At 69.5% G+C, this 114,037-nt stretch carries 104 protein-coding genes and 3 pseudogenes (1 of these 107 cut by a window edge); 55 read left to right on the top strand and 52 right to left on the bottom strand.

The genetic code is table 11. From position 1 onward, the window contains the following. Positions 1–2,080, bottom strand: the 5' portion of a protein-coding gene (pdxA, locus tag AB0C30_RS46870; protein ID WP_357956536.1) for a 4-hydroxythreonine-4-phosphate dehydrogenase PdxA. It extends 263 nt beyond the left edge of the window; only the first 2,080 of its 2,343 coding nucleotides appear in the window; its start codon is at positions 2,078–2,080; the stop codon falls past the left edge of the window. A 359-nt stretch (positions 2,081–2,439) separates the two neighbouring features. Between pdxA and AB0C30_RS46865 the strand changes: the two genes are divergently transcribed. Genes AB0C30_RS46865 through AB0C30_RS46825 form a run of 9 tightly spaced genes read left to right on the top strand, consistent with a single transcriptional unit; the run spans position 2,440 to position 11,331 of the window. Then, positions 2,440–3,966 carry an ABC transporter substrate-binding protein gene (locus AB0C30_RS46865; protein ID WP_357956534.1) on the top strand — a complete coding sequence of 509 codons (1,527 nt, stop codon included), beginning with the start codon at positions 2,440–2,442 and terminating at the stop codon, positions 3,964–3,966. Positions 3,967–3,969: 3 nt separating this feature from the next. Continuing rightward, a complete protein-coding gene (locus tag AB0C30_RS46860; protein ID WP_357956532.1) occupies positions 3,970–4,905 on the top strand; it encodes an ABC transporter permease in 936 nt (311 codons plus the stop codon). Next, the gene (locus tag AB0C30_RS46855; RefSeq protein WP_357956530.1) at positions 4,902–5,864 is read left to right on the top strand and encodes an ABC transporter permease; all 963 of its coding nucleotides are present in this window, start codon (positions 4,902–4,904) and stop codon (positions 5,862–5,864) included. The genes AB0C30_RS46860 and AB0C30_RS46855 overlap by 4 nt, the downstream gene beginning before the upstream one ends. Continuing rightward, the gene (locus tag AB0C30_RS46850) at positions 5,861–6,730 is read left to right on the top strand and encodes an ABC transporter ATP-binding protein (protein ID WP_357956528.1); all 870 of its coding nucleotides are present in this window, start codon (positions 5,861–5,863) and stop codon (positions 6,728–6,730) included. Before AB0C30_RS46855 ends, AB0C30_RS46850 begins: the two co-directional genes overlap by 4 nt. Beyond that, a complete protein-coding gene (locus AB0C30_RS46845; RefSeq protein ID WP_357956526.1) occupies positions 6,727–7,590 on the top strand; it encodes an ABC transporter ATP-binding protein in 864 nt (287 codons plus the stop codon). Before AB0C30_RS46850 ends, AB0C30_RS46845 begins: the two co-directional genes overlap by 4 nt. Further along, complete coding sequence (locus AB0C30_RS46840; RefSeq protein ID WP_357956524.1) at positions 7,587–8,546, top strand: aldo/keto reductase; 960 nt, start codon at positions 7,587–7,589, stop codon at positions 8,544–8,546. Before AB0C30_RS46845 ends, AB0C30_RS46840 begins: the two co-directional genes overlap by 4 nt. 28 nt (positions 8,547–8,574) lie before the next feature. Further along, positions 8,575–9,375 (top strand): aldolase/citrate lyase family protein, encoded by an 801-nt coding sequence (locus tag AB0C30_RS46835; protein ID WP_357956522.1) that lies wholly within the window; start codon positions 8,575–8,577, stop codon positions 9,373–9,375. After that, positions 9,372–10,625: an exo-alpha-sialidase gene (locus AB0C30_RS46830; protein WP_357956520.1), complete on the top strand. Its 1,254-nt coding sequence runs from the start codon at positions 9,372–9,374 to the stop codon at positions 10,623–10,625. Before AB0C30_RS46835 ends, AB0C30_RS46830 begins: the two co-directional genes overlap by 4 nt. 1 nt (position 10,626) lies before the next feature. Continuing rightward, positions 10,627–11,331 (top strand): SDR family oxidoreductase, encoded by a 705-nt coding sequence (locus tag AB0C30_RS46825; protein ID WP_357956518.1) that lies wholly within the window; start codon positions 10,627–10,629, stop codon positions 11,329–11,331. Between the two features lie 20 nt (positions 11,332–11,351). On the opposite strand, the gene AB0C30_RS46820 is transcribed toward AB0C30_RS46825, so the two are convergent. The 7 genes and pseudogenes from AB0C30_RS46820 to AB0C30_RS46790 form a co-directional block, all read right to left on the bottom strand. After that, positions 11,352–14,102 carry a pyridoxamine 5'-phosphate oxidase family protein gene (locus AB0C30_RS46820; RefSeq protein ID WP_357956516.1) on the bottom strand — a complete coding sequence of 917 codons (2,751 nt, stop codon included), beginning with the start codon at positions 14,100–14,102 and terminating at the stop codon, positions 11,352–11,354. After that, positions 14,099–14,293: a hypothetical protein gene (locus AB0C30_RS46815; protein WP_357956514.1), complete on the bottom strand. Its 195-nt coding sequence runs from the start codon at positions 14,291–14,293 to the stop codon at positions 14,099–14,101. The genes AB0C30_RS46820 and AB0C30_RS46815 overlap by 4 nt, the downstream gene beginning before the upstream one ends. A 5-nt stretch (positions 14,294–14,298) precedes the next feature. Continuing rightward, positions 14,299–14,895: a CBS domain-containing protein gene (locus tag AB0C30_RS46810; protein WP_357956512.1), complete on the bottom strand. Its 597-nt coding sequence runs from the start codon at positions 14,893–14,895 to the stop codon at positions 14,299–14,301. Positions 14,896–14,897: 2 nt separating this feature from the next. Then, positions 14,898–15,581: a CBS domain-containing protein gene (locus AB0C30_RS46805; protein WP_357956510.1), complete on the bottom strand. Its 684-nt coding sequence runs from the start codon at positions 15,579–15,581 to the stop codon at positions 14,898–14,900. Positions 15,582–15,728: 147 nt separating this feature from the next. Beyond that, complete coding sequence (locus AB0C30_RS46800; protein ID WP_357956508.1) at positions 15,729–16,631, bottom strand: universal stress protein; 903 nt, start codon at positions 16,629–16,631, stop codon at positions 15,729–15,731. Next, positions 16,628–17,059 carry a cation-transporting P-type ATPase gene (locus AB0C30_RS46795; protein WP_357956506.1) on the bottom strand — a complete coding sequence of 144 codons (432 nt, stop codon included), beginning with the start codon at positions 17,057–17,059 and terminating at the stop codon, positions 16,628–16,630. The genes AB0C30_RS46800 and AB0C30_RS46795 overlap by 4 nt, the downstream gene beginning before the upstream one ends. An 11-nt stretch (positions 17,060–17,070) precedes the next feature. After that, positions 17,071–17,253: pseudogene (locus tag AB0C30_RS46790) on the bottom strand (hydrolase); the annotation flags it as partial. Positions 17,254–17,379: 126 nt separating this feature from the next. Between AB0C30_RS46790 and AB0C30_RS46785 the strand changes: the two are divergent. The 3 genes from AB0C30_RS46785 (at position 17,380) to AB0C30_RS46775 (ending at position 19,987) form a co-directional block, all read left to right on the top strand. Then, the gene (locus tag AB0C30_RS46785; protein WP_357956504.1) at positions 17,380–18,222 is read left to right on the top strand and encodes a universal stress protein; all 843 of its coding nucleotides are present in this window, start codon (positions 17,380–17,382) and stop codon (positions 18,220–18,222) included. Between the two features lie 111 nt (positions 18,223–18,333). After that, entirely contained in the window at positions 18,334–18,858 is a 525-nt protein-coding gene (locus tag AB0C30_RS46780) for a hypothetical protein (protein ID WP_357956502.1), read from the top strand. Positions 18,859–19,135: 277 nt separating this feature from the next. Continuing rightward, positions 19,136–19,987 carry a universal stress protein gene (locus AB0C30_RS46775; RefSeq protein ID WP_357956500.1) on the top strand — a complete coding sequence of 284 codons (852 nt, stop codon included), beginning with the start codon at positions 19,136–19,138 and terminating at the stop codon, positions 19,985–19,987. Between the two features lie 6 nt (positions 19,988–19,993). Here AB0C30_RS46775 and AB0C30_RS46770 read toward each other — a convergent pair whose 3' ends face one another. Further along, the gene (locus tag AB0C30_RS46770; RefSeq protein ID WP_357956499.1) at positions 19,994–20,656 is read right to left on the bottom strand and encodes a response regulator transcription factor; all 663 of its coding nucleotides are present in this window, start codon (positions 20,654–20,656) and stop codon (positions 19,994–19,996) included. Between the two features lie 167 nt (positions 20,657–20,823). On the opposite strand from AB0C30_RS46770, the gene AB0C30_RS46765 reads away from it, so the two are divergent. Next, positions 20,824–21,291 (top strand): CBS domain-containing protein, encoded by a 468-nt coding sequence (locus AB0C30_RS46765; RefSeq protein ID WP_357956498.1) that lies wholly within the window; start codon positions 20,824–20,826, stop codon positions 21,289–21,291. Between the two features lie 21 nt (positions 21,292–21,312). On the opposite strand, the gene AB0C30_RS46760 is transcribed toward AB0C30_RS46765, so the two are convergent. From AB0C30_RS46760 to AB0C30_RS46735, 6 genes are all read right to left on the bottom strand, one after another. Continuing rightward, positions 21,313–21,648 (bottom strand): enolase C-terminal domain-like protein, encoded by a 336-nt coding sequence (locus tag AB0C30_RS46760; RefSeq protein WP_357956496.1) that lies wholly within the window; start codon positions 21,646–21,648, stop codon positions 21,313–21,315. Positions 21,649–21,698: 50 nt separating this feature from the next. After that, entirely contained in the window at positions 21,699–23,189 is a 1,491-nt protein-coding gene (locus tag AB0C30_RS46755) for a nitrilase-related carbon-nitrogen hydrolase (protein ID WP_357956494.1), read from the bottom strand. Between the two features lie 104 nt (positions 23,190–23,293). After that, complete coding sequence (locus AB0C30_RS46750) at positions 23,294–23,956, bottom strand: response regulator transcription factor (protein WP_357956492.1); 663 nt, start codon at positions 23,954–23,956, stop codon at positions 23,294–23,296. 4 nt (positions 23,957–23,960) lie between these two features. Beyond that, positions 23,961–25,076: a sensor histidine kinase gene (locus AB0C30_RS46745; RefSeq protein ID WP_357956490.1), complete on the bottom strand. Its 1,116-nt coding sequence runs from the start codon at positions 25,074–25,076 to the stop codon at positions 23,961–23,963. Between the two features lie 102 nt (positions 25,077–25,178). Further along, positions 25,179–25,337: a hypothetical protein gene (locus AB0C30_RS46740; protein ID WP_357956488.1), complete on the bottom strand. Its 159-nt coding sequence runs from the start codon at positions 25,335–25,337 to the stop codon at positions 25,179–25,181. A 151-nt stretch (positions 25,338–25,488) separates the two neighbouring features. Further along, positions 25,489–26,187 carry an SDR family oxidoreductase gene (locus AB0C30_RS46735; protein WP_357956486.1) on the bottom strand — a complete coding sequence of 233 codons (699 nt, stop codon included), beginning with the start codon at positions 26,185–26,187 and terminating at the stop codon, positions 25,489–25,491. 215 nt (positions 26,188–26,402) lie between these two features. Between AB0C30_RS46735 and AB0C30_RS46730 the strand changes: the two genes are divergently transcribed. The 5 genes from AB0C30_RS46730 to AB0C30_RS46710 all read left to right on the top strand — a co-directional run bounded on the left by AB0C30_RS46730 (position 26,403) and on the right by AB0C30_RS46710 (position 30,593). Next, positions 26,403–26,957, top strand: a complete 555-nt coding sequence (locus AB0C30_RS46730; RefSeq protein WP_357956484.1) for a sigma-70 family RNA polymerase sigma factor — start codon at positions 26,403–26,405, stop codon at positions 26,955–26,957. Next, a complete protein-coding gene (locus tag AB0C30_RS46725; protein ID WP_357956483.1) occupies positions 26,957–27,796 on the top strand; it encodes a hypothetical protein in 840 nt (279 codons plus the stop codon). Before AB0C30_RS46730 ends, AB0C30_RS46725 begins: the two co-directional genes overlap by 1 nt. Positions 27,797–27,919: 123 nt before the next feature. Then, positions 27,920–29,296: a hypothetical protein gene (locus AB0C30_RS46720; protein WP_357956481.1), complete on the top strand. Its 1,377-nt coding sequence runs from the start codon at positions 27,920–27,922 to the stop codon at positions 29,294–29,296. A gap of 183 nt (positions 29,297–29,479) precedes the next feature. Beyond that, entirely contained in the window at positions 29,480–29,974 is a 495-nt protein-coding gene (locus tag AB0C30_RS46715; RefSeq protein WP_357956480.1) for a hypothetical protein, read from the top strand. 40 nt (positions 29,975–30,014) lie between these two features. Continuing rightward, the gene (locus AB0C30_RS46710) at positions 30,015–30,593 is read left to right on the top strand and encodes a dihydrofolate reductase family protein (protein WP_357956478.1); all 579 of its coding nucleotides are present in this window, start codon (positions 30,015–30,017) and stop codon (positions 30,591–30,593) included. Between the two features lie 365 nt (positions 30,594–30,958). Here the strand turns inward: AB0C30_RS46710 and AB0C30_RS46705 are convergent, their stop codons facing one another. The 4 genes from AB0C30_RS46705 to AB0C30_RS46690 all read right to left on the bottom strand — a co-directional run bounded on the left by AB0C30_RS46705 (position 30,959) and on the right by AB0C30_RS46690 (position 37,948). Further along, positions 30,959–34,276, bottom strand: coding sequence for a BTAD domain-containing putative transcriptional regulator (locus AB0C30_RS46705; protein WP_357956476.1), 3,318 nt, complete (start codon positions 34,274–34,276; stop codon positions 30,959–30,961). A 99-nt stretch (positions 34,277–34,375) separates the two neighbouring features. Further along, a complete protein-coding gene (locus AB0C30_RS46700) occupies positions 34,376–34,903 on the bottom strand; it encodes a hypothetical protein (RefSeq protein WP_357956474.1) in 528 nt (175 codons plus the stop codon). After that, a complete protein-coding gene (locus AB0C30_RS46695; RefSeq protein WP_357956472.1) occupies positions 34,897–36,942 on the bottom strand; it encodes a glycoside hydrolase family 97 protein in 2,046 nt (681 codons plus the stop codon). Before AB0C30_RS46695 ends, AB0C30_RS46700 begins: the two co-directional genes overlap by 7 nt. Positions 36,943–36,949: 7 nt before the next feature. After that, positions 36,950–37,948, bottom strand: coding sequence for a LacI family DNA-binding transcriptional regulator (locus AB0C30_RS46690; protein ID WP_357956470.1), 999 nt, complete (start codon positions 37,946–37,948; stop codon positions 36,950–36,952). Positions 37,949–38,128: 180 nt separating this feature from the next. On the opposite strand from AB0C30_RS46690, the gene AB0C30_RS46685 reads away from it, so the two are divergent. Continuing rightward, positions 38,129–42,157 carry a glycosyl hydrolase 115 family protein gene (locus tag AB0C30_RS46685; protein ID WP_357956467.1) on the top strand — a complete coding sequence of 1,343 codons (4,029 nt, stop codon included), beginning with the start codon at positions 38,129–38,131 and terminating at the stop codon, positions 42,155–42,157. A gap of 63 nt (positions 42,158–42,220) precedes the next feature. Further along, positions 42,221–42,376 (top strand): hypothetical protein, encoded by a 156-nt coding sequence (locus AB0C30_RS46680; RefSeq protein ID WP_357956465.1) that lies wholly within the window; start codon positions 42,221–42,223, stop codon positions 42,374–42,376. Between the two features lie 179 nt (positions 42,377–42,555). Here AB0C30_RS46680 and AB0C30_RS46675 read toward each other — a convergent pair whose 3' ends face one another. Then, positions 42,556–43,293 carry a VOC family protein gene (locus AB0C30_RS46675; RefSeq protein WP_357956463.1) on the bottom strand — a complete coding sequence of 246 codons (738 nt, stop codon included), beginning with the start codon at positions 43,291–43,293 and terminating at the stop codon, positions 42,556–42,558. Between the two features lie 275 nt (positions 43,294–43,568). Between AB0C30_RS46675 and AB0C30_RS46670 the strand changes: the two genes are divergently transcribed. Genes AB0C30_RS46670 through AB0C30_RS46660 form a run of 3 tightly spaced genes read left to right on the top strand, consistent with a single transcriptional unit; the run spans position 43,569 to position 46,623 of the window. Further along, a complete protein-coding gene (locus AB0C30_RS46670; protein WP_357956462.1) occupies positions 43,569–44,531 on the top strand; it encodes a D-alanine--D-alanine ligase family protein in 963 nt (320 codons plus the stop codon). Continuing rightward, a complete protein-coding gene (gene murF / locus AB0C30_RS46665; protein WP_357956459.1) occupies positions 44,528–45,904 on the top strand; it encodes a UDP-N-acetylmuramoyl-tripeptide--D-alanyl-D-alanine ligase in 1,377 nt (458 codons plus the stop codon). The genes AB0C30_RS46670 and murF overlap by 4 nt, the downstream gene beginning before the upstream one ends. 23 nt (positions 45,905–45,927) lie before the next feature. After that, complete coding sequence (locus AB0C30_RS46660) at positions 45,928–46,623, top strand: aspartate/glutamate racemase family protein (RefSeq protein WP_357956457.1); 696 nt, start codon at positions 45,928–45,930, stop codon at positions 46,621–46,623. Here the strand turns inward: AB0C30_RS46660 and AB0C30_RS46655 are convergent. Both AB0C30_RS46655 and AB0C30_RS46650 read right to left on the bottom strand, forming a co-directional pair. Continuing rightward, on the bottom strand, positions 46,620–48,665 hold the full coding sequence (locus tag AB0C30_RS46655; RefSeq protein ID WP_357956456.1) for an ATP-binding protein: 2,046 nt from the start codon (positions 48,663–48,665) through the stop codon (positions 46,620–46,622). The two genes, AB0C30_RS46660 and AB0C30_RS46655, sit on opposite strands and share 4 nt — an antisense overlap. A gap of 125 nt (positions 48,666–48,790) precedes the next feature. After that, positions 48,791–49,324: a Dabb family protein gene (locus tag AB0C30_RS46650; protein ID WP_357956454.1), complete on the bottom strand. Its 534-nt coding sequence runs from the start codon at positions 49,322–49,324 to the stop codon at positions 48,791–48,793. Between AB0C30_RS46650 and AB0C30_RS46645 the strand changes: the two are divergent. Beyond that, positions 49,205–49,570 (top strand): annotated as a pseudogene (locus AB0C30_RS46645) (DUF2306 domain-containing protein); the annotation flags it as partial. The gene AB0C30_RS46650 and the pseudogene AB0C30_RS46645 overlap by 120 nt on opposite strands. 138 nt (positions 49,571–49,708) lie before the next feature. Here AB0C30_RS46645 and AB0C30_RS46640 read toward each other — a convergent pair. Next, complete coding sequence (locus tag AB0C30_RS46640; RefSeq protein WP_357956452.1) at positions 49,709–50,110, bottom strand: AAA family ATPase; 402 nt, start codon at positions 50,108–50,110, stop codon at positions 49,709–49,711. 36 nt (positions 50,111–50,146) lie between these two features. Continuing rightward, positions 50,147–50,848 carry a GntR family transcriptional regulator gene (locus tag AB0C30_RS46635; RefSeq protein WP_357956450.1) on the bottom strand — a complete coding sequence of 234 codons (702 nt, stop codon included), beginning with the start codon at positions 50,846–50,848 and terminating at the stop codon, positions 50,147–50,149. 120 nt (positions 50,849–50,968) lie between these two features. On the opposite strand from AB0C30_RS46635, the gene AB0C30_RS46630 reads away from it, so the two are divergent. From AB0C30_RS46630 to AB0C30_RS46600, 7 genes are all read left to right on the top strand, one after another. Then, positions 50,969–52,258 carry an alpha-L-fucosidase gene (locus tag AB0C30_RS46630; protein ID WP_357956448.1) on the top strand — a complete coding sequence of 430 codons (1,290 nt, stop codon included), beginning with the start codon at positions 50,969–50,971 and terminating at the stop codon, positions 52,256–52,258. Then, positions 52,245–53,597, top strand: coding sequence for an extracellular solute-binding protein (locus tag AB0C30_RS46625; protein ID WP_357956446.1), 1,353 nt, complete (start codon positions 52,245–52,247; stop codon positions 53,595–53,597). Before AB0C30_RS46630 ends, AB0C30_RS46625 begins: the two co-directional genes overlap by 14 nt. Then, positions 53,597–54,520: a sugar ABC transporter permease gene (locus AB0C30_RS46620; RefSeq protein ID WP_357956443.1), complete on the top strand. Its 924-nt coding sequence runs from the start codon at positions 53,597–53,599 to the stop codon at positions 54,518–54,520. The genes AB0C30_RS46625 and AB0C30_RS46620 overlap by 1 nt, the downstream gene beginning before the upstream one ends. Beyond that, a complete protein-coding gene (locus tag AB0C30_RS46615) occupies positions 54,517–55,407 on the top strand; it encodes a carbohydrate ABC transporter permease (protein WP_357956441.1) in 891 nt (296 codons plus the stop codon). The genes AB0C30_RS46620 and AB0C30_RS46615 overlap by 4 nt, the downstream gene beginning before the upstream one ends. A 14-nt stretch (positions 55,408–55,421) precedes the next feature. Beyond that, on the top strand, positions 55,422–56,510 hold the full coding sequence (locus AB0C30_RS46610) for a mandelate racemase/muconate lactonizing enzyme family protein (RefSeq protein ID WP_357956439.1): 1,089 nt from the start codon (positions 55,422–55,424) through the stop codon (positions 56,508–56,510). A 41-nt stretch (positions 56,511–56,551) separates the two neighbouring features. Further along, positions 56,552–57,349, top strand: coding sequence for an AraC family transcriptional regulator (locus AB0C30_RS46605; RefSeq protein ID WP_357956437.1), 798 nt, complete (start codon positions 56,552–56,554; stop codon positions 57,347–57,349). A gap of 134 nt (positions 57,350–57,483) precedes the next feature. After that, complete coding sequence (locus AB0C30_RS46600) at positions 57,484–58,263, top strand: FAD-dependent monooxygenase (RefSeq protein ID WP_357956435.1); 780 nt, start codon at positions 57,484–57,486, stop codon at positions 58,261–58,263. Between the two features lie 38 nt (positions 58,264–58,301). Here the strand turns inward: AB0C30_RS46600 and AB0C30_RS46595 are convergent, their stop codons facing one another. Then, the gene (locus tag AB0C30_RS46595; RefSeq protein WP_357956433.1) at positions 58,302–58,493 is read right to left on the bottom strand and encodes a hypothetical protein; all 192 of its coding nucleotides are present in this window, start codon (positions 58,491–58,493) and stop codon (positions 58,302–58,304) included. Between the two features lie 95 nt (positions 58,494–58,588). On the opposite strand from AB0C30_RS46595, the gene AB0C30_RS46590 reads away from it, so the two are divergent. Then, positions 58,589–59,113, top strand: coding sequence for a hypothetical protein (locus AB0C30_RS46590; protein WP_357956431.1), 525 nt, complete (start codon positions 58,589–58,591; stop codon positions 59,111–59,113). A 144-nt stretch (positions 59,114–59,257) separates the two neighbouring features. Here AB0C30_RS46590 and AB0C30_RS46585 read toward each other — a convergent pair whose 3' ends face one another. From AB0C30_RS46585 to AB0C30_RS46565, 5 genes are all read right to left on the bottom strand, one after another. After that, positions 59,258–59,944 (bottom strand): FCD domain-containing protein, encoded by a 687-nt coding sequence (locus AB0C30_RS46585; protein WP_357956429.1) that lies wholly within the window; start codon positions 59,942–59,944, stop codon positions 59,258–59,260. A 113-nt stretch (positions 59,945–60,057) separates the two neighbouring features. Beyond that, positions 60,058–61,389 carry a tripartite tricarboxylate transporter permease gene (locus tag AB0C30_RS46580; RefSeq protein ID WP_357956427.1) on the bottom strand — a complete coding sequence of 444 codons (1,332 nt, stop codon included), beginning with the start codon at positions 61,387–61,389 and terminating at the stop codon, positions 60,058–60,060. A gap of 2 nt (positions 61,390–61,391) precedes the next feature. Further along, entirely contained in the window at positions 61,392–61,700 is a 309-nt protein-coding gene (locus AB0C30_RS46575) for a tripartite tricarboxylate transporter TctB family protein (RefSeq protein WP_357956425.1), read from the bottom strand. A 453-nt stretch (positions 61,701–62,153) separates the two neighbouring features. Next, complete coding sequence (locus AB0C30_RS46570) at positions 62,154–63,425, bottom strand: alkyl sulfatase dimerization domain-containing protein (RefSeq protein ID WP_357956423.1); 1,272 nt, start codon at positions 63,423–63,425, stop codon at positions 62,154–62,156. Continuing rightward, the gene (locus AB0C30_RS46565; protein ID WP_357956707.1) at positions 63,422–63,898 is read right to left on the bottom strand and encodes a hypothetical protein; all 477 of its coding nucleotides are present in this window, start codon (positions 63,896–63,898) and stop codon (positions 63,422–63,424) included. The genes AB0C30_RS46570 and AB0C30_RS46565 overlap by 4 nt, the downstream gene beginning before the upstream one ends. On the opposite strand from AB0C30_RS46565, the gene AB0C30_RS46560 reads away from it, so the two are divergent. The 4 genes from AB0C30_RS46560 (at position 63,849) to AB0C30_RS46545 (ending at position 67,519) form a co-directional block, all read left to right on the top strand. Further along, positions 63,849–63,995 carry an FAD-dependent monooxygenase gene (locus tag AB0C30_RS46560; protein WP_357956421.1) on the top strand — a complete coding sequence of 49 codons (147 nt, stop codon included), beginning with the start codon at positions 63,849–63,851 and terminating at the stop codon, positions 63,993–63,995. The two genes, AB0C30_RS46565 and AB0C30_RS46560, sit on opposite strands and share 50 nt — an antisense overlap. Positions 63,996–64,338: 343 nt before the next feature. Further along, the gene (locus AB0C30_RS46555; protein ID WP_357956419.1) at positions 64,339–64,497 is read left to right on the top strand and encodes a hypothetical protein; all 159 of its coding nucleotides are present in this window, start codon (positions 64,339–64,341) and stop codon (positions 64,495–64,497) included. 363 nt (positions 64,498–64,860) lie between these two features. Then, positions 64,861–66,285, top strand: coding sequence for a rifampin monooxygenase (gene rox, locus AB0C30_RS46550; RefSeq protein WP_357956703.1), 1,425 nt, complete (start codon positions 64,861–64,863; stop codon positions 66,283–66,285). 772 nt (positions 66,286–67,057) lie between these two features. Then, entirely contained in the window at positions 67,058–67,519 is a 462-nt protein-coding gene (locus AB0C30_RS46545; protein WP_357956417.1) for a hypothetical protein, read from the top strand. Between the two features lie 541 nt (positions 67,520–68,060). Here the strand turns inward: AB0C30_RS46545 and AB0C30_RS46540 are convergent. Continuing rightward, positions 68,061–69,056 carry a winged helix-turn-helix domain-containing protein gene (locus AB0C30_RS46540; protein ID WP_357956415.1) on the bottom strand — a complete coding sequence of 332 codons (996 nt, stop codon included), beginning with the start codon at positions 69,054–69,056 and terminating at the stop codon, positions 68,061–68,063. A gap of 254 nt (positions 69,057–69,310) precedes the next feature. On the opposite strand from AB0C30_RS46540, the gene AB0C30_RS46535 reads away from it, so the two are divergent. Continuing rightward, positions 69,311–70,249: a winged helix-turn-helix domain-containing protein gene (locus AB0C30_RS46535; protein ID WP_357956413.1), complete on the top strand. Its 939-nt coding sequence runs from the start codon at positions 69,311–69,313 to the stop codon at positions 70,247–70,249. A gap of 104 nt (positions 70,250–70,353) precedes the next feature. After that, complete coding sequence (locus AB0C30_RS46530) at positions 70,354–75,333, top strand: fibronectin type III domain-containing protein (protein ID WP_357956411.1); 4,980 nt, start codon at positions 70,354–70,356, stop codon at positions 75,331–75,333. Between the two features lie 142 nt (positions 75,334–75,475). On the opposite strand, the gene AB0C30_RS46525 is transcribed toward AB0C30_RS46530, so the two are convergent. Both AB0C30_RS46525 and AB0C30_RS46520 read right to left on the bottom strand, forming a co-directional pair. Next, on the bottom strand, positions 75,476–76,351 hold the full coding sequence (locus tag AB0C30_RS46525; RefSeq protein WP_357956409.1) for a hypothetical protein: 876 nt from the start codon (positions 76,349–76,351) through the stop codon (positions 75,476–75,478). Next, complete coding sequence (locus tag AB0C30_RS46520; protein WP_357956407.1) at positions 76,348–76,926, bottom strand: RNA polymerase sigma factor; 579 nt, start codon at positions 76,924–76,926, stop codon at positions 76,348–76,350. Before AB0C30_RS46520 ends, AB0C30_RS46525 begins: the two co-directional genes overlap by 4 nt. Before the next feature lie 180 nt (positions 76,927–77,106). On the opposite strand from AB0C30_RS46520, the gene AB0C30_RS46515 reads away from it, so the two are divergent. Together AB0C30_RS46515 and AB0C30_RS46510 are read left to right on the top strand one after the other, a co-directional pair. Next, positions 77,107–80,298 (top strand): S8 family serine peptidase, encoded by a 3,192-nt coding sequence (locus AB0C30_RS46515; RefSeq protein WP_357956406.1) that lies wholly within the window; start codon positions 77,107–77,109, stop codon positions 80,296–80,298. A gap of 229 nt (positions 80,299–80,527) precedes the next feature. Next, positions 80,528–82,204 (top strand): MFS transporter, encoded by a 1,677-nt coding sequence (locus AB0C30_RS46510; RefSeq protein ID WP_357956405.1) that lies wholly within the window; start codon positions 80,528–80,530, stop codon positions 82,202–82,204. A gap of 168 nt (positions 82,205–82,372) precedes the next feature. On the opposite strand, the pseudogene AB0C30_RS46505 reads toward AB0C30_RS46510, so the two are convergent. From AB0C30_RS46505 to AB0C30_RS46485, 5 genes and pseudogenes are all read right to left on the bottom strand, one after another. After that, positions 82,373–82,690, bottom strand: a pseudogene (locus AB0C30_RS46505) (hypothetical protein); the annotation flags it as partial. Positions 82,691–83,105: 415 nt separating this feature from the next. Then, positions 83,106–83,255, bottom strand: a complete 150-nt coding sequence (locus AB0C30_RS46500; protein ID WP_357956403.1) for a hypothetical protein — start codon at positions 83,253–83,255, stop codon at positions 83,106–83,108. Between the two features lie 33 nt (positions 83,256–83,288). Beyond that, positions 83,289–83,543 carry a hypothetical protein gene (locus tag AB0C30_RS46495; protein ID WP_357956402.1) on the bottom strand — a complete coding sequence of 85 codons (255 nt, stop codon included), beginning with the start codon at positions 83,541–83,543 and terminating at the stop codon, positions 83,289–83,291. A gap of 105 nt (positions 83,544–83,648) precedes the next feature. Further along, a complete protein-coding gene (locus AB0C30_RS46490) occupies positions 83,649–83,894 on the bottom strand; it encodes a hypothetical protein (protein WP_357956400.1) in 246 nt (81 codons plus the stop codon). 321 nt (positions 83,895–84,215) lie between these two features. Continuing rightward, positions 84,216–84,479, bottom strand: coding sequence for a hypothetical protein (locus AB0C30_RS46485; RefSeq protein WP_357956398.1), 264 nt, complete (start codon positions 84,477–84,479; stop codon positions 84,216–84,218). 59 nt (positions 84,480–84,538) lie between these two features. Between AB0C30_RS46485 and AB0C30_RS46480 the strand changes: the two genes are divergently transcribed. Continuing rightward, positions 84,539–85,378 (top strand): prephenate dehydratase, encoded by an 840-nt coding sequence (locus tag AB0C30_RS46480; RefSeq protein WP_357956396.1) that lies wholly within the window; start codon positions 84,539–84,541, stop codon positions 85,376–85,378. Between the two features lie 174 nt (positions 85,379–85,552). On the opposite strand, the gene AB0C30_RS46475 is transcribed toward AB0C30_RS46480, so the two are convergent. Beyond that, complete coding sequence (locus tag AB0C30_RS46475) at positions 85,553–88,600, bottom strand: CARDB domain-containing protein (RefSeq protein WP_357956394.1); 3,048 nt, start codon at positions 88,598–88,600, stop codon at positions 85,553–85,555. Between the two features lie 678 nt (positions 88,601–89,278). Here AB0C30_RS46475 and AB0C30_RS46470 point away from each other — a divergent pair. Both AB0C30_RS46470 and AB0C30_RS46465 read left to right on the top strand, forming a co-directional pair. After that, positions 89,279–91,066 (top strand): tetratricopeptide repeat protein, encoded by a 1,788-nt coding sequence (locus AB0C30_RS46470; protein ID WP_357956392.1) that lies wholly within the window; start codon positions 89,279–89,281, stop codon positions 91,064–91,066. Then, the gene (locus tag AB0C30_RS46465) at positions 91,063–91,272 is read left to right on the top strand and encodes a hypothetical protein (RefSeq protein WP_357956390.1); all 210 of its coding nucleotides are present in this window, start codon (positions 91,063–91,065) and stop codon (positions 91,270–91,272) included. Before AB0C30_RS46470 ends, AB0C30_RS46465 begins: the two co-directional genes overlap by 4 nt. A gap of 443 nt (positions 91,273–91,715) precedes the next feature. Here the strand turns inward: AB0C30_RS46465 and AB0C30_RS46460 are convergent, their stop codons facing one another. The 7 genes from AB0C30_RS46460 to AB0C30_RS46430 all read right to left on the bottom strand — a co-directional run bounded on the left by AB0C30_RS46460 (position 91,716) and on the right by AB0C30_RS46430 (position 98,190). Continuing rightward, positions 91,716–92,747 (bottom strand): CHAT domain-containing protein, encoded by a 1,032-nt coding sequence (locus tag AB0C30_RS46460; protein WP_357956388.1) that lies wholly within the window; start codon positions 92,745–92,747, stop codon positions 91,716–91,718. A 396-nt stretch (positions 92,748–93,143) separates the two neighbouring features. Further along, positions 93,144–93,365, bottom strand: coding sequence for a hypothetical protein (locus AB0C30_RS46455; protein ID WP_357956386.1), 222 nt, complete (start codon positions 93,363–93,365; stop codon positions 93,144–93,146). Between the two features lie 28 nt (positions 93,366–93,393). Next, entirely contained in the window at positions 93,394–93,912 is a 519-nt protein-coding gene (locus tag AB0C30_RS46450) for a hypothetical protein (protein WP_357956384.1), read from the bottom strand. A 28-nt stretch (positions 93,913–93,940) separates the two neighbouring features. After that, positions 93,941–94,399 (bottom strand): DUF6294 family protein, encoded by a 459-nt coding sequence (locus tag AB0C30_RS46445; protein ID WP_357956382.1) that lies wholly within the window; start codon positions 94,397–94,399, stop codon positions 93,941–93,943. Between the two features lie 126 nt (positions 94,400–94,525). Next, positions 94,526–95,173 (bottom strand): response regulator transcription factor, encoded by a 648-nt coding sequence (locus AB0C30_RS46440; protein WP_357956380.1) that lies wholly within the window; start codon positions 95,171–95,173, stop codon positions 94,526–94,528. Further along, positions 95,170–97,434: a GAF domain-containing sensor histidine kinase gene (locus AB0C30_RS46435; protein WP_357956378.1), complete on the bottom strand. Its 2,265-nt coding sequence runs from the start codon at positions 97,432–97,434 to the stop codon at positions 95,170–95,172. Before AB0C30_RS46435 ends, AB0C30_RS46440 begins: the two co-directional genes overlap by 4 nt. A 132-nt stretch (positions 97,435–97,566) precedes the next feature. Next, entirely contained in the window at positions 97,567–98,190 is a 624-nt protein-coding gene (locus AB0C30_RS46430) for a LysE family translocator (RefSeq protein WP_357956377.1), read from the bottom strand. 110 nt (positions 98,191–98,300) lie between these two features. On the opposite strand from AB0C30_RS46430, the gene AB0C30_RS46425 reads away from it, so the two are divergent. The 3 genes from AB0C30_RS46425 (at position 98,301) to AB0C30_RS46415 (ending at position 100,280) form a co-directional block, all read left to right on the top strand. After that, positions 98,301–99,236: a LysR family transcriptional regulator gene (locus AB0C30_RS46425; RefSeq protein ID WP_357956375.1), complete on the top strand. Its 936-nt coding sequence runs from the start codon at positions 98,301–98,303 to the stop codon at positions 99,234–99,236. A 226-nt stretch (positions 99,237–99,462) separates the two neighbouring features. Continuing rightward, on the top strand, positions 99,463–99,675 hold the full coding sequence (locus tag AB0C30_RS46420) for a zinc-binding dehydrogenase (protein WP_357956701.1): 213 nt from the start codon (positions 99,463–99,465) through the stop codon (positions 99,673–99,675). A gap of 32 nt (positions 99,676–99,707) precedes the next feature. Further along, positions 99,708–100,280 (top strand): helix-turn-helix domain-containing protein, encoded by a 573-nt coding sequence (locus AB0C30_RS46415; RefSeq protein ID WP_357956373.1) that lies wholly within the window; start codon positions 99,708–99,710, stop codon positions 100,278–100,280. A 9-nt stretch (positions 100,281–100,289) separates the two neighbouring features. On the opposite strand, the gene AB0C30_RS46410 is transcribed toward AB0C30_RS46415, so the two are convergent. Next, a complete protein-coding gene (locus AB0C30_RS46410) occupies positions 100,290–101,159 on the bottom strand; it encodes an NmrA/HSCARG family protein (RefSeq protein WP_357956372.1) in 870 nt (289 codons plus the stop codon). 70 nt (positions 101,160–101,229) lie between these two features. Between AB0C30_RS46410 and AB0C30_RS46405 the strand changes: the two genes are divergently transcribed. Further along, positions 101,230–102,558 carry an FAD-dependent oxidoreductase gene (locus AB0C30_RS46405; RefSeq protein WP_357956370.1) on the top strand — a complete coding sequence of 443 codons (1,329 nt, stop codon included), beginning with the start codon at positions 101,230–101,232 and terminating at the stop codon, positions 102,556–102,558. Between the two features lie 144 nt (positions 102,559–102,702). On the opposite strand, the gene AB0C30_RS46400 is transcribed toward AB0C30_RS46405, so the two are convergent. Further along, positions 102,703–103,092 (bottom strand): DUF1877 family protein, encoded by a 390-nt coding sequence (locus tag AB0C30_RS46400; RefSeq protein WP_357956368.1) that lies wholly within the window; start codon positions 103,090–103,092, stop codon positions 102,703–102,705. 134 nt (positions 103,093–103,226) lie between these two features. Beyond that, positions 103,227–103,874: a TetR/AcrR family transcriptional regulator C-terminal domain-containing protein gene (locus AB0C30_RS46395; protein WP_357956366.1), complete on the bottom strand. Its 648-nt coding sequence runs from the start codon at positions 103,872–103,874 to the stop codon at positions 103,227–103,229. 81 nt (positions 103,875–103,955) lie between these two features. On the opposite strand from AB0C30_RS46395, the gene AB0C30_RS46390 reads away from it, so the two are divergent. The 3 genes from AB0C30_RS46390 (at position 103,956) to AB0C30_RS46380 (ending at position 107,214) form a co-directional block, all read left to right on the top strand. Beyond that, positions 103,956–104,204 carry a hypothetical protein gene (locus AB0C30_RS46390; RefSeq protein WP_357956365.1) on the top strand — a complete coding sequence of 83 codons (249 nt, stop codon included), beginning with the start codon at positions 103,956–103,958 and terminating at the stop codon, positions 104,202–104,204. Continuing rightward, positions 104,201–105,160 (top strand): zinc-binding alcohol dehydrogenase family protein, encoded by a 960-nt coding sequence (locus AB0C30_RS46385; protein ID WP_357956363.1) that lies wholly within the window; start codon positions 104,201–104,203, stop codon positions 105,158–105,160. Before AB0C30_RS46390 ends, AB0C30_RS46385 begins: the two co-directional genes overlap by 4 nt. 269 nt (positions 105,161–105,429) lie before the next feature. Beyond that, positions 105,430–107,214 carry a tannase/feruloyl esterase family alpha/beta hydrolase gene (locus tag AB0C30_RS46380; protein WP_357956361.1) on the top strand — a complete coding sequence of 595 codons (1,785 nt, stop codon included), beginning with the start codon at positions 105,430–105,432 and terminating at the stop codon, positions 107,212–107,214. A 541-nt stretch (positions 107,215–107,755) separates the two neighbouring features. Here the strand turns inward: AB0C30_RS46380 and AB0C30_RS46375 are convergent. Further along, on the bottom strand, positions 107,756–108,553 hold the full coding sequence (locus AB0C30_RS46375) for a maleylpyruvate isomerase family mycothiol-dependent enzyme (RefSeq protein WP_357956359.1): 798 nt from the start codon (positions 108,551–108,553) through the stop codon (positions 107,756–107,758). Positions 108,554–108,640: 87 nt separating this feature from the next. On the opposite strand from AB0C30_RS46375, the gene AB0C30_RS46370 reads away from it, so the two are divergent. Genes AB0C30_RS46370 through AB0C30_RS46360 form a run of 3 tightly spaced genes read left to right on the top strand, consistent with a single transcriptional unit; the run spans position 108,641 to position 110,101 of the window. Next, positions 108,641–108,850: a hypothetical protein gene (locus AB0C30_RS46370; RefSeq protein ID WP_357956357.1), complete on the top strand. Its 210-nt coding sequence runs from the start codon at positions 108,641–108,643 to the stop codon at positions 108,848–108,850. Between the two features lie 14 nt (positions 108,851–108,864). Further along, entirely contained in the window at positions 108,865–109,536 is a 672-nt protein-coding gene (locus AB0C30_RS46365) for a hypothetical protein (protein WP_357956355.1), read from the top strand. Positions 109,537–109,567: 31 nt separating this feature from the next. Beyond that, positions 109,568–110,101: a hypothetical protein gene (locus AB0C30_RS46360; protein WP_357956352.1), complete on the top strand. Its 534-nt coding sequence runs from the start codon at positions 109,568–109,570 to the stop codon at positions 110,099–110,101. A 65-nt stretch (positions 110,102–110,166) separates the two neighbouring features. Here the strand turns inward: AB0C30_RS46360 and AB0C30_RS46355 are convergent, their stop codons facing one another. Beyond that, entirely contained in the window at positions 110,167–110,730 is a 564-nt protein-coding gene (locus AB0C30_RS46355; RefSeq protein ID WP_357956350.1) for a Rid family hydrolase, read from the bottom strand. Positions 110,731–110,943: 213 nt separating this feature from the next. Between AB0C30_RS46355 and AB0C30_RS46350 the strand changes: the two genes are divergently transcribed. Next, positions 110,944–112,626 carry a hypothetical protein gene (locus AB0C30_RS46350; protein ID WP_357956348.1) on the top strand — a complete coding sequence of 561 codons (1,683 nt, stop codon included), beginning with the start codon at positions 110,944–110,946 and terminating at the stop codon, positions 112,624–112,626. A 43-nt stretch (positions 112,627–112,669) separates the two neighbouring features. Continuing rightward, complete coding sequence (locus tag AB0C30_RS46345; RefSeq protein ID WP_357956346.1) at positions 112,670–112,945, top strand: hypothetical protein; 276 nt, start codon at positions 112,670–112,672, stop codon at positions 112,943–112,945. A gap of 592 nt (positions 112,946–113,537) precedes the next feature. Here AB0C30_RS46345 and AB0C30_RS46340 read toward each other — a convergent pair. Next, positions 113,538–114,037, bottom strand: a 500-nt coding sequence (locus tag AB0C30_RS46340; protein WP_357956344.1) for a serine hydrolase, incomplete at its 5' end; no start/stop codon positions are given.

The following is a 114,037-nucleotide window of genomic DNA, read 5'->3' as shown; positions in this document are numbered from 1 at the left end:
ACGGCCCCTGCACGTCGATCCCGTCGGCCTTCAGGACTTCGATGGCGGGAACGATCTTCTCGGCCTCCTCGCCGTAGCCGAACAGGCCGTTCTCGCCGGCGTGCGGATTGATGCCGCACACTCCGATGCGCGGGTTCTCGATCCCGGCCCGCTGGAGCGCCTCATGACCTCGGCGGACGGTCCGCTCCACCAGGCCGGGTTCGATCTTCGCGATGGCGTCGATCAGCCCGATGTGCGTGGTGACGTGGATGACCCGGATCTTCGGCGAGGACAGCATCATGGACACCTCGCCGGTCTCGGTCAGGTGCGCGAGGAGTTCGGTGTGGCCGGGGAAGATGTAGCCGCCCGCGTGCAGGGCCTCCTTGTTCAGCGGCGCCGTGCAGATCGCCTGCACCTCCCCGGCCATCGCCAGCTCGCTGGCCACCCGGACATAGTGGTACGCGGCCGCCCCCGCCACGGGGGAGATCTTCCCCCAGGGCAGGTCCTCCGGCAGGAGCCCCAGGTCGATGACGTTGAGGCGGCCCGGCTGGAACACGGCGTCGGCCACTGTGTCGATCGCGACGATCTCGGTGTCGATCCCGAGGATGCCGGCCGCCTGGCGCAGCCGTACGGCGTCGCCGATGACGACGGGACGGCAGAGTGCGGCGGTGCCGGCGTCTTGGAGGGCGCCGACGATGACTTCCGGACCCACACCGGCACCGTCACCCATGGTGACGGCGATGATCGGAGTGGCCGCGGTGCGAGGCTGTCGGCTGACGCCGGCAGTGCTGATGCTCACTTCGGGACCTTTCGCTTGGTTCTGGGAGCTTTCGCGTTGGGAGAGAGTGGGGTTAAGGGAATCGAGGGAGTACGGGGCCAGGGTCCTGACGATCTCGACGAGCGAGTCGGCCTCCCCGAAGCTGCCCGGGCGGGTGACCACGGAACGGCCGTCGACAGTCCGGGAGTGGACGGCACCCGGGTGCACCTGCCCGACCGGGGTCAGTTCCCGCACCTGGAGGGCGTCCAGGACGCGCCGGGCGGTCTCGCCGCCGGTCAGGACGAGGTCCACCGGACTCTCGTACGCGCGCACCGCGTCCGCGACGGCCTCGGCCAGCCGGCTCGCGATGTCACGGGAGGCCGCAGGGAGGACGACGCCGGCGGAGTCGAGGTAGGCCACGACCGCTCGGTCGCCGAGGGGAATGCGGGGGAGGGGTTCGCGGCCGTCGGGTGTGCCGAGGAGGGCCGTCAGAGGCAGGGCCACGGGCACGGCTCCGGCCTCGATCAGCCGGCGCACCTGTTCGGCCGCGACCGGCTCGGCACTGCCCACCACGACGAGCGGCGCCGGGCAGCCCACGCCACCGTGCCCTGGAACAAGCGAATGCTCCCCGGCAGCCGGGCCGAGACTCCGCAGATGGCGCCCGAGCGCGTCGGCGAGCCCGCCGGAGCCGACCAGCCGTACTGACGGCACGGCCAGCGCGGCACGCAGGACGGCGTCCAGATCCTGATCCGTCTCCGCGTCGCACAGCGCGATATGCGCATCCCGCGCGCAGGAGGCGATCGCCTCGGTAAGACGATCCGATCGCACGGTCGCGAGGTCCAGCACGCGGGCCGGGAGCGGCGCCAGAGCCGCCTCGACCGACGTCGGAGCCGGGACACCGTCCACCGCCCAGGCGTTCGCCTGGTGGAGGGGGGCACCGGCCACGTACAGCACGCCGCCGCGTACCACCCGATCCAGGCCGGGCAGCGCGGGAGCGACGACGACGGCGGCGCCGGGCGTCGCGAGCGCGGCCACCTCCGCCGCGACGTTGCCGCGCAGCAGAGAGTCGATCTTCTTGAAGATCAGCCGCGGCCGCCCGGCGGAGGCCGCGGCGACCGTGGAACGCACCGCCGCGGCGGCGTCGGCGGGCTGCCGATGCCGGGAGTCGGTGTCGACGACAAGGATGTCGGCGAGTTCGCGCTCGCCGCGCACGGCGTCATGGGTGAGAAGAATCCTCGTGCGTGTTCCGCGCATCATGACTCGTGCTGCGGACTCGGCTGCCCCCGACAGGTCGTCGGCCACGATGAGGACACCGTGCGCGGCCGTGCTGGGATTGGGCCTCAAGGAACCCCCGGTGTGATTGATCTTTGCAGGTCAGAAGGACTCTCGCGGCGTTCGCGAACCCATATGCGCGATCCGCTTCTGAGCGAGGCGGACGCGTCGCCGTATCCTTCGTCTTGACTGGATGATGTCACAGCTTGCACAAAATGCGCTAGGCCCCTTGCGCGAAATGCGCAGTCGTGTAATGGTGCAGCAACGTCGTTGTGACGTGGGAAACATCCGGTCCTGGCAGACGGCCGCTGCTGAGCGGCGTACCACTGCGGACGGTTCAGAAAGCGAGAAGCCCAGTGACTCATCCCGGAAGCGGCCCCCAGTTCTCCCGTCGCAGTCTTCTCCGTCTCGGCGCTCTCACGGGTGCGGCCATGACCCTGAGTCCCCTCGCCGCCTGCGCGGGACCGGGGAGTGCGCCCGCCGTGGGCTCCAGCGGCGGGCCCGCCGGCGGCTCCGGCATCACCCTGGCGCTCAACCGCTCGCTCGTGTCGCTGGACAACAAGCTCAACCAGTTCGATGCCGCCGTCACCGTCCAGCGCGGCGTCCGTCAGGCGCTGACCTTCATCGACCCGAAGCTCACCGTGCAGCACGTCCTGGCCGAGCGGTTCGAGCTGACGGCTCCCACCGAGTGGACGGTCAAGCTGCGCGACGGCGTCCGCTACTCCGACGGCAGCCCGGTCACGGTCCAAGACGTCTCAACCGCGCTCGAGATGTACCAGAAGGTGCCCGGATCGTTCCTGGCCGGCCTCTTCCCCGAGTGGCCGACGGTCACTCCCGTCGACGCCGCCACCTTCAAGCTCGTCACCAAGCATCCGGTGCCGACACTCGACTACCTGATGGCGAACATCCTCATCACCCCCGCCGCCGCCAACAAACCGGAGGAACTCCAGGGCGGTGTGGGATCGGGCCCTTACGTCGTCACCGCCGCGAACCGGGGCACCGGCGAGTACACGCTGCAGGTGAACGAGAAGTACTGGGGCCCGGCGCCCGCGATCAAGACCGTACAGGTCAGGTTCCTGCCGGAGGAGGCGAACCGCGTCGTCGCGCTGCGCAGCGGCGAGGTCGACGTGATCGACGCGATCTCCCCCGATGCGATCAGCCAGCTGTCGGGGCTGGGTGACGTGGAGGTGCAGCAGGTGCCGAGCACGCGGATCACTCAGCTCTTCTACAACTTCCGCAAGCCCGCCGGGCACCCGCTTGCCGACCCGCGCGTACGTGAGGCGCTGAGCTACGCCATCAACGGCCCGTCCCTGATCAAGGACGTCTTCGCCGATTCGGTCTCCCCCGCTCGGGGCGTGGTGGCCGACACCCTGACCGGCGCGGTCCAGACGGGTGAATACGTCTACAACCCGCAGAAGGCCAAGCAGATGCTCGACGCCGCCGGAGTGAAGGATCTCAAGATCAAGATCATCTGGGAGACCGGAGAGTTCGCCAACGACACGAGCGTCATGGAGGCGGTGGTGGAGATGCTCAAGGCCGTCGGCGTGCAGGCCGAACTCCAGCAGTTCCAGCCGGGCGGCGACATCTCCAAGTGGCGGCAGGGACGGGGCGGCGACTGGGATGTCCTCGGTAACGGCTACCCCGGCCCGACCGGGCTGGCGCTGACGCCGCTGCAGGGCATGTTCGCCGGCACGAAGGAAAAGGAGGCCACCCGCGACACCTACCAGGGCTACGTGTTCCCCAAGATCGCCGCCTTGCTGGAGAAGGCCTCGCAGGAAACCGACAAGGCCGCCCGGGAGAGCATCCTCGCCACCGCCCAGAAGGAGATCTGGAACACCTGGCCCTGCATGTGGGCCTTCGTCCCCAAAACCGTCATCGCCCGGCGCAAGCGCGTGGAGAACGTGCTGCTCAGTCCCACCAACTCCTACGAACTCGCATCCGTGCGACTGAATGGATGAATCGTGGTCCGCTATGTTGCGCAGCGTGTCGGGCAGAGCATCCTGGCGATCTTCCTGACCGTCTCCACGGTGTTCGTCCTCGTACGGCTGGCACCAGGGGATCCGGCGGCCGCCTACGCCAGCCCGCTGGCCACCACGGCTGAGCTCGACCGCATCCGCGCCCAGTTCGGCCTGGACAAACCGCTCATACAGCAGTACGGGATCTTCGTCCAGGACCTGTTCCACGGCAACCTGGGCACGTCCTTCTCCTTCCAGGCCCCCGCTCTGGACGTCGTCCTCAGCCGCATGCCGTACACGATCATGCTCGCCGTGTCCGCCATCCTGTTCGCCGCGGTCGTGGCCATCCCGGCCGGTGTCTGGATGGCCAGGCACGCCGACACCGCCCGCGAGTTGGGGGCCAACGTGGCCATGATCGCCGGGCAGTCCATGCCGGAGTTCTGGAGCGGCATCATGCTGCTGACCATCTTCGCCGTGCTCGTCCCCGTGCTCCCGGCATCCGGTTTCACCAGCTGGGCCGGCCTCGTCCTGCCCACCGTGACCGTCGGCATCCTGCAGATCGCGCTGATCTCCCGCCTGGTGCGCCGGGAGATGGGAGCGGGCTTCGCGGCGCCCTATTTGACGATCGCCCGCGCCCGCGGCATCTCCGAACGCGGCCTGACCTGGCGCTACGCCATGGGCAACTCGGCCGTCCCGGTGGTGACCGCGCTCGGCACCCGCTTCGCCGCCATGCTCAACGGCGTGGTGGTGGTCGAGGTCGTCTTCGCCTGGCCAGGTGTCGGATCGCTCGTCGTACGCGCGCTGGAGACCAGGGACTACCCGCTGATCCAGGCGACCGTCCTGGTCACGGCCGTCCTGACGGTGCTCGTCCAGCTCCTCATCGACCTCACCTACCCGCTGCTCGACCCGCGGGTACGACTCGGGAAGGCGGTGGCCTCATGACCGCCACGACAGTCGGCCCCGCCGACGGCTCCGGCAGCCGGGACACCGCGGCGCCCGCCACGCGGCCCAGCGCGGTGACCGCCAAGGATCTCGCCCGATCCGCGGCGGCCCGCCGCCGCAAGAGCGCGCGGCTGAAGATATGGGTCGGCTCGGTGGCCGTGGCCCTTGTCGTCCTGCCCGTCGCCTTGGCCGGCCTCCTGCCGATTCCCGGACCGGACGCGCAGAGCCTCAGCCTGCGTCGCCTGCCGCCCCTGACCGACGGGCACCTGTTCGGAACCGACCAGCTCGGCAGGGACCTGCTCTCCCGGGTCCTGCACGGCGGCCAGGTCTCGCTCACCGTCGGCGTGCTGGCCATCCTCGTGTCCGGTGTCATCGGCCTCATCGCCGGCGCGGCGGCCGGATTCTTCGGCGGCTGGGTCGACACCGTGGTCTCCCGCCTGCTGGAAGCGCAGCTGTCGCTGCCTCTGCTGTTGATGCTGCTGCTCGTCGTCGCGCTCTTCGGCCCGTCCATTCCGGTCATCACCTTCGTGATCGCCTTCGCGCAGTGGCCGGAGGTGGCCCGCCTGACGCGTTCCCTGGTGCTCGTCGAGCGGGAGAAACCGTACGTGGCCGCGGCCCGGGTGCTCGGCCTGCATCGCATCACCACCCTGCTCCGGCACGTGCTGCCCAACGTGGTCAAGCAGGCCTCGCTCGTGATCCTGCTGCTGCTGGCCCAGGCCGTGCTGCTGGAGAGCGCGCTGAGCTATCTGGGCGCCGGTCCGCAGCGCCCGTTCGCCACGTGGGGCCGCATCATCGCCGACGGCCAGGACTACATCACGACGTCGTGGTGGCTGGTCACGCTGCCCGGACTGGTCATCGTGCTGCTCGTCGTCGGTGTCAACCTGCTCGGAGACGGCCTGCGGGACCGCGCTCGCCGGCGCAAGGGCCCGCAGACGGAAGGGAAGGTGAGCCGGGCATGACAGCCGAGTTCGACGAGGCCGACCGCCCCCTGCTGGAGGTCGAGGACCTGCAGATCGAGCTGATGACCGAGGCCGGCATCGTCCGCGCCGTCGACGGCGTCAGCTTCCTCATCCGCCAGGGCGAAACCGTGACGATCATCGGCGAGTCGGGATCCGGCAAGTCCACCACGGCCATGGGCATCCTGCGGCTGCTCCCCCCGGAGCTGGCGGTCCTGTCCGGCACGGCCCGCTTCCAGGGAGTCGACGTCATCGCCGACCCGCGCGCGGTACGCGAGGTACGCGGGCGTACCGTCTCCCTCATCCCGCAGGATCCGATGACGGCGCTCAGCCCCGTCCACACCATCGGGCAGCAGCTGCGTGAGGCCGTACGGCTGCGGCACCGCGGCCTGTCCAGGACGGAGACCGTCTCGCGGTCCGTCGAGCTGCTGGCCCGGATGCACATCCCGGACCCTGCGTCCCAGCTGGGCAAGTATCCGCATCAGCTGTCGGGCGGCATGCTTCAGCGCGTGCTCATCGCGATCGCGCTCGCCGGATCGCCCGTCCTGCTCGTCGCCGACGAACCCACCTCCGCCCTGGACGTCACCGTTCAGGCCGGCATCCTCGGCCTGCTGCTCGAAGTGCAGGAGAACACCGGTATCGGCATCCTCATGATCACTCACGACATCGGCGTGGCCCGGCTCGTCTCGGACCGCATCCATGTCATGAAGGACGGCCGATTCGTCGAGTCCGGTGAGGCCGAACAGATCGTCAACGCGCCCCGCGACCCGTACACCAGGAAGTTGCTGGCGGCGGTCCCACGGCTTGGCCCGTGGGACGAGGACGGCGAGTCTCCGGACGCGCCCATAGCGCTGGGAGAGCCCCGATGACCGATGACACGTTGCTCGAGGTCGACGGCCTGGTTGTGGATTATCCCGTCGCCCACGGCGTGTTCCGCGCGGTCGACGACGTCAGTTTCAGCGTCCGGCGGGGCGGCACTCTGGCCATCGTGGGGGAATCGGGCTGCGGCAAGTCCACGATCGCCCGGTCGATCGTCCGGCTGGTCAAGCCCACCGCGGGGCGCATCGTGGTGGGTGGCACCGATATCGCCAGGCTGAGCGAGAAGCGGCTGCGCCCCATGCGTAACCGGGTGCAGATGATCTTCCAGGACCCGTACGGATCGCTCGACCCGCACCTGTCCGCGCAGGAGATCGTCGCCGAACCGCTGCGCGTGCGCGGAATGCGCGACAAACGCGCGCGGGCCAAGGAGGCGGCCACGCTCATCGACCAGGTCGGCCTGCCGGCCACGGCCCTGGAGCGCCGCCCGCCGGAGTTCTCCGGTGGCCAGCGCCAGCGCATCGGCATCGCCAGAGCCCTCGCCTCCAAGCCCGACCTGCTGGTCTGCGACGAGGCGACGAGCGCGCTGGACGTGTCCGTGCAGGCGCAGGTCCTCGCCCTGCTGATGAAGATCCAGGCCGAGACCGGCCTCACCTATGTCGTGATCTCCCACAACCTCGGTGTGGTCAGGGAGATCAGCGAGGAGATCATCGTCATGAGCAAGGGGCGGCTGGTCGAGTCCGGCCCGACCCGCAAGGTGCTGGCCGCACCGGCCGACCCCTACACTCGCGCCCTGCGCAGGGCCGCGCTGGATCCGACCGCGATCCAGGGACGTAAGCCGCGCGAGCTGGTGCGGGCCCCATCCACTACGCAGCTGCCCGCACCACCAGTTCAGCGAGGAACCGACCAATGACATCACCCGTCCGGCTGTCCCAGTTGGTCTTGGGGACCATGACGTTCGGTGACACGGCCGACGCGAAAGAGGCCGAGCGCATGCTGGACCTGGCGCTCGAGTCCGGCATCACCGGTGTGGACACCGCGAACGCCTACGCGGGCGGCGCGACCGAATCCATCCTCGGGCCACTGCTCGCCACCCGGCGCGACCGGATCGTCCTCGCCACCAAGGCCGGCATGCCCCATCCGGACGCGGGCGATCACGCTCCGTTGTCCGCCCGAGGGTTGCGCGCGAGCCTCGAAGGCAGCCTGCGCCGCCTGAACGTCGACCATGTCGACCTGTTCTACCTGCATCAGCCCGACCGCCGTACGCCGCTGGCCGAGACGCTCGGCGTCATCGCCGAGTTCGTCGCCGAGGGCAAGATCGGCGCGCTCGGCGTCTCCAACTACGCGGCCTGGCAGATCGCGGAGATCAACCACACCGCCGACGCCGTCGGCGCGCCGCGGCCGGTCGTCGCCCAGCAGTTGTACAACCTCCTGGCCCGCAGGGTAGAGGAGGAATACCTGGAGTTCGCGCGGAGCACCGGCCTGACGACCATGGTCTACAACCCGCTCGGCGGGGGGCTGCTCACCGGGCGTCACACCTTCGAGCAGGACCCCGCCGCCGGCCGCTTCGGCGACTCCAAGCTGGCGCCCATGTACCGGCAGCGCTACTGGAACGGGGCGCTGTTCGAGGCCGTCACCACCCTCGGCGAGATCGCCGCGCAGTCGGGCCTGTCCCTCATCGAGTTGTCCCTGCGGTGGCTGCTGCATCGCGACGGCGTGGGGGCCGTCCTGCTCGGCGGTTCCAAGGCCGAACACCTGCGCGCGAACATCGCGACCGCCGCGGCCGGACCGCTTCCCGAGGACGTCGTGGCAGCCTGTGACCGCGTGGGCGCGGCACTGCGCGGCCCCATGCCCGCCTACAACCGATGAGAGCCGACTACCGAGGAGAGCGCCAGCAGTGAGCATCACCGACTTCACCGCCAGGATCCGGGCCAGGCAACCCGCACTGGGCTACTGGTCCGTCCTCGATTCGCCGGTGTCCACTGAGCGCATCGCGCGCCTCGGCTACGACTACGTGTGCCTGGACGCCCAGCACGGACTGCTGGGCTACTCGGGTCTGCTGAACAGCCTGACGGCGATCGACGCGGGCGGCGTGTCCGCAGGCATGGTCAGGGTCGAGGCGAACGATGCCGCCCGCATCGGCCGAGCCCTCGACGCGGGCGCCGCGGGCGTCATCGTGCCGCTCATCGACACCGCCGACGACGCCGCCGCGGCCGTCTCCGCGACCCGCTATCCGCCGAAGGGGCGCCGCTCGTACGGGCCGATGCGCTCGGCGCTGCGCATCGGACCGCGCCCCGCCGACAGCGACGCCACCGTGCTGGTCCTCGCCATGATCGAGACGGCACAGGGTCTGGCGAACATCGACGCGATCTGCGCCACCCCCGGCCTGGACGGCGTCTACGTCGGCCCGTCCGATCTGGCCCTGGCCCTGGGCGCCGCCTTCCCCGGTGACCCCGCGATCGCCGCCCGGTTCGAGGACGCGCTGGTCACGGTGCGCGAAGCCGCCAAGTCCGCCGGTATCGCGGCCGGTATCCACACACCCGACGGCGGGAGCGCCGCCAAGCGCCTGGCCGAGGGATACACCTTCGCGTCCATCGCGTCGGACCTCGTCCACCTCGAACTGGTGGCCAAATCCCACCTGACCGACGCCCGAGCCCAGTCTTCTCGCGGAGACCAGTCTTTCCAAGGAGAATCGTGAGCGAGCCCCAGCCCGCCGTCGCCGACCTGCCCATGGACGGCGTGATCCGCGTACACGACGCCGATCCGGACCGCCACGAGGCGTACCTGATCGCGCCCGCCGTGCAGAACCACGCGGCCAACATCATGGCGCTGGGCAACGGCGATCTCGGCTGCGTGTGGTTCGGCGGCACGCAGGAAGGCGTCGCTGACATCTCCATCTGGTTCTCCCGGCTGGAGAAGGGGGCGGAGGCCTGGTCCGCGCCGACGCGGCTGTCCGACGATCTGACGCGTTCCGAGCAGAACCCCGTCCTGTTCCCCACTCCCGCCGACGAGCTGTGGCTGCTGTACACGGCCCAGCGCGCCGGCAACCAGGACACCGCCGAGGTCCGCTGCCGCATCTCGCGGGACGACGGTCACACCTGGGGTCCCGTACGTACCCTTTTCCCCGCCACGAGCCGCGGTGGCGTCTTCGTCCGGCAGCCCGTGCTCGTGCTGCCGTCCGGCCGATGGCTGCTGCCCGTCTTCAACTGCGTCACCACACCGGGCAAGCGCTGGGTCGGCGACCGTGACACCAGCTCTCTCATGATCTCCGACGACGAGGGGCGGACCTGGCGCGAACAGCCGGTCCCCGAGAGCACCGGCTGCGTCCACATGAACATCCACCTGCTGGCCGACGGCACGCTGCTCGCGCTGTTCCGCAGCCGCTGGGCGGATGCGATCTACGCGAGCCGGTCGGCGGACGAGGGCGAGACCTGGAGCGCTCCCGCCGCCACCGAACTGCCCAACAACAATTCCTCCATCCAGTACGTCACACTGAGCGACGACCGGCTGGCACTGGTGTTCAACGCCAGCAGCGCGGCCGACGCCGTCGAGCGCCGGGTGTCGCTGTACGACGAGATCGACGACGACGGGCTCGCCGCCACCCCGGCGGGTCCGACCGGCGAAGAACCGGCGCCTGCCGGGCGCGAAGAGCCCGCGGTCGTCGGGGGCGATGAGCGGACCGCGTTCTGGGGCGCCCCGCGTGCGCCCATGACCCTCGCACTGTCCGCGGACGGAGGTCGCACGTGGCCGATCCGCCGCGATCTCGAAGTCGGCGACGGCTACTGCCTGACCAACAACTCTCGGGACGGACTCAACCGGGAGTTCTCCTACCCCTCCATCCAAGAAACCGCCGACGGTGACCTGCACATCGTCTTCACCTACCACCGCCGCGTCATCAAGTACGTCCGGGTACGACCCGAATGGGCCGCCCGTACCGAAGGGCTCTGAGGTGTCGACGCACGCGGACGAGCCACAGCACGCGGTGGTGACCGGGGCCAGCTCCGGCATCGGCCAGGCCATCGCCGCGCGCCTGCTCTCCGAGGGCTGGAGAGTCACCGGGATGAGCCGCACCCGCCCTCCGGAGTACGAGCGGGACACGCCGGCCTACTCGTGGATCCAGACCGACCTGACCGACCTCGACCAGCTGGCCGACACGTCGGCCTCGGTGGGCGCCGTCGACGCCGTCGTCCACGCGGCCGGCCTGCAGCGCTCCGCGCCGCTCGGCGGTCTGTCGGCACAGGACGGCGCCCTCATGTGGCGGGTCCACGTCGAGGCGGCGACCGTCCTGGTGAACGCCCTCGTCGGCGCGATCCGCCCCGGTGGCCGCGTCGTGCTCATCGGAAGCCGCACGATGGCGGGCGCGGCGGGCAAGAGCCAGTACGCGGCGACCAAGGCCGCGCTCGCGGGCTTGTCCCGTTCGTGGGCCATGGAGCTGGCTCCGCGTGGCATCACCGTCAACGTGGTCGCCCCCGGGCCGACCGACACCCCCATGCTGCGAGACCCCGGACGTGCCGCCACCCCGCCACGGGTTCCGCCGCTGGGCCGGTTCATCCGGCCCGAGGAGGTGGCGGGGCTGACGGCTTTCCTGCTCGGCCCGGAAGGAGGGGCGATCACCGGCCAGCACCTCGTCATGTGCGGCGGGGCGTCACTATGAACCTTCCTGGAGCGTGACCGTCAAAGGTGGTGGATGCGGCGGCCCGTGATCTGGTGCGGGACGATGCGGATGTACAGGGGCCGCTCGCCGCCCGCCCACGGGGTGACGTCGGAATCGGTGACCTCCGACAGTTCGTCGGGGGATATGTGGTGGGCCGGGCCCTGGATCAGGACGCTCCATCCCTCGCGCTGGGCGTCGTCGATCCGGTCCACTTCGAACCCGACCTTGATCTCCACGCCTTCCACACCCGTGCGCAGGTCCTGGTCCATGGGGCCGCCTGGCGCGGTGCGGAAGACGATGAAGCCGTGGTGGAGTCTGTAGTTGACGGGCAGCACGGTCGGGCCGTGGGAGCCGCTGAAGGCCACCCGGCCGATGCCGCCGGGCTCGATCAGCTTGAGGCATTCTTCGGGGTCCAGGCTCTCCAGCGTCGGAGCCCCCGCGGCGCGGCCACGGCCGGGAGGCCGATCGACGCCGCCGCCGAGGAGGTCGTCGACGGTGGTCTCCAAGGCTCCGGCCAGGCGGTACATGGTTTCGGCGGTGGGTGTGCCGGGGCGTTCCTCCAGGTACTGGAGGTAGCCGGGGGACATCTCCGCGCGTTCGGCGACCTGGTCGACGGTCAGGCCGAGTCGCACGCGGTGATAGGTGATGCGACGTCCGAGGTCGCCGGTGCTTGTCATGATGGTTTCTCCTTGCCGTCTGGCGAAAGGTTCGCTGGAAAAGGTCAGGCTTTCCACGCCGTTGATATGGGCCTGCCGATGATCGGCGTCGATGAGGAGCTGATGCCCGCGGAAGCGGATCGACAGCGACAGGACGCCGAGCCGGTCGGGCAGGAGCGGGTTGAGGTGCAGGCCGTCGGGCCGCGGTTCCAGGCCCAGGTAGCAGCGCTGCAGCAGGTCGAGCGTGCCGGCCATGGCGCCGAGGTGGATGCCCTCCGCGGTGGTGCCGCCTTGGATGTCGTTGATGTCGCCGAACAGCGCCTCGGCGAAGAACTGCCAGGAGCGGGCCCGGTCGGAGCGGGAGAGCACCCAGGCGTGTACGACGGCGCTGAGGGTGGAGCCGTGGCTGGTGCGGTCGAGGCGGCGCACGCCCCGGTAGCGGGCCCAGTCCAGCTCCAGCAGGTCGGGGTAGCCGGTGAACTGGCTGATCACGCCGTCGTGGAAGTCGACCCGCATGCGGCGGGTGATGTCGTCCCAGCGGGCCCGTTCCTGCTCGGAGGCCGTGGGTTCGGGCAGCAGGTCAAGGGTGTCTCGGGCGCGCGACAGGAGCCACACGGTCATGATGTTGGTGTAGGCGTTGTTGGCCAGGCCGGGCGAGGAAGCACCCGGGTAGCGCTCGTGATACTCGTCGGGTCCCATGACGCCGCGGATCTCGTACCGTCCCGACGCGGGGTCGAGCACGGTCAGTGAGGCGAAGAACCTGGCGATCTCGATCAGCAGCTCCGCGCACCACGGCGGCATGAAGCCGGTCGCCAGGTAGTACTGCCACACGTTGTAGGCGATGGCCGGCCCGATGTGCCGCTGCAGATGGGAGCCGTCGGGCAGCCAGCGTCCCGAGGCGGGGTTGAGGTGCAGCGTCTGGGTCTCCTCGCGTCCGTCGCTGCCGCTCTGCCAGGGGAACATCGCCCCGTCATACCCGGCGTCCCGCGCCGCCGCCCGGGCCTCGGGCAGCCGCCGCCACCGGTAGCGCAGCAGGCCGAGCGAGATCTCAGGGAAGCGCAGGTTCAGCCAGGGCAGCACGAACAGCTCGTCCCAGAACACATGCCCGCGATAGGCCTCGCCGTGCAACCCGCGGGCGGGCACGCCCACGTCCAGGTCCGCGGTGTGCGGGGAGAGAGTCTGCAGCAGGTGGAAGACGTGGAGGTGAACGAGCTGCGAGAGCTCCGGCTCGGCCACCTCCAGCCGGGCGTCCCGCCACAGGCGCTCCCAGGCCGCTACATGCCGGGCGAGAAGTTCATCGAACCGCGGAGCCCGGCGTACGGCACGGATCGCCGCGGAGCGGGCGTCGTGGACGGCGCTGTCGCGCGAGGTCACCAAGGCCACGGTCTTGGTCAGTGTGGCCGATTCGCCCCGCGCGAGGTCGAGCACGTGATGGGTGGCGATCCGGTCCCCTTCGCGGATCACCTCGCGGGCGGGGGAGACGGTGTCGGTACGGCAGGCGAGCGCCACGATGATCCGGGAGGAGCGCGTGGTGGCGGTCAGCCAGATCAGACCGTTCCGGTCGCCGGTGTCATGGCCGGTGAGATGGTCGCCCCGCAGCTCGCGGTAGCGCGCCACGCCGCTGTTGGTCACCCGGCCGTCCAGGGTGGCGCGAACGCGAAGCGGGCCGGACCAGTTCTCGGCGGTGAAGGTGGTCTCCAGGGCGGCCAGACGCGGGTCGGCCATGGAGACCAGCCGGCGTTGCCGTACCGCGGTGACGCGGCCCGACTCATCGCGCCAGCGCAGCGCCCGGTGCAGGATCCCCTGGCGCATGTCGAGCTCCTGCCGGTAGTCCAGCAGCTCGGCCCGCTCAGGGCGGAACCACGCCGAACCGGGGGTGGCGAAGGTGACAGGCAGCCAGTCGGGCAGGTTGACCAGATCCTCGTTGGTCACCGTCCGCCCCGCGACGGTGGAGTCCAGGTAGCAACCCGCGACGTAGGTGCCCGGCGTCCGCAGCTCACCGTCAGGGGTCGCGCCGCGTGTGGCGAACCGGCCGTTGCCCAGCGTGCACAGCGCCTCGCGCAATCCCTCGGAAGCCGGATCGAAACCCTCGTAGGACAGGACCCATGGGTTCATGGCGGGCTCGCGGGGGCACCGCCCCACATCGGGACTTCGAGGACGTCGCCGTGCTTCCAGGTGAGCTCGCCGTGGACGGGCATGCCGCTGACGGCTTTGCCGATGAGCAGGTCGGCGAAGGTGCGGAAGCAGGCCTGCTGGTTGACGGCGGCCACGTCGGTGGTCATCACGTCCTGGACGGTCATTCTCATGACGATCACCTCAGGTGCCTGACCCGGACGATGCCCGGCACGGTGCGGGCCAGCACGTCGGCGATATGGTCGGCGTGCTCGTGGGGCGGCCCGCTCAGCTGCGCCACACCGTCGCGGACGGCGACGTCCCAGCTGGGGCCGAAGGGGTAGTGCTCGCGCAGCGCGGCGATCACGTCCGTGCGCAGCCGCTCGTCCGAACGGGCGAGCATCGCCATCAGGTCGCGGCGGCTGAGCATGCCGACGATCCGATCTCCCCGTACGACGGGCAGGCTCTTGATCCGCTCGCCGACCATCAGGGCGATGGCCTTGGTGACGTCGGTGGTCTCGGTCACCGTGACGATCTCGCGGGTCATGACCTCCATGACCCGGCGGGGCGGCGGTTCGGCGGACGGGCCGACGGGCCGTAGCGAGGCGCGGGGGTCGGGCTCGAACTCGCCGCGCAGCAGGTCGAGCTCGCTGACGACGCCGACCAGGTGGTCGGTGTCGTCGGTGACAGGGGCCGCGGTGATGTCATGGTCGTGCAGCGACCGGATGGCCTGCCGTACCGGGTCGGTGCGGCGGACGGTGATGGCCGGGCTGCTCATGACCTCGCGTACGAGCATGGCTATCTGGCCTCCCACGTGGAGTCGTCGTGCTTCCAGGTGAGCTCGTCGATGACGTCGACCACGCCGTTGACCCGGCCGGTCATCCGTACGGCGATCGCGGTCTCGGTCTTACGGTCCATCTGGCCGCTCAGCGTCACCACGCCATGGCGTACCTGGACGACGACGGCGGAGGTGTCCACCCACAGCCCTCGGTCGAGGATGTCCTCGCGCACCTCGGCGGCGATGTCGTCGTCGGAGCGCAGGAACAGCTTGATCAGGTCGCGGCGGGAGACGATGCCGACCGGCCGGCCGTCCTGGTCGACGACGGCGAGCCGCTTGACGTCGTGGGCGTCCATCAGCCGGGCGGCGGAGACGGCCGGGGCCTGGGGCGAGATGGTGATCGGCGGGCTGGTCATCAGCTCGGCCGCGGTGTCACCGGCGGCCTTCTTCCTGCCTTTGGGGTGGCGCAGCCGGGCGCGCAGCGGCGGCTGGTAGCCCTCCCGGTAGAACTGCTCACGGAACTCCTCCTTGCGCAGCAGGTCGGCCTCCGACACCATGCCGATGACGTGGCCGTCGTCGTCGATGACCGGGACGGCGCTGATGCCGCCGGCGATCAGGGTCTCGGCGATGTCCTTGAACGGGGTTCTCGCGGTGACCGTGACGACCTTGTCGGTCATCACGTCGGCGACGGTCCTGCGCTTCACGGCTCAGCCCTTCTCGTCGGCTGTTCTTGTACTTTCATCACAGCTCCGACTGTGGTGCGCCTGGTAGGGCCGTAAGTCCCGACGGCGATGGTCGTTGGTCAGTGCGGGCGGCGCGGCGGGCCGACATGCCGGCATGAGGACCGGGGTTCATCCCGGTGGGAACAGCGGTCTCAGATTGGCGGTGGGGGTCACCGCGACCGGGCACCAGGCTTCGAGCAGCGCGGTCTGGGTGACCGGTCCCAGCAGAAGGCAGGCGGGTGACTCGTTTCCCCGGTTGCCGAGCACGAGGAGCGTGGCGTCCTTGGCCGCGTCGATCAGCGCGCGCTGGGGCCGCTCGGTCACGAAGTCCGCCGTGACCGGTACATCGGGGTGCCTGCGCGCCAGCTGGGACGTGACCTCATAGAAGCGGGCTTCCGCTCCCTGGCGCAGCGCGTGCGAATCCACGAAGGGAAGCGGCTCCTGCCACGACGATGATCGGCATTCTCTCCAGCAGCACAGGGCCGTCAGGGAGCCGCCGCGCAGCGCGGCCTCGTCCAGAGCGAGATCGAAGGCCGCCAGGCTCGCGGGTGAGCCGTCGATGCCGACAACGATCCGGACGTCCTGGCCGCTCGGTCGCGGGAGGGGCCGTACGACGACGACCGGCCTGACACTGTGCGCGGGCACCTGCACGGCGGCCGACCCCACCTGAAGGCCGTCGAACCCGCCCCGCCCGCGAGCCCCGAGCACGGTCATCTCCGCCTCGCGCGTGGCCTCCAGGAGCACGGCCGAGGGGGTACCTCTCCCCAGCAGCGGCTGGGCCTCCACCTCCGGAGCCAGGGCTCGGGCACGGTGGACGCCCTCGTCCACGACGGCGAGGGCGACTTGCTCGATCTGCGTCAGGACCTCCTGTGCGACAGGCCTGAGCACATAGGGCCAGTGCAAAGCATGACAGACCAGTACGGGTAGCCCACGCAGCCGCGCCTCTTCGACCGCCCAGCGCAGCGCCTCATGGCTCCCAGGCGAATCGTCGTAGCCGACCAGAATGGGCCGACCAGCGTATCGATCGCTCATCGCCGCCTCCTGGAAGTCCGTCCATGCCGCATGAGCTTCCCCGCCGCCGATGAGATGAGACCCATAGACGATGAAACTCTTGGCCCTGTCTCGCTCGCCCTGGACGAGGCGGTCGGTCGCACGGCGGTGACCTTGAATTCGGGGCGCGACCCCAGACGCCGCCGATGGGAGGGGTGGAGGATCCGGTCGAGCCGGACGGCGGCGTAGCCGAGGGTGGACAGCGCGGTGACGATCAGCAGGTCGCCCAGGGGCAGTGGTTCGGTGCCGAGCAGTTCGCGTAGCGGCGGCATGTACAGTCCGGCGAGCTGCAGGGCGAACGCGCCGGCGACGGCGAGTAGCGGATCGCGAAGCTGGGCGAGCACCCGCCGCCACAACGGAACGGGCGGCTTCTGCGGGAGCAGGTTGGCCCCATCCCGCTCCAGACGCACGGCCGCCTCCGCCGCCGACGGCCGTCGACGTAGCGCGGGTAGTCGGCCCGGATGTCGAACGGGGTGGAACGGCCGTGCAAGAAGGCATCGAACACGTGCTTCCACGCGGCCGCGTGCACGCGGGCGGTGTCGGTGACCACACCGTCGGTGTCGAAGACGACGGCACGGAGCCCGGTCAGGTCGATGGTGGCCATGCCATCGACGCTACGCACCCGTCACCTGGGCAAACAGGGTCCTTCGGTCCTGTCCGGCGGACTTCCGGCCCTATGACAACGCTCCGCGAATGGGTCGGATGGAGAGGTGACGAAGGAGGACAGATCATGATCATCGTAGGTGTGGATGGCTCGATGACCGCGCGGGCCGCAGTGGAATGGGCGGTCAACGACGCTCTGCGGATGAGAGAGCCGCTGCGGATCGTGCACGCCGTGGACCGCTCGCCGTATCAGATCGGCAGGTTCCCTAACGCCGCGCTGCCCGACACGCTGCTGCGCGAGGGACATCGGATCCTGCGCGAAGCCCTGGCCCTGGCCCACGAGCGCCAGCCCGACGTCGAGGTCACGACGCAGGACATCGAGGGCGCGCCCGCCGAGGTGCTGCGCGAACAGGCCAAGGAGGCGACCGAGATCGTGCTCGGCAGCCGCGGTCTCGGCGGGTTCGCCGGCGCGCTGCTGGGTTCGGTCAACACGCATGTGGCGGGCCACGTGGACTGCCCCGTCGTGGTCGTACGCGGCGATCACCAGCCGGTTCATGGGGAGATCGTGGTCGGCGTGGACGGCTCGCCCGCGTGCGAGCCCGCGCTGGCCTACGCCTTCCGGCAGGCCGAGCTGCGGGGGGCCGCACTGAGGGTGGTGCACGCCTGGCAGTTGCCGGTGCATGCGTACGCGCCCGGAGTGCCGTACGAAATGGACGAAATCCGCACCGCGCAGCACCAGATCGTCCGCGACCGGGTGGGAACCTTCACGAAGGGCTACCCGCGGGTGACGGTCGTTGAGGACGTCCAGCCGGCGCAGCCGGTGGAAGCGCTCACCGACGCCTCCGCCGGAGCCGACCTGCTGGTGGTGGGCTCGCACGGTCACAGCACGGTGGGCGCGATGCTGCTCGGCTCGGTCAGCCGCGGTGTCCTGCACCACACCCGTTGCCCGGTGGCGGTGGTACGCGCGTAGGGGGTTCGAGGGGACCAAGGTCCTCAAGCTGTGGGTCGTACGGCACTGCCCCGGAAAGAGGGCACGCGGTGTGCTTTGGAGGTGACGAGAACGCGCTGAAAGGGGATCATCATGGCCACCACCGTCAACAGACCCGTCTTAGAGACCGGCCCTCCCACCGCACACCGCCCCGTCGACTACGTTTGGGCGATCACCCGAATCTCGATCGGGTGGATCTTCCTGTGGGCGTTCCTGGACAAGACCTTCGGCTGGGGCTTCGCCACTCCGGCCGGCAAGGCCTGGATCTCCGGTGGCAGCCCGACGACCGGCTTCCTCAAGGGCACCGGAGAGAACGCGCTCGGCGGGTTCTTCAGCTCGCTGGCCGGCCAGCCGTGGGTGGACTGGCTGTTCATGCTCGGCCTGCTCGGCATCGGCGCCGCGCTCATCCTGGGCGTGGGCACCCGGATCGCCGCGGTCACCGGCACGCTCATGCTGGTCCTGATGTGGGCCGCCGAACTGCCGCTGGCCAACAACCCGTTCCTGGACGAGCACCTCATCTACTCCATCGTCCTGGTCGGCCTGGCCTTGGCCAACGCCGGCGCCACACTCGGGCTGGGCACCCTGCCCATCGTCCGGCGTACCGCATGGCTGAAGTAGCCGCCCACGGCCAAGCGCCCGCCTTCGGTAACGGAGGCGGGCGCTTGGCCGTCATCCACGATGGGCGGCTCGGTCCGCGCCACGATCCGGTGCTGCCGGTCAACACGCTGTCCGCCTCCGGCACGACTGCCGCCCGCGGGAGGCGAACCTGGTCGTGTCTTCCCAGGCGGCTGATTAGGGACCAAAGGCACCTGTATCGAGGACTTCGTCCCCAGGTGGCGGGGGGCCTGTTTGGTGAGGCTGGAGATGGAAGGAAACCTCGCGGAGGAGACGCGTGATGGCCAGACGGATCGTGGTGGGCGTGGACGGGTCGGCGCCGTCGGCGGCGGCGGTGGAGTGGGCCGCGGCCGATGCCGAGCGCAGAGGGCTGCCGCTGCGGATCGTGCACGTGTGCGAACAGTGGCCGCACAGCCCTGGTGGGCCCGCCTACTGCGCCAAGGCGCTGGAGGCCGCGGCGACGCGGGCGCGCGAGCTGGGCGCGGAGGTGACGACGGAGACGCTGACCGGGAACGTGATCGACGACCTCATCGGTGAGTCGGCGCCGGCGGACAGCATGGTCCTGGGCAGCAGGGGACTGGGCGGGTTCGCCGGACTGGTGCTGGGCTCGGTCAGCCTGGCCGTGGCGGGGCACGCGGTCGGCCCGGTGGTGATCGTCCGCGCGCCCATGCAGGCGCGGCACGGTCGGGTGGTGGTCGGCTACGACGGGTCGGAGCACTCGCGGGCCGCCATGGAGTACGCACTGGCGCAGGCCCGTGCCCAGGGTGCCGAGCTGCGTGTGGTGTACGGGTGGCGGACGCCGATGTTCTCGTCGTACGCGGCCGTGTCCGGCAGCCTGCTGGAGGACGCCTTCCAGCAGCAGGTACGGATGGCACGCGAGCGGGTGGCCTCCTGGCGCGAGGGCAACCCGGACGTCAAGATCACCGACGCGGAGGTGTGTGAGCACCCGGTGGCGGCGTTGATTCAGGCCTCACAGACGGCGGACCTGGTGGTGGTCGGCTCGCGCGGGCTGGACGCGTTCGCCTCGGCGGTGCTCGGGTCGGTCAGCCACGGCGTGCTGCACCACGTGACCTGCCCCGTCGCGGTCGTACGCCCGCGAGAGGAAGGTGACCGGCCTTGCGGGCGAGGCTAGTCACGGTCAGGGGCGAAAGTCCCGGGAATCGCGCTGATCCGCACGCAGTCGGGCGGCCAGTGCGGCGGCCTGGGTACGGCGTTGCATGTCGAGCTTGGACAGCAGGTTGGACACGTAGTTCTTGACCGTCTTCTCGGCCAGGAACATCCGCTCGCCGATCTGCCGGTTGGTCAGCCCCTCGCCGATCAGGTCGAGGATGTTGCGCTCCTGCTCCGACAGCGTGGCCAGGGGGTCCTTGCGGGCCGCCTGCTCGCGCAGCCGCGTCGGCATGGCGGCGGTGGTCTGCGGGTCCAGCAGCGACTGGCCGGAGGCCACCGTACGCACCGCGCCGACGACCAGGTCGGAGCCGTGGATCTGCTTGAGCACGTAACCGGCGGCACCCGCCATCACCGCCTCGAACAGGGCGTCGTCGTCGGCGTAGGAGGTCAGCATCAGGCACGCCAGCCCGGGCAGGCGGGAGCGCACTTCACGGCACACGTCCACGCCGTTGCCGTCCGGCAACCGGACGTCCAGCACCGCCACGTCCGGCTTCAGGGCCGGGATGCGGGCGATCGCGGACTCGGCGGTGCCGGCCTCGCCGATCACCTCTATGTCGTCCTCGGCGTCCAGCAGGGCGGCCACTCCCCGCCGTACCACCTCGTGATCGTCGACGAGGAACACACGAATCATGGGACAGACGGTAGTCACCACACCTCGCTTCTGGTAGAGACCAAAGACCTTGGCAGGCCATGTCGTCGCGTTCCGCTTGTAGAGGACCTACGACGGGATCATCCGGGCCCTTCGTCACTGCCGACCGGAGCCGGGACGAGGGACGGTGAGGGTGGAGGTGAAGGGTTATGTCCATCCAAGTCAAGGACGTCATGGGCCGAGTCGCCATCGCCGTGCTGGAGGAGGCGTCGTTCGCCGAGATCGTGGCCGCGATGAAGCGGTTCGCGGTGGGCGCGGTCACCGTGATCGACGCCGACCGCAGGCCGGTGGGTGTGGTGCGCCAAGGCCGGCAAGCCGCTCGTCTCACGAGGGATCGGGGTACGGGAATGGCTGACCACCTTGCGTCCGCCGTCCGCCGCTCTGGAGTCGGCCGCCTTCGACACCCGTATCGCCAAGCCGCGCATGCCCGGTTCGGCGGCTCGTGGCACCGCCAAGCGGCTGCGTCGGCTCGGGGTCAGAGCGGTGGCCCCGGCACACAGCTTCTATGTCATCGGCGGGGAGGGACCGCTGGTGGAGGCGGAGCTGGAGCGGGCCCGGCAACGGTCGTTCAGCCGGTCGGCCCCCTCGCCTACCTGTTGTGGGGCCGGCGGCCATGACGGCTCTGAGCGGGGTTGGCCTCACCAGTCGTGGATCGTGCCGTCCTGGAGTCGGTTGAGCGGCAGGTAGGACGGCTCGTACGGGTGCGCGGCCGCCAGTTCCTCGTCGAGGTCGACGCCGAGCCACGGCGCTTGCCCCGGATGCAGGTGGCCGTCGGTGAAGGTGCAGGCGTGGGGGAAGACGGAGTGGGTCAGGTCGGTGTACCCGGCGTACTCCTGGATGCCGAAGTTGTGGATCGACAGGCCGAGGTGGATGGCGGCGGCCATGCCGACGGGGGAGATGTCCTCGGGTCCGTGGATGGTGCTCTTGATCTGGTATTGGGCGGCGAAGTCGAACAGTTTCCTCAGCGGGGACACCGGAGACATTGGCCATGATCCGCTCGGCCGCCGACGTCGTCCGTCTCCGCCTAGGAGACCGGCGCCGTCCGTCTCCTCGCGCTCCCGGGTTGGGCCGCCCCGCCCTCGGCCTCGGGTTTCGGTCCCCGGCCGGAGACGAAGCGCACTGCGAATATCGCGACCAGCAGGAGGGCGCAGGTCCAGGCGAACCAGTCGCCGAGCCAGGTGTACAGGGTCGGCACCGCATGATCCGGCAGGTCCGCGGTCACCGACACGAAGGACGTGCCGGTGGTGCGCGCCTCGGCCAGGAGGCGGCCGTGCGGGTCGCTCACGGTCAAGGCGCCCTGCCGGGCCGCCCGTGCCACCGCGAGGCCGTTCTCGATGCCGCGCGTGATCGCCATCCGGCTGTGCAGCCACGCGTCGTCGCCGAAGTCCCAGGCGGGTACGAACAGCGCGCTCGCCCCGTCGCGCCGATAGTCGCGGACCAGGTCGGGGAAGTCGAGATCGAAGCAGATCGCGATCGCCCATCGCCGGCCGGAGCCGGGCACGAACGCCTTCGTCTGACCGGCCGTGAAATCGCTCTCCAGCCCAGGGACGAGGTGGCGTTTGACGTACTCGACGGGTCGTCCGCCATCCGCGGGGAAGTCGATGGCGGCGTTGTACTCGCGCCCGTCCCTCGTGAGGATCAGCCCCGCGACGATGTCGATGTGGTGGCCGGCGGCGAGCCGGGACAGCGGTCCGGCCAGCGACGGCAGGTCCGCCTCATCCACCCGGAACGTCTTCTCGGGCAGGACGACGACGTCGGCCCCGCGCTCGGCCAGGGCCGGGATGCGGCTCACATAGCCGGCCAGCAGGTCGCGTCCCTCGGGGTCGGTCACCGCCACCGGGTCGATCGACCGGTCGGTGGCCAGCAGCGCCACCTTGACCGCCGCCCCGGCCTCGGCCGGTTGCAGCTGCCACCACCCGTAGCCCGCCACCAGGCCCGCGACCGTCGCGGCGGTCACGGCGACCCGCACCCGGCCGGCCGCGCCGGGCCGCAGCAGGGCCGCGGCCGCGGCCGCGACGCCCGTCAGCACGAACGTCACGCCCCAGGGTCCGGTGGCCGAGGCGATCTGGATGACGGGAAGGACGTCGGCCTGGGTATAGGCCAGGCTCCACCAGGCGCCGTTCGGTGTGATCAGCGACAGCGCGTACTCGATGACGACCCACGCGGCCGGGACGACGCCGACGGCCATCAGCGGGTGCCCGCGCAGCGTCAGGCCCCGGTAGGCGATCACCACCAGACCGAACAGCAGCGCCGAGCCGACGAGCAGGAGCACGGCCATCGTCGGCGGGATCTGCACCGTGTTCAGGAAATATCCCCACATGGGGGTCTGGCCGCCGAGCCATGCGAGGGACGCGGCGGCCAACGCCGTACGCGCCGAGCAGCGCGGCGCCAGGACAAGGACCGGGATCGGCGCGATCCACGTACACCAGGGCACCGGCCGCAAGCCGGTACCGAACAGGAACAGCGTGGCCGACAGCACCGCCGCGCCGATCAACCACCATCGTTGCGATCTCATCGAGCAGACTCCTCCGCCAGGGAAACTGCCTCGATACTCCGCATTGGCGCCCCGCGCCCACATCGGCGGCGAGAGTGAACTCGGCACTCCCTCTCAGGGACCGCTCAGGCGTCGCCGGCGACGACGAGTCCCGACTCGTAGGCGAACACGACCGCCTGCACCCGATCGCGCAGCCCCAGCTTCGTCAGGATCCTGCTGACATGGCTCTTGACGGTGTGCTCGCTGACGACCATCTCGCCGGCGATCTCCGCGTTGGACAGCCCCCGGGCCACCAGCCGCAGCGTCTCGGCCTCACGGCCGGTCAGCTCGGCGAGGCGGGCGGCCAGCCGGGGAGCCACCCCATGGCCCGGCCGGAGGATCAGATCCTCGATCAGGCGTTTGGTCACCGTGGGCGCCAGCAGTGATTCTCCCGCCGCCACCACGCGCACCGCCGCGGCCAGTTCGTCGCGACGGATGTCCTTCAGCAGGAAACCGCTGGCCCCCGCGCGTAGCGCGTCGTAGACGTACTCGTCCAGATCGAACATGGTCAGCACCAGCACCTTGGCGGACGTCGTCGCGCAGATCCGCTCGGTCGCCTCGATCCCGCCCATGCCGGGCATCCGGACGTCCATCAGCACGACGTTCGGGCGCAGCTCGGTGGCCGCCCGAACGGCCTGCGCGCCGTCGGCCGCCTCGCCGATGACGGTGATGTCGGCCTGGGCGTCGAGGATCATGGCGAAGCCGCCGCGGAACAGATCCTGATCGTCGGCCACGAGTACGCGGAGCATGGGCCTATCCAACCGGGAGCGAGGCAGCCACGACGAAGCCTTTCTCTCCCCGGCCGGCGCGCAGCGTTCCGCCGCAGGCGGCGGCCCGTTCGCGCATCCCGATCAGGCCATGCCCCTCGGCGCCGTCGTCCGCGCCCTTGCCGTCGTCGGCCACGTCGACCGCCAGAACGCCCGGCGTCCAGCGCAGTCGCACCTGCGCGGTGCGCGCGTCCGCGTGGCGCAGCACGTTCGTCAGCGCCTCCTGCACGATCCGGTACGCCGCGACGTCGACCTCGACGGGGATCGGCCGCGGCACGCCGTCGCTGGCCAAGGTCACCCGCAGCCCGGACCGGCCGGTCCGCTCGATGAGTTCCGGCAGGGCCGCGAGCCCCGGTTGCGGCTCCCGGTGATCGGTCTGGCCCGAACGCATCGTGCCGAGCAGGGTCCGCAGCTGGGCGATCGCGCCCCGGCCGGTGTCGGCGATCGTGTCGAAGGCGGCCTGCGCGCGGGCCGGATCGGCCTGGAGCATCAGCGGCCCGGCCTCGGCCTGGACGACGATGAGGCCGACCGAATGAGTGAGGATGTCATGCATGTCCCGGGCGATGCGCGCCCGCTCGTCAGCCGCGGCGATGGCTCGCTCCCGCTCCAGCCGCAGAGCCCGTTCGGCCAGCTCGGCGGCCCGGGCGCGGCGGGCGCGGGCGCTGGTGCCCAGCGCGTACGCGGCGACGAACGCCGTACCGACCACGCGATAGGAGTCCAGTCCTTCCTGCGGCAGGGCGAGCGAGACGTACACCCCCGCGCCGATGACCGGAACGGCCGCCAGCCGCAGCAGCGGCGGGCTCAGCGCGGCGATGGTGTAGGTGCCCACCAGCGGCCCGTACGGCAGCATCGGCTTCTCCCACATCACCAGCGCCGTCATCGCCAGCCCGACCACGCAGGTCACCACGAGCGGTGCCCCGCGCCGCCACAGCACGGGCACCGAGGCCAGCACGGCCAGCGCCACCACCCACCACGGCTGTGCGGAGGGGACGAGCGCGGGACCGACGGTGGCCGCCGACACGGCGACCGTGATCGCGACGTCGACCACTCGTGGCGGCACGTCCGTCAACCGGGTGCGCAGCCGCTCAGTAAGTCCGGGCATCTCGCCCAGTATCGGGATCCAGGCCGCCCGGCGCATCCCTCCCACGACGGATAGCGCCGTTCACTCTCAGGAGCGACCGGCTGTCGGGGTGTCTCCCTAAGATCACGCGTACCCCGTCTCCTTGGCAGGCGAACCGGCCGGGCTCAGCACGCCGGGCAGCCGGCGGGCGCCCCGGTGGGCCGCGCTGCCGCCCCTACTGGCGGCGTTCGTCCGGACACTGCCCGCCGAGACGTACGCGATCGGCAGGAAGGTGGGGGTCACCGTGTTCGGCGGAAGTCGCTCCGTGCTCGGAGAAAGTGGCCTCCATGGCGAAGCTGGGAAAACACGTCCACGGCCCGGAGAACGCCCACACGGTGCTGTTCGGCTTGGGATTCTGAAGCGGCTCGGCGGGACCCGATACTGACCGCGTCTCTCACGCGCTGCCGATGCGGAGCGCTTCTTTCAGGAACACGCGGTAGACGCTGGGCGTCCCCTCGGTGGTGATGACCTCGACGATGGAGCGGACGTCGCGGTCGTCGACGGCCGCGCGGATGAGCGCGTCCGCGAGGTCACGACGTGAGGTGAACCGGCCGACCATCTGCGGTGGGCCGACGGTGTATCCGGTGATCGCGCTGCCGTCGAACAGTCCCGACGGGCGGATGACGGTCCAGTCGAGATCGGTCTGGGCCACGATCTGTTCCATGCGGGCGGCGTCCTCGTACAACGGGCGCCCCATCTTGATGAGCGTCGGCACGATCACCTTGCGGTAGATGAGGGTCTCGCCGGGCGGGGGTTTCATCGGCACGCCGGTAGAGGTCACGCAGACCAGGCGCCGGATGCCGTGCGCGGTCATGGCCGCGATGATGTGCCTGGCGGACTCGGAGAACGTGGTGGTGGCCTCGGAGCCGTAGGGGACGCCGAGCGTCGAGAGCACCGCGTCATGCCCGGCCACCACCCGACACACCGCCTCGGGGTCCAGGGCGTCCGCCTTCGCGACCTTCAGCACGGGGGCGTCGAGGGGGAAGGTTTCCGGATGCCGGGTGACAGCGGTGACGGTGTGGCCCTCGGCGAGGGCTTGGGCGGTGGTGAGCCGTCCTGTCGGGCCGTTGGCCCCGAAGATCACGAGCTTCACGTACGTGGCCTCTCATGCGCTTTACGTGGATGGCGGCGGGCATCTGACGCCATCCATATTCATTATAAGTAGCGTAAAGCACGCCATCACCGTTCAGGACGTGGGGCGGGAGGTCGGACGTGCGGGACATCCAAATTCCCCGAAATCGGGGTGAAACTATCTGGCGGGTCCGGACAGGTACGGGGTGTCGGACCTATCGGATGAGAGAAGGCAGCGTGACCCACCAAGACCGCAAGCAGCGCTTCGAGGTGATCTACGTTGCCAACTATCCCGACATCCTTGCCTATGTTCGGCGGCGTACGGACTCCCACGAGGACGCCGCCGATGCACTCGCCGAGACGTTCGCCACGGCCTGGCGCCGCCTGGACGACATCCCCGAGGGGCGGGACGCGCGCCTTTGGCTGTTCGGCGTGGCCCGCCGCATGCTGGCCAACGGCCGTCGCGCCGAGTCGCGCCGCAGCGAGCTGGTGGAGCGGCTCGGTCACCAGCTCGCCGTGTGGGCGGAGCACACCGAGGACGGTGAGAGCCTGGCGGGCGTCCAGGAGGCGTTCGCGCGGTTGAGCCCCGACGACCGGGAGATCCTCGCGCTGGCCGGCTGGGAGGGCCTGGGCTCCGACGAGATCGCCACCGTCCTGGGCTGCTCGCGCGCCAACTCCCGGCTGCGGCTGCACCGGGCCCGCAAACGCCTGGCCAAGCACCTGGACACGGCCGGCGTCGACATGGCCCGCATCGGCTTGCGCGCCGTCGCGATGACGAAGGGGGTTATGTGATGCACGAGATCGACCGCCTGGTGGCCGGCATCGCGCCCGATCCCGGTCCCGGCACGACGCCGATCGCCAGGGAGCTACTGGAGGAGATCACCTCCGTCTCCGTCCCCGAGCAGCGCCGCCGCCGCAATTGGCTTGTCCTTCCACGGCCGCGCAGGTGGGCGGCCGGGCCGGTCCTGGCCGCGCTGGCGGCTCTGCTGTCCTTCGGCGTCGTTCAGGCGCCCGCCTCCGCGGCGCTCGACATCGAACTGGTGGACGACCACTACGTGATCACGGTGAAGGACCTGCTGGCCGAGCCCGAGGTGTACCAGCGCGAGCTCAGGGCCAGGGGCCTGGACATCACGCTCGACCTGGTGCCGACCTCCGCGAGCCTGACCGGCCAGATGATCGTGATCAACGACGTGGACCGGTTGAGATCCGGCGAACCGCTGCGCGGCGACGGCCCGATCACCACGATCGACGCCCTGGGGCCGTGCGAGCGGTTCTCCGGCTGCCCTGTCGGCCTGAAGGTGCCTGTCGACTTCGACAAGAAGGCCGAGATCAGTCTCGGCAGGCGGGCCCTGCCCGGCGAGAGGTACAAGATGCCGCCCGGCATCGCTCTGCCCGGCGAGCCGCTGCACTGCGTGGACTATGTCAACAAGAGCGTCGCCGAGGTCTCGGCTCTGCTGCGCGAGCGGGGCGTCACGCCGTCGTACATCCAGTACGGCAAGCGCGCGGCCGCCGCCGCCCCCGGCGGCTGGTACGTGCACGACGGCGTCATGAGCGCCGACGGCCAGGCCCTCCTGCTGGTCGGCGCCGACCGCAGCACCCAGCCGAGCCCGATGCCGCCGTCCCGCTGCTGATCCCGGCCCGGTACTGAGAGCTTCCACCCGGGGCGCGCGCGGCTGAGCGCGCGCCCTCATCACCGCCATGCGTTGTCCTCGGCATGCGCGGACCCCTGTCATGCCGCCACGATCGGATTTCGCGTGCTCACCGACACCCGCGCGGCGCTGCCCTCGCAGCGCCGCCTCGCCGACCACCGATTCTTCGCCGCGTTGCTGCTCCTGGCCGCCGCGTTGCGGGTGGTGACGATGCTCGGCTATCGCCCCGTCACGCTCTACTGGTACGACTCCTTCACCTACCTCGACACCGCCGTGCACCCGGCTCCGTCGGCGACGTTCCATCCGATCGGCTATCCGCTGCTGCTGCGGGCGCTGCTGCCGTTCCACAGCGTGGAGCTGGTCGCGGCCGTCCAGCACGCCATCGGCCTGAGCACCGGGATACTGCTGTACGCGGTGCTGCGCCGCAGGTCGGCGCCCGGCTGGGTGGCGGCGTCGGCGACGGTACCGCTCCTGTTCGACGCCTCCTTCCTGCGGCTGGAGCATGCCGTCCTGTCCGACACACAGTTCATCTTCCTTGTCGTGGCCGGGCTGGCGGTGCTGATGTGGTCGCCGCGGTTGTCCGTGCGTGCCGCCGCCGGAGCGGGCCTGCTGTTCGCCACGGCCGCGCTGACCAGGACGATCGCGCTGCCGCTGCTGCTGCTCGTCGTGCTCGTGCTGGCCGTACGGCGCGTGGGATGGCGGCCTTTGGCCGCGCTGGTCCTGGCCGGTTCCCTGCCTCTGGCCGGCTACGCCGCCTGGTACGCCCAGCACCACAGCCGTTTCGCCATCAGCGGCGCCGACGGCGTCGCCCTGTGGGCCCGCACGATGACCTTCGCCGACTGCGCCCGCATCCAGCCGCCCTCCGATGTGGCCCGCCTGTGCCCCAACGGGACGAAGGTGGACGCGGCCTCCGAGTACGTGTGGGCCCCCGGGGCCTCGCTCAACTTGCTGCCCGGCGACCGGTTCACGCACAACGACCTCGCCCGCTCGTTCGCGATCGACGCGATCCTCGCCCAGCCGCTGGACTACCTGGTCGACGTCGTACGCGACACCGCCATCGCCTTCTCCTGGACCCCGATCCCGCACCCCGACCGCACCACCCCGGCGTTCGGCTTCAGCAGCGGGCACTGGGAACTGCCCGACCAGCCGCTGATCGACAAGGTCAAACGGGAGTACGACCCGAACATTCGCGGCCTGTCGTCGGTGTCGCCGTACGCGGACTTCCTCATCGCCTACCAGTACGCCGCCTACCTGCGCGGCCCGTTCCTGGGCCTGATCCTCCTGCTCGGCGCGGTCGCCGCGGTGCGGCGGCCCGGCGTGGCGCTGCTGCCATGGGCCGTGGCGATGGGCCTGCTGATCGGCCCGGTCGCGGTCCTGGACTTCGATCACCGGTACGTGCTGCCCGTCATACCCGTCGCCTGCCTGGCCGCCGCCTTCGCTTTCCACCGTCGCCTCTGGCCCGCGCGACACACCCGGAGCTGAAGTCAGGTCGACGAGGCAGGGGGTGGCATGGGTTTTCCGTCGGATGCTCGTCATGCCCCGAGTACGTCTTCTGATTTTTTCCGCGGTGGGTGTCGGATGGCGTCGAGCCCGTTCGTAGCCAAGATGAGAGACCGGCGACGGGCCGGTACTCGCCGAGATGAGAAGGCAAGGAGCGTGCACACCATGGACCAGGAGAACGTGAGCGCCACACTGACCGTCGCCGCGCCCGCCGCGAGGGTGTTCGCGGTGCTGGCGGACCCGGCGGCCCATGCCGCGATCGATGGCACCGGCTGGGTTCAGGAGCCTGCCGACCGGGCGCCGCTGACCGAGGTGGGGCAGGTTTTCCGGATGGCCATGTATCACGCGAAGCATCCAGACGGTGACTACCGGGTGGCCAACAAGGTCGCGGTGCTCGACCCGCCGCGCGCCATCGGCTGGCTGACGGGGACGGAGGAGGAGGACGGTCGCCTGGAGCTCGGCGGCTGGATCTGGCGTTACGACCTTACGCCGCTCGGTCCGTCCGAGGCCGAGGTCACGCTCACCTACGACTGGTCGGCGGTGCCGCGGTTCAGGCGGGAGTACATCCAGTTCCCGCCCTTCGGCCCCGAGCATCTCATCAACTCGCTGCGCCACCTGGCCGAGCTCGCCGCACCGGCGTCACCCGACCGGACCACGTGACCCGCTCCACACACCCGATCCCGCGTTCGAGGAGAGCACCATGACCGCTACCTACACCTTCGACGTCTTTATGAGCCTCGACGGCTTCGGCGCCGCCGGCGGCAACTGGGGCGGCTACTGGGGCAAGCAAGGCCCCGAGTTGCTGGAGCACCGCCTCGCCCTGCACAGCGAGGAACAGCGGATGGTCTTCGGGGCCAACACGTATCGGGCGTTCGCGCGGATGCTGGCCTCGAGCACCGAGGACTCCGACGTACGTGACCCATGGGTCACCCGGATGAGGAACCTGCCCGCAACCGTGGTGTCGACCACACTGAGAGGACCCCTCGACTGGCCGGACGCGACCGTCGTGAGCGGCGACGCCGTGGACGTCGTCGCCCGGCTCAAGGAGGAGTCCGAGGTGCCGTTGCGCTCACACGGCAGCCTGTCGATGAACCGGGCGCTGATGGCCGCCGGTCTGGTCGACCGCGTCCAGGTGACGCTCTTCCCGGTGATCACCGGCCAGACCGGAGCGGACCCGATCTTCCAGAATGCGGCCGACTTCGACCTCGAGCTGATCGAGAGCCGGACGCTCGACGGCCGTACCCAAGAGCTCATCTACCGGCCCACCCTCCATATCTGAGTCCGCCCATGTCGTAGCGGGGCGTGACGAACATCGGAACGAAAAGTCCCGTCAGCAGATCTGAGCCGATCGGCTTACCGTGATTTTCCTTCGAAGGCGTCTCGCAAGAGCGTTTCCGCAGGTGCCGGACTGTAGGCGTGGCTGTAACTGAACGCGCCGGTCACGCTGCGGTGGGGTTCGCCGCGAGGAAGGTGCTTTCTATAGCTCCGGAATGGCGGGCTCTTTCCGCTGAGGTTCTGGGCTGGCGGCCCCGGCCGATCGAGGAGACGATCCTGGACACCGCGGCCGGCTTGGCCGGCCTGGGCCTGTCCGCAACACAACGCGAACGGCCGACGCTTAGCCGACCCCATCTCGCCGCATCGCGATCAACGTCCTGCCGGATTCTGGTCGAGATCGGCCAGGAACCTCTCGGCGCGGCGGGCGAAGAGGTGGGCCCCGCGTTCGCCGGATCGGGCGCGGGCTTCGTCGGCGGCGGCTCGCACGACGTCGACGGGTTCGCCGCGGGCGTGCAGCAGGCGGGCGCGCAGCAACAGGAGAAGTCCTTCGGCATAGCGTTGGCCGTGGGCCTGGACGGCCTGGTCGGCCCGGTCGAGGGCGGTCGCGGCCTTGTCGGGCATCTCGGCTGCCAGCCACATCTCGGCGATCAGTCCGTACCAGTAGGCGAGGCCCCATCTCGGCGGGTCGAGCAGGGTCGCGGCCAGGAGATGTTCGGCCTTGGCCGCGGTGCCGGCAGGGTCGTCGCCGGTGAGGGCACGGGCCCAGTACCAGTCCAGCCATATGTAGGCTTCCTGCGCGACGCCGGGACGGTCGGCGCTGGCCGCGACCCATCGCTCGGTCGCGTGCATCGTCCAGGTCGTGTCACCGGCCATCGTGGCGGCCATGGTTTGGTAGCGGGTCCAGCCCGACATCTCAAAGGGGTCTCCCTCGGCCTGGTACACCCTGCCGAGCAGGGACCGCCCCGTCTCGACATCCCCATGCAACGTGGTGATCACGGCCAGATAACCGACCCACTCATCCTGGATCCGCCAACGTCCGAGGTCGTCGCGGCGTCGAGCCGGGACGCCCCCGACCCGGCTGGCAAGGTGGTACATGCTTTCCTGAGCCGGCCCCGGGTGCGGGTCGGCCGAGTTCGCGAGCAGCGAGGCAATGCCGTCCGCAGTGGTACGGCCTACCCAGCTGAAACACTGATACGCCGCGCCGATGTCGCCGATGTCCCATTGGTACAGGCCCCAGGCCTGCCGGCCGTACGCCTGGATGATCGGGTCCGCAGACGCCTGGCCTTGCTCATGCAGCCGGCGAGCCCACACCCCACGGTCTTTCTCGGTGGAGACGTAGGCCCCGGTCATCCGAACGAAGAGAAACTCGGCCTCGGCCGTCTCGCGGCCGAGTCTGCGGGCAAGATATGCGCCCCGTTCCAGCAGATCGAACGTCGAGCCGCCCATTCCCGGGGGCTCGACGGCCAGGAGGTTGAGCAGCGACAGGACGGACAGTTCCAGCTCCAGCAGCCCTGCCGTCCGGGCGATCTGGACGGCCGATTCCAGGTTCCGATAGGCGGCCGCGAACGCGAGCTTGGTCGCCGCGCGGCGACCGGCGCGCGCCAGTGCCTCCGCGGTGCGAACCGGGTCGGCCAGGGGGCCGGCACCCCGCAGGTGGTAGGCGAGGCGTTCGGCGACGGACTCGTCGTCCGCATGGATGTGTTCGAGGGCGTCGGCGACGCGCAGATGCAGCTGGACGGCCTGCCGCCGCGCAATGGTCTCGGTGACCGACTCGCGGACCAGGTCGTGCGCGAAGCGCCACGAGAACGGGTCTTCCGGCTTGGTCTCCAGGAGACCGAGTGCTTGCAGCGGTTCGAGGCGTTCGAGGCAGTCCGCGACATCGACGCCGATCGCGCGGGCGAGCAGGTCGAGGTCCACGTCGCGGCCGATGACCGCGGCGATGCGCAGCAGGCCGTGAGCGCTGTCGTCGAGACCGGACATCCGATCGCGGACGACGTCTCGCACGGTGGCCGGCACCCCGGCCCGTACTGACGCGCCGCCGTCGCCGAGCGAGCCGCCGTCGCTGAGCAGCCGGGACAGCTCCTGGACGAAGAACGGATTGCCGGCGGTGCGGGCATGGATGCCGCGGGCGACTTCGGCACCGGGATCGTGGCCGGTCTCGCGGCGGATGAGCTCGGTCACGTCGGTCAAGCCGAGCGGGCCGAGCCGGATCCTGCGGTGGCCGGGCAGCCGGCTGGCCGCGGCCAGGACCCGCGACAGATCAGAGCCGGGTGTGGGTGCGCGATCGCGTAGCGCACCGATGATCACCGTGCCGGCGGGTAGCCGGGCCGTCAGGTGGCCGAACAGCTGGAGCGAGGCGGCGTCGGCCCATTGGAGGTCATCGACGATCAGCAGCGTGGGCTGTTGCGCCGAGGCCTGCCCAACGGAGGTGACAACCTGCTCGAACAGGCGAAACTGGGCACCGCTGTTGGGAATGGCCGGCGCGGCGGCGTAGTCGTCTCGCGATTCCAGGAGACTGCCGAGCTCACTGGCGAGCCACTTCTCCCGCAGCGGCGCGGGCAGGCTGTCGAGAATCGGGCGGAGCGTCTGTTCCCAGGGCCACATCGACGGTGTTCCGTCGCCTTCCAGGCATGAACCCCAGACGACCAGCGCGCCACGCCGGCTCGCTTCGGTGGCGATCTCTCGTACCAGGCGGGTCTTGCCTACGCCCGGCTCGCCTTCGACGATACGGAGCGCTGGGCGGCCGGTGAACGCCATCTCGACGGATTGCCGCAGTAGGGCGAGTTCCTCGGCCCGGCCGACCAGCCCGGCTGTCGTTCGCGCCGACGCGCCATCATCCCCGCCGTCCGTACGCGCCACGAGCGGCGACGCCGAGGGCTGCGACAGCACTCGCAGGTGTGCGGCTCGCAGCTCCGGGCCAGGATCGATACCGAGCTCGTCGGCAAGGCGGGCGCGGACCTCGCGGAACACCGACAGTGCCTCCGCCTGGCGTCCCGCCGCCCCGAGGATGGAGATGAGGCCGGCCTGTACGGGTTCGTGGAACGGCGCCATCGATGCGGCCAGCTGCAACGCCGGCAGCACCCCCGCCGGTCGGCCCAGCGACACCGCCAGTTCGGCCGCTTCGGTGCACGCGGCGTGAAACTCGTCGTCGAGGGCGGCGAAGGTCGGCAGCGCGGTCGATCGGTGCGTGAACCCGTCGCCCGCACGGCCCCGCCAGAGGCCAAGCGCTTCGACATAGCGATCGAGCGCCGTTTCCAGGCGTTGCCGTGCCAGGGCCGCCTTGGCGGTCTCGACGAGTTCCCGGAAGGTGTGGAGGTCCAGGGTGCCGGGGGCGGCGGTGAACTGGTAGGAGCCGCCGCGGTGGTGCAGGTATGAGCCGGATTTACGGGCGGGGGTCGCGGGTTCGAGCAGCCGCCGCAATGCGCCGACGTGTTTGTGGATGATGTTGAGCGCGCTGCTGGGGACCTCGTGGTCCCAGACCAGGTCGATCAGCTCGCTCGTGCTGACCGGCCTGCCTACCCGGGCCAGAAGCAGGGCCAGCAGATAAGCCTGTTGCCGGGGGCCGGCATCCAGTTCGACACCATCGCGCCACACCCGCAACGGGCCCAGGACCTGAAGGCGTAAGAGAGCGCCGCCGGCCGGCTGATCGTCGACGCCTGGCCGGACGGGATGAACGGGCAGAGCCACCTCGGCTCCCGGGTGAGTCGAGAGATTGCCAACTAGCAAACCGTCCAAATCATACCGCAGCAGTGCGAAACCTACCGGAGCCCGAGAAGGTCAGGGCGGTCACCGACAATCGACGTGTTCTTGCTCGGCGGCCGCGGCGTAGGCGGCGTCGAGGCGCTCGAACCCTGTCACCAGCGCGGGGTCGACGTCGGGTGGCGGCACCATCTCGGTCACCGCCGCAACCGCCTCGGCGAGCTGACGGGAGGGCCCGTGGCGGCGCAGGGTGCTCGCCGTGGCCTGCATGCCGTAGCGGGCCAGATCCACCATCCTCCGGTGCGGCACCTCAGGTGGCAGCGGCATGGCCCCCAGTCCCACCCCGAGGATCTCCGCCGCGCGCTCCAGCGCCTTCTCCAGGTTCTTGCCCGATGTCGCAGCCGGACTCTTGCGCCAGCGCTCCAGGTCTGAGGCGCGCCTGCCGACGGGCACCTCCAGCAGCATCTGCGGGATCACCCGCTGGCGCGGCGACGGAATCCCGTACAGGGTGTTGTAGAGCCGGTCGGTGGCCTCATCGCGTACCCGGGCGACCAGCCGGCCCGGCGTGGTCACGCCGGGCAGCAGGACCTTGTTGGTGCGCAGCCAGGTCACCATCGGACCAGCGTCTTGCGGATCTCGACGGGCAGCGGGTCGCCCTTCCAGGTGGTCTCCTGGGCGTCGGCGTAGGTCTCCGCCACGAAGGTGCCTTGGGGGAGGAACGACAGCGGGACCTGGAGGGTCCGGTCGTTCTCGTCGGTGATCGCGCCGAGGTACCAGGTGCCGCCGTTGCGACGGGCCGTCACGGTGTAGTCCCCGATGACGCTGTCCAGGACACGGGTCTCGTCCCACGTGGCAGGCATGTTCTTGAGGAAGGCGAATTCGGGGTGGGCGGCGTAGTTCTCGGGGGTGTCGGCGAGCATCTGCATCGGGCTGAAGAACGTCGGGTACAGCGCGAGCTGCGCGGCCGAGGTGGTCTGGACGCGGGTGCCGAGCCGGGCCGGGTCCCAGGTGACGTTCAGGACGCCGGGCGTGTAGTCGGCGGGTCCTCCGATGAATCGGGTGAAGGGGAGGATCGTGGCCTGTGCCGGCGGGTTGCCGTTGACGCCCATGTAGTTCTGCTGCTCCAGGCCCGCGACGCCCTCGCCCGTCATCATGTTCGGGTAGGTGCGCGCCAGGCCGGTGGGTTTGATCGCCTCATGCGCGTCGATCGTGATGCGGTGCCGGGCCGCCGCGTCGATCACCCGCTGGTAGTGGCGGACGGCCTCCTGGTCGTAGTGGCTGCGGTTGACGCCGCCGAGCAGGAATTTCGTGGCGTAGCCCGTCTTGACCGCGTGGATGCCGAGTTCCTCGTACCGGGAGAAGATCTTCTCCAGATTCTGGTCGTAGTAGTCGATATCGCCGCGGGTCTCGTTGTGGGCGATGTACCCGATGCCGTTGTCGGCGGCGTACCGGAGCACCTCGGGCAGGTCGAAGTCGGCCTGCGGGGTCAGGAAGTCCTGGCCCGACCAGGAGCCGCCGGAGTTGACGTTCCAGCCCTCGGCCAGCACGAACTTCGCGCCCGCCTGCCTGGCCAGGTCGATGTACTGCTTGACCCGTGCGGTGGTCGCGCCGTGCTTGGGCCCGGCGGTCCAGGTGGTGTCCCTGCGCTGGAGCTCCCACCAGACGCCCACGTACGTCGCGGGCTTGATCCAGGAGGTGTCGCCGCAGATCGCACCCGCGTCGTTGAGGTTCTCGATCAGATGGGACTCGCCCAGGTCGCCGGGCCGCTCACCCACGGTCAGGGTGCGCCAGGGCGTGGCGAACTCGCCGTTCAGCCTGGCCTTGGCGCCGTCGGGCAGGGCGATCAGGTCGCTGGAGAACACGCCGGGTCGGCCGGGCACCGCCTTCAGCGTCATGCTGGGGTAGTCGGTCAGGTCGGCCTCGTGCACCACCACGTACGAGTCGGCGGCGGGCGCGACGGTGATGGGGGTCTGGGCGGTGGCGACGCCGGACAGGAGGAGGTCGCGGTAGTGCTGCTCGTCGGCGGACCAGGTCTTGCCCGCGGCGATCGACCAGCTCCGCGCGGCGGGGTCGAGGGCGAACTCGGTCTGCTCGGCGGTGACAGTGTAGGCGTCCAGATCGCTCTGGCCGGGGAAGTGGTAGCGGAAGCCGACCCCGTCGTCGAAGGCCCGGAACACCAGATCGAGCCTGAACCCCGTGCCGGCCTGGACCGCGTGGACGGTGAGCTCGCTCGCGTGGTTCCTGACCTTGCTCGATGTCCCCCAGAGCGGCTTCCACGTCTCGTTGATCGTGCGCCGTTCGACGGACGCGATGCTCATGCCCCGCGTGAGGCTGGGGCGTCCGGCGAGATCCACGCCGAGCCCTGACGCGCCGACGAGAGTCTTGCCGTGGCTGTTCACGCTGTACATGAGCCGCCCGTCCACGGTGGCGACCGCGACCCGCAGATCGCCGTCCGGCGACGACACCACCTGAGCACCCGCCTCGCCGACCTCGGCCAGGGCGCCGGTGGCGGGCTCCGCGGCCTGGGCGACCTCGGCCAGGGCGCCGGGCGCGAGCTCCGCGGCCTGGGCGGGGACCGCCGCGGCGCCTCCAAGGATGACGACGGCCGCCGTCATCGCGAGGAGCGTTCTCCGCGCCGCGTCCGCTCGCTTCATGCACACCTCATTTGCTGGGAAGGCACTTCGCTGGGCCGGACGACTCGCGGAGTACCAGCTCGGTAGGCAGGCGGATCGCCTCGCCCTCGCGTTGTGATCGTGCGGCGAGCCGCTCGATCAGGAGCTCTACCGCGAGCCGACCGGCATGCGAGCCGGGCCCGGCCAGAGTGGTCAACGAGGGATGGACGAAGTCGGCGGCGAAGATGTCGTCGAACCCGATCACGCTGATGTCGGCCGGGACTCGGACCCCGCGCTGGGCGAGACGTCGGATGATTCCGATCGCCAGGAGGTCGTTGTGAGCCACGACCGCCGTCACACCGGTGCGCAGTGCTCCGTCGGCGGCGGCTCCGCCGTTGGCGACGTTGGGGGCGTACGGACCGATCCGGTGTGCCGTCAGACCGTGCGCTTCGGCCCCGGCGCTCAGCGCGGCCCAGCGCGCCGCACCTATCCAGGAGCTGGGCGGCCCGGCGCAGTAGGTGATGCCCTGATGCCCGAGCGAGGCCAGGTGTTCCAGGATCTGCTGACAGCCGGCGCCGGTGTCGAACGTCACGCTGGTCAACCCGGGCAGCTCCCGGTTGAACAGCACGATCCGGTGCAGTTTGGCGAGGTCGCGCAGGACCTCGTCGTCGAGTCGGCTGGAGGCCAGCACGAACCCGTCCACGCTGGCCGCCAGGCCGCGAATCTGGTTCTCCTCGATGCGCCGGGATTCCTCGGCGTTGACGATCACCAGCGTGACGTCGGATGCCTTCGCGCGCTGCTCCGCGCCGCGGATGAGCTCGAAGAAGTGGGGATTGGTGATGTCGGAGAGCACCATGGCGACGGTGCGGTGGCGGACCCCCGCGAGAGCGCGGTTCTGCGGTCTGTGCTGGTAGCCGAGCTGCGCGGCGGTGGCGATGATCCGCTGTCGCGTCGCCTCGTTGACCCGGCCGGGCTTGTTGAACGCCCGGGACACCGTCGACGCGGCCACGCCGGCGGCTCGCGCGACGTCAAAGATCGTGGGCTCCACGGACGCATCTAGTCACGAGAATGAAATTCTGGCAACACCTTGCAGAAATTGTCGTGGGGTACCTACGTTCCGATCATGCCGGCCACATCATGCCGTGTCGGGCGAGAGGAGCGAGGGATGTCGCAGCCCGGACAGAGACTGCAGCACATCGCGGGTCGGGCCAGGCGATGGTCCGTGGCTGTGACGATCGGCGCTCTGCTGGCCGCGTCGCTGACGTGGGTGGGGGTGACGCCGGCGCAGGCGTCATCGACCGATTTCACCATCTTCGACGGGCGTACGACCGCTCCGATCCTGATCGACCCGTCCTATGGCGGCGAGCACGCCGATCGGGACTACACGCAGGTGCGCCGCGCGGTCCAAGACCTGCGCCAGGATGTCGCCATGGTGAGCGGGGCGATCGATCCCGGTGAGGTGCAGAGCCTGTTCGTCGACGACACGCCCGCCAGGGAAGCGCGGCTGGCGAAGGCCGACCAGCGCAAGCTCCCGGCCCTGCAGACCAAGGCCGCGGGCCAGAAGACCGCGATCATCGTCGGTCAGCTCGGTCAGAGCCGGCTGATCGACGCGATCGTCGCAGCCGGCAAGTTCGACGAGGCCGCCGGGATCAAGGGCAAGTGGGAGGCGTACGCGACCAAGACCATCAAGGACCCGCTCCCCGGGGTCGGCAACGCACTGGTGATCGCGGGCAGCGACGCCCGCGGGACGATCTACGGGATCTACTCGATCTCCGAGGAGATCGGCGTCTCGCCGTGGTACTGGTACAGCGACATGCCGGTCAAGCGGCGCGACGACATCGAGGTCAAAGGCAAGGTCCGGGTCGACGACGGGCCGGACGTCAAGTACCGCGGAATCTTCATCAACGACGAAGAACGCACCGTCGCGTGGGCGAAGAAGAAGTTCCCCACCGGCAACGGCACACCTGATGTCAACTACTACCGGCACGTCTATGAGCTGATGCTGCGGCTCAAGCTGAACACGTTATGGCCGGCGATGCACCTGGCATCGAGGGCGTTCAACGCGGTCACCGACACCGGGACGTACGACAACGGGACACCCATCAACGCTCGCGAGGCGTCGGCGTTCGGCGTGGTCGCCTCCTCCTCTCACGCGGAGCTGATGCTGCGCAACAACGAGGGGGAGTGGCGGCAGTGGTACGACCGCAACAAGGACGCGCTCGACATCAAGGGCGCGGACGCCGTGGCGGCCTACGACTATTCGATCAACAAGCCCGCGATCCTGGAGTACTGGCGCCAGCGGGTGGTCGCCAACTCCGGCTTCGAGAACATCCTCGCCCTGGGCATCCGCGGTGTGCACGACAGCGATCCGGTGTTCACACCCGGCAACCCGTACGGGTTCAAGGACAAGATCGAGATGCTGGCCGACGTCATCAGCGAGCAGCGCAAGCTGATCGCGGCGGTCTACGGCAGCGCCGACGCCGTGCCGCAGGTGTTCATCCCCTACAAGGAGATGAACGATCTCTACAACGCCGGGCTGAAGAACTACATCCCCGGCGACGTGACCCTGATGTGGGCCGAGGACAACCAGGGCTACCTGCGCCAGGTGCCCACCCGTACCGAAGCCGCCCGGTCCGGCGGGAACGGCGTCTACTACCACATCTCCTACTGGGGCGAGCCGAAGAGCTACCTGTGGCTTAACTCCACGCCGATGTCCTTGATGGTGCAGCAGCTGCACCGGGCGTGGAACTCCGGCGCGGGGCGCTACTGGATCCTCAACGTCGGGGACATCAAGCCCGGCGAGATCAAGCTCGACCTGTTCGCCAAGCTCGCGTGGGACGTCAAGGGCTATGACGACACGAACATCGGGAGCAAGTTCCTCACCGAGCAGGTGCGGGAAGACTTCCGGCTGAAGGGCGACGACGCCGCCGCGGTCGCCGGCGCGCTGGAAAGGTTCGACGCGCTCGAGAGCACCAAGCGCGCCGAGTTCTGGGGGGAGATCAACTCCTCCAACGCGAGCTCGGGAAGGATCCACAACGGTCAGGTCTTCCCGTTCAGCGCCACCTCGGACGGGGATGAGCTCCAGCGCTACATCAACGAGTCCAACAAACTGGTGGCGATTCTCGAAGGTGTTTCCGCGAAGCTCGACCCGCGCTATCGCTCGGCGTTCTATCAGCAAGTGCTCCACCGGGTCCGGTCCTACCGGAACATGGCCGAGCAGATCGGCTACTACTGGAAGAACCAGCTCGCCGCCGCCCAGGGCCGCTACGCCAGCGCGGGAAGCTATGAGCTGCTCTCGAAGCAGGCCCGTGAGCGCATCTTCACCGACGAGGACTACTGGAACACGATCAGCGGCGGCAAGTGGGACCACGCCATCGGCCACAGCCATCCCGAAGGCTTCCCGAACGAGGGCACGGTCATGCTGACCAACGACCGGTATGCCCGGGTGGCCACACCGGCCGACGCGGTGGGCGCCGCCGCCGAGGGGAGCAAGGACCCTGGCCGTGGCACGCTGACGTTCAACTCGGCCGCGCCCGACGACAAGCGGTTCTTCGACGTGTTCTCCCGCGACGACGTGGCCAGACCGCAGGAGTGGGTCGCCGAGGCGGACGCTCGGTGGATCATCCTTTCGCAGCGCTCGGGCACGACCGCGACAGAGCAACGGGTCACGGTGGCGGTCACCAAGAACCACCCGGCCGCGACGGGGACGATCCGGGTCTTCAACGCCGTCAACAGAGCCAAGGTCGGCGACCCGGTCGCGACGTTCACGGTCGACGCGGCGCGGGCGGCCGTGGACCTGCGCCATGCCGAGCGCGGGCACCTGGAGGCCAACGGATACGTGGCCCTCGAGGCCGAGCACTTCGCCGAGAACGCGCCCGGCGCCGACGGGAGCCGGTGGGCCCCCCTTGAGGGCGTGGGTCAGCGCGGTGCGTCGATGGGCGGCTTCCCGGAGATCGCGCCCCGGGTCGACTCCGGCTTCGAGACGACCGCCCGCCTGAGATACCGGGTCTACTTCACCTCCACCGGGAAGTTCGCCGGGACCTTCTACCGCATTCCCACCCTGAACGAAGGCACAGAGGACGACGGCACGCCGCGAACCGCGCGTACGGCGATCGGGCTCGACGACCAGGCGCCCGGCCTGCTGCGCGGCAACTCTGTCGCCGGTACGAGCACCAGCCCCTGGGGCTTCAACATCATGCGTCAAATCGAACCCCTGAACTTCACCATCGACGTGACCACACCGGGCTGGCACGACCTCGTGGTCTACCGCTCGGACGCGGCGATCCTCTTCGACCGGATCATCATCGAGACCCGCGCCGGCGCGGCCGGTGACGGCCTGGTCGGCCCGCCCGAGAGCCCGAACAACATCGCCGCACCCCAGAAGGCCACCGTGGCGCCTCTTCCTGACGCGATGCCGAAGCTCCGGCGGCTGCCCGCGATCCAGGCGTCGGTGGGCGAGACGAGCACGATCACGGGTGTACGGGATGTGGCGGCCGCGGAGTCCGACAACGAGACCGCTGCGTCGGTCGCGGTGAAGGACGGTCAGGTACGGGTCACCGGACACCGCGCCGGGAAGGCCGAGCTGTCCATCACCGCCGCCGGTGGTGAGGCCTGGGTGGCGCCTGTCACGGTGGGCAGAGCCGCGGGCGGGCCGGTCGGCGCCTATCTGGAGCGGAACGGTTCGGTCGTCTTCGACGCGGCCGACGCCCTGGAGAAGAGCGCTGCCGCCAATGCGGGCGACAGCAACAACGGCACGCACGGCTGGGCGCTGGCCCGTAACGGTCTCCAGGTCGTCCCGCCGGCCGACGCCAGTGCGAAGGCGCAGTGGCTGGCGACCTCGCCGGCCCAGGCCGAAGCGTTGTTCAAGGCCGGCCCGACACAGAAGGTCAACGGGAGCTCCGCGGCGGGAGCACCACCGCGGCTCGACTTCACCGTCGATATCCAGACCGGTGGCACGTACTACCTGTTCGTCAACACGAGCAACCCGAACGCCGACGCCGACTCCTACCACGTGCTCGTCGACGGGCAATGGAGATACCAGTCGAACAAGTCCGGGCCGGAGACCGGGTTCGAGACGTGGTACGGCAGCACGAGCGTCGCCGCGGCCGCGCTGGCGCTCGGGCCGGGTGAGCACACGATCTCGCTGACGCCTCGTGAGGCCGGGCTGGTGCTCAACCAGATCGTCTTGACCACGGACGACACACCCGGCCTGACCGGCTTCCAGACCCCCAGCGGCCGGAAAGCGAGCGCTTCATGACGCCCTAGCGGTGGTGTCACGGCGCCCAGGGCGACCTTGGCCAGTGCTTCGCCCGCGCGTGCCGTGAACGCAGAGGATCTTCTCGCGCAGCAGGCCGGCGTCGCGCAGGGCGATGACCGGCTGCTCGTGACGATCAGCCGGGCCGACGTGGCCGCTTTCATGCACCAGGCCGCGCACACCGGCGAGTGGATCCACCGCAGCCCCGTGATCACCGACTGAGGCCGGCTCGGAGAAGGACATGGTCGACAAACGCAGGCTCGGCAGAACTGAACTCGAGGTAACCCCCATCGGGCTGGGCTGCGCCCAGATGGCCGTGACCGGCATGACCTCCCTATCCCGGCCTGGCCTCGCGAGTGGACCTCCAACCTCGCTGACCCTGGCGGGCGCGACCGCCAGGGTCAGGCCCGGCCGAGGACGCAGAACTCGTTGCCTTCCGGGTCGGCCAGGACCTTCCATGGGACGTCGCCCTGGCCGACATCGGCGGGCGTCGCGCCGAGGGTCCGCAGCCGGGCCACTTCCGCCGCTTGCTCGTCAATGGGGTCGGGCAGCAGGTCGATATGGATGCGGCTCCACACGGTCGGCACGCCGGGCCTGCGGAGGAACTCAAGATAGGGGCCGACACCCTTGGCAGAGCGGAGCCGCGCATGATCGTCGGTGACCTCGTGCACGGTCCAGTCCGTCGCCTCGCCCCAGAACCGGGCCATGGCCCGCGGATCGGCGCACTCGACCACCATCGCGGCGATCGGCCCGGTGTCCCGGTAGATCTCCCGAGGCTCCAGCACGCAGAACACGTTGCCTTCCGGGTCGGCCAGAACCGTCCACGGGACGTCGCCCTGGCCCACGTCGGCGGGTGTCGCGCCGAGCTCCTTCAGGCGCGCGACCAGCTCCGCCTGATGGGCGGCGGAGGTGGTGGCGAGGTCGAGGTGTACGCGGTACTTCACCGTTTCGGGGTCCGGGACGGTGACGAGATCGATGTAGAAGGCGTCGGGGTCCGGCCAGGAGAAGCCCTCGGGTTCGAGGTTGGTCACGCCGGGTCCCTCGCTGGAAAGACCCCAGCCGAGCGCGTCCGCCCAGAACCGGCCGAGCGCCGAGTCATCCCGAGCCTTGAAATTCACCTGAACAAGTCGCAACGCCATGCCGCCGATCCTAAGCCCAACCTACAAACGAGGATGAACCACGCACCTTCGGCTCAACCGGCGGTAACGGGCAGGTCGGGGACTGCGCCGAGCGGCCGATGGCTTTGGGCGGGTGCGGAGGCGGTGAGGGCGTAGCGGCACACCGCGGGCGCGCTTTGGTCAGGAACTGGGCAGCGAATGGCCTGGGAAGTGATCAGGCGAAGAGCCGAGACTCGGCGGGCTGGTTCTACGACGGCGGACACCGTGCTGTCGCCGTGCCGCTGAGGAAAGGCTGAGTGATCTTGACCGAACGCGTACGCGTGGCCGTGCTGGCGGGTGGGCCGTCCGCCGAGCACGAGGTGTCGCTGCAGTCGGCGCAGGCTGTGCTCGATGCTCTGCCGAGGGATCTGTACGAGCCCGTCGCCGTCATCATCGACCGGCAGGGCAGGTGGCCGGTGGAGCTGCGACGCGATCTGGCGGACGTGGTCTTCCCCGTGCTGCACGGGCCGTTCGGCGAGGACGGCGTCGTCCAGGGGCACCTGGAGACCCTGGGCATCCCGTACGTGGGCTGCGGCGTCATGGCCTCCGCCGTGGCCATGAACAAGGTCGCGATGCGGCGCGTGTTCCTGGCGGAGGACATTCCCATCACCCCGCATGTGTGGTTCACCGAGCACGAATGGCGCACCGCCACCGACTACTGGGGTCTGGTGAAGTCGCTCGACTGGCCGATGTACATCAAACCGGCCAGCTTGGGCTCCTCCATCGGCATCTCACGTGTCACCTCCATGGAGGAGCTGCGCGCGGGCGTGGAGCTGGCGCTGACCTACGACCGGGTGGTCATCGTCGAGCAGGGCGTGACCGCGCGCGAGGTCATCTGCGGCGTGCTCGGCGGCTATGACACGCCGGATGCTTCGGTGTGCGGTGAGCTCATCGTGCCCGGCGACTGGCTCGACTATGAGGCCAAATACCTCAGCCAGGCCGAGATCGCCACCATCCCCGCCGTGCTGCCGGAACGGGTGGCCGAGGAGGCGCGCGAGCTGTCCCTGCGCGCCTTCCGGGCGATCGGTGGCTACGGCCTGTCCCGGGTCGACTTCCTCTATGAGGAGGACACGGGACGCCTGTACGTACTGGAGATCAACACCATGCCCGGCTTCACCTCCCGTTCCGTCTACGCCCGGTCCTGGGCCGCGAGCGGTGTCCCGTACCCTGACCTGCTGCGCCGCCTGATCGACCTCGCGTTCGCCAGGAGCGGCTCATGATCCCCATGACGCTGAACGAGATCGCGCAGGTCGTCGGCGCGAGCCCGCATGACGTGCCCGACCCGCGGGCGCTGGTCACGGCGCCCGCGGCGGTCGACTCCCGCGAGGTGATGCCCGGCGGCCTGTTCGCCGCGACGGCCGGCGCCCGCGTCGACGGTCACGACTACGCGGCCGGTGCCATCGCGGCCGGCGCCGTCGCCGTGCTGGCCGCATGGCCCGTCGGCGTGCCCGCCCTGGTGGTCGAGGACGTCCAGCTCGCGATCGGCCTGCTGGCCAGGCACCTGCTCGAACGCGTCAGCCCGATCGTGATCGGCCTGACCGGCTCGGTGGGCAAGACCACGACCAAGGACCTGCTGGCCCAGGTGCTCGAACGGCGCGCCGCGACGGTCGCCACCGACAGGTCGTTCAACAACGAGCTCGGGCTGCCGCTCACCGTGCTGCGTGCCGACGCCACCACCCGATACCTGGTGCTGGAGATGGGCGCGGGCCGGAAGGGCGACCTGACGTACCTGACCGGGCTCGCGCCTCCGCAGGTCGGGCTGGTGCTCAATGTCGGCACCGCGCATCTGGAGCGTATGGGAGCCGGGCTGGCCGACGTGGCCGAGGCCAAGGGCGAGCTGGTCGAGGCGCTTCCGGCGGACGGGTTCGCGCTGCTCAACGCCGACGACCCGTACGTCATGGGCATGGCCGGCCGCACCAAGGCGCAGATCCTGTTGTACGGCAGGTCGGCGCGGGCGCGGGTGCGAGCCGAAGGCGTACGGATGGCCGACCGGGCGCGAACCGCGTTCGAGTTGGTGACGCCCGCCGGCCGTGCCCCGGTCGAGCTCGACCTCATAGGCGAGCACCAGGTGAGCAACGCCCTGGGCGCCGCCGCCGTCGCCACCGCACTCGGCCTGGGCGTCGCCGAGATCGCCGATGGGCTGACCGCCGCACGGCGGCGCTCCGGGGGCCGGCTGGAGATCATCGAACGACCTGACGGCATCACCATCGTCAACGACGCCTACAACGCCAACCCCGAGTCCATGCGGGCCGGGCTACGGGCGGTCAAGGCCCTGGCCGGCACCCGTCGTACCGTCGCCATACTCGGCGCGATGGGCCAGCAGGCCGACGCCTCCCGCGCCCGCCACGCGGAGATGGGCCGGCTCGTCGCCGACCTCCGCTTCGACGTGCTGATCACGGTCGGAGCCGGGGATCCGCTCGCGATGGCGTGGGCAGCGGAGACCTCGAACCAGGGCGTGGCCGTCCACACCGTCGAGGACGTGGCCGAGGCCATCAAGCTGGCCACCTCGCTCCTCGAACCGGGAGACGTGGTGCTCGTCAAGGCCTCCAGCGAGATCGGCCTCAGCGCCTGCGCCCGTGCGCTGGCCCAGTGACTGTTCAGATGAAACGGAGTTCCATGCGCACTATCGGGCTTATCGGCGGGTTGAGCTGGGAATCGACGGTGATCTACTACCAGATCATCAACCAGCGGGTACGCGAGCGACTCGGCGGCAGCCATTCCGCCGACAGCCTCATCTGGTCGGTCGACTACACGCGGGTCGAGGACCTCATCTTCGCCGACCGCTGGGACGAGGTGAGTACGCTGCTGACCGGGGCGGGCGGGAAACTGGCGGATCTGGGCGCCGAGGTCCTGCTCATCTGCAGCAACACCTTCAGCCGGGTGAGCGACGACGTGGAGCGGGCAGTGAGCGTTCCGGTGCTGCACATCGCCGACACCGTGGGCACCGAGATCCGCGCCAGGGGGATGCGCAAGGTCGGCCTGCTGGGCACGCGATTCACCATGGAGGAGCCCTTCTACCGGGATCGGCTGGCCGCCCATGGCTTCGACGTGGTCGTCCCGCGGCGTGAGCAGCGGGAACTGGTCCATCACGTGATATTCGACGAACTGGTGCGCGGGGTGCTCCGGGAATCGTCCAGGGACGCCTACACCCGGATCATCGATGATCTCGCGGCCGACGGCGCTGAAGGCGTCGTCCTCGGCTGTACGGAGATCGAGTTGCTGATCAGTGAGAAGGACAGCGCCATCCCGGTGCTGCCGAGCGCTCGGCTGCACGCGGAGGCGGCGGCCGGCTTCGCTCTTGCCGACTCTTAGGCGGATCGGTACGCCGGTGCCCCGTACAGCTCCCGGTGCCACAGGTCGGCGCGGAGGCGTTCGATGCCGGCCGCCAGATGGCGGCGGTAGGTGCTGAACGGCAGGCCGAGCCGTTCCGCGGCCAGCTCCCGGGTGGGCGTGCCGCGCAGGAACGTGACCGAAAGCGCCTGATGGAACTTGACCGAGCGCGGATCCGCACGCAGGTCGTCGATCGCCTGGCGCAGCAGGTCACTCAGCGCTGCGGCCGGATCCTGCCCGGCCCGCTCGGCGATCAGCCTGGTGCGCGTCAGTGGGGAAGCGGCCAGCGCGTCCGGCCGCGACAACTGACGTAACGCCTCGCGGACCGCCTCGGCGAACTCCGCCCGCGACAGCACCGCCAGCTCCGCCGTCGCGGCACCCGGGCCGCCGGCGGGCCCCGCGACGAGCAGCCGGTTCATCCGCTCCAGCCACGCCCGCGCCGGCACCGCGCGCCAGTCATGGACGAACAGGGTGTACGCGTCATCCCCCAGCCGCGGCTGCTCGGCGATGTCACGCATCCCGAAATGCCGTAACCGCTCCGCCCACGCTTGGTCCGGATGCCGTGCCGCGATGTACGACCAGGCCATCCGCTCGGCCCGCAGACAATCGCCGATCACTCGCCACCGGATCACCTCCATCAGGGACGAGTTTCCGCGATACGTCGGCAGCGTCCACAGCCGGCCGACCGCCACATGTTCACCGGCGCGCAACGGCGTGGTGGCACGAGCGTGCGCCCACGCCATGGCCACGATGGGATCGGCCGTCAGCTCCTCCTCATCGAATTGCGCCAGCCGCAACCACGCGGAGAAGGCCACGGGCTCGCCGGTTTCGGTCCGCCGATACAGCCGGAACGCCTCCGGCTGACGTTCCGCCCAGAAGGCGGCGCAGCGCGCGGACGCCGCGCCCTCCGCCGCCGTCGCCACCCGGAGCAACGTGCCGACGTCCTCCTGGCGCAGCACCTCTTCCTGGAACTCGCCCTCGTCGTGGCGGCCATGGAAATCGGCCGGCGCCCCGTTGCCGCGATGCGGGTAGAGCAGTGCCGCCACCGCGCCGGGCACGTCCGCGTCGCTCGCCGTACGCACCTTGTCCGCCAGATGCGCATGAACGCGCTCGCGCATCACCGCGTACCCCTCCGGATCCCGCCATCGCAGGTCCGCCTCCACCACCTCCCGCACCACGTCATGCGGAAACAACCCGAGACCGCTCGACTCCACGAACGGCAACCGCCGCAACCACCGGAACAACGTCCCGGCGTCTTGCGGCAGGGCCGCCCGCAGCAGGTCCTCCGTGGTCGTGTACGCATGCGCGCAGATCTCCAGAGCATGCCGATGGGCCGCCGAAGGCACCTCGCCCACCAGCTGATCCAGCAACGTGGCCACCACGTCCTGACTCGGCGTCCACCGCCGGCCGGCCCCGCCGTCCTTCACCGCCACAGCCGCCCCCAGCAGCAGCGCCAGCGGATGACCACCGGCGAAGGCCGACAGCGGCGCACGCGACTCGGCCGGCACCCCGCAGGAGTCCATCAGGGCCTGCGCGTCTCCGGCCCGCAGGTCGCGCAGCGGCAGCACCTCCAGCGCGCCCGCCCATCCCGGGTCCGCCTGCCAGCGCAGATCCGGCGGGTAGCGCCCCGCGATCACCACCAGCGCCCCCACGGGCATCCGCGGCAGGAACCGCTCACGCAGCCATCCCTCCAAGCCCTGAACGCATTCGAAGGAGTCGACCAGCAACACCGCCCCCGCATCACGGAAGACCGGTTCCGCCTCAGCCTCGAACGCCCCCGCCGACGGCTCCGACATGCGCCCGTCCACCATGGACACCGGCCGCCCCGTCATTGCGGCCTGGTGAGCGAACCGCCGCAGCAAGGCCGACTTCCCGATCCCGCCGGGACCGTGCACGAACAGCACGCTGCAGCCGCCGCCGTACAACGCCGCCTGGAAAACCGCGAGCTCTTCCTCCCGCCCTGCGAACGCCCTCTCACGCGCCGCTCGCAGGTGCCATCCCAGCAATCCAGATCCGTCGTCCATGACGAACCACGATCGGTGCCGAATGTGCGCGAGTTGTCCGCCGCATGTCACCGTTTCTCGACGGCGGCGACCGTAGGCGCGACCGTGACACGGCCGAGGCCACCTGATCGCGGCGACCGCGCGGGCTACGGCAGCATGCCCACCAGCGCGGCCAGCTCGGGGTCGCCTTCGTACCGCTGCCGGTGCAGGTCGGCGATCTTCGCTCCCATCTGCGGGTCGTCGTCGGTGATGTCGTACGAGTCATACTTCTCGACCAGCGGCATACCGAGCTGGTCGGTGCGCGCGTGCGCCGGATGCGTCAGGTACTCCCAGTAGCCGTCGATGTCCTCGATGACGAACACTCCACCCCAGTCGAAATCGCCTCCGTAGTCCCGGCCGACGACGAACGACTTCACCGCCGAGATGACCCGGCCCTGGTTGCGCATGCTCTCCAGGGCCTGCTCAATCTGCTCCGTCTTCTCGCCGTGCCGGCGACCGGCATCACGGCCTACTTCGTGCCGCCGTATCTGGTCGGCGGCACGACCGTTCCGGGTCTCGACATGAGCATCCCGGGGTACTACGTGAGTCTCGTGTTCCACGCGGTGCCCGCCGGCACGGCACTTCTCGTCGGGCCGTGGCAGTTCGTGCCGCGGTTGCGGGCCCGTTTCCCCCGTGCGCATCGGATCACGGGGCGGGTGTACCTGATCTCGGTCGTGGCCGCCGCGATGGCGGCGGCCTACTCCTTCGCGGTGACGCCGAGCGGCCCCACCTTGCAGGTCGCGTTCTTCGGGCTGATCGTGGCGTGGTTGTACACGGCAGCCAAGGCGTATCGGACGATCCGCCGCCGCGAGGTGCAGTTGCACCGCATCTGGATGGTCCGCAACTACGCGTTCACGTTCGCCGCCGTGACTCTGCGGCTCTACCAGCTGGCCGGGCTGCAGCTGATGGGCGTCATGCCGTCGCTGGAGTACCGCGATGTCTACGCGTCGAGCGCGTGGCGATCCGGCGGGCGAGGAAGACCATCGCCCTCGCGGACGCGTTGTCGACCCACTGCGCGTCATCGATCAGGGCCGCTCCCGGGCCGCCGCTGTCACCAGTCCGAGGGCCGCCAGACCGATGAGGAACGGGTCGGGTGTGCCCTCGGCCAGCCCGAAGGCCACCCGCAGAGCGTCGCGATGCCGGTCCGGCAGCTCGTCGAGGTGCTTCAGCATCGGCACGCACAGCTGGTGCAGCGCGGAGTACGGCAGTTCCTGCTCGAACTCCGACCCGGACGTCCGGACCACCCGGAACCCGGGCGCCGCGTTGCGGGCGTACTCCAGCAGAGCACTCTTGACGATGCCCGCCTCGCCTTCCAGCACCAGCGCGCCGCCCTGTCCCGTGCGCGCGGCGCCGGTCAGCTCGTCGACGCGTTGCTTTAAGCCGTGCCGGCCAACGAGCGGATCGGTGGTGAGCGCAGGAGCCCGCATAACGGGAAACGGTAGGGGATCGCGGACTTGGCCGGGTCAGGTTTCATAGGCGCTCGTCAGGCGTGACCGCGACGCCTCCAGGTGGGCGGTCATGGCGCTCGCCGCCGCCTCCGGATCGTTGCGGCAGATGGCGTCGAACACCGCACGGTGCTCATCGGCGGCGTGAGTGGCGATCCCGTGGCGGAAGTAGAGGCGGTAACCATGGGTGTGCGCGCGGAACCTGCGCAGCGTGTCGGCGATGAGCGGGCTGCGACTGGCCTCGGCGATCGCGTTGTGAAACAGGGCGTCCAGTTCCGCGAAGCCGCGATACGCCTCGTAGGTGTCGCCGACCAGCGGTGACATCATCTGCTCCAGCGACCCCCGCATGGCGCTCACCTCGGCGGCCGTGGCGTACCGTGCGGCACGCGCGGCGGCGGACGGTTCGAGGAGCAGGCGAACGTCGTACAAGTCGTCAAGGGCGGCCCGGTCGAGCAGGGGAGCCACCAGATAGCCCGTGTTCGGCCGGCGGACGACGAGCCCCTCCGACTCGCAACGCGCGAGCGCTTCGCGGACCGGCGTCTGCGACACGTCGAGTTCGCGGGCGAGCCCGTCGATCGACAGCTTCGCCCCAGGCTCCAGATCGTGATCCATGAGCCGGGCCTTCAGCGCCTGGAAGACCGATTCACGGACGCTGACCTTGGCCGGCTCGTCGGAACCCGAGCCGCCGGACGCGCCCGTCACCGGCGTCGATTCGCTCATCTCCCCTCCAAATGAACTTCCCTATTCGTGGTTGACACATGCCCGAAACGCCCTGCATCCTCATGCAAATCGTATCGTATCCGATCTGGGCAAGCCTGCCCAACGCAGAAGGATGAGCTCGTGACCATTCCCGACTGGTTCGGCGAGGCGGGTTTCGGCCTGTTCGTGCACTGGGACCATGCGAGTCAGCAAGGCGTGGAGATCGGCTGGCCCCTGGTCGGCCACTCGATCCTGCCGGGCCGGACAGAACCCGAAACCGACATGACCATCACGCAGTACCAGTCGAGCGCGGCCACGTTCGACCCGCGGCGCTGGGATCCGCGCGGCGTCGCGCGGCTGGCCCGCGACGCGGGTGCCCGCTACGTGGTCTTCACCGTCCGCCATCACGCCGGGTACTCGATGTACCACACGAGGCAGTCGGAGTTCTCCATCGCGGCCTCGCCGTACGGGCGTGACATCACCCGGGAGTTCTTCGACGCGTTGCGCGCCGAGGGCCTGCGGGTCGGCGTCTACTACTCGCTGCTCGACTGGAACCATCCCGACTACCCGGCGTTCACCGACGCCGATCGTCCCTACCCGCACGACCGTTACCGGCGGCCCGCACCGGAGCAGTGGGCGCGATACCTCGGCTATGTCAAGGGACAGCTCACCGAACTGCTCACCGAGTACGGGCCGATCGACCTGCTGTGGTTCGACGGGGAGTGGGAACGCACCGCGGAGGAGTGGCACGCCGCCGAGCTCCGCGAGCTGATCAAATCCCTGCAGCCGGACGTGATCATCAATGACCGGCTGCCGGGCCAGGGCGACTACGCGACACCCGAGCAGGGCATGCCGCGCCGGCCACCGGGCGGACCGTGGGAGCTGTGCCTCACCATGAGCGAGAGTTGGGCCTACCGGCCCGACGACCTCGACTACAAGAGCCCGCGGCTGCTCGCCTCCTACCTGAGCGAGGTCGTCTCCCGGGGCGGCAACCTCCTGCTCAACATCGGGCCGCGGGGTGACGGGTCGCTGGTGCCGACCGAGGTCGCCACGCTCAAGCAGCTCGGCGGCTGGCTCGCCGGCCACGGCGAGAGCATCGTCGGGGCCGCGCCCGCGCCGCAACGCCTCGACTTCCACGGCCCGGCCACGCAACGCGGCAACACCATCTACCTCCACCTGCTGCTGCGGCCACAGGACGTGCTCGTCGTCAGGAACGTTCCCATCGGCTCGGTCGTCGGCGTTCGCCTGCTCGGCACCGAGCAACCGCTCGAGTGCGGCCTCAACGAGGAAGTGCACAAGGCGAACGGCGCGGACGACGAGCCGCTCGGCGAACTGTTCATCACCGTGCCACCACCCACCGGCGCGCTCATCGACGTCATCGCCATAGAGCTGTCGGCTCCCTGGAAGGACGGCTCCCATGCCACTGTCTAGAACTCGCAAGGTAGCCAGGCCCGTCCTCGCGGGCGTCCTGCTCGCGGCCGCCGTCGTCGCGTGCGGCACCGGCACCGGACCAGGCGGCGGCGACGGCAAGTCGCTCCGGATCCAGATCCCCACCGGACCGCTGGCCAGCGCCATGCAGCAGGTCGGCAAGGACTTCGAGAAGGCCAACCCGGGCACGGTGGTCACCTTCGAGGGCGTCGACTCCGGCAGCTCCCGCGGCCCCAACGTGGCACTGCTCAGCTCGACCGGCACCCCGGACATCGGCTACCTCCAGCGCAGCACAGGCGTCTGGTCGGCGCTGTTGAAGAACAAGCAGCTGACCCCGCTGGACGACGTCTGGAAGGCCGCGGGCCTGGCGGACAAGTACTCCAAGAGCCAGGCCGACTACTACACGACCGACGGGCACCACTACGGCGTCCTCTACGAGCAACTGCTGATCAACCCCGTCTACTACAACAAGGCGGCCTTCGCGAAGGCCGGCCTATCCGACCCGCCCGACCATCAGGTCGCCTCCGTCGCCGACTTCGAGTCCATGGTGGGCAAGGTCAAGGCCGCCGGTTACGAGGGGTTCGGGGTGGGCGGTTCGAGCCCGTACGACCTGGGGCACACGCTGGACGCGCTGCTGCCCACCGCGGTGCCGGCCGAGGACTACGACGCCATGCTCACCAACTTCAAGCCCGGATCACCCACGGACGTCAAGTACACCGACCCCGGCTTCGTGAAGGTGCTCCAGACGATCCAGGACTGGCAGAAGAAGGGCATCTACCAGAACGGGATGCTCGGCATGGACACCGACCAGGCGCAAGGGCTGTTCACCAGCGGAAAACTCGCGATGCTGCAGGGCGGCAACTACACCTACTCGAGTCTGAAGGAGGCCAAGCCGTCGTTCGAGATGGGCTGGTTCCTGCTGCCCCCGCTCACCCCGGGCCGCAAGACGCCCTTCGACGCCTTCAACGGTGACACCCTGGTGGTCCCGGCCAAGGCGGCGAACCCGGATCTGGCCAAGAAGTTCCTTCAGTTCTTCATGACCGACAAGTACCAGGTCAGCGTCATCGCGGCCACCGGTTCGCTCCCGGTGTTCACCTCGATTCCCGCGTCGAGCCTGTCGAACCTGGGCGACCTGGTGCAGCAGCAGTTCGAGCTGTCGCGGTCCGTCGGATTGGTCAACATCTGGGATTCCACCGTTCCGTCCACCCTCGGGCAGGCGTTCTCCGTGCCGGTGCTGCAGAAGCTCGTGGCCGGCAAGCTGACCCCGCAACAGGCGGCCCAGCAGTATCAGTCGGCGCTGGAGGACCTGCAGTCCGGCAAGGTGTCGGGAGCGTCGGACTGATGATCGCCGACAAAGTCGTCCTGGCGACGACCGCCACGGCGCGGCCGCCTCGCCGGAGGGCACGGATCTTCCCGATCGCGATGATGATCCCGGCCTTGGTACTGCTGCTCGTGCTCGTCGCCTACCCGATCACCGGATCCGTGCGCATCAGCCTCGGTTCCTGGGACGGCATCGGCGCGGTCGCCTACCACGGCCTGGACAACTACCGGCGGCTGCTGCGCGATTCGCTGGTCCGGGAGTCCATCGGGACCAGCCTGCAGTTCTTCATCGGGACCGTGGTGTTCACGGTGGCCCTCGGCTGCCTCCTGGCCAACGCGATCAGCCGGAAGGTCCCCGGCGCCCGGATCTTCAAGGTCGTCTGGTTCCTGCCGGTGATCATCCCGGTCAGCATCGCGGGCATCTTCTGGTCGAACGCCTTCCAGCCCACGACCGGCGTGGTGAACTCACTGCTCGGCCTGATCGGGCTCGGAGACGGTCACGCCTGGCTGGCGTCGTCCTCGACGGCACTGTACGCGGCGATCTTCGTCGCGGTGTGGACGCAGACCGGGTACGCGATGCTGATCCTGCTGGGCGCGATGGAGGCCATCCCCGAGGAGGTGCACGAGGCGGCCACGCTCGACGGCGTCGGAGCGGCCGGCCGGCTGTTCCGGATCACCCTGCCGAACATCGTGCCGATGCTGGGCACGATCACGACGCTGACCTCGGTGTTCTCGTTCAACGCCTTCGGCATCATCTACGCGATGACCCGAGGCGGCCCGGGTAACTCCACGAGCATCCTGCCGGTGCTGGTCTACAAGCAGTCCTTCGTCGACCAGGACTACGGCTACGGCTCGGCCACCGCGGTCATCACGACGCTCATCGTCGCCGCCATCGGGATCATGGTCATGCGGATCTTCCGCCAGCAGACCCTGGACGCGCGATGACCGCGCCGCGGACCCCGAGCCGGACGCGGCCGGCCGTACGGCGTCGATCGGTGTGGCGACACGGCCCGCTCTGGTACGTCGGCTACGCGCTCCTGCTGGTCTGGACGGCGATCACGGTCGTGCCGTTCGTGTCGATGCTGCTGCTGTCGCTGCACCCGACCAGCGACATCTACGCCCACCCGCTGGGGCTGGGCGGCCAGTGGGTGCTGTCGAACTACGCCGACGCCTGGCGGGGCGTGGTCGGTGGCGCGCCGCTGTCGACGTACATCATCAACAGCGTGCTGGTGGCACTGTGCAGCCTGGCCATCGGCGTGACCTGCGGCAGCCTCGCCGGCTACGGCCTGGCCCGCGCGACCAGGGGCCTGTCGAACGCGGTCAGCCGCGTCATGGTCCTCGCCCTGAGCGTCCCGCTGGTCGTCGCGCTGATCCCGACGTTCGAGCTGCTGGGCAGGTATCGGCTGCTCAACAGCGTGGCGGGCATCTCGCTGGTCTACGCGGCGTTCATGACGCCCACCATCGCCCTCATCATGCGGTCGGTGTTCGCCGCCGTGCCGCGGGAACTGCTCGAAGCGGCCAAGATCGACGGTTACGGAGAGCTGGCCGCGCTGCTCCGCGTGGTCCTGCCCATCAGCAAGGGCGGTTTCGTCTCCGTCACGCTGCTCGGGCTCATCTTCGTGTGGAGCGAGGTCCAGTTCGGCGTCGTCCTGCTGACCCGCCCGCAGGACCGCACGCTGTCGGTCGGTCTGCTCTCCTTCCAAGGCCAGTTCGTCAGCGACCAGGGGGCCTTCTTCGCCGGCCTCGTCATCGCGACTTTCCCGATCGTCATCCTCTTCCTGATCTTCCAGCGCTACGTCACGAGCGGCATCACCCTGGGTGCGCTCAAGTGAAGAAAGCACATGACATGCCCCGAATCGAACGAATCGACGTCCAGCTGGTCGACCTGCAACCGGCGGCCGTCCGCGTCGACGCGATGCAGTCCTTCGTCAAGCAGGAGACGGTGCTGGTCACCGTGCACACCTCCGACGGGCTGTCCGGCACCGGGTACTCCTACACGATCGGGACCGGCGGGCGGGCCGTGATGTCACTCATCACCGAGCACCTGGTCCCGGCGCTTCTGGGCCGGGACGCCCGGCCGGTCGAGGCGCTGTGGCGGCACATGCTCGACCAGACCCGCGCGACCACCGTCGGAGCCATCACCTCACTGGCGTTCGCCGCCGTCGACACCGCGCTCTGGGACCTGCGCGGCCGCCGTACCGGTGAGTCGCTGTGGCGGATGGCAGGAGGCGCGCACGAGCGGCTGCCCGTCTACGACACCGAGGGCGGCTGGCTGCACCTGCCCGTCGAGGAACTGGTGGACGGTGCGAAGCGGGCGGCCACAGCCGGGCTGCGCGGGGTGAAGGTCAAGGTGGGCAGGCCGTCGCTCGCCGAAGACGCCGATCGCCTCGCGGCCGTCCGCGAGGCGGTGGGACCGGGCTTCGAGGTCATGGTCGACGCCAACCAGGCGTTCACCTCTGCGGAGGCGATCCGGCGCGCCCGGACCTACGAGCCGCTCGGCATCGCCTGGTTCGAGGAGCCGCTGCCGGCCGACGACCTGCACGGACACCGGAGACTGGCGGCCTCCACCTCGGTGCCGGTGGCGGTCGGCGAATCCCTCTACTCCGTCCAGCGGTTCGGCGACTACCTGGCCGCGGGCGCGGTCGGCATCGTGCAGGTCGACGTGGCCCGCATCGGCGGGATCACCCCATGGCTGAAGGTCGCCCACGCCGCCGAGGCGTTCAACGTCGCGGTGAGCCCGCACTTCCTCATGGAACTGCACGTCAGCCTGGCCGCCGCGGTGCCGAACGGGATGTACGTCGAGTACATCCCGCAGTTGCGGGCGATCACCCGCGGCTCTCCGGTGATCGAGGACGGCCAGATGACACCGCCCGACGTCCCCGGCATCGGGATCGACTGGGATCCCGATGCCCTCGACGACCATCGTGTCGCCTGAGCCCCGTCAGCGAGCTCGCCGACGACATAGGCTGGCGATCGATGCCGGAAACCCGCCAGCCTTTCCCGCCTTTCCCGCCGCCCTCGACGTCACCGGTGACGTCACCGCCCAGTGGTGGGGGCTGGCTGCCGCACGGCTACCACCTCGGCACCCACTCTCATACCGAGGGCCAGCTGGTGTACGCGGCCGCCGGCGCCCTGGCCACCACGACGGCGCGCGGGACCTGGGTCGCCCCGGCCAACCGGGCGACCTGGACGCCGCCCGGCTTCGATCACTCCCATCGCTTCTACGGCAGGACCGACATCCGGCTCGTCACCATCCCGGCCGGCCTGTGCGACGCGCTCGTGGCACACCCCAGCGTGTTCGCGGTAAGCCCCCTGCTGCGAGAGGCCCTCCTGGCGCTGACCGAACGGCGGGCGCCGCGCCCCGGCGCCTACGAACGGCTGCGCGCGGTGGTGATCGACGAGCTCGCCGAGACCCCGGAGCAGTCCCTGCACCTGCCCGAACCGCGCGACGACCGGCTGCGTGCCGTCACCGATCTCCTGCACGCCGATCCCGGCCGCACCGCGACCCTGACCGAGCTGGGCCGGACCGTGGGAGCGAGCGAGCGCACCTTGAGCCGCCTGTTCCATACCGAGCTGGGCATGAGCTTCCACCGCTGGCGCACCATCCTGCGTATCCACCACGCCTTGGTCCATCTCACCGACGGCCGGTCTGTCACCGAGACCGCGACGGAGTGCGGGTGGTCCAACCCCTCGAGCTTCATCGAGGCGTTCACCGAGGTCGTCGGCCAGACCCCGGGCCGCTACCAAGCGGATCTGCGCGGCGGCGCGAAGTAACCACGCTGGCCCCGCGTGCACTAAATTGGCGGGTTTCCGGTATTCGGTGGCCATTTTATCGGTGGTCGGCGACCACTGTCGGGTCCCAGAGTGGTGGTCGGCACGCCGCACTCTTCACGGAGGTCCGGAAATACATGGTGGAAACAGGCGAGGACACCGCCGTAGTCATCGTAGGGGCCGGGGTCGCCGGACTTACGCTCGGCAATTTCCTGCTGCGCAACGGCATCGGCTGCGTCGTTCTGGAGAAGCACAGCCGTGAATACGTCGAGCGGCGGCAACGAGCGGGGACCATCGACAGCCGCGGGGTTCGAATGTTCCGTGAATGGGGGCTCGACGAGGTGCTGGAGGGTGCCCCCATCTCGCAGGCTGAGGGCGGCTTCTGGATCGACGGTGAAGAACTGCCGATCGAGTTCGAGGAGAACGACGACAACGCCAGTCTCTTCTGCCCTCAGCAGGTACTCGTACGGAACCTCACGGATGTTTTCCGCCGCGACGGCGGAGACCTCCGCTTCGAGGCCGCCGACGTTCGCCTGGAAGACGTCGGCGGCGAGCGTCCCCTTGTGCGTTATCGAGACGCCGCCGGTTCGACGAAGGTCGTCAGCTGCGACTTCGTCGCCGGCTGCGACGGCGACCGTGGCGTCAGCAGGGCGGCCATTCCCGCCGGCGCCCTCACTCGCCACTCCCATGAGTACGGGTATGCCTGGCTGAGCGTCCTGGCCGAGGTACCGGCACATCCCCATATCTGGAACTATCAAGCATTCGCCACATGGATTACCGAGACCATGCACAACGCCGGTGACGCCTCCTACGAGGGAGAGTTCCGCAAGCAGATCGCCCGAGCGGAACTGGAACGCCAGTTCACCTCTCCCTCTGCGAACCGCCTCTTCGGCGAACTCGCCGCCGGAGAGAATTAGGCGATGGCCGTGATCGCGGCTTCGAAGGTGGGTGCCCTTCACACCGACGCGGTGAGGAATTGCGTCTGGATCTGGACAGACCGGCCGGCCATGGGGAGTTCGAAGTGGTGGACCGCCGTCACCTCGTCGCCGTCCTCGTAACGGCGTTCGAGAAGGTCTCGTGCTTGGAGCCCGCGCAGGACACTCCAGACGTTGCCGAAAAACGCAATATGCGTGACAAAAAATGACATTCGCTCTTTTAGGCAACAATAAGCATTTCTCGGAGGCAGATGCCCAGTAATGATGAGCCGTGATGTCCCCCAACATCGATTCGACAGGAGCGCCGATGAGAAGACTGCTGACCGCCATCGTCGTCGCGGCGGCCGCCGTCATGTGTCTTTCTCCCTCTCCGGCAGAAGGATCGGCGCGGATGCTCGGCCCCAGCTCGAACGTCTGCGCGAACGCCCCCATCCCCACCGGCTCGATGCCGACGGCCTACTTCGACTGGTACCAGTGTGGCCAGCCCGGCACCATCTACTACAACGCGAAAACCCTCCAGGTCATCAGCGACACCGCCGCGGGCGGCACGGTGACCACCTGCATCACGCCTCCGCCCCCGGCCGGGTTCTATGCCACGGCGCTGTCCTACTCCTTCAACTGCGAAATCAGCAAGACTCCCAACGGCGTCCTCAATAACCAGCAGACCCTCACCAACATCAACGGTCTGCCCTCCGGCCGCACCCTCATCATCTGCGGCGTCCAATCGGCGCCGCCCGGCTGGACCGTCGTCGCCGTCGTACAGACCTACCTGTGCGTGTACCCCCGAGGCGGCGGGATCGGCGACAACGCCGTATCGATCCGCAAGCTCTGAGCCCCCACGCGGTCACCGAGCCTGACACCCCAGCCCAGGAGGTGTCAGGCTCGGACCATCCAGCAGTTCAATGCCGGCGCCTACCTCCACTCGTGGAACTGTGCGTGCTGCTCGCGTCGCGCTCGAGAGATGCGCCGAGGCTCTCTACAGCAGTCTCAACGCGCTGCGGACATCGCTGAGGAGGGTCGTCATCGCCCGCTCGGCGGCGTCCGGGTCTCCGGCGCAGATGGCTTCCATGACGGCCTCGTGGTAGCCGATGGTCTCGGGGACGGGGTAGTCGGAGCGGCCGTGAGTCGGTGACTCCCTGAGGACTTCCGCGATCGGATCGGCGAGGGCGGTGTACATCCCGTTGCCGGAGGCGCCGAGGATGATCCGGTGGAACTCGATGTCCGCGGCGAGGTAGCGCATCGGCCGGTGCGTCGTGCCGTAGCGGCGCATGTCCTGCGCGGCGGCACGGAGTGCGGCGCGCTCGTCGGCGGAGGCCCGCAGGGTGGCCAGGTGCGCCGCGATCGGCTCGATGCCAAGGCGCAGCTCCGTGAGAGAGCGAAGCTGGGCGGCGCGGTGCTTGCTGTCCAGGCGCCAGCGGATCACCCGGGTGTCGTAGACGTTCCACTGCTGCTCAGGCGAGATGCAGATGCCGGTGCGGCGCTGTGAGGTGACCATGCGCAGCGATTCCAGGATGCGCATGCACTCACGCGCCACCCCTCTGGAGACGGAGTATCGCTGTTGCAGGCTCTCCAGGGTGAGGACGGATCCGGCGGGCAGTTCTCCGCTGACGATGTCCGAACCCAGTGCGTCGAGAACCGCCGAATGGAGAGTCGCAGCCGACATACGATCACCCTACTCGTCACCGGGACGGCCATTCGCCGTCCCGCCTTGGGGCCGGGTCGTTCGGACGACGTCGCGCCAGGGACGCGTGCCGGGCGGAGCGGTACGGTCACTGGTCAGTTCTCCGCTTCGAGGGTCCTGCGGCGCTGACGGACCAAGGGCAGCGCCGTACTGATGAGGACAAGTATCGTCAGGGCGAGCAGTACGACGGCCGTCGGCGGGGAGGCGAAGATGCCGAAGCCGCCGTCGGAGAGCACCAGCGACCGGCGGAAGTTGGTCTCGAAGATCGGGCCCAGGATGAAGGCCAGCACGATCGGCGCGGGCGGGACGCCGATGCTCCGCAGGAGATAGCCGGCCAGGCCGGCGGCCACCATGACGGCGACGTCGAAGGTGTTGCCGTTGATGGTGTACGCGCCGACGATGAGGATCGCCCCGGTGAGCGTGGACATCACGGCGGGCGGGATCTTCGCGATCCGTACGAAGACCGGCAGCAGCGGGATGTTCATGACGAGCAGGATCAGGTTGCCGACCACCATGGAACCCACCACGCCCCAGAAGATGTCCGGGTGGCCGAACCGCTCCGGCGTGCGGGAGATCTTGCGTTCCACGCCGTACGAGACCAGCGACGCCAGCACCCCGCCGCCGCCGGGCACCAGCCCGAGCCCGGTGCCGATCAGCGAGCCCCGGCCGATGGCCCCGGTGTTCTCCTTGAGGTCGCGGCCCGTGGGGAGCACCCGGCCGACGGCGTTGGTCGTGGACACGCCGCGCCGGTTCTCGACGATGTTGACGAGGATCTCGGTCAGCCCGAACAGGCCCATGATCACGGCCACGATGTCGATGCCGCCCATGAGGTCGGGCACGCCGAACGCCCACCGGCTCGCGCCCGACATCGGGTCCTGCCCGATGGAGGCCAGCAGCAGGCCGATGCCCACCGCCACCAGCGACTTGACCATGGTTCCCGCGGAGGTGTAGGCGACCAGGATCAGGCCCAGGAGCGCCAGGACGGTGTATTCGGGCGAGCCGAAGTTCAGCGCGAAGTCGGCCAGGGCCGGGGCGAACAGCACCAGGCAGCAGGTGGCGACCAGCCCGCCGACGAAGGAGCCGATGGCCGCGAGCCCCAGCGCGCGACCCGCGTGGCCCTGCCGGGCCATTTCGTGCCCGTCGACGGTGCTGACGACCGAGGCCGCCTCGCCGGGGATGCGCAGCAGCACCGAGGTGATGGTGCCGCCGTACATGGCGCCGTAGTAGACGCCGGCCAGCATGATCACCGCGGTGGACGGCTCCAGGCCGAACGTGATCGGGAGCAGCAGCGCGACGGTCGGCGCGGGGCCGAGGCCGGGCAGGACCCCGACCATCATGCCGACGGACACGCCGAGCAGGACGAACAGCAGGTTCTGCGGGGCGAGGGCCACCTGCAGCCCGTCGGTCAGATTCTGGAGGATGTCCATGACTACCGGATCCCGGTCAGGGTGCCCAGCGGGGTGGGCACGTGGAGCAGTTCGATGAAGACGACGACGATCCCCGTCGTGATCGCGGCCGCTCCGATCAGGCTGCGGACAGGGGCGGTCCTGGTGATCACGATGAACCAGTAGAGGCAGGTCAGCGCCGTGGTGACGGTGAGCCCGAGCAGGGTGAGCATCGGCGGCGCCAGCGCCAGCAGGGGAAGGGCCGCCGCGACGGCGAGCCCGTCGGCGGGCCGCCAGCGCGTCCAATCGCGGCGTTCGCACCGTGGGTGATCCCATGCACGACAGGTCGCCATAGCCGTGGTCGTCTCCGACGAAGATCACCACGTTCGGCCGGTCAGGTCCCGGGCTCACAGCCATCGATCCGTACTCCCCATCCCTCGCGATTAGTCGGGAAAGGTAGCATCTTCCTGTGAAAGGTACAATCTTTGGCGCTCGAAGGGTGGAGGCCAGGGCCTTGTCCAAGTGGTTGTCGCGGACGGTGCCGAGGAACAGATGCTGCTCCTGGGTGACCAGCGCGACGACTGAACCGATCGGAGCAGCTCGACGACCGGCGGCGTGCGAAAACCCGGACCAGGATCAGGCTCGCCGCCACGACCCCAGGCATCGTTTTCGCCGAGCTGGATGTCCAGCTCGGCGTTTCAGGTCTCCGGCTTCGCATCCCTGAGACGGACGAACCCGACAGTGCGCTGACTGCCGAGGGGACAAGCTTTCCAGCGTGCAATCCGGGCAGCCAACCTCGTCGCGAGCTAGGTAATCGCACCAGGGCCGTTCAGGATGTCCCGCGATTCGGTCTCGGCCCAGCTGAAGATGCCGATCGACATGGTGCCGCGCTCCTGGGCGGCGCGGAGCGCGTAGACCTCGGCGCGGGCGGTGTGGACGGCCTTGTCCTCCGGGGCGGCGTCGCCGGCGAGCTGGGCGAGGTGGCAGGCCAGCCGGTGCTCGCCGGCGCGGGACAGTTCCAGTGCGCGGTCGGCGAGGACCTGGGCGCCGCCGGCGAGCGCGGCGAGTTCGGTGGCGAGGGCGGCGTCGGTGGCGGGCTTGAGGTGAGCGGGGTTGCCGTCGTACCAGCCGGCGAACTGGCGCCATACGTTGCGGACGATGAATTCCGGCTCGTCGTAGAGCGGCTGGAGGTAATGCAGCGCGGCCAGATCGTCCGGCACCCGCACCCGGTGCAGGGTCTCGACCAGTGTCGCGCCGTCGTTGAGGCAAGCGAGCGTCTGGTCGACGAGGGTCTCCAGGTAGCGGGCGGTGTTCTCCAGGGCCTCGCGTACGTGATCGGCGCCAACGACGGGGATGCCGTGGCTGCCGAGCATCAGCTCGGCGTCGAGCGAGGCCATCCAGCGCAGGGCGGCGGCCCAATCGACGGGGTAGCGCTGCACCTTCTGCGGGTTGCCGGCGTTCGGGGCGACGCCGAGGAACAGGTCGCCGGGGAAGAGGATCCGCTGCCGGGGGAGCCAGCCGACCACGTGGTCGTCTGTCTCGCCCCGGTGGTGGGTGAGTTCGAGGCGGAGGCCACCGGCCTCGACCACATAGGTGTCGGAGAAGGTGACGTCCGGTTCCCGGTATTCGGCCGGCCAGACGAGGTCTGGGATGCGGAACTGGCGGCGGTTGATGATCGTGTTGTAGCCCTGTGTGTCGGCGTAGCGCCGGAAGCGCGCGAGTACGTTGTCGTGCGCGATCACCTGCGGGCGAGGCACGCCGCGGGCATCGGCGGCGGCGTCGAAGGGGCCGAGTCCGCCGACGTGGTCGACGTGACCGTGGGAGTAGACGGCGTGGGTGACCGGCCCGGAGTCCCACGCGGTCACCCGCTCGTGCAGCTTGTCGGCGAGCAGCTTGACGCCGGTGTCGAAGAGTACGACTCCGTGCTCGTGCCGGAGGGCGAAGGCGTGCCCGAAGCCGGGCACCATCAGCACCCCGTCGGCGACCTCCTCGGCGTCACTCAAGGTGGATGCCACTATGGAGGTCGGCTCGCGCCGGCCCCACATCTCATCGGCCAGCTTGAGAATCGAGGAGGTCATGACGGGTCCTTTCTACAGCGGCTTTCGGGCGTGACAGTCACCACTTGATGATCGCGGTGCGGCGCCAGCGGCGTACAGGCCCGGCGTACGACCACGACGGTTAAGGCGGTCATCGCCAGCAGCGACGGCCTGCTGAACAGCGCGCTGACCAGCGTGAGCCCGACGAGTGAGTTCGCCGAGTAGAGGTAGCCGAGCGGCACGAGGTGGCTCACCCACAGCACGACCCAGCCCACGGTCAGGCGGACGTGGCGGCGCCGGACGGCCGGATCGCCGGCCGTCCGGGACGGCTCTATCCCGGCCTTGCGGCAGACGGCTTCGGTATGACGACGGCCCGGAGTCGCCGCGGTGCCTGCGGATCGCGCCCGCCCTTCCCGAGCCCGATCGCGCAAGCCCTCCCCGAGCCCGGATCGCGCCGGACCCGGCGTGCTGGTGAGCCACAGCGACGACGCCGCCCACGTCACACCGCCGTTCATCGACCCGGGCCTGTGCGCCGGGCTCCGCGCCGCGCACAACCTCGCCTGGAAGCTGGCCGCGCGGCCGCCCCCGACGCCCTGCCATCGGCCTGGCTGACCGTCGATCCGGAGGGCGGCGAGGGCGAACGGTTCCTCGCACGCTGGCTGCGGAACGCCGGCGTCGCCTGGGTCAGCGTCGACCCCGACCGCGTGATCAAGGCCGCGGGACCGTCCGGGGCACTGCGGTGAGTAACGGGCTCGCCCTGGCTACAAGGCGGAACTACTCGACGCGGCGATCGCCGAGGCGCTCGAGACCCACGCCGCCTGGCTGGAGAGGCTGCTCGCCGACGTCGACGAGCCCGCTGAGGTCTTCGCGACGTCGATGCGGCTCACCGGCCGGCTCGTCCGCACCGCCCCCGGCTGGCGCAGGTGATGATGCCGCGGGCTGCCTGATCGCCACGATGCACCCCTGCGCCACCGACCCGAAGGCCTCGGTCGACGACGTCGCCGACCAGACCGTGCTCAACGTCCTTCGGATGTTCGGCATGGACGAATCGGAGGCCCGCCGCATCGTGGCACTGCGGCTCCCGGCCGACGAGCCTCCGTCCGGGTCGATCTGAGCGTGACCGGGCCAGCCGGGCCGCCACACCGGATTCGCCCCGCAGCCGCACGGGCCCGTCTGGAGCCGTGATCACGTGGCTGGAAAAGGATTGGACGGGATGATGCTCGGGCTTGTAGCTTGCAGTCGACCGTGACACCGCCCCAGGAGGTGAGACCCATGAACGCTGTATCGATGTGGGTGCTCCCCCTTCCGGTCACGGCCGGCGATTGATGTAGGTGTCGCCGGGAGCGCCTCGACAACAAGGCACTCCCGAAAGGCAACACCTATGCACTTTCCGCAGTTCCCCGCCGAGCCGTCGTCGGACGATACGGTCGAGCGCGACATCTCCGGCCTCCGGTCGCCGGCCTCCGATCGCGCGCCCATGTTCGACGTGATCATTGCCGGGTGCGGCCCAACTGGCGCGATGCTGGCCGCCGAACTGCGCCTGCACGATGTGCGGGTACTCGTTCTGGAGAAGGAAACCGAGCCCAAGTCGTTCGTCCGCATAGTCGGTCTGCATATTCGCAGTCTCGAGCTGATGGCAATGCGCGGACTGCTGGATCGCATGCTCGAACACGGAAGACAGCGTCCGGCCGGCGGCTTCTTCGCCGCCATCCCCAAACCCGCGCCCAAGGGCCTGGATTCCGCGTACGCCTATCTGCTGGGTATCCCGCAGCCGGTCATAGAGCGTCTGCTTGAAGAACACGCGATCGAACTGGGTGCGCAGGTTCGGCGCGGTTGCGCGGTGGCCGATCTCGAGCAGGACGACGAGGGGGTGACCGTCGAGCTGGCGGACGGCGAACGCCTGCGTTCGCGCTATCTCATCGGCTGTGACGGCGGGCGCAGTACGGTGCGCAAACTGCTCGGCGTCGGCTTCCCCGGCGAGCCCTCACGGACCGAGACGCTGATGGGCGAGATGGAAGTAGGCGTGCCGCAGGAGGAGATCACCGCCAAGGTGGCGCAACTCCAAGACACCCATAAGCCATTCTGGCTCAGGCCCTTCGGCCAGGGCGTCTACAGCGTCGTCGTCCCCGCCGCGGGAGTCAGCGACCGCGCGGAACCGCCCACCCTCGACGATTTCCAACAACAGCTGCGCGCCATCGCCGGAACCGATTTCGGCGTGCACTCCCCGCGCTGGTTGTCCCGCTTCGGGGATGCCACCCGGCTGGCCGAACGGTATCGGGTCGGACGGGTGCTCCTGGCCGGCGACGCGGCACACATCCATCCACCCACCGGCGGACAAGGCCTCAACCTGGGCGTCCAGGACGCAGTCAACCTCGGCTGGAAACTGGCCGCCCAGATCCGCGGTTGGGCACCGGAAACACTGCTGGACACCTACCAGACCGAACGTCATCCGGTCGCCGAGGACGTGCTGGACAACACCCGCGCCCAGATGGAACTGCATTCCACCGAACCGGGCCCGCAGGCCGTGCGCAGGCTGCTCACCGAACTCATGGACTTCGACGAGGTGAACCGCCATCTGATCGAGAAGATCACCGCGATCGGCATCCGCTACGACTTCGGCGCGGGCCCCAACCTGCTCGGCCGCCGCCTGCGCGACATCGACGTGAAACAGGGCCACCTGTACGGTCTGCTGCACCGCGGCCGCGGCCTGCTGCTGGACCGCACCGAACGCCTGACCGTCGGCGGCTGGTCGGACCGGGTCGACTACCTCGCGGATCCCACTGCGGCACTGGATGTCCCGTGCGTCCTGCTACGCCCCGACGGCCACGTCGCCTGGATCGGCGACGATCAGCAGGACCTGGACGACCACCTCTCCCGCTGGTTCGGCAAGCCCGCCGACTGATTCGGCCTGAGCAACCCAAAAGGGCCCCGTAGGGAGGATCGGAACGGCCAGTAGCGACTGACCATCGGGCAGCATCAGCCGTGGTGCTCTGACGCCAGGGTCGGCCTGCGAGGAGGGTTGGCCTCCGAGTGACGACCGGAAGACGCCGGACTGGCCGCGCTGCTCGAGCGGGGCTGGCGGACGCGGTTCGTAGCCACCCGGGTCGTCGCGGCAGCCTGCCCCCGCTCTTGTTCCACTTGTCCCAAAAGCTACTTTGTAAAGGCGCCGGAGCGACGCAAAAACCCAAACACATAATCGAATAAATACCCAACTTAAATCGGCAAGGTCACGCTGCGCCTCACACTGGTCGTCGGGGCAGGCAACACGCTGGCCATGCCGTACGTCCCGGTGCCCACCTACCTGATGATCGTCGCGGTGGCGGCGGCCCTCGCTCTGCTCGCCACCGCGCTTCCTGCCTGTCTCGCCCATGGCCCCGCGTCCGGTCGAGGCCACCGGCGCGCGCGAGTAGCGCGAGGGTGCTCCAGGCGTTCATCGGTGGGACCAGCTCTTTTGCTTTGTTCGGAATTCGTAGTCGCCGGAGAAGCAGACATTCTGTAGACATTTTGTAGACGCCGAATAGACGGGCCTGTCACCATTCATGTGGTCCCTGAGGTGGTAAAACGGCACAGTTGCGGCGAGTGAGGATTTTTACGCAGATCAGCGGCAGGAAACCTCCTACGTTCATGTCCGTCCGGAACGACTACTGGACATCACGACTAATCAGGAGGACGGAATGCGAAAGATTCGCAGCATTCTCGCCGGGGGCGCCGTCGTCGGCTCTCTGGCAGCGGGTCTGGCCCTCGCGCCGGCCGCGAACGCCGCGACCACCGGGGTGGCGGCGACCACGGCGACCGCGACGGCTGCCAGTTCGAACGGCTTCCGGTGGTACTCGGGCTTCGGCCGGGGCGAGGACCGGGGCGACCGCAGCTACATCAAGGGGGAATGGCACCGCGATCGGTCCGGTGACGTCGTCTTCGTCTTCGCCATTGTGATCGTGGACGGGGACGACGACTACAACTGGGTCCGCTTCAAGTGGCAGGACGACGACGGCGACTGGCACTACCGCTGGGTCAAGGCCTTCGAGGGGCGCCGCTACTCCTACCGGTTCGACCGGGACGACTACCGCAATCTCCGCATCGGGCTCTACGGGAGCGAGAGCCGGGGCGGCGACTTCGGAGGCTGGCACAAGTTCTAGCCACCGCTGAACCCGAGGCCGTCCGTCTCCCTTGCCGGGGAACGGACGGCCTTTCCCTTGGTATAGGGGCCTGTTCCGTCAAGACGGGTTGGCCGCTGTGAAGATCTTGCCCGCCATACCGATGCCCTAAGTCAACGGCATCGCAGCCCTACCAAGGGACGATCTCGCCATGGCGATCCAGGAAACGCAGGCCAGGGCTGCCGGCCTGCGCCTCGAGGACGTCGACGACGGCCGGGATGCACCGCACGGCTGACGGCATCGTGTCTCGCATGCCCGGCGCGAACTCTCAGCCCCGCAGGGCGCGCACTGGTCCCGTGTGCGACGAGGCCGCACGTCCAGGGCAGTGGTCTCGCCGACCGCGATCTCCAGGGTTCGACGTCTGAGGGTGAGGCCGGCGGTTGCGTACAGCCGACGACCCCACGGAGCGCGTCGGGGATGGGCTGCTCACCCTAACCACCGGGTGGGTGGCCGACCGGTATGGGGGCAGAACCACGGCGGACCAGCTGAACTGACCTCGGAGCGCCCTGAGCAGTGACGCACCCTACTCGGTCAGGTCGTGGCGGTGGCCGTTGAGGAGGGCGGTGCCCAGATGGGTGGCGGAGTGGAGCACCGTCTGACCGTGACGCTGGCTCGTCGCCAGCCCGGCTTCGCGCAGGGTCGTGACCTGGCGGCTGGCGGTGGAGGGAAGGACGCGCAGTTGCCGCGCCAGCTCGGACGTCGTGCACGCGCCGGCAGCGACGGCCTCCAGTACCCGGGCGCGGGTGAGTCCGAGCAGGTCGGCCAAGGTCTGCGGCGGATCGCCGCCCACGCCGTGCGCCCACGCCGGGTCATGCTCGATGGGATAGACCAGAACCGGCGGAAGCTCCGGATCGCGCAAGGTGACGGGGGCCTGGCGGCAGAAGAAGGACGGCTGCAGGATCAGCCCGCGTCCCTCCAAATGGATGTCGTGCTCGGCCGGGTAGGCCAATTCCAGCACCGGGTACGACCAGCGCGCCGACGGGTGCAACGTGGCGAACACCGCCTCCCAGCCGCCCTCCGACAGCAGGCGGGAGCGGCGTGTCCGGTCCTTGCCGACCTCCACCCGGATCTGGGACCAGTACGGCGACAGGCACGCTTGGAAGTAGGCGCCGGTCGCCGTCGCGACGGCTTCCACCTCCTGCGTACCGCCGGCCGCCAGGCCGTGGGTCCAGGAGGGCAGCCGGGTGGTGGAGTGCCTGTGCGACAGCTCCGCCAAGTCGGCGCGCAGCCGGTGACGCGGCGTGCGGCGCAGGCTCTCCATGCCGGCCTCCAGCGAGCCGGACTCCGTTCGCGGGGTGAGGAAGTCGACGGTGTAGCCGCGGGGCGGCGCGAGGGTGGTCAGCCGCCCGGTGAGCGACGGCACGCGGCGGAGGGTGCGTCGCTTCCACTCGCCGTAGACCACGCTGTGCTCGCGGCGACGTAGCCGGTTCAGGCTGAGCATCAGCTCCCACATCGTGTCGGGTTCCCGGGCGATCCGGGTCCGCGCCAGATCGGCGCCGGTGAAGTGGATGCGCAGCACGCTCGTCAATCCTTCCGGGAGAGACCATGTACGCCTGAATGAGCTGGTCGGTGGTCCAGGCCTGAAACCGGGTCCGAGGTCCAGCGTGTGGCTTCGGGGACGGAATCTCCAGGAGATTCAGGCTGGCCTGAATAATGACGTCCGGGAAGAATCACCTCAGGGGATGCCAAATACGGGGGGCGTCGATGGTTTATCGCGTTCACTTCACCAGTCAGGATCTTGCTCGTACGCGGGTGGCCGAGGCGCCAATGCCCTTGGCGGAGCTGCAGCTGGCGATACGGATGTTGCAAGACCGTGAAGCGGCGTGGTTGGACGGCTGGCGCCGACGGGTCATGCCCCGGCTGCCGCAGCACGCGCGCATGGTGTTATCCCTGGTTCCCGCGGTCGGGTGGGCACCGACCTTTCTCGGCCCGGGTAAGGCCGGCACCCTGCCAGAACTGGTCGAGGAAGTCAGAGCGACCCCGCCCGACGTGATGAACAACGAACTCGCCGCGATGGCGGAGCTGCAGAGCGTCCCAACATGGGCTCGCCGTCTCGGCGACGACGAAACGCTGCGCGGACAGCTGTGGGAGGCGCTCGAGCAGCTGTACGAGCAGCTACTGGGCCCCTATTGGCAGCGGCTCACCGGCTGTTTCGCGGCTGATCGCGCTGTCCGGACCCAGCATCTGCTCGCCGGAGGCGTCGAGCGGTTGCTCACTCTGGCCAACCCTCTCTGGATGCGTTGGAACCCACCGGTGCTGGAAGTGCGGATGGCGAATGGGCTCGACCACGATCTGTATCTTCAAGGGCAGGGCATCGTGCTGGTGCCGTCGGCCTTCGCATCGCGCTCCATCGTCGACGACGACGAGAGCCAACCGCAGGTCACCTATCCCCTCCCCGGCGATCTGTCTCTCGACCGGTTGACCGCCCTGGTCCCTGAGCAGGAGGTCCCGGGCTCCACAGCCGCTTTGGCCGCGCTGCTCGGGAACACCCGCGCCGCCGTACTGAGCGTCATCGCCGAACACCCCGGCTGCACCACCACGGAACTGGCCGGGTTGAGCGGCACCACGCCTCCAGGTGCGAGCCAGCACGCCACCGTTTTGCGGGAGGCCGGGCTCATCCATACGACCCGCTACCGCAACACCGCACACCACACCGCCACCACGCTGGGCATCGCCCTGTTGAACGGTCCGGACGGCACACGGCAGAACTGACACGCCGATCGGCGTCCTGGGGCGAGTGCGCGGGACACCGGCCCACAACGACCCGAATCCCGAGCCGTTGCGCCGGGATCGTGTGCCGCGGCGAGGAGGCCGATGTGATCGTACGGTGGCTCTTGTCCTTTGCCCTCGCCTTATCCGGTCTGGCAGGCCCGGCGGCCGCCGCGGTGCAGGTGGCCACCGCCGAGCCGCTGCAGCCGGGCCCCGGCCAGTACTACGAGGCAAGGGTCCGCGTGCTGAGCAACGCGTCGATCGCGGGCGGGGCCACGGTGACGGTGAAGGTCGCCGGGGTGGGCGGCGTGCCCGCCGGCGGTGTGTCGAGTGTCGCGGTCAACTTCGCGGCCAAGGGCGCGAGCGGGACGGGCGGCCTCATCGTCTACCCCTCGGAGTTGACGGCCGCGCCGGGTGTCACCGGCACCCGTTACCGGTCTGGGGTGTGGGAGGACCAGCTTCTGACGGTCAAGCTGGGCACCGATGGTTCCATCAAGGTGAAGAACACCGGGTCGGCGGCGGTGAACGTCTACGCCGAGGTGCGGGGCTACTTCAGCGCCGCGGCCGCCGGCCCGGCGGGCGCGGCGTACGTACCGCTCGACACCGCCAGGCTCGTCTCCAACCAGAGCGTCGCCGCCAACTCGACCTCGGCCTTCACCGTCACCGGTGTGGGCGGCGTCCCCGCGACCGGGGTGGCGTTCGTGGCGCTGACGGTCGCCGTCAAGAGCACCGGGTCCGGCAAGATGTTCGCCTACCCCTCGGGCGGGACGCTGCCCGGCGGGGCCGACATCGAGTACCGGCCCTCCTATTACCAGTCCAACCTGGTCATCGTCGCGCCGGGCGCCGACGGGAAGATCGCCGTGAACAACAGCGGCCCGGCCGCGCTAAGTGTGTACGCCGATGTGGCGGGCTACTTCGTGACGCCCGCCACCGCGGTGTCCCCGTCGGCGCTGGTGCCCGTGGCTCCGGCGAGGATCGCCGGCAACGTCACGGTCGCGGCCGGCGCCACCGCCACGGTCGCCCCGCTCGGCAAGGGACGAGTGCCCGCGAGCGGTGTGTCCGCCGTCGGGGTGAACATCACCGCGAAAGGCACGGCCAACGGCATGATCCGGGTCTATCCCGGCGGGCAGCAGAGCGTCCCGAGCGGCGGATCGATCGCCTACCAGCCGAACGACTTCTGGTCCAGCCTTGTGCCGGTCAAGCTGGGGCCCGGCGGTACGTTCGTGATCCTCAACACCGGAAGCGCGAACATCAGCGTCGCCGTGGACACCTTCGACTACTACAGGGCCGCCACCGTACCCGCCCCGCCGAGCGGGGTCACGGCGACGGCGGGCCAGGGGAGGGCCACCGTGAAGTGGCGCGGGCCGTCGGACGGCGGCGCGCCGATCACCGGGTACACGGTGACCTCCACCCCTGGTGGCAAGACCGCGAGCGTGCCCGCCGGCACGCTGGAGGCGACGCTCACCGGTCTCACCGACGGCACCGGCTACACCTTCACCGTGAGCGCGGTCAACACCGCCGGCACGGGGCCAGAATCGGCGCCGTCCGACCCGGTGCGCCCGCAGCCGGCTGACGTCCCGATGCCGCCGCCCGGGCTGCTGGTCACCCCGCTCGACCAGCGGGTGGACGTGCAGTGGGTGCCCGCCGTCGACGGCGGCTCGGCGATCACCGGGTACACCGTGACGGTGCAGCCCGGCGGCCGGTCCGTCGACACCGCGCCCGACACCACGGTGACCTCGGTGACCGGCCTGGCCGACGGCACCGCGTACACCGTGTCGGTGGTGGCCAGGAACGCGGCCGGAGCGAGCGCCCCCTCCACCGCCAAGCCCGTCACACCGTCGGCGAGCCTGCCGCCGGGCCCGCCCGACCACCTGCGCGCGGGGCTGCCCGCCTCCGGCAGCGTGCAGCTGACCTGGGACCCGCCGGCCGTCACCGGCACCAGCCCGGTGACCTCCTACACGGTGACGGCCAGTCCGGGCGGCAAGACCGCGACGGTCACCGGCACCACCGCCACGCTGTCCGGGCTGGATCCCGCCACCGCCTACACCTTCACCGTCCGCGCCGCCAACGCCTCGGGCACCGGCGTGGCCGGCGCGCCCACCCAGGCGATCACGCCCAAGCTCACGGTGAAGAGCGCTCCGGTGGTGCTCTCCCCGGAGGCGGCGGCCACCCTGCGCACCGTGCACGAGGGCCAGGCGCTGGAGTTCGACAATCCTCCGGCGGAGGTCACCGGGCTCACCGCGGGCACCCTGCTCGTCATCGGGCAGAGCACGCTCACGCCCGAAGGCTTCTTCGGCAAGGTGGTCCAGACCATCAGGCAGAACGGGCTGTTCATCGTCCAAACCGTCCCCGCGACACTGGCCGAGGCCTTCACCGACGCCAACTTCGCGGTGGACGGCCAGATCGACAGCGGTGACCAGGTGACGTTCGTGCCGTCTCTGCCGGGGGCGCGCCTGGTGCGGCCGGTGAAGCAGGGGGTCTCGGCGCTCGGCGGCGGGGGAGTGGTCCTGCGTGACGGCGCCCTCGTCATCGAGGTGGAGCACAGCTTCCAGGAGAAGGGCCGGATGGTCACGAAGGTCGAGGGCCAGGTCACCCTCCAGCAGCGGACCAAGATGAGCGCCGGAACCGACTCCAGCGCCCGCGGCGTCGACATCACCAACTCCACGAGCGTCAGCTCCGAGCTGCGCGTGAAGCAGAACCTCAGCCAGGAGTTCGAGAAGCGGGTGCACATCGGGCACGTCAACGGGCCCTGCTTCACCTTCAACCTGGGCCGGGTCCCCGTCGTGGTTTGCCTGCGCTTCTCGGTAGCGCTGGGCATCGAGGGCGGGGCCTCGGTCGGGGCGACCTTCTCGGTGCACTGGGACAAGACGCTCGGCACCCGCTGCCACGTCGTCAAGGGCGGCACGACCTGCACCCCGGTCGACGACGGGCCCGGCTTCTACCTCGACGGCGGGGTGGGCCTCTTCGGCGACTCCAGTCTCACCGCCACGGTCTCCACCGACATCCAGCTCCTCGTGTACGGTGTGGTCGGCCCGGCCCTGGTGGTCGACCTGCCGGGCGTACAACTGAAGGCCGACACCACGCAGAACCCGTGGTGGGAACTTCGCGGCCTCGCCCGGCTGGGCGCCGCGATCGACCTCGGCGCCATCAGCAAGGACTACTCGCTCTGGCGCAAGGACAACATCGTCAGCGCCTCCTACACCATCGCCCACGCCGCCAGCCCGTTCCAGGGCATCAAGGTCACCCCACCGCTCGGCACCGTCGGCCCGGGGCAGAACCATCAGTTCAAGGTCGCCGTCTCCGGCTACCCCGACGACGTCGAGACCCAGTGGAGCATGGTGAGCGGCCCCGGAACCGTGACCCTGGGCGGGCTGTACATGTCGCCGCAGGAAGGGATCGCCGAGGTCGCCGTGGTCAGCCCGGCCACCGGCGGGCATCCCCAGCTGGAGGGCCGGGGCGGAGTGATCGTCGGCACCCAGTACGGCACCCCCGGCCCGCCCCAGCTCGACGCCTACACCAAGCCCACCCTGCGCGGTGCCTCGGTGAGCTGGACGCCGCCGGCCGACCACGGGGCAAGCCCCATCAGCGGGTACGTCGTCACCGCCACAGCCGACGACGGCAGCGGCATCAAATCGGTGTACGCCTACGACGGTGATGCCACGCACCAGCTCATCCAGGGGCTCAAGCCCGGCGTGAGCTACACCGTGTCGGTGATCGCGCAGAACAACAACGGCACGGGCGAGCCGTCCGGCACCACCGTCCTGAAGCCGCTGGACATCGTCTTCCCCGGCCCGCCCAGCACGCTGGGCGCGGACCTCGCCAGCAGCACCGAGTATCCGGGGCGGCCCGACTCGACAGGCACCGCCGGCGGCATGGGCGGCGGCTCCATCTCGGGAGACGGGAAGTACATCGTCTTCGAGACCCAGGGACGCGGCAACCTGATGCCGCAGGACTCGCCGTACCGCCACCCGGCGAGCAGGTACCCCTACGTGGTGAGGAAGCAGGTCGACGGCACCGGTGGCGGTTCGGTGGTGGCGTCGATCGAGCCGGACGGCAATCCCAGCTACAACATGTACACCGAGCCGCTGATCAGCAGAGATGGCAATGTGGTCGCCTACACCGGGTCCAGCTACGCCCGGCCCGGCGTCTTCAGAGGCGTGGTCCACGACATCACGGCCGGGACCTCATGGACGACCGAGGACAACGCTCAGATCTACGGCGTCAGCGACAACGGACAGGTGGTCCTCTACTGGAAGTCCGCATCCGGCCAGGCCGCCAACCTCTACCGCCAGGTCAAGGGCGCCGCGGCACAGAAGCTGACCAACTGCACCGGGCTGAGCGGCCCGGAGTGCGCTCTGACGCCGCCGGGCAGGGGGATGCTGTCCGGCGACGGCAACCGGGTGGTGTGGTCCACGGCCGACTCGGCCGGCAAGCGGCACAGCTGGCTCTACAACGCGCCCAGCGGCACCACCACCGAGATCTTCCCCGGCGCCGACGTCGCCGCCCCGCTCATCTCGGGCGATGGGCAGGTCGTCGTCCTGTCCTACACCTCGCCGGACCGCCTCACGTCGTGTTTCGTGATCAAGGCGCTGAGCAACCCGCCCCCGACCGCCGCCGACTGCCGAGTCAGCGACACCAGCGCCGGGCGGGCCGAACCGATCTTCCTCAGTAAGGACGGCCGGGCGCTCGCCTACCGCTGGATCGCCTTCGCCGGCGGCTCTCCCAACCGGACGAGCCTTCGCGTGTACTACGACACGACCACCACCCACATCGCGGGCGGCTCACCGGACACCTGGCCGAGTACGGCGTTCATCACCGACGACAACCAGCGGCTCGTCTACAGCTTGTGGCGCGATGAGGACTCAGGGGGTACGTCGTCCACGGTGCCGGGGCTCTGGTACGACTTCACCACGGACAGCATGTCCCTCCCTCTGAATCTCGGCCCCTCGACGGAGGAGAAGCGGGCTCGGGCCGGCCGAGTCCCGCCCCGCGAACTCAAGCCCTTCGTGCCACATCCGCTCAAGGCCTATCAGGCCGCCGTGCCGGACGATGACGATGAGGCGGGAAGGGAAAAATCTACTTTGTAAAGGCGCTCGGGCGGAACAAAAACCCAAACACATAATCGAATAAATACCCTCATTTAGAGCTAACCGGCTTACGGAGAGTCACGGGGAGAGATGTCGAGTTCAGCTCGCGATCAAGGTGGTGTTGCTGTGCGCGCTCGCGGGCCTAGGAGGTCGGGCAGTTCTCGCCGCGGCGGCCTCCTGGCTCCTGCGGCTCGGACCCCTCGTACACGTTCAGGGTCGCCTTGCCCGGCTCCGTCATGGAGCCGTTCTCCACCAGCCACGAGTCCGGCACCGACTGCTTCGTTCCGCCGGTTAGGGGATCCATGTCCTCGAAGCTCTGGATGGTCACGCCGCGCTCCTGCAGCATGCCGCGCACCTCTGCCACGGTCCGGCCGATGTAGGGCTGGCAGTGCAGCGGCTCGCCCAGGCCGTCGATCGTGGTGCTGTTCTCGAACAGCTCGCCGGGCCGGGCCTCGCGCCCGAGCGTGATGTCGGCGGGTCCCTGGAAATTCTCCGGGATCTTCACCCCGATGGGGCAGCCGCCCATCTTGTCGCAGGTCCCCGGCTGGTCGATGGTCTTGATCTCGTCGAGGTACCGGTGCTCAGTGGGCGAGGTGGGGAAGATGGAGCCCACCCACGACGGCGTCGAGGGGATGAGCCTGAGGGTCACGTTCAGACCTGCGTCACGGAGCTGCGCCTGGTACGTGCCGGCGTCGGCGTACAGGTCCTTGATCTCGATGACGTAGTACCCGTCCTCCTTCCTGATGTCGAGCGCCGCGGCCGTCCCGGGTCCGAGGCCGAGCCCGGTGGGCAAGAGCCAGCTCAGAGCGAGGAACGCGGCGGTCAGCAGGGCCACGCCCGGCACCGCGGCGCGCAGGATCAGCGGCCGGTGCGCGCGCCGCCCTGCCGGTGCGACGGCCCTGGCTGTGGCGGGCTCGGCGGCCATGATGTCGCGCATGAGCTCGTGGGCCGCCTCGGTCATGCCGGGCCCGGCGCCGGGGGACAGGTGGGCGACCACGCGGTCCACGCTGTTCTTCATGATTTTCCCTCCGCGAGTGCGACGGCGCGCAGGCCGTAGGTGGTCAGGTCGAGGTCGGCGGCCGCCAGTTCCTTGGCCAGCCGCTGGCGGGCGCGGTGCAGGCGCAGCCGCGCCGCTCCGCGCGAGCAGCCGAGCACCTTGGCGATCTCGGCGCTGCTCAGCCCTTCCCAGCCGACCAGGGCGAGCAGTTCCCGGTCGTCGGGCGACAGGCGTCTGAACGCCTGGTGGGTGGCCTCGCCGTACTGCTCGGCCACCGGCCTGGACCAGGTGGACAGTTCCGCGCGCAGCCGCGCGGCCAGCGCCGATCGGCGCTCCTCGGCGCGGAAGTGGTTGGCGAGGACCCGCCGGGCGACGGCGTACAGCCACAGCCGGGCCTCGTCCCCCGCGGGAATGTCGTCCAGCCGGCGCCAGGCGGTCGTGAACGTCTCGGCGATCACGTCGGCGATGTCGTCCGTGGACTCGGTACGTCGCGCCACATAGGCGGCGATGGCGGGATAGTGCGCCAGGTAGAGCTGCTCGAAGCGTTGCTCCGGCGCCGGGGGGCCGATGTCGCCTTCTCTCCGTTGTTTGGACACATCTCAGCAGATGTCCGGCTTAGCGGCTCTGTTTCACAAGAAGGCCTATTTTCCCGAAAGGTTTTCACCGGAGACCCCGTAACACCCTGCCGTATCCGGACATTTGCTCATGCGTTGCCGCTGAACGTACCTGAGCGTCGTCGGCGGCGATCGGTCATGCAGCCGATAGAGAGGAAACGCATGAGGTTAGGCAAGGGCCTGCTGGCCGCCATCCTGGCAGTGACGGCCGGCGTCACGACCGCCCCGGCACCCGCCGCCGCGACGCCGGCCCCGACCCCGTGGGTCGCGAGGCAAGAAGGCACGACGAACCGGCCGACCGGCACGGTGACGCTGATCACCGGCGACCGCGTCATCGTCACCGCCGCCGGGCATCGGGTGGAGCCGGGAGCGGGCAGGCAGGTGCACTACAGCAGCCAGTACCGCGACGGCCATCTGTACGTCTACCCGTCCGACGCCCATCCGCTGGTGGCCAAGGGCGTTGTGGACGAGCGGCTGTTCGACGTCACGCAGCTCCTGGCCTGGGGGTACGGTGACACGAAGCGGAGCGACATCCCGCTGATCACGCAGTCGGCCAAGGGGGAGGCGCCCGCGCTCCGGAGCGCGCGCCAGGACCGGCGGCTGTCCTTCCTCGGCATGTCTGCCGCTGAGGTGCCCAAGAAGAGCGCCGCCGAGACGTGGAAGGGCATAACGGACGGCGTCCAGACTCTGACCGCCGGCCGGACGAAGATCTGGCTGGACGGCCACCGCTCCTTCACTCTCGACCAGAGCGTCAAGCAGATCGGCGCCACCGAGGCGTGGAAGCAGGGCTTCACCGGCGAGGGTGTCACGGTCGCCGTGCTCGACAGCGGCTACGACCCCACACATCCCGACCTGAAGAACGTCGTCACGCAGGCACGCGACTTCACCGGTCGCGACGACATCCGCGACAGGAACGGGCACGGCACGCACGTCGCGTCGATCCTCGCGGGAGCGGGAGAGAAACAGCGCGGCGTGGCGCCCGGCGCGAAACTCGCCATCGGCAAGATCGGCGACATCGTGATGCAGGAGTCCGACATCGTCGCCGGCATGGAGTGGGCCGCGGCCGAGGTCAAGGCCAAGGTCATCAACATGAGCATCGGCGGCCCGGACACGATCGACGTGGACCCGGTCGAGCAGGCGGTCAACACGCTGTCGGAGCGTACCGGCGCGCTCTTCGTCGTGGCCGCGGGCAACGACGCCAAGCCCGGTACGGTCTTGAGCCCCGGCAGCGCCGACGCGGCCCTCACGGTCGGTGCCGTCGGCCGGGACGACAAGGTGGCCGACTTCTCCAGCAAGGGCCCCCGGCTCAACGACCATGCCATCAAGCCGGACCTCACCGCCCCCGGCGTCGCCATCAAGGCGGCCAACGCCAATGGCGGTGCCGACGCCCCGTACGTCGCCAGGAGCGGCACCTCGATGGCCTCGCCCCACGTGGCGGGAGCCGCCGCGATCCTTGCCCAGCGCCATCCCGACTGGAGCGGACAGCGGCTCAAGGCGGCCCTCATCGGCAGCGCCGCCCCCAACGGGAGCGCCAAAATCTACGAGGAGGGCGCCGGACGCGTGGACGTGGCCCGCGCGGTCTCCCAGCAGGTGGCCGCGACGACCGGCAACGTCTGGGCCTCCTTCCCCTGGAACGGCACTGGCGAGCGCGTGGCGACCAAGACGCTCACGTACGCCAACTCCGGCGACACCCCGCTCACCCTGGACCTCGCCGCGGACGGCGAGGGACTGGAGCTGGGGTCCAAGCGGCTGGAGGTGCCCGCCAAGGGCGAGGCGTCGGTCGAGCTGACGATCCGCGCGGAGGGCAAGGCGCCCGGGGACTATCCCGGCGTCGTCACCGCCAGGTCGGGCGCCACCGTCGTGCGCACGCTCGCGGGCGCGTTCGTGGAGCCCGAGACCCACACCCTGACCGTCAAGACCATTGAGAGGAACGGCCAGACACCCCGCGCCGCCATGGGTTATCTCTATCAGCTCGAGACCGATACCCAGAAGACGCTCTCGTTCGACGACCAAGGCGTCGCAAGAGTACGGGTGCCCAAGGGCGAGTGGAACCTCTACGTCAACGTCTACAACTCGGACCAATCCACGACCGCGCATCGGCCCGTGACCATCGACGGCGCGGACCAGGAAGTGACGGTGGACGCGCGCCAGGGTAAGGAGATCACGTTCACGGTGGACGAGCCGACCGCCGTCCAGGACGGCAGTGAGCAGATCACCCTGGCCAACGGCTGGTTCAGCCAAGGCTGGGCCAGCTTCGGTGACGACGTCTACGCTCTGCCGGTGCGCCAGCCCGGCCTGAAGTACCTGGCCGGGAGCACCTGGCACAAGAAGGACGCCGCGCCGAGCCCGTACCGCTACGACCTGGTCGACTACCGCACCGGCGGAATTCCGGACGACCTGTCGTACACGGCGCGCACGCGTGACCTGGTGAAGGTGAGCGCGACGTACCGGGCGCCCGGCGTGCCCGGCACGGCCGACGTGATCGTGGGGCCGCTACTCCCCGGCGGGTCCTGGGCAGGGGGCGCCTGGCTGTCCGAGAGCCCGAGCCTGAATCTGCCGGCCACCATGACGCACTACCGCACTCCCGGCTTCGCCTGGGAAACCGGCATCACCACGGGCACCCACTGGGTGTCCGGCGTGAGCCAGGTGCTCGGCCGGCGGCCCGTCACCGAGCTGTGGAACGCCGCCGTGACCGGCCCCGCCTTCGGCACGTCCGCGGGCAGCCGCGACGGCGACTGGCTGAACTTCAACGTCGACGGCATCCTCGCCGACGGGCGGGCCGGGCTGATGGGCGGCGACTACGACATCACCGGCAGCATCGCCCTGGCCCGCGGCGAGGAGAAACTGGCCGAGACCGATCTGGCGACCTGCGAACCCGGATACACGGAAAGTTGCCGGCTGGACGTCCGCCTGCCCGCCGAGCCGGCGGCCTACACGCTGACCGCGTCGGCCCGGCGGCCGTCGGCGCTGTCCACGAAGGTCGAGTCGGCCTGGACGTTCCGGTCGCAGCGGACGGCCGAACCCCGGCCGCTGTTCCTGACCGCCGTCCGCTACGCCCCCGAGGGTTTGGACGACCACAACCGCGCCAAGCCCGGGTCCACGACCGTCGTCCCGGTGAGCCTCCAGCGCAACCCCGGCGCCTCCGCGCCGCGCGCCACGTCGATCACGCTTGAGGCGTCCTTCGACGACGGGGCGAACTGGCGGCCGGTCCGGCTGGCCCACGCCGGCTCAGGATGGACGGCCCGGATCGCGAACCCGGCCGCACCAGGGTTCGTCTCACTGCGCGCCAAGGTCACGGACGCGGCGGGTGACCGCGTGACGCAGACCATCACCCGGGCGTACGCCATCGGGTGACGGGTCCGCACTCCGGCCGCGCGGGCGCCAGCCTCCCGCGCGGCCGGCCGGACACGGTGAATCTGGACACTGCCGCGGTTCCGTGCCGGAGCAGTTCCTCGCCGACCACGAGCCCAAGCCGGAATAGGGGCCGTTCTTGGCGCCGCGCGCCTTCATCCGGATGTGGGACATTTGCTGAGGGCATCCGACCCGGAGACCTGTCGTGGTACCAAGTCGAGGAAGTCGCGACATGACACTCCCCACAGCCACCGCGGCGGAGCGCAGGCACAGCCCTTGGCTTGTCCTCTTCGTTCTCTGCCTCGGCTTTTTCATGATCCTTCTGGACACGACGATCGTGAACATCGCGATCCCGCAGATGGGTGATCACCTCAAGGCGTCCCTGTCGGACATCCTGTGGGTCATCAACGCGTACATCCTGATCTACGCGGTCCTGCTGATCACCGCCGGGCGTCTGGGCGATCTGTACGGCCCCAAGCAGCTGTTCATGATCGGTCTCGTGGTCTTCACCGGGGCGTCGGCCGCATGCGGGTTCGCCCAGAGCCCGGCACAGCTCATCGTCTTCCGGGTGATCCAGGGGCTGGGCGGCGCACTGCTCACCCCGCAGACTCTCTCCGTCCTGACGATGATCTTCCCCTCGGAGAAACGTGGTGCGGCGTTCGGCGTCTGGGGCGCGGTCGCCGGTGTGGCCACGCTGGCCGGGCCGCTGCTGGGCGGCTGGCTGGTCACCGACTTCGGATGGCGCTGGATCTTCTTCGTGAACCTGCCCGTCGGCGTGATCGCCCTGGTGCTGGCCGGGATCGTGATGCCGAACCTGCGGCTGAACCGCCGGCACCGGCTGGACTGGGCCGGCACCGCGTTGGTCACCGTCGCGCTCTTTCTGATCACGTTCGGTCTCATCGAGGGGCAATCCCATGCCTGGGGGAAGGTCTGGGGTCCGATCACGATCGTGGAGATCCTCATCTCCGGCGTCGTGATGCTCGGTCTCTTCTTCGTGCATCAACGGGCGCAGCAGCGCCGGGAGCCGCTGGTCCCTTTCCAGATCTTCCAGGACCGGAACTTCTCCGTGATGAACGTCGTGGCCGCGTCGATCGCGTTCGGCATGCTCGGCTTGTTCCTGCCGTTGACCATCTTCCTGCAGTCGGTACTGGAACTGTCCGCGTTGCAGGCGGCCCTGACCTTGTCGCCGATGGCGCTGATCTCCATGGTGGTGGCGCCGCTGGCCGGGCGTGCCGCAGACCGGGTCGGAGGCAAGTGGATCTTGTTCGTCGGTTTGTCGCTGTTCTCCGGTGGCATGGGCGTGCTGATCGCGTCCTCTCATGTGGATACCAGCCGGCTCGATCTGCTGCCTGGGCTGATCGTGGCCGGCTTCGGGCTGGGCATGACGTTCGCTCCGATGCAGGCTGTCGCGATGCGCAACGTCGAGCCGCGAATGGCCGGCGCCGCCTCCGGCATGATCAATACGACCCGGCAGCTCGGCGGGGTGATCGGGTCGGCGGCCGTGGGCGCGGTGCTGCAGGCCCAGATCTCCACCCACCTCAAGAGCGCCGCCGCGGCCGACGCCGGTCAACTGCCCGCGCAGTACAGGGCGCAGGTTGTCGACACACTGAGCCACGTGGCCTCAGGCAGCCAGGACATCGCCGGCGGACAGATCGCCCCCCACCTGCCTGCCGGGATCCCGGATCAGGTACGGGCCCAACTGGACACCTTCTTCACGCTCGTCTTCCAGCAGGGCTTCGTGGGTGCCATGCGGGCGACGCTATGGTTGCCCATCGCGGTCATGGGGTGCGCGGCGCTCGCCGTGATGCTCGTACGCGGGCGATCGGACCGCCGCTCTCGGACCGAGAGGAACGAGCCGGAATCCCCTCCCGCGCCCCCGCTCGGGTCCGCGCCACCAGCCCCTGAGTAACTAACAGACATCGCCTTTGCGGCGAACTCCGGCGCCTACAACGCCGGCATCGCAGCGGGTGCCGCGCTTGGGGCACTGGTCCTGCCGCTCGCCGAGGGACGGGGCACCTTCCTCGTCGGAGGGCTGCTGACCGTTGGGTCCTGCGCGGTCCTCTTCGACGGCCGGCTGTCACGTAGGCGCCGTCATACAGACGATCAGCGGGAGCAGGTTCGGTCCTATAGCGCTGGGGCGAACAGTTCGGCATCGGCCTGGAGCGGGGTCCTCATTCGAATGGGGCCAGGTGGCTGGCGTGTTTCCGCGGAGGGCGGTCGTTTCGCCAGTCGTCCAGTCGGATGAGGTTGACAGCGATGGCGGAGACGATGTGTTCGAGGTGGACTTCTTGATGCCGCGGTAGCGGGTGCGGCGCAGGCCGGTGCCGGTGACGGCTTGGTGGATGGTGGCCTCGATGCTGCATCGGAGGGCGTATTGGTCGTGCCAGGCGGGGTGGTTTGTTCGGTGCGGGCGGAGTCAGGGTTTCCTGGATTGCGCAGGGGGTCACATGCCGAAACGGCAGTAGTTTGGCCGGCGCCGCCGCGTCGGTCTGCCGGACGCGCTGGCCGTCAATAGGGCGGGGGAGGGCGCCGTGTTCAAGCCGTTCGCGTACCTGTGGCGGGAACACCCGTACGGGCCGGATCTGGACGGTGTCCTGGTCAACGCCTCGCTCGCCATCATGTCGATCCGCCAGGCACTGCCTCCTGGCTGGGCCCGGAGCGCGCCGCCGCCCAGGTCTTCACGGTGGCCTGCCGCCGGTCTTGTCTCGCATCTCCAAAAATCTACTTTGTAAAGGCGTCCGGGCGGAGCAAAAACCCAAACACATAATCGAATAAATACCCTCATTTAGACCCAGAAGGCTTACGGAGGGTCACGGGTAGAGCTGGTCGGCGACCTCGCGGACCCGGGTGGTCACCCGCAGCAGGCATCGCAGAGTCTCGGTGTCGAGGTGGTCCATGATGGCGCGCGACGACGGGGGGCAGGTTGTTCTCTTGGGAATGTCGCTCAGCCTGTTCGCCAAGCTTCATCCGATCGACAAGGGAACCGTGTCGCGCTATCTCAACAGGACCGTGCCCGCCACCAAGAAGAGATCGCGCAGCTGACGCGACAGCTGAAACTGGCCCGCGAACGAACGTATCGGGCTGAACGCCGGGTGCAGGCGCTCGAAGACCTTCTCGATCAGCTGGAGGCCCAGGAGCCGCCCGGAGGCGAGCACACCAGCCTCAACCGCGACCGGATCAGGATGCAGGACGCGACCACCCGTCTCCGTTGTCCCATCCCGACGACAGCGTTGCTTGAGTTCTTCCATCCACAGCACGGCTCCCACCCAGCTCGGTTCGACGCAGTGGACCGGGCGATGGCAGATCCCGCTGGTCGTCCGTGGCATCAGGCTCACCTGCCCACTCCCAGCCGATCATCGCGGCCACCCAGATGATCCGGTCGATCTCCGCGTCGGCCTGCGCTCCTTGGACTCGCCGATGTCGCGCCCCTGACGGACCGCCTCGATCCACCGGTCGATCCGGTGGCGGGCGTCCCGGGCCATCTCGTCGTCGACGCCATGCACCAGGCGTACGACGTAGCCGAGCGCCGCGGTGGTGTTGCCGCTGGAGCCACCGCGGCCCTCGGGCATGCGCCCGCTCATGTAGTAGCGGAGGTCCACTTACAGCTCGCGCACCCCGGCGTGAATGGTCATGAGCAGCGGGCCGGCCTCGGCATGCCTGGGGCGCCGGCTACGGCCGAGGCGGCCGGAGATGCACACTCCGGCGCAGGTGCGCCCAGCCTCGTTTGAGGGCTTCGCGGACCTTCAACTCCGATCACCAACTCTCGGATCGAGTGCCTGCCAGGCGCGGGCTCGGCAGGTTCAGCGTGCGGACCTGTTCACGGTGCGCAAGCACCTGCGCGTGAAGTGCGATGAGCTCATCCGATGAAGCCGCAGCCTTCTCGGCCTGCGCTTGGACGATCGCGAAGCCGGTCCGGGGCGTCATTCTCCGGTGGTGTCCCACTGTTCAAAGGCGAACTGCATCACGAAGAGGAACGCGACCGCACGGACATACCAGACGATGAGCTGGTGCTGCTGTTCGCTGGTCAGAGCAGGAGTCTGCACCACTTCCAGCTCGGCCGTCGCGGTGAACGTGACGGTGACGGAGGCGGGGATGTCGCGGTCATCGCCGCTCGTGCGGCGGAACAGCCATTGGCGGTAAGCCGCTACATCACAGGTCGCGGAAGTCGCCAACGACTGTTCCACCGGTATCGACCCCCGGGGAGGCCATGCAGCCGCGCCCGGCTGCATGGGACACTGCTGGGGTGACCGCACGACGTATCGCCTACCAGGGGGAGCCCGGCTCGAACTCCCACTTGGTGTGCAAGCAGCACTACCCCGACTGGCATACGGTGCCGTGCGCGTCCTTCGAGGATGTGTTCGCGGTGGTGGAGAACGGCGAGGCCGAGCTGGCGATGATCCCGATCGACAACTCGATCGCCGGCCGGGTCGCCGACATCCACCACTTCCTGCCGACCTCGGGCCTGCACATCATCGGCGAGCATTTCCTGCGCATCCAGTTCCACCTGATGGCGCCGCCGGGTGCGACCCTGGACACGATCAAGGCCGTGCACAGCCACGTGCATGCCCTCGGCCAGTGCCGCCGGATCATCCGCGAGCACGACCTGGTGCCGATGATCGCCGGTGACACCGCCGGCGCCGCGCGCGAGGTGGCCGAGGCGGACGACCCGACCCAGGCGGCGATCGCGCCGCCGCTCGCGGCGGAGATCTACGGCCTGCACATCCTCGCCCGCGACGTCGAGGACGAGGAGCACAACACCACCCGGTTCGTGGTGCTCAGCCCCAACTTCGTGCAGGCACCGCGCGGCGAGGGCCCGGTGGTCACCTCGTTCGTCTTCAACGTCCGCAACCTGCCGGCCGCGCTCTACAAGGCGCTCGGCGGGTTCGCGACCAACGGCATCAACATGACCAAGCTGGAGAGCTACATGGTCGGCGGCCACTTCGCGGCCACCCAGTTCCTCGCCGAGGTCGACGGGCACCCCGAGGATCCCGGCCTGAAGAACGCGCTGGAGGAGCTGGCGTTCTTCACCACGGACGTGAAGATCCTCGGGGTCTACCCGGCCGACCAGTTCCGCACCGACTGAGTCCCGAGACGGGGCGCCAAGGCGCCACTGTTGGGTCACGATACTTGCCACCAGGCGAGTACCACCAGCTACCACACCCGCGTTGATCGCCAGGGCACTCTGGAGGCTGTTGCGGCCTTGGACGGCCAGCCAGCCGGCATGGCCCGGCCTCGCAGGCCGGGCCATGCCGGTGGATCAGTAGCGTTCGGCGATGCCGGAGTTGATCTCGACAAGCGCCAGCGTGGTGTCGGTGAAGGCGACCACGTTGCTCAGCGGTGGCAGCGGCAGTGTGGCTTGTGCGTGGCGGGCGGCGTCGCCCACGGTCCGCAGGCCCAGCCGCTCGATGGTCACGGTGTGGACGGCCGTCGCGGCGTTTATCCGGCGGTCGGCCAGGTTGAGGTAGGTGGCCAGGAGTTCGGCCTTGAGGGTTCTGGGCTGTAGCAGCGGCAGCCGGAAGGTGTCGTTGACCTCCTGCTGGGTCAGTCGGCCGTCGGCCGGGGAGGTGTCGAAGCGGGTGTCGGTGGCCTGCACCCTGGCCAGCAGTTCGGCCGTGCGCGTCGCCGGGAGGCTCGCCCAGATGGTGGAGATCTGCGGGTTACGGCTGGGTGCCGCCTCGGTGACCGTGGAGGTGCTGGAGGCCGAGACCGGGTCGTAGGCGCAGCCGTTGGCGTTGCCGTAGGTGACCTTGGCCTGGCCGGTCAGCCGGGTGCCGCCCTCGGTGAGCAGGCTGGAGCGGGTGGTGAACTCCACGCTCTTGGCGGCGCCGGCGTCCGCCGTGCCCAGGTTCCAGGTCAGGATCCGGCCGTTGACGTTCGCCGGGCGCGGCCCGGTGCCCTGGTCGAGCGCGGTGCTGTAGTAGACGCCCTCGGGGAGCGTGTACTGCAGGGTGACGCCGGTGGCGGTGGCGCTGCCGGTGTTGGCGGCGGTGAGCTTGGTGGTCACCGCCTCGGCCGCGTTCGCCGTCGGGGTGGCGGTGGCCGTCAATGTCAGCTTCGGGGCCTTGATCCGGGTGGTCGCGGAGTCGCTGTTGTTGGCGGTGTCGGTCTCGGGCTCCTCGGCCAGGTTCTTTGCCGTGACGGTGGCGCGGTTGGTGAGGTCGGTCGTGTCGGCCGTGGTGCAGGGCACCAGGTAGGTGAAGGTCTCAGTGTGGGAGGCCTGCGCAGCCAGTTCCGGCAGCGCCCGGTTCACTGCGGTGCCGTCGGGCAGGGTGTCGGTGAGGCTTACCGCGGCGGCGCGGCCCTTGCCGATGTTGCTGGTCTTCACCTGGTAGGTGAGCGTGTCGCCGGGTAGCGCGGTCGCCTTGTCGACGGTTTTGGCGACCGTGACGTCGGGCTCGTAGAAGTTGCGCCGCGCCAGCTCCGAGCTGACCACCTGCCGGAACGAGATCTCCGGCCCCGAACCGGTGATGGCCACGCCCTTGAACTTCAGGCTGGCCCAGTCGTCGTGCCCGGTCAGGACCGTCTCCCGCCCGCTGTCGCCGCCGCCGGGCGTGGACTGGCAGGTGTTGTCCCCGCCCGCCAGGATGTCGTCGCCTATCCGGACGTCGTTCGGGTTGACGGTGCTGTTGAGGCCGTTCGTGCCGCCTAGCACGCAGACGTCGTCGTCGGCGTTGATGTCCACGGCCAGGGGCGGTGTCGCCGGGTCGATGATGGGCTGGCCGGCGGTGTCGAAGTTCGCGTTCCAGTTCAGCGGCCCTCGCCCCGGCCCGAACCTCTCGTTGCGCATCGGGTCCAGCCAGCGGGTGAGGTCGGTGCCGTCCTGGATGCCCATCGACTCGTTGAGGGCGGTCCTGTCCAGGTCGGGCAGGTCCTCGCGTGAGTAGTCGAGGCGGCGGGCGGCGTCGCGGCCGGGGGCGATCGGGATGCCGCCCGGGTCGAAGGAGTAGTTCATGACGCTGAGGTAGTTGGGTTTGTGATTGGTGCGGATGCTGCCGCCGTGGGCGAGTCCGAGGGCGTGGCCCAGTTCGTGCATGATCGTGCCCGACTGGTCGCGGACCGTGCCGACCCGGGCGTTGTCCCGGCCGGTGCCCGGAGGCAGGACCTGCTCGTCATCGGGGCGGGGGACGAGGGTCGTGTCGACTTTGCTCTCGCAGTCGCCATTGGTGCCGACGTCGATCTCGTTGGTGCCGAGCAGCACGTCGTCGCCGCCGAGCTTGGTGTCGATGACGCCGTTCGTCCCGGGCGCGACGCACAGGGTGCGCCAGGAGCCGAGCGTGATCAGGAAGTCCTTGTCGGCGTCGCAGCAGACCCCGGACACGCCGGCCGCGTTAGGCTGGTCGTGAGCGGCGATCGCGTAGTGGGCGTAGGGACGCAGCAGCGGGCTGAGATTGGCTGTCCGGAACCTGCGGAAGTCGTTGTCGAGCCCGATTGTGGCCTGTTCGGCGATCGGGTTGCCCTCGATGTAGATGAAGTCCACACCGACTGGGGTGGGCACCCCCGCGTACCGGCAGGGCCGTACGGGATCGACCGGCGCGTTCGCGAACGCGTTCTTGGCCTCGGCGATCGCGGCGGATTTGGGTTTGTGGTTCTCGGCGGGCGAGGTCATGTAGTCGATGGTCACGATGACGCTCTTGCGGCAGGGGTTGATGCCCATCGCCGCCAGGTCGTAGCGCATCGTGCCGTCCGCCTCCCTGATGCCGAACCGCTCGATGACGTCGTAGATGCCGTCCTCGTCGGTGTCGGGGAGGGTGGCGGGATCCACCTTGATGTCGATGCCGATCGTGGCCGCGACGCCGTCGTTGACCTCGGGGAAGTTCGGGTCACCGTCACCGGTGATCCGGCCCTGGCTCGGCGTGATCCCGTCGGCGACGCCGCGCCAGGAGCGTGTGCCGAGGTCGAAGTCCAGGTTCAGCTCGTCGTCCTGGTTGCCGGGGCTGATGTCCATGAGATCGTCGCCGAAGTTGGTGCCGTCGTCGTAGTCCCACAGCCTGATGAGCACCGGCACGGTGAATTTGTCATCGGGCACGGAGACCGTCCTGGTGAAGATCCAGGGGTCGGGGAAGGTGCTGGGGTCGAAGACGTCGTCCTGTACGTACGGCTTGCGCAGGACGGGATCGCCCGGTCCGTCGCCGATGCGGATCTCGGGGAAGTAGTCGCCGTCCCCGCCGTCGTCGTCCGGGTTCTCGTGCTGCTGGACGTGGTTGATGGTCAGCGTGATGGTGACGTCTGTAGCGGCACTGGCCACCGAGACGATCGCCGTGTTGAGCGCGATGAGACAGAGCACGACCAGCGGGATGACAACCAATCGGCTGAAATGTGGTGGATGACGCATGCGCCCAACGATGAGGACCTTGCGGCGGTACGGCATGAGTAGTGGCTACTCAACCGTGCAGGCGGTCAAGAACCGCGGACTCACGGCAGACTAAGCAGGAGCAGATTCCGACCGCTGCACCACATCCCAGCCGACCTCGATCGATCGCTATCTGGGGTTCTTGGCCTCTTCTCGCAGGGTCAGAGGTGAGATGATCCTTTCAGGCTCGTAAGGCGTGTGACCGATCTTGAAGGCATGTTGCATCGATAGCGTGGCCGGGCGTTTTGGCCGATCGCGCGATGGCGGCAGAGGCAGATACCGACGCACGGGCTGGCCAGGATGCGGCCGTCCGGGCCGAATGCCAGCCCATACACCACGCTGACGTGGCCGATGAGCCGGAACGCCGGCGAGGCGGCGGGTTGCGGTGTTCCGCGGGGCCCCTTTGCTATGTCTTGACTGCGCACCGCTTTTGACCTGGGTAAACTCCCTCATCGCACCCCCGTGTCGGTTGAACCCGAGGGGGAGCATCATGGCTACGCTTCGCACTGCCGGTCCTATGCTGGCACTCGCCGTCGACTACCTGCCTGAGCCCGTCGGCTCGGCGCGGCGTGCCTTGGGGCAGGACGTCGACGCTCTTGCCCATTCTGCGCGCCTGCGGGAACGTCGGAAGGTGTGAGGCAGCCCCAGCTTTCCCCCATCAGCCGCATGGTGGTGGCCATCATCGCCGGAATCGTGCTGGTGCCGGAGGTTCTGCGTTTGCTGACACCCAGCGCGGATCGGCTGTCGGTGTCGCGGGCGGCGCTGTTCACCATCCCTCTCGCGCTGGGTGTGCGGACGGTGCGCGCCGATTGGCGGGCTTGGCCTCGGCTGTCCCCGTATGTGCTGGCGGCTCCTGTGGCCCTTTGCCTGTGGCTGCTGCGGGAAGGGCTGGATGCGGCCGCCGCCACTGAGGGGACCGCCGTGCTGGGGGCGGGGGTGGCGGTCTTGGCGGGGTTCCGGCTCGTCGTTGAGGTGCCCATCGCGCTCGTGCTGGTCGGGGGCCTGTTCAGTCCGGACGACTCCATCTTCCGTACGTTCGCCGAACCCTCGCTGTACGCGGCGATGGCCGGGATGGCGGTGTATCTGCTGGCGTTCGGCGCCGAATCCTGGGTTCCCAGGCTCGTGGCCGGTGGCCGGTGGCGGACCGGTCTGTGGCTGGCGCGGCTGGTCGCGGCTCCCGGTCCGCTGGTGGATCCAGACCTGCGCTGGTCGGCGTACTCGACGTTGGCGATGGTTCATCAGTCGCTGAACCGTCCCGAGCGGGCCGTACGGTTGCGGCGGTGGCTCTCTAGGCTGGCCGGTCGGCGCCGCGACCCCGCCGCCAGATGGCAGGCGCTGTACGACCAGGCCGTGGCCGAGCGGCAAGCCGGGAACCCCGAACGGGCGCTGCGCGTGCTCGGCCAGGCTCGCCAGGCGATCGGCGACGCGCCGGGCACACCTCTGGAACGGGAACTGGGCAAGATCGATCTGCTGGGCGTGGAGTACAACGTGCGCCTGGGCCTCGGCGACATCGACGCGGCGGTCGCGACGCGGAAGGCGGCACTCGACCTGATCGAGGCCGCGTACCTTCTCCTCCCCGGAGTGGACCCGTCGGCCCGTGCGGCGACGCGCCGGCGCATTCAGGAGGAGCACGCGCAGACGCTGCGCACGCTGGGCGACCTCTACTCCGATCACCTCCTGGACTACTCGGGGGCGGCATGGCACTACCGCGACGCCGTGAAGCTGGCCGAAGACTTGAGAGATCCCTTCGTCCGCTATCCCCTGTACCACAGCGTCGCCACGCTGTACGCACGCCGGGAGCGCTACGCGGAGGCGGGGGAGCAGTTCCGCCAAGCGCTGGCCCTGGCCGAATCCGGGCGGCTCGGCGACCTCACCACGCCCTCGGGCAGCAGCGCCAGGGCACTGGCGCTGAGCGGCCTGGCCAACACCGCCCGCCAACAGGGCGATCTCGACGAGGCGATCCGCCGGTACGACGAGGCGATACGCGCCGGCCGCGCCATTCCGGGCTGGAACGTCCCGGCCGCGACCTTCCTCGGCGCGGGCGCGGCCCACCTGGAACACGGCGACACGGCCCGTGCCATCGAACTCCTGCGAAAGGCGCTCGACGGCGGCCTTGGCGAGTCGCAGATCCGCATCACTCATCTGGAGCTCGGGAAGGCCTACGAGCAGGCGGGCGTGCCTCGGACCGCCTACGACCACTACCGGCGCAGCATCGAGATGCTGGAGCGCTCGCGCGCCAGCATGGAGGCCGAACAGGACCAGCTCCACTTCTACGGGTGGGAACCCCGTGTGCAGGTGTACGAGCGGATGGTCGCCACCTGCCTCGCCCTGGGCCGCACCGTGGAGGCGTATGACTACGTCGAACGGGCCAAGGCGCGCGCGATGCTGGAGGCGCTGGGCTCTCATTCGTCCAGGCGATGAACCTCGTCGATGGCGCCTCCTCTGGCCAGCAGGGGGATCAGCCCGGCCAGCCCGCCGAACCGCACGCGGGCGCGAAGCTGAAAGCGCGCCCGGACCGGCCGGCCTTTCGGCGCCGACACCAGCAGGCGCAGTTCGCGGTCGGCGTGCAGGTAGCGCTCGCCGAGCGCGAGGAAGTCCCAGTAACCCCGGGTGAACCCGGCGCCTGAGGAGACGATGCGGGGATGGTAGACGGTCTGGCTGCTGGAGTACTCGGGCTTGGCCTCGGCGCTCAGCGCCTTGGCGGCGCTCGAACTTCAGCCCGATTCCGACGGTGGTCTTGAGTTCGACGGGCTGATCCGCCATGACCTCGCGCGGCGCCATGTCCCTGATCACCGCGTCGGGTGTCGGGGTGAGGTCCACCATCAGCCGCGACCAGACGAACCGGCACTGCGGATGCGAGTGGACCACGCACTTCAGCGGAACGTCGCACACGGTGTCCGAGACCCGGCTCGTCTCGCCCCGGGACAGGGCGATGCGGTTCTCCCGCACCAGTAGCCGGATGTCGCGGTCCCCGATGATCCGGCCGGCCGCGTCGGCGTCTCGCTCCGCGGCCAGGCCCTCGTCGTCGACCTCGAGCGGGGTGTCGGCGATCAAGCCCATGACGTCATTCCTACCCCCAGGCGCCCACGAGGGTAAAGGGGGCCCAGTGGTGCGGCGAGGTCCAGCGCGGGTCCGTCTTGGTGTCCACGATGGCCTGCCGCAACGCGTCCGCCTTGTCCAGCCGGGACAGGTGCTCGTAGAAGCGCCGCATCAGGTGGGCCGTCGAGGCGTCGGCCACCCGCCACCGGCTGACCACGAGACTCGCCGCCCCGGCCAGGAGGAATGCCCGGGTGAGACCGACCAGTTCGTCGCCAGGATGGCGGGTGTTGACGCCGGTCTCGCATCCGCTCAAGGTCACCAGCCACGCCGACATGTCGCCTACATCGCGAGCGGTCAGCATTTCGCCTCCGGCCAGTTCGAGACCGGAGGCCAGCGCGTCCGTCTCGTCGAAGCGCGCGTGCCCGGCGAAGTGCACGATGTCGGCGCGCGACACCGCCTCGGCGAACGCCTGCCGCGTGACCCGCTCACCCACCTGAGCGGTGGCCCCGAGGCGGGCCGCCACGGCGGCGACCTCTGCCCGGGCGTCCGGGAGATCACCGCGCGGATCCCCGAACACCGCCGCCGAGCCGCGTTCGCTCCGGGTCCGGTGACGTTCGCGGACCGCGTGCAGAACGGACGCGCTGGGCGCGTAACAGACGGGATTCCTTTCGATGAGATGGCCGCCGTCCACGCGCAGCGCGTGCAGGGGAAGGTAGTGCAGCAGGCCATGGGGCACCAGAATCACCAGGTCGCCCGGCTCGCTCCACCGGCTCAGCGGCTCGATCAGCCGGTCGTGGGCGTACCAGAGCTCCTCCAGTCCCATCGAGACCAGCTCTCGTACGCCGCCCGCGTGCCCGAAGGTCGTGACCACGAAACGCCGCAGGTCTTCTTGAACCAGCGGCAGCCGCACGACCTCGGGCTCCGCGAGCTCCGCCGCCACGCCGAACAGGACGACCTCATCGCCCATGGTGAAGAACTCGACCATGACCGTCCGCCGCCCGGACGCCGACAGCGATGCGCGAACCTCCTGGTAGGACAGAGGAGCACCGGTCTGGGAGGGCATGCCGCAATCGTCGCACGAACGTTACGACCAGATCGGCGTGACCGCAGTTCGATCGACTGTGCGCATCGCTTTGCGCAGGGCGAGCCGAAGCGACGCCATGATCCTTACCGATCTTCAGCCGGCTCCATGAGGGTCAGCGCACCCGCCGGCGATCTCCTCCTTGATCAGGGCGCGCAGGGCCTCGTTGGCCTGGGGCGGCGCGCGGCCGCCCCTGGGCACGTCAGTGGTTGCTGCACTCCATGTGGGCATAGACGCCGTTGGCCCGAGCACGACCCAACCGTCCCATCAAGATCAGGAAATAGCGTCGCATGATGCACCTCCTTCACTTTTGGATCACCTGCGGCAACAAAAGGGACCCATGGGAAAGCTCGCTCGTCGTTGACTCCCGAGTCGGTGCTAGACGCGGCCGATGATCTCCAGCACGAACGGCGCGGCGACGACGAGGACGGCGATGACGATCAGCAGCGCGATCACGTTGCCGACGAAGCTCGACCGGCCGGAGCGGCGCGCCAGCCGCGCCGAGTCCTGAGCGGATTGGCGCGCCCACTGGGCCGCCCTGGCCGCGTTCTGGTTGGTGTTGTTCTGGCTCTGCCACGATGAGAAGTTCGGGTTGGTCATGACGATCTTTCCTTTCGTATCGTATGGATCAGGCCGGGCCGTCCCGCGACCTCCGTGCCGAAACGCGTGTTCGGATGGCGCCGGCGAGCAGAGCGGCGCCGAGGGGCCCGGCACCCAGGAGGTAGGGGGCTCCCGGATCGCCGGTGAGCGGGCCGAGCAGAGCGGCGAACGCGATGACCGCTCCAGCCGCCGGCCGGACCAGTCCGGCGCGGGCGAGCCCGTACGCCAGCAGCGCGATGCCGGCGGCGGCGGCACAGGCCAAGGCGAGCCGCGGGACGGACTGCGCCGCGACCCACCGCCCGCCGGCGACCCGCAGCGTCGCCTCGACCATCCAGGCCGAGGCGACCACCCCGAGCAGGGCCAGTGCGACGGCGGCCCGCCCCCGTCCGGCGTGCCGCGCGATGTCGCGGTACACCGTCGCGGTCGCCGCCACCCCGGCCCATGCGCCGGCCCCCCACATCACTTCGGCGCATGCGGTCAGGGTCCCGGCGAGGCAGAGCATCGCCGAGGCCAGCAGCCCCAGCCCGCCGAGCGCCCGCGCTCTCATGTTCGTCGTCAGGGCCGGCGGTGCGGGCTCAGCAGTGCTTGCTCAGCGACATGTGCTTGATGAGCGGGAACAGGCCGGGGTCGAACTCCGCCTCGGTGTCCTTGATCTGCCACCGGTACGGCTCGGTGTGGCTGGGCATGTTCATGACGAATTTCGTCAGGTTCGTGGGGTTGGAGCGGGTGTGTCGCAGCCAGCCGAGCACGGCGCCGTTCTCGTCTTTGATCTTCGCCCACATCAGCCAGGCGTCGCCGTCATCACTGCTGGTGACCGTGCCGTCGAAGGAGGCCTTGCCGGTGGAGGTCAGGGTCCATCGGGCACCCGAGAACATCGTGCAGTCGCCCGCCCGCATCGTTCCGAAGTAGAAGGTCTTGGTGGCCAGGGCGGTGGTGCCCTGCGCGTGGGCGGTTCCGGTGGTGGCGAAGGTCAGCCCCGCGATCAGGGCCGCAGCGGTCGATATGGCGCCCAGTGTCCTTCGGGTCCCGCGCATGGGATCGTCCTTTCCTGAAGGTGGCTCGTCGATCGGTCACCCTCAGGGTGGGCGATACCGTGTCCCGTCGTCATGGGTCCCGGGTCCCAGTCGATCCGGGAGGTTGTTCCCGGGCGAAAGGGGCCTTCATGAGGATTCGGGCGCTCCGCCGAGTCCCGCCTCGCGGGCCCGTACGATCGCCGCGGGCCGGTCGGCCAACTGCAACTTGGTCAGTACGTTCGAGACGTGGTTGCGCACGGTCTTGCCGCTCACGCCGAGGCGCCGCGCGATCGCCGTGTTGTCCAGGCCCCGTGCCACCAGCCCGAGCACCTCATGTTCCCGCTCGGTGAGCTGCGGGAACGGGGAAGCCACGACGGCCTTGGAGAAGTGCGCGAGCAGCCGCGTCGCCACGCCGGCGCCGAAGACCGCCTCGCCGCGGGCGACCGCGCGGACCGTGGCCGTGATCTCCTCGGGGCCGGCGCCCTTGAGCGCGTAGCCGTGGGCGCCGGCCCGCAGGGCGGCCAGGACGTTCTCGTCATCGTCGTACATCGTCAGGATCAGCGCACGCGTGGGCAGGCCGGCGGCCCGCATCCGGGAGGTGACCGTGAGCCCGTCGCCGACGGGCATGTTGACGTCGAGCACCGCGACGTCGGGCCGGTGCTCGATCGCCGAGCGCAGCGCTTCCTCGCCGGTCGCGGCGACGGCGAGCACCGTCATGTCCTCCTCGGAGTCGAGCAGGGCCCGCAGGCCCGACGCGAACACGGGGTGGTCGTCGGCAAGGATCAGCCGGATCATTGTGCCCTCCCAGACTCGCCCAGATCCGCCGGCAGGAAGGCGCGCACACAGGTGCCGCCCTCGGGCAGGGAGCATATCGACCATTGCCCGCCGACCTCGGCGGCCCGCTCGCGCATGGAACGCAGCCCCACCCCGGGTGCCCGCTCAGGATCGAGCCCGCGGCCGTCGTCGCGTACCGTCACCTCGACGCCGTCGGCCGCCAGCGCGATCTCGGCGGTGCAGCCGGTCGCGCCGCTGTGCCGGACCGCGTTGGTGATCGCCTCGACGGCGATCCGGTAGGCCGCCGTCTCGACCGCGGCGGGCAGCGGCGGCAAGCCTTCCTCGCCGATGACCTCGATCGGCATCGCTCCCGCCAGGCTCGCCGCTCGGGAGCGTACCGCTCCGACGATGCCCAGCTCGTCCAGCGCGGGCGGGCGCAGCGCCTCGACCAGGCGCCGGATGTCGCTCAGCGACGCGCTCGCCTCCGCGGAGATCTCGCCGAGCAGGGAACGCGCCGCCGAGTCACCCGGTACGGCGCGGGCCGCCAGCGCGGCCTTGAGCCCGATCGCGGCCAGCGTCGGTCCCAGCCCGTCGTGCAGGTCGCGGCGGAGCCGGCGGCGTTCGTCCTCCCGCGAGGCCACCACCTCGGCGCGGGAGCGGGTCAGGTCGTCGTGCAGCCGTACCGCCTGCACCGCGCTTCCCACCTGCTGCGCCAGCGAGGCGATCAGGCTGAGGTCGATGGGATCGAGCGGGTCGTCCGAGCCGCGCGCCGAGACCAGCAGGAGCCCGACGAGCGTCCCGTGGTAGCGCAGCGGCTCGGCGTGCACCTGGCCCGCCGCGACGCCGTGCCGGGCCGCCGGGTGGCGCTCGCCCGCGCCGTCCACCAGGTCGATCGCCACGTACGGCACGCGTAACGACCGGGCCACGGTCTCCACGATCGCCGGTAGCATCTCGGCGGGCAGCAGTACCGCCTGCAGCCGTGTCCCGAGGCGGGTCAGCGCCCCCTCCGGGTCGTGGCGGTCGCCGTACATCACCCGGTTGACGGTGCTCTGCGCCGCGTTGCGCAGCGGCGCCAGCGCGAGCGCCGCACTGGCCGCGGCGAGCGCGGCGGCCACGGTGCCCGACAGCCGCAGCACGCTGACCAGCAGCGCGACCACGGTCGCGTACCCGGCGACGAGGATCGCGACCATGGTGGCGTACACCAGTGAGCGGTTGGCCAGCCTCTCGACGTTGAACAGGCGGTGGCGGCGCAGCGCGACCCCGATCCCGGCCACGAACGGCAGTCCCGTCAGGCCGAGCGCGCCCCAGGGCAGCGGCTGCGTTCCGGTGATCAGTTCCGGCAGGTGCCAGCCCGCGATGCCGAGTACGGCCGCGGCCGCGCCGCCGCCCAGCATCCAGCGCGTCCGCCCGCGCATCAGCGGATCCGGGTTGCCGCGATAGCTGATCGCGCCCCAGACCGTCCCGGCCACCAGTACCAGCGCCACCACCGCCGTCTGACCGCTGTGCAGCAGGCCGAGCCACCGCAGTGCGTCGGGCGCCAGCAGCGCCGCGACCCCGCTCCACGCGGCCATCGCGGCCAGGGGCGCGGCGTAGGCGACGGCGATCGTCTTGCGGGTACGGGGTGACAGAGGCTGGCGAGCCGTGAACGCGAGCACGAAGGCCAGGAACGCTCCCCAGCCGATGGAGTACGACACGATCGCGTTGATGTGGAACAGCCAGAGCTGAGGGCCGCCGGTGGCCAGCGCGAGTGCGGGCAGCCCGACGGCGACGGTGAGCGTGCTGCCCAGCAGCCCGGCCGCGAGCACGAGCAGCGGGGCCGTCGCGGGCGCCTCGGGCCGCCGCAGGTACAGCGCGGCCGCCAGTCCCGCCAGCGCCAGGACGAACACGAGATTGCCCCAGCCCTGCACGAGCAGCGGGTACGGATCGGGCCGATCGACGCGTACCGCCACGACCGCGTCCTGGCCGGCCACGCCGTACGGGACGCTCGCGCCCAGGCCGGGACGAGAGACGGCGCCGAGCCCGTCGGCCAGGCGCCTGCCGGCGACGGCGATCACCAGGTCCCCGGTCCGCAGCCCAGGCCCCGAGGGCGCGGCCGGCACGTCCACCACGACGCCGTCGAGACGCCACGTCGACCAGCCCAGCCGCACGATGCTGCCGTCGGACGGCGCGTCCAGCGAGACGGCGGTCGCGACGACGCCCAGCACCACCAGGACGATCGCGACCGCGGCCGGAACCCTGCGCGAGCGTCGCATCGAAGCCAACCAGGACAGCCGCGCGGACACACCCCCATCCTCACCGACAACCGGCCGCGAAACCACCGGCCCGCGGGACAGGACGGTCCTGAGCCGATGGCGGCCCGCCGGCCGGTAGGTCACGAGTCGCGTCGGGCGCTGGAGGAAATGCCGGCCCGGCCCTCAGAAACCCGCTGCCACCGCGGCGCCCAGCCCCAGCAGGACGACGCCGGTGGTCACGCTGAGTCCCCGCAGGACGGTCGGCCGCGACACCAGGGCGCGCCCTCGGCTGACGGCCCAGGTGAGCAAGGTGTACCAGGAGGCGCTGACGAGCGCCCACAGGGCTCCCAGGGCGACGGTTGACAGGAACACCGGGCCATTCGCGGTCACGAACTGGGGCAGCACCGAGACGGCGAACACGCCCGCCTTGGGGTTGCCGAGATTGGTGATCAGGCCGGTGAGATATCCGCCCGTGAAGCCGGTGCGGCGCCCGCCCTCGTAGGCCGGGGGAGTGGGGACGGTGGTGAGCGCGGTCCGTAGGGTGTTCACCCCGAGGATCATCAGCACGATGCCGCCAGCGATCCGGAGCACCGCGTACGCGGTGGGGCTGGCCAGCAGGACGGCGGACAGCCCGGCCGCGGCGGCCGTGGACCACAGCAGGAAGCCGGTGGCGTTGCCCGCGAGCGTGCCTCGGACCGTGCGTTGCCCGCCTTCCAGAACCTGCCGGATCATCAGGGCTTGACTCGCGCCTGGCAGCATCGCCAGCAGCAAGGTGGTGGCGATGAAAACGGGCACATGCGTGGGCATGGAGAAAGAACCCCTTCCGGGGATTGCGGCCGATGAGTGTCCCACGAGTCTTCCTCGCCCGTACCCGTAAGAGAAGTTAAAAGAGAAGGGTGCAGCGTTAGGATTAGTGAATGCTGGTGGATCCGGGACAGCTGCGGCTTCTCGCGTTGATCGAGCGGCACGGCTCCCTGACGGCGGCGGCTCACGCGCTCCAACTCACGCCCGCGGCGGTCACCCAGCAGGTGGCCAAGGCCGAACGCGACTGGCAGGTGCCCCTGGTCATCCGTGGTCCTCGTGGAGCAACGCTCACCGCGGCCGGTGCGCTGCTGGCCTCCCACGGTCGAACCGTGCAGGAGGCATCGGACAAGGCCGAGGCGCAACTGGCCGCACTGCTCGGCCACCTGTCGCTCCGTCTGCGGATCGGCACGTTCCAGGCGGCTGCCCTGCACCTGCTGCCACCCGCCCTGACGGCCCTGCGGCACCGCCATCCGGACGCCGACGTCTCGGTCGTGGACGTGGTGTCCGGACGCGGAGCGGACGAGATCAGCGCGGGGCGCCTGGACCTGGCCATCGTCGCGTCCTGGGGCGCACCGCTCACGCCGCCCCCACACCTACGGGGCCACTCGCTGCTGCTGGACCCGATGGTCGTGGTTCTCCCCGATGACCATCCACTGGCCACCGGGCAGCCCGCGGACACCGAACTTCACCTGGAACAACTGCGCGACGAATCGTGGGTTTCCATCCTGGCCGGCCATGCCGCCCGCGAACAGTTCCACGACGCCGCCCGCGAGGCCGGCTTCACTCCCACCGTGCGGTTCGAGACCGAGTCCTACGACGTCGCCCAGGCCCTCGTCGGCACCGGCATCGCCGTGGCCCTGGTCTCGCGCCTGGCCCTGACCCATGCGCCCGGCACCGCCCATCGCGAACTGGCCCACCCCAGGCCCTACCGCCACCTCTACGCCGTGACCAAAGCCGACGCCGGCCTCACACCACTGGCAGACATGCTCATCGACCTCCTCCGTGATGTCGCCCGCGACATCACCGCCACCTGGGAGGCTCCCCTCTAAACGTCGCCGAGGTAGCCGCGGGGCCCTCGAGGTACGCCGGCCGTAGCTAACGCGAGCGCAGGGCCCATCGCCGCGGGAGGCGGGAGAGAGCCAGGGCGCTGTACCTGGAAAGCCTGGAAGAGATAGGCCAGCAGGCGCCGGCCCGGACGGCTTGTCACCCCGGTGCAGGCCATCTCACTGCTCGCCGAAACCTTGACTTCGACGGCCTCTCGCCGGCCTCGCCTCCATCCTCGCCTCGACCCTCCACGGCAGCAGACGCATCCGCGTCTTCAGCGGCAACCCCGGCACCGAACTGCTGGCCCAGATCACCCGTTACGCGGAGCACGGCGACATCGTCCCCGTCGTGGACACCGTCCACCCTCTCGACCGGCTCGCCGATGCCCACCGGGCCCTGGAAGCCGGTGGCGTCCGCGGCAAGCACGTCATCCAGATCCGGTGAGGGGGCGAACACTCACGTAGGATGTGTTGTTCATGACCTCCACGCGACCGCGCAAGCTCCGGAAGGATGCGGCGGAGAACACCGAGCGGCTGATCGCCGCAGCTGTGCGTGCGGGGCTGGCCGAGGGTAAGTTCGTTCCGCTGGAGCAGATCGCCGCCGAGGCGGGGGTCGGGATCGGGACGCTCTACCGTCGCTACCCGAACCGGGAGGCGCTGCTTGAGGCGATGGCGGTCCGCGCCTATCGTCTGATCCTGGCCGAGGCCGAGGACGCGCTGACGTCCGGCGATACCGGTCATGACTCGATCAGCCGGTTCCTCCATCAAACCTTCGCTCATCGCGACGAACTGGTGCTTCCGCTCCACGGAGCGCCCATGACCGAGGGCACCGAGTCCGCGAAGCTGCGCGCGCGCATGCAGCAGACCATGGGCGCCATCCTCGAGCGCGGCCATCAGGACGGTTCGGTCCGCGCGGATGTGAATGCGGGGACTGTGGTGCGTTTCGGGGCGATGCTCGCGCAGCCGATGTCGAACGTGCCCGGCTGGGCCGAGGCGGCCGCCGAGTTGCGCGCGGTGTTCCTGCGCGGCATCGCACCCGATCGCGGTTAGTTCGACGCGTCAGTTCCCGGCGCGCGCGGGACCCTGGCCGGATACCCATGCCGCGAAGTCGCGCGCGTCGGGGACGAGGTGGCGCGTGAGGTCGAAGTCGGCCTGGTAGGCGGGGACGGTGGCGAACCACTGGAACATCGCTCGCATGTCCTCGTCATCACGGAGCACATCGATCGGCAGCCCCTCGTACCGCGTCGGCCGGCCGAGCTCGGATGCGACCCGGTCGGCCACCTGAGCCATGGTGAGCTCATCGCCGGCGAGTTCGACCGCGTCACCATCGATGACATCCGGGGCGACCAAGAGACGCGCGGCGGCGGCGCCGATGTCGCGAACAGCGATCATCTGGAGCGGAACGTCACCCGCGACCGGCAGGCGAAGCACCAGCTCCCCACTCCCGCCGTCGGCGAGCTGCGGCGCCAGGTTTTCCATGAAGAACGTCGGGCGGACGAACTTCGTCGGTACGACCTCGCCAAGCCGCTGTTCGACCCGGTGCTTGCTCTCGAAGTGCGGGATCCCTGTCGCTCGCTCCGCCCCGCCGACCGACGAGTACACGACGTGCGGCACGCCCGCGCGTGCTGCGGCATCCGCGACGGTCACACCGCGGCGCGCCTCGCCCTCCGTGCCGTCCGCTCCCTCGAACGTCGTCATCAAGAACAGTGCCGCGACCTCGGTGAGTGCCCGCTGGAGCGATTCGCCGTCCTCCTGGTCGGCGGCGACGACCTCCACGCCGCGGGCTCGGAGAGCGTGTGCGCCCGCGGCTTCGGCGTCGCGAACCAGGGCGCGAACCGCCTGCTTCCGCGCGAGCAGAGCATCCACCACGCTGCCGCCCTGCTGTCCGGTCGCGCCGATCACGGCGATGGGCTGCTGAAGCTGAGCCATGAGTCATCCAATCTGAGTAGATGACCCTTAAAGCGGAGGAAAACCTCCGTTATTCCCGTACGATGAGCGCATGCTCGTTGACGCCGACTCAGACGGTTACGCCGCCGCCACCCGGCCCCGCAACTCCTCCATCAAGCAGCGGCCCGCGCGGGTCGCGGTCGTCTCCCGTCCGGAGGACATCGCGCCCACGCTCGATGAGGTGGCCGCGCTCGCGCGGTCGTCGGGCACGCCACTGGAGATCGTGCCGCAGGCGACCGGCCACGGAGCCGGCGCGCCGGTGGGCAAGGGGGTGGTCCTCCTCGACACCTCGAGGCTCACCGACGTGTCGATCGACCCCGAGTCGCGCGTCGCCGTGGTCGGGGCCGGCGCGACCTGGTCTGCGGTGAACGCCGCTGCCGAACAGCACGGTTTGCTCGCATTAGCCGGCTCAGCCCCGAGTGTGTCCGTGTCCGGTTACACCTTCGGCGGCGGCATCGGCTGGCTTGTCCGGCGGGATGGACTTGCCAGTGGAGCGCTTCGTGCCGTCCACTATGTCGACGGCGGCGGTCGCTCCCGTACCGCTGCCGACGATGCCGGCGACGAGGTCGATCGAGCGGCGATGTGGGCCTTCCGCGGAGCGGGGGGAGTCGGGATCGCTCACACGCTGGAGTTCGACCTCGTCCCAGCGGCGGACCTGCACGCCGGAGCACTGCTGTGGCATGCCGACGCGCTACCGAAACTCCTCGCAGCATGGTCGAGCACCATCGCAACAGTCGGTAGCGGCGTTTCCTCCAGCATCGCGGTGCTTCACGTGCCGCCTCTGCCCCCGTTCCCGCAGGAGCTGCACGGGAGGAGCGCAGTTCACCTCGCGATCGCCGATCCTGACGGGCCCGTCGCGGCGACTCCGCTGCTCGACGCGATGCGGGCGGCAGCGGAGCCGGTCTCCGACAGCTGGGGCCCCACCGACGCGGCGGGACTTGCTCGAATCCACCTCGATCCACCTACGGCAACCCCGGCCATCGGTGACGCGCGGTGGCTCGACGCATCGACCCCTGTCATCGCCGAAGCGCTCCTGTCGACAGCCGCGGCAGACGACGCCCCGATCGTGATGATGGAGATCCGCCACGTGGCGGGCGCGCCGGTCAGGCGCACCGGGGCCGTTGTGGCCCCGCTGGGCGACTTCATCTACCACGCGGTCGCGCCGCTCAACCTGTTCTCCCGCGAACGGATCGAAGCAGGGTTCGCTAGGGCGCGATCCATCTGGTCGATCGCCGACGCCGGCTCGACGCCGGGCTCGTGGGTCGAGGGCGCGGCCGGCGTGCCGGACGCGCTACCGGCCGATGTCCGGAAGCGGGCCGCGGCGATCGCCGACGCTGTGGACCCGGACGCCCGAATCCGCCGCTCGCGCCTGCTCGGATGATCCCGCGGCGCTCGTTGACCCAGCGAGGGGGCCGGGGCGCGATCAGGCTCCGCCGCCGGCCAGGCTCTGGCGCGGCTTCGCTGGCCGAGCGCTGATCCGAGATCCCTTTTTCTTGATCGACGTGTTGGGGATCGGGGCGGACCGTCAGTACCAGGACATCGTCATACCCGCGTCCGCGTGAACGGCCGCGCTGTATGTCTCCTTGAGGTCGGCGAAGTACAGCGTGAAGTACTCCTCGTCGTCGCCGTTGACGTTCTCGCTCGTCCGTAGGGCCGTCATGAACTGCTCGGCAGTGACGGGCGAAAGGCGCTCCCAGAAGGCTCTGACCTGTTCGGGGGCGAGTCGGCCCACGAATCCTTCCTCCGACCCCTCGGCGTCGACGCCGTCCGGACCCCCTACCCCGTGAACGATCTCGTCGCCGTCGAGCCCCAGTGCCTCCAGCCCCACGCGAAGGTAGTGCGCGCTATTGTCGAGGTCGTAGCTGCCAAGCTTCTTTCCGTCCCTGACGACGTCGATGTAGATGCAGACCCCCACGGCTGCCCCCTCGTCTGGCCTTCGGCGACGAACATATATGTGCGTAGATCTTACGATCACCAGTTCGAGGCTCTTCGCCTGAGCTTCGAGTTCGGCGAACCGGGCGTTGGAGAGGGCGGCTTGAAGCCGTTCGTTCAGGGTCCGGGTTTCGTCGGTGAGGCCCCGGACCGCGCCGCAGGACCATGGATGATCTGTTCCAGGCAGTCGCGGAACAGATCATCGACGCTGTGGCCGGCCTGGAAGTACTCTGTCACGCCGGCCATCACGGTGGGGTACGCCGTGGCGTACGCGGCCATGTCGAAGCCGTCCAGGGCGTCCGCGTCGGGGCGGCCGGCCTGTTCCTCCAGGACGTAGCCGACGGTGAAGCGCAACACCGTCAACACGATCAGACGAGCCTGCCGCAGGGGGATGCCCCGCCCGACCAGTGTGCTCATTGCCAGTTCGGAGATGGCGGCCATCTTGAGGGACAGCTGGGAGGCCGCGATGATCCGGGCTCCGTCCGGGTGGGCCAGCAGCGCGCGGCGCAGCCGCTCGGCCAGGCCGATCAGCCAGTCCGGCCAGGGCTCCTGCGGCGCGGGCGGCGCCGGCTCGGGGAACTGCTGCTCAAGGATCGCCTCGGCAATCGCGGTGACCAGCGCCGCCTTGTTCGGGATGTGCCAGTAAAGGGTCGGCGACTGTACGCCGAGCCGGGCGGCCAGTTTGCGCGTGGTCACGCCGTCGAGACCCTCTGCGTCCAGTAGCGCGACGGCCTCGGTGACGATCCGCTGCTTGTCCAAAGCCAATTCCGGCACCTCCCTTCCGGAGTCTATCAGTGATAGAGTTCTCTATCAGTGATAGAGACTCACCTGCCAGAGGAGGCAACGATGAGACACCAGCACTCGCTCCGCGACCTGCTGCACCGGGCGACCCATCGCATTCCGGGGATTCCCGCGCACACCGAGCGGCCGGCCGGGCACCAGGGCCAAGCCCGCCACGGCCATGGGAGGCGGCACTCGCTCACCCACCACCGTTCGCACCACCACGGGTTCAACCACTCGTCGGCCCGTCCGCCTCGTGTCCTGGCGGCGTGGCAGACGCGGATCGCTCGCTTGTTCGGGCAGGAGCTGGGATGAAGGCAGCGGTGCTCCACGAGGTCGGCGGCATCCCGCGCTATGAGGACTTCCCCGATCCGGTCGCCGGCGACGGTGAGGTGATCATCGATGTCAAGGCGGTCGCCGTCGAGAACGTCGACAAGGCGATCGCGGCCGGTACGCACTACGCCAGCGAGAAGTACATCGGCCGGCTTCCGTTGATCCCCGCCTTCGACGGCATCGGCGCCCTCCCGGACGGCACGCTCGTCGGGTTCGGCAACATCCGCCTGCCCTACGGCGCGCTCGCTGAGAAGGCCGTGGTGCCCCAGGGCTCCTACCTGCCGATCCCCGACGGCATCGACCCGGCCGTGGTCGCGGTGATGGCCTCCGCCGTCACCGCGATGGCGATGAAGACGGCCGCGGGGTTCGTTACCGGGGAGACGGTGCTGGTGCAGGGCGCCACCGGGGTCGCCGGGCGGCTCGCGGTCAAGGTGGCCCGGCTGCTGGGCGCCGGCCGGATCGTGGCCACCGGCCGCGACGACGACCAGTTGCGCAAGGTACAGGCCATCGGGGCCGACACGGTGATCAACACCGCGGTCTCCGACGAGGCGCTGGCACAGGCGTACCTCGACGCCAGGGGAGACGGCTACGACGTCGTCATGGACTACCTGTGGGGCAGGCCCACCGAGATCCTGCTGCGCGCCCTGGTGCCGCGGTCGTTCGCGTTCGGCAAGCCGACCCGGGTGGTCCAGATCGGCGAGTCGGTCGGCAGCGAGGTCGCCATCGCCGGGTCGAGCCTGCGCACCTCCGGCGTGGAGATCTACGGCGCGGCCAAGGGCCTCGACCCGCAGACCATGGACCAGGCGTACCAGCAGGTCGTGACGTGGACGCGGTCCGGCGAGCTCACCTTCGACGTGGAGAAGGTCCCGCTGAGCGACATCGCGGCCGCTTGGCAGCGAACCGACCTCAAAGGCAGGCGACTCGTCGTGATGCCATGACCGGCCCGCGCCCACGACACACCGGCGATGATCACCGGTCGGCGTTCCGTCGCCGTCCCCGGGGTCGAGCTGCGCATGCGGGCCGCAGGGTCTCTGACCTGCGACGATGCGAGTCCCGCCGCAGCCTGTCCGGAAACGTACACGTTCTCGGACGACGGGCTCACCTGCGCGAATGCCGTCCGAAGTCCTACCAGGCCCGCCGCTCCCGAACGTGTCCCCAGCCGCCCGGTAGCGCCGATCCCCGCCTTCAGTCATGATCAGGTATGGCGATGACGCAAGAACTGCTCGCTTGTGTACGGGGTCGGACGCCGGGCCGCGTCGGCCGCACCGCTGGAGTCCGGGCGCTACCGGTTCTGCTCGCCGTCCTCGCCGTCCTCGTGATGGCCGGCGGTGGCCAGGCCGCAGCCCGTACGGCCGTGGCCGGGGCGCCCGCCGAGGCGCGCGGTTCGTCCTCCGGCCCTCCCGTGGTGCTGCCGAGGATCGACTGCGCGGCCCTCGCCGGGCAGGACCTGTCGGGGACGCCCGGCGCTCCGGCGGTCATCGGGTCCGCGACCGCGACGACCTCGCCGGTCGGCTGGGCGGCCTGCGAAGTCAAGGGAACCGCGGCGCCGCAGATCCAGTTCGATGTCCTCCTCCCCACCGAGACGTGGCGGCAGCGGTATCTGCAGACCGGGTGCGGGGCGTTCTGCGGGAGCGTCGACATCTACGCCGACGCGACGGACGGGTGCGTGCCGCTGACCCGCGGCGACTTCGTCATAGCCACCGGCAACGGGGGGCACGTCGGCGTCTCCGGCTTCGACGGCACGTTCGGTGCCGATCCGCAGCTCCGGGTCGACTTCGGCTACCGGTCCGACCACGTCGTCGCGCTCGTCGCCAAGCGGCTCATCGCGCTCTACTACGGGCAAGGCCCGCGCTACTCCTACTTCGACGGCTGCTCGCAGGGCGGCCACGAGGGGATGACCGAGGCGCAGCGCTACCCGCGTGACTTCGACGGCATCATCGCCGGCGCCCCGGCGTCGTTGCTCACCTCGCTCATCGTGTGGTCCGCGGGCTGGCACGCCACGGCCAACACCGACGCGCGGGGCCGGCCCATCATGACCGCTGCCAAGCTTCCCGCGCTGCACGCCGCCGTCATGCGCGAGTGCGACGCACGGGACGGCCTGGCCGACGGCCAGATCGACGACCCGCGTGCCTGCGCGTTCGATCCGCGGAGCCAGCGCTGCGCGACAGGAACCGACAGCGCGGACTGCCTCACCGACGCGCAGATCGATGCCGTACGCAAGCTGTACGACGGGCCACGCGACGAGCGGGGCCGACGGATGTACCCGGGGGGCGAGCCCGTGGGCTCGGAAGCGAACTGGGCCCGCTGGGTCACCCCGACCGCCACCGGCGCCCCGGCCGTGGCCGAGGGCAACGCGACGAACGCACTGAAGTACCTCGCCTACCCGTCCGCCCGGCCGTCGGCGACACTGCACGACCTGCACTACGACTCGGCGACGTTCCGCGATATCTACCGGCAGGCCGGCGTCTACGACGCGAGCGACCCCGACCTGACAGCCTTCCGCGCCGCGGGCGGCAAGCTCCTGCTCTGGCACGGCTGGGCAGACCAGGCGATCTCGCCGTACGGGACGATCGCCTACTACCACGCCCTCACCGAGCGCATGGGCGGGACGGACGCCACGCAGCGGTTCGCCCGCCTGTACATGCTGCCGGGCGTCGCCCACTGCGGTGACGGTCAGGGGCCGGACGCGATCGACGCGCTCACCCCCACCCTCGACTGGGTCGAGAACGGCGTCGCACCCGACCGGCTCGTCGCCACGAAGCGCCAGGACGACACCGTCGTACGAACCCGGCCGGTCTACCCCTATCCAACCGTCGCACGCTACGACGGGAGCGGCAGCATTGACGACGCGGCGAACTTCGCACCGACACCGCCGCCCACGCGCTACGAGGACGACATCCCCTGGCTCGGGTCATTCCGCTCCGGCTACGAGCAGACCTGCGGCTGGCACGACGGCCGCTGGTCCTGCACCCTGGCGCAACGGCCGAGCTAGCTGGGCGGCTTGGCGTCCTACTCCACAACCGCGGCCAGGGCCACTTGGTCGCGTCACCGCCCCGTTCGCGCTCCACCGTGCCGCATTACAGCAAAGCAGCGCCCTCACGACCGAGGGCGCCGGACTGACCGCGCGCAAAGCGCACCGGGTATACGCCACCCGCATCCCAGCCGCCCAACAACAGATGCCGCGCCGCCCAACGCCAACGAGGCTGACCAGCAACTACCGCGCTGCCCGCGGCCCGTTACTGTCGTAATCGAGACGTGGTGGCCGGACCAGCTCGGCGCGCTCGGCCTGGTCCTCAACGCCATCGTGCTCTGGACGCCCCGCTAAATCGACGCCCAGTGAGGACGACGCGGAGAACTGACGGCATCAGGTGCCGACCAGGCGCGCCGATCAGCTTGTGGGCCGCCGCCCGTGGTCAGCCGCTTCGCAGCCGTGGCGGTCTGCCCCCAGCGGCCCCGAGGCCACCACGGCGTGGCTGTAGCCGTTGCCGGGAGGCATGCCTCGGGGCGTACGAGAGGGGGCGCATCGTCACGTCCTACTCATCCGGGTCCCAGGCGCTGAGCTGGTCGAAGACACGTCGGTCGCCGTCGAGCTTCAGCGAGTCGATCGGGATACGGTCGTGCAGAATGAGGACCAGCTCGTCGGCCGTGCCCCAGGCGGAGGCGTTGGCCGCGTCCGGGTCCTGGTCGGCAGCGGTGGCCGATATGGTGCCGGGCCCGGGGAGACGGGCGGTCCGTGCGCCGTCGGCGGAGAGCGAGAGGCGCCAGGAGCGGCCCTCGGAGGCGTGGAAGTCGACGACAGCGGGCTTGTGTGGCCAGGCACTCGTTGTTGCGACGCAGGTGGACAGGAACTCGTCGACACCGTCGAGTGCCACCTCGGCCGGCAGCGGCTGCGGGGCACCCACGGTGATCTGGGCGTCGTAGGTGTGCACCGCCATCTGCTGGAGCTGGTGCCGAGCTACGGCACCTGAGGTCTGCGGCGACTGCGACGTCTCCCACCACGTCCAGCAACCGCGATCCGGGCCGGCCTTCCGCAGTGCGTCCACCAGTTGCTCTGTGGACTCCGCCAACCAGGCCAGCAGCGCCTCGCGCTCCCGAGGCGCAACGGAAGCGCCATCCGCTGCCGACTTGGCCGGAGCAGGCCCTGCGGCGACGGTGGCGGCCCAGTCGCGGCGCCCCTCGCCGATGTGCTGCGCCAGATCGAACAGCGTCCACTCGGGACAGGTCGGCACCTGTACGTCAAGGCTGGGCGCGGAGGCGACCGCGGCGCGGAAGGCGGTCGACCGTTCGTCGATCAGTCGCAGCAGAACGGGGAACTCGAGCGTCGTTGTCACCCGGAATCTCTATCACTACCTTCCAATGATCGCATCCAGCTCGAACTCCTCACCGGCCCGCTCACCGGAATCTACGACCCCAACGGCATGGGCGCCATGTTCTTCGCCGTGCTCGCCGTCGCCGGGCAGATTGAGCGCAACTACATCCGCGAGAAGACCCTCGAAGGCCAGGTCATCGCCGCGTCCAAGGGCAACCACGGCGGACGGCCGAAGGTCATCGACGACGACATGGCCGACCACACGAGGTGGGCCCGTCGGCCGGCCCGGCCACCGAGTTCCTGCGGCTGGCCTGCCTGAACTACCACGGATCCATGAGCATCGAGACTGCAGCGCGGCTGCTGGCCGCCCATCCCCAGACAGCCGACGCGTCGGTGTGGACGATGGCAGCGGTCGGCGACGCGGCAGGGATAACACGCGGCCGACCCCGCATCGCCCCAGGCATACGGCGGCCCTTCGGCTGGGAACCGCTGCTGTATCTGACCTGTTCACGAGTGGCGCAGGCCGACGCCGTGGAGACGGCGCGGGTCCTGCTGGCGGCGGGTGCCGATCTGAACGCCGAGCAGTTGATCACGCACCGGTTTTCGCTCACCGAGATCGACCTGGCTGTCAACGCGACCCGGGACCGCCGCGAGCCGATCTGGATGACCGTGGCGCTGCCCGATCCCGTCGTACTGGGCGAGCGCGCGGCCGGTCGTCCCCTCTGTATGACCGGCAAATGGCCGGTCACCACCCTGTTGACGGTCCACTCACAGTCTCATCATCAACAGTACAAGCACCAGGTAGCCCGAGCGAGAGCATATCTGCCCCTCTCCGGCGCCACCGTCAAAAAGTCGAAATTGATATCCAGATCAGCGGAGAACCCGTTACAAAGAAAGGCGCCAAAAGATGTATCAAACGAAAAAGCTGGCACGCCGAGTGGTCACGTTCGCGATGACTCTCTTCTTAGCCGGGACGGCCATGGTCGGGGCAGCGTTGGCGGATGACACACCTGATCCCACTCCCACTCCGCCGGTCGTGAGTTGGACGGACGAAGCGGGCGACACCTACTTTGCCCAGGCGCTCACCGCGGACGAGATCAAGGAGAAGGGCCTGGACAAGTACGTGGACATGGACAACCTGACCATGACCACGCCGAGGCTGGAAGACGCCACGACGTCGGGGATGAAGCCTACGGAGCCTGAGGAGAGCATCGGCGGAACAGCCGCCGTGAAGGCCAATGGCTGCTGGCATTACTGGTTCGGCTACGGGACGTTCTCGTGGCCGCGCCTGTACGGAAAAACTGACGTGGACTGGTGCGGCGACGGACGATGGGTCAGGTACGCCAACTCCTTCTGCTACGGCTACGACGACTACACGACCTACAACTACGAGGGTTGCAGCAATTACCCGAACTATGGCGTCGGCTGGAACCTCTACCGAGTGAAGACCCAGTGGAGCCTGTGCTATGCGTATAACCCGGTCTGGGGCTCGTGCCTTGCGCGTTCGAAGCCGATTCGGAGTTACCAGTTCCTGGGCAGCGGCGCCGTCCAGTACCTGGGCGCTGGCTGACCGATCAGGAGCCTCCGCTCGCCCTTCGAGGACGAGCGGAGGCTCTGGCGCGAGTCCGGCGTGATTCACTCGATCGTCGCGTACTCCTTGTCGAACGCCTCGAAGTCCCCCGCACGCGCGAGCAGTACGTGCACCTCCACCACGTCCTCCCGGGTCGCGCCCCCGGTCCGCAGGACGTGCTCGCAGTTGATCAGCGCCTGGCGGGTCCGATCCTGGTTCGTCGGGCCGGCGAACCTGCCGGTCGTCGTGTCGAAGCCCCACATACCGGTCACATAGGGTATGCGTCCACGGCCGTGCTGCAGTCGTCGGGGGTGCCGCGATCCATGGCGCGAACAGCTCCGGCGGTCCCGGCTATGATGCGGCGTCGCCCTGCCCGACCAGACACTCATCCAGGTCGGCGAGCACCTGGCGCAGACGGCCCTGCACGCGGACTCCATCGGCCACCGGCCCTGGTACGTCTTCGACGACCTGGTCGGGCGCTCCGAGCGTCCGCGCGGGAAACGGCCGTACTGCATGGAGAACTTCAGCAAGATCGCGAAGGCGAGGCGCGTGGCACCGCGCTTGCCGACGACGAGGTCGCGCTCTTCACCCAGGATCGTCCAGTGCTCGACCAACTTGTCGATGTGCATCGGGGGTGCGTCATGTCCGCCCGCCATTGACCAGGCAAGTCACAACAAGATCAACAGGCTCGTGGCGCATTTCTTGCCGGCACGTCATGACCGATGCTCTAGACGGCAATCCCGCACTATGCGAATATGAGTTCGATTTACGAAGATCGTCAGCGGGAGCAGGTCCCGTAGTCATGCCGGGGTGCTCCCCTCCTCCTCCAGAACGGAGTGCCTGTGCGCCGATCAACCTCTGCCCGTGCTCCTCTGTCCCGCCGATTAGTCGCCTGGGCCGGGACCCTGCTCCTGACGGCGGCCCTGCTCGTCACTCAGGCGCCCACCGCCTCGGCCGCCGCGACCGTCACCGACCTCGGCGTCGCCGGGAAGGGCGGAGACGTGGTGGCGCGCGGCGGCAAGGTCTTCGTCGCCACCGGCGACCAGATCGTGGTCGCGTCCATCGACGGCAAGGTCATCAACACGATCCCCGGCCTGTCCGGTGCTGTCGCCCTGGCCTCGCCGGAGACCGGCAGGAAGGTGTACGCGGCGCTGCGCGATTCGCATGAAGTGATCGAGATCGACACCACCACGCTCGCCATCACCAAACGCATCGACCTCACCGCGTACCCGTGCCCATCGAGCCTGGCGCAGTCGTACGGCCGGCTGTGGATCGGATTTGGTTGCGGCGAAGCGGGCGGGGGAGGCGTTCTCGGTCTCATTCCGGCGGCGGCGATACCCACCCCCGTCCGGGTCGGGCCGGCCACGACCCAGGCTCCGCTCGTCGCCGTCGCCGGGAACACGCTGGTGGCCGGGGAGCCGGGAGTCAGCCCCGCCACAGTCAAGGTGTACGACATCAGCACCACGCCGGCCACTTCGCGCGGCGAGATCCGCGGAGACGCGAACGGGCTGCCGGCCCTGCGGGATCTCGCACTCGCCGAGTACGGGTCGACGGCGCTGTCGACGTTGGACGATACCCGCCAGTTCGACGCCTGGGACACGACAGCCATGACTCAGGGCCGCGCCTACGACAGCAGCGGATTCGGCGAGCACGGCCTCCCCACCGCTGTCGCGGCCAGCCCGAACGGCGCCTATGTGGTGGGCGGCTGGAACTCCTCCGCGGGCGACGCGGCGGAGCTCGTGGTGTACGACGCGACCACCGCGGAGGTCATCTACACAGCCGCCCAGCAGGGGAAGGCGGTGGTGGCGGGCAGCATCGAGTTCTACGGCACGCTCACCTTCGCGGTTTTGAAGGAGCCCGGCACCGGGCGGATGCACCTCTGGCGGCTGCCGCCCTCGCCCTACCACTCCTCCACGCTGACCTTGACGGCTCCCTCCAAGGTGACCGCGCTCAAGCAGTCGACCCTCAGCGGACGACTCACGCTGAGCAGCGGACTGCCACCCGGCGTACAGACGCTCGAACTGTACCGCTGGCTCCCCGACGGCACCTCCAGGCCGTTCCAGGAGATCACCACGGCGGCGGACGGGACCTACCAATTCACCGACGCCCCGCCGTCCACCGGGGCGTTCAAATATCAGGTGTACTGGCCGGGCAACTCATGGTTCCTGGGTAGTGGCTCCTCGGTGACCGTCACGGTGGCCTTGTACGAGCCGACGCTCACCGTGACCGGACCGGCGACGGGCAACGTCGGCGAGCGACTCGAATTCAGCGGCACCTTCGGCGCCGACGGCATCACCTTCCCGCGGGCGATCATCACCGTCTCGCGCAAGGTCGTCAGCCCGGATGGCACCGTCACCTCGGAGCACCTAGTGAAGTTGACCTCCGCCGCCGACGGGTCGTTCAGCTTCTCCGATACGCCGGCCACGGCCGGGGAACACACGTACTCCGTCCACTTGTTCGGCAACTCGACCATCGAGTCAGCGCGCACCACCCAGGTGGTCACCGTCCTCCAGCCGCCCGCGTAGCATCCCGACGCTCGGGTGACGGTGACCCGGCTCGCCGTCACCCATGCTTTCCCACGCCAAGGGACTACAGATCGCCAAGGCAGCCATGGGGGTCCGCCTGAACGCTGGCGGAACGACACCGTCCATCGACGAGATCACGGCCGCCGACGTGTCCCGGCACACAGCGCACATGTACTTTCCGAGCCTGGACCATCTGCTGATCGACGCGACCGTCGGCACGAGCAACGAGCCTCCAGTCGAGGAGGCGCTGGCCGATCCCGCACTCGCCGGCGACACCGCAGCCCGGGTGGAAGCCCTCACCCGAACCCTCCTCGCCTAATCACCACAGTCGCTCCTCCCTTCAGGCATGTCAGGCGTGCTGCCTCGGTACTACCGCCCTGAGCGGGCGGTGGGGGCGCCGATGAGTCGGTGTGGTGGGGGGTGGTCGATGAGAGCTTCGGGTTGCATGTCGAGGCGTGCGCGTACCTGGCGGGAGCGCGGCGGGCCGAGCGTTCAACACCGAGAAGACGTACGCGAGCCGGATCGCCTTGTACTTGTCGTACTGCTGGGGGAACGGCGTGGTCTGGTCGAGCCCGAGTCTGGCGCCAGTCGGCCGCGGTCGACCGGCTGCGCGTCGTTCCGGTCAAAACTCCGACGCGGCCCAGCCGCCCGCCGCTCGGCCATGCCATCTCGACGTCCAGGTACTCCCGCCTCCTCATCCGCCCCGTCCGAAGGACTGCGGCAGCTTGGTGAGATCCCCGAGCTGATCGACAGCGGCGGGGCGGACGAGGAGTGGGTGTGGAGCTCAGGTATCCAGGAATTCATCCCCGCGCCTGGCCTGGCTGGGCGATCCTGTCTTTGTCGAACTTCGGAGAGATGCCCGGGCGGGGGGAGATGCACCCGGCGTGAGATAGTCGTCGATGCGGAGAGCCTCAACCCGTCGGGCACAGGACGGCTTGGCCGGCTTTGATCATTTCGGGGATGATGGCGTCGTCGGTGGTGCTCCGCGTGACGGAGATCTCGAACTGCCGCCGGCCATCGGTCGAGTAGAGGATCAGTGTGGTGTAGCCGAGTCCCGAGCCGCCCTGCATGTTCAGATCTTCTTCGCACGTTTCCGCGCCCTGCCGCGCGCTGCCGCTGCCATCGCCGCCGGCTGAGCCACCGGCAGAGCCACCGGCGAGGACCTTCCGCAGCGACGGTGGCAGCAGCCTGCCCTGGTCGAAGGCCCGCTGGAAGATGCTGACGTCACGCGTGGTCGAGACGACATTGCCGGCACCGAAGCCCCAGCTGGCGTTGGCGTGGTGCATGTCGCGCAGGGTGCCGGTGGAGTCAGCGTAATAGCCGTGCCCGTGCGGGCCCTTGATGCCCTCCGGGGGCTTGGTGAGCGCGTAGGTCCGGGTCATGCCGAGCGGGCGGAACAGGCGCCGGTCGA

Source organism: Nonomuraea sp. NPDC048901, from assembly GCF_040649695.1.
Lineage (GTDB): Bacteria > Actinomycetota > Actinomycetes > Streptosporangiales > Streptosporangiaceae > Nonomuraea.
This window is presented reverse-complemented; position numbering and strand designations above follow the sequence as displayed.

Excerpts from the sequence above, each read along its gene's own strand:
- AB0C30_RS46585 (WP_357956429.1), bottom strand. The coding sequence starts at position 59,944 with ATGTCGGCTGCGACTCTCCATTCGGCGGTTCTCGACGCACTGGGTTCG.
- AB0C30_RS46755 (WP_357956494.1), bottom strand. The coding sequence starts at position 23,189 with ATGAGATCGCAACGATGGTGGTTGATCGGCGCGGCGGTGCTGTCGGCC.
- rox (WP_357956703.1), top strand. The coding sequence starts at position 64,861 with ATGTTCGACGTGATCATTGCCGGGTGCGGCCCAACTGGCGCGATGCTG.
- AB0C30_RS46850 (WP_357956528.1), top strand. The coding sequence starts at position 5,861 with ATGACAGCCGAGTTCGACGAGGCCGACCGCCCCCTGCTGGAGGTCGAG.
- AB0C30_RS46650 (WP_357956454.1), bottom strand. The coding sequence starts at position 49,324 with ATGCGCACGGGGGAAACGGGCCCGCAACCGCGGCACGAACTGCCACGG.
- AB0C30_RS46815 (WP_357956514.1), bottom strand. The coding sequence starts at position 14,293 with ATGAGAATGACCGTCCAGGACGTGATGACCACCGACGTGGCCGCCGTC.
- AB0C30_RS46575 (WP_357956425.1), bottom strand. The coding sequence starts at position 61,700 with ATGGCGACCTGTCGTGCATGGGATCACCCACGGTGCGAACGCCGCGAT.
- AB0C30_RS46430 (WP_357956377.1), bottom strand. The coding sequence starts at position 98,190 with ATGCCCACGCATGTGCCCGTTTTCATCGCCACCACCTTGCTGCTGGCG.
- AB0C30_RS46345 (WP_357956346.1), top strand. The coding sequence starts at position 112,670 with ATGCTTTCCCACGCCAAGGGACTACAGATCGCCAAGGCAGCCATGGGG.
- AB0C30_RS46495 (WP_357956402.1), bottom strand. The coding sequence starts at position 83,543 with ATGGAAGAACTCAAGCAACGCTGTCGTCGGGATGGGACAACGGAGACG.
- AB0C30_RS46510 (WP_357956405.1), top strand. The coding sequence starts at position 80,528 with ATGACACTCCCCACAGCCACCGCGGCGGAGCGCAGGCACAGCCCTTGG.
- AB0C30_RS46725 (WP_357956483.1), top strand. The coding sequence starts at position 26,957 with ATGCACGAGATCGACCGCCTGGTGGCCGGCATCGCGCCCGATCCCGGT.
- AB0C30_RS46525 (WP_357956409.1), bottom strand. The coding sequence starts at position 76,351 with ATGAAGAACAGCGTGGACCGCGTGGTCGCCCACCTGTCCCCCGGCGCC.
- AB0C30_RS46440 (WP_357956380.1), bottom strand. The coding sequence starts at position 95,173 with ATGATCCGGCTGATCCTTGCCGACGACCACCCCGTGTTCGCGTCGGGC.
- AB0C30_RS46465 (WP_357956390.1), top strand. The coding sequence starts at position 91,063 with ATGAACCTCGTCGATGGCGCCTCCTCTGGCCAGCAGGGGGATCAGCCC.
- AB0C30_RS46820 (WP_357956516.1), bottom strand. The coding sequence starts at position 14,102 with ATGAACCCATGGGTCCTGTCCTACGAGGGTTTCGATCCGGCTTCCGAG.
- AB0C30_RS46620 (WP_357956443.1), top strand. The coding sequence starts at position 53,597 with ATGATCGCCGACAAAGTCGTCCTGGCGACGACCGCCACGGCGCGGCCG.
- AB0C30_RS46555 (WP_357956419.1), top strand. The coding sequence starts at position 64,339 with ATGCACCCCTGCGCCACCGACCCGAAGGCCTCGGTCGACGACGTCGCC.
- AB0C30_RS46845 (WP_357956526.1), top strand. The coding sequence starts at position 6,727 with ATGACCGATGACACGTTGCTCGAGGTCGACGGCCTGGTTGTGGATTAT.
- AB0C30_RS46600 (WP_357956435.1), top strand. The coding sequence starts at position 57,484 with ATGGTGGAAACAGGCGAGGACACCGCCGTAGTCATCGTAGGGGCCGGG.
- AB0C30_RS46410 (WP_357956372.1), bottom strand. The coding sequence starts at position 101,159 with ATGGCTCAGCTTCAGCAGCCCATCGCCGTGATCGGCGCGACCGGACAG.
- AB0C30_RS46750 (WP_357956492.1), bottom strand. The coding sequence starts at position 23,956 with ATGCTCCGCGTACTCGTGGCCGACGATCAGGATCTGTTCCGCGGCGGC.
- AB0C30_RS46780 (WP_357956502.1), top strand. The coding sequence starts at position 18,334 with ATGGCCACCACCGTCAACAGACCCGTCTTAGAGACCGGCCCTCCCACC.
- AB0C30_RS46370 (WP_357956357.1), top strand. The coding sequence starts at position 108,641 with ATGGGCGCCATGTTCTTCGCCGTGCTCGCCGTCGCCGGGCAGATTGAG.
- AB0C30_RS46710 (WP_357956478.1), top strand. The coding sequence starts at position 30,015 with ATGACCGCTACCTACACCTTCGACGTCTTTATGAGCCTCGACGGCTTC.
- AB0C30_RS46865 (WP_357956534.1), top strand. The coding sequence starts at position 2,440 with ATGACCCTGAGTCCCCTCGCCGCCTGCGCGGGACCGGGGAGTGCGCCC.
- AB0C30_RS46800 (WP_357956508.1), bottom strand. The coding sequence starts at position 16,631 with ATGAGCGATCGATACGCTGGTCGGCCCATTCTGGTCGGCTACGACGAT.
- AB0C30_RS46840 (WP_357956524.1), top strand. The coding sequence starts at position 7,587 with ATGACATCACCCGTCCGGCTGTCCCAGTTGGTCTTGGGGACCATGACG.
- AB0C30_RS46715 (WP_357956480.1), top strand. The coding sequence starts at position 29,480 with ATGGACCAGGAGAACGTGAGCGCCACACTGACCGTCGCCGCGCCCGCC.
- AB0C30_RS46565 (WP_357956707.1), bottom strand. The coding sequence starts at position 63,898 with ATGAACGGCGGTGTGACGTGGGCGGCGTCGTCGCTGTGGCTCACCAGC.
- AB0C30_RS46655 (WP_357956456.1), bottom strand. The coding sequence starts at position 48,665 with ATGGACGACGGATCTGGATTGCTGGGATGGCACCTGCGAGCGGCGCGT.
- AB0C30_RS46390 (WP_357956365.1), top strand. The coding sequence starts at position 103,956 with ATGAGACACCAGCACTCGCTCCGCGACCTGCTGCACCGGGCGACCCAT.
- AB0C30_RS46625 (WP_357956446.1), top strand. The coding sequence starts at position 52,245 with ATGCCACTGTCTAGAACTCGCAAGGTAGCCAGGCCCGTCCTCGCGGGC.
- AB0C30_RS46855 (WP_357956530.1), top strand. The coding sequence starts at position 4,902 with ATGACCGCCACGACAGTCGGCCCCGCCGACGGCTCCGGCAGCCGGGAC.
- murF (WP_357956459.1), top strand. The coding sequence starts at position 44,528 with ATGATCCCCATGACGCTGAACGAGATCGCGCAGGTCGTCGGCGCGAGC.
- AB0C30_RS46775 (WP_357956500.1), top strand. The coding sequence starts at position 19,136 with ATGGCCAGACGGATCGTGGTGGGCGTGGACGGGTCGGCGCCGTCGGCG.
- AB0C30_RS46590 (WP_357956431.1), top strand. The coding sequence starts at position 58,589 with ATGAGAAGACTGCTGACCGCCATCGTCGTCGCGGCGGCCGCCGTCATG.
- AB0C30_RS46415 (WP_357956373.1), top strand. The coding sequence starts at position 99,708 with ATGACCTCCACGCGACCGCGCAAGCTCCGGAAGGATGCGGCGGAGAAC.
- AB0C30_RS46570 (WP_357956423.1), bottom strand. The coding sequence starts at position 63,425 with ATGACCTCCTCGATTCTCAAGCTGGCCGATGAGATGTGGGGCCGGCGC.
- AB0C30_RS46640 (WP_357956452.1), bottom strand. The coding sequence starts at position 50,110 with ATGCGGGCTCCTGCGCTCACCACCGATCCGCTCGTTGGCCGGCACGGC.
- AB0C30_RS46605 (WP_357956437.1), top strand. The coding sequence starts at position 56,552 with ATGCCGGAAACCCGCCAGCCTTTCCCGCCTTTCCCGCCGCCCTCGACG.
- AB0C30_RS46515 (WP_357956406.1), top strand. The coding sequence starts at position 77,107 with ATGAGGTTAGGCAAGGGCCTGCTGGCCGCCATCCTGGCAGTGACGGCC.
- AB0C30_RS46675 (WP_357956463.1), bottom strand. The coding sequence starts at position 43,293 with ATGGCGTTGCGACTTGTTCAGGTGAATTTCAAGGCTCGGGATGACTCG.
- AB0C30_RS46450 (WP_357956384.1), bottom strand. The coding sequence starts at position 93,912 with ATGAGAGCGCGGGCGCTCGGCGGGCTGGGGCTGCTGGCCTCGGCGATG.
- AB0C30_RS46695 (WP_357956472.1), bottom strand. The coding sequence starts at position 36,942 with ATGAAGCGAGCGGACGCGGCGCGGAGAACGCTCCTCGCGATGACGGCG.
- AB0C30_RS46700 (WP_357956474.1), bottom strand. The coding sequence starts at position 34,903 with ATGGTGACCTGGCTGCGCACCAACAAGGTCCTGCTGCCCGGCGTGACC.
- AB0C30_RS46460 (WP_357956388.1), bottom strand. The coding sequence starts at position 92,747 with ATGCCCTCCCAGACCGGTGCTCCTCTGTCCTACCAGGAGGTTCGCGCA.
- AB0C30_RS46405 (WP_357956370.1), top strand. The coding sequence starts at position 101,230 with ATGCTCGTTGACGCCGACTCAGACGGTTACGCCGCCGCCACCCGGCCC.
- AB0C30_RS46445 (WP_357956382.1), bottom strand. The coding sequence starts at position 94,399 with ATGCGCGGGACCCGAAGGACACTGGGCGCCATATCGACCGCTGCGGCC.
- AB0C30_RS46610 (WP_357956439.1), top strand. The coding sequence starts at position 55,422 with ATGCCCCGAATCGAACGAATCGACGTCCAGCTGGTCGACCTGCAACCG.
- AB0C30_RS46365 (WP_357956355.1), top strand. The coding sequence starts at position 108,865 with ATGAGCATCGAGACTGCAGCGCGGCTGCTGGCCGCCCATCCCCAGACA.
- AB0C30_RS46810 (WP_357956512.1), bottom strand. The coding sequence starts at position 14,895 with ATGCTCGTACGCGAGGTCATGAGCAGCCCGGCCATCACCGTCCGCCGC.
- AB0C30_RS46385 (WP_357956363.1), top strand. The coding sequence starts at position 104,201 with ATGAAGGCAGCGGTGCTCCACGAGGTCGGCGGCATCCCGCGCTATGAG.
- AB0C30_RS46660 (WP_357956457.1), top strand. The coding sequence starts at position 45,928 with ATGCGCACTATCGGGCTTATCGGCGGGTTGAGCTGGGAATCGACGGTG.
- AB0C30_RS46455 (WP_357956386.1), bottom strand. The coding sequence starts at position 93,365 with ATGACCAACCCGAACTTCTCATCGTGGCAGAGCCAGAACAACACCAAC.
- AB0C30_RS46615 (WP_357956441.1), top strand. The coding sequence starts at position 54,517 with ATGACCGCGCCGCGGACCCCGAGCCGGACGCGGCCGGCCGTACGGCGT.
- AB0C30_RS46635 (WP_357956450.1), bottom strand. The coding sequence starts at position 50,848 with ATGAGCGAATCGACGCCGGTGACGGGCGCGTCCGGCGGCTCGGGTTCC.
- AB0C30_RS46785 (WP_357956504.1), top strand. The coding sequence starts at position 17,380 with ATGATCATCGTAGGTGTGGATGGCTCGATGACCGCGCGGGCCGCAGTG.
- AB0C30_RS46425 (WP_357956375.1), top strand. The coding sequence starts at position 98,301 with ATGCTGGTGGATCCGGGACAGCTGCGGCTTCTCGCGTTGATCGAGCGG.
- AB0C30_RS46595 (WP_357956433.1), bottom strand. The coding sequence starts at position 58,493 with ATGTCATTTTTTGTCACGCATATTGCGTTTTTCGGCAACGTCTGGAGT.
- AB0C30_RS46580 (WP_357956427.1), bottom strand. The coding sequence starts at position 61,389 with ATGGACATCCTCCAGAATCTGACCGACGGGCTGCAGGTGGCCCTCGCC.
- AB0C30_RS46380 (WP_357956361.1), top strand. The coding sequence starts at position 105,430 with ATGACGCAAGAACTGCTCGCTTGTGTACGGGGTCGGACGCCGGGCCGC.
- AB0C30_RS46770 (WP_357956499.1), bottom strand. The coding sequence starts at position 20,656 with ATGATTCGTGTGTTCCTCGTCGACGATCACGAGGTGGTACGGCGGGGA.
- AB0C30_RS46765 (WP_357956498.1), top strand. The coding sequence starts at position 20,824 with ATGTCCATCCAAGTCAAGGACGTCATGGGCCGAGTCGCCATCGCCGTG.
- AB0C30_RS46355 (WP_357956350.1), bottom strand. The coding sequence starts at position 110,730 with ATGCACATCGACAAGTTGGTCGAGCACTGGACGATCCTGGGTGAAGAG.
- AB0C30_RS46745 (WP_357956490.1), bottom strand. The coding sequence starts at position 25,076 with ATGCCCGGACTTACTGAGCGGCTGCGCACCCGGTTGACGGACGTGCCG.
- AB0C30_RS46545 (WP_357956417.1), top strand. The coding sequence starts at position 67,058 with ATGCGAAAGATTCGCAGCATTCTCGCCGGGGGCGCCGTCGTCGGCTCT.